This window comes from Streptomyces sp. NPDC018964 (assembly GCF_044390325.1).
GTDB lineage: Bacteria > Actinomycetota > Actinomycetes > Streptomycetales > Streptomycetaceae > Streptomyces.
This window is the reverse complement of the sequence record NZ_JBIRYZ010000007.1, coordinates 101,395-215,014: the sequence shown is the minus strand read 5'-3', so window position 1 is coordinate 215,014 and position 113,620 is coordinate 101,395. Positions and strand designations below refer to the sequence as shown.

The 113,620-nt window shown below is 73.7% G+C and carries 96 protein-coding genes and 5 pseudogenes (1 of these 101 cut by a window edge); 44 read left to right on the top strand and 57 right to left on the bottom strand.

The window, feature by feature from the left end:
- On the bottom strand, nt 1-794 hold the 5' portion of the coding sequence (locus ACH5AO_RS14485) for a helix-turn-helix transcriptional regulator (protein ID WP_398924577.1). It extends 196 nt beyond the left edge of the window; 794 of the gene's 990 nt are visible here — the first part of the coding sequence; its start codon is at nt 792-794; the stop codon falls past the left edge of the window.
- 95 nt (nt 795-889) lie between these two features.
- Between ACH5AO_RS14485 and ACH5AO_RS14480 the strand changes: the two are divergent.
- Nucleotides 890-1,207, top strand: a pseudogene (locus ACH5AO_RS14480) (DUF664 domain-containing protein); the annotation flags it as partial.
- Nucleotides 1,208-1,273: 66 nt separating this feature from the next.
- On the opposite strand, the gene ACH5AO_RS14475 reads toward ACH5AO_RS14480, so the two are convergent.
- From ACH5AO_RS14475 to ACH5AO_RS14420, 12 genes are all read right to left on the bottom strand, one after another.
- On the bottom strand, nt 1,274-2,056 hold the full coding sequence (locus ACH5AO_RS14475; protein WP_398924576.1) for an enoyl-CoA hydratase/isomerase family protein: 783 nt from the start codon (nt 2,054-2,056) through the stop codon (nt 1,274-1,276).
- Nucleotides 2,053-3,318, bottom strand: coding sequence for a cytochrome P450 (locus ACH5AO_RS14470; protein WP_398924575.1), 1,266 nt, complete (start codon nt 3,316-3,318; stop codon nt 2,053-2,055). The genes ACH5AO_RS14475 and ACH5AO_RS14470 overlap by 4 nt, the downstream gene beginning before the upstream one ends.
- 106 nt (nt 3,319-3,424) lie before the next feature.
- On the bottom strand, nt 3,425-4,726 hold the full coding sequence (locus tag ACH5AO_RS14465) for a cytochrome P450 (RefSeq protein WP_398924574.1): 1,302 nt from the start codon (nt 4,724-4,726) through the stop codon (nt 3,425-3,427).
- Between the two features lie 101 nt (nt 4,727-4,827).
- Nucleotides 4,828-5,430 (bottom strand): GTP-binding protein, encoded by a 603-nt coding sequence (locus ACH5AO_RS14460; protein WP_398924573.1) that lies wholly within the window; start codon nt 5,428-5,430, stop codon nt 4,828-4,830.
- Entirely contained in the window at nt 5,405-5,779 is a 375-nt protein-coding gene (locus ACH5AO_RS14455; RefSeq protein ID WP_030827099.1) for a DUF742 domain-containing protein, read from the bottom strand. Before ACH5AO_RS14455 ends, ACH5AO_RS14460 begins: the two co-directional genes overlap by 26 nt.
- On the bottom strand, nt 5,776-6,177 hold the full coding sequence (locus ACH5AO_RS14450; RefSeq protein ID WP_030861626.1) for a roadblock/LC7 domain-containing protein: 402 nt from the start codon (nt 6,175-6,177) through the stop codon (nt 5,776-5,778). Before ACH5AO_RS14450 ends, ACH5AO_RS14455 begins: the two co-directional genes overlap by 4 nt.
- A complete protein-coding gene (locus ACH5AO_RS14445; protein ID WP_398924572.1) occupies nt 6,174-7,382 on the bottom strand; it encodes an ATP-binding protein in 1,209 nt (402 codons plus the stop codon). The genes ACH5AO_RS14450 and ACH5AO_RS14445 overlap by 4 nt, the downstream gene beginning before the upstream one ends.
- Nucleotides 7,383-7,924: 542 nt before the next feature.
- Nucleotides 7,925-8,482, bottom strand: coding sequence for a vitamin K epoxide reductase family protein (locus ACH5AO_RS14440; protein ID WP_398924571.1), 558 nt, complete (start codon nt 8,480-8,482; stop codon nt 7,925-7,927).
- A gap of 50 nt (nt 8,483-8,532) precedes the next feature.
- Nucleotides 8,533-9,279 carry a respiratory nitrate reductase subunit gamma gene (narI, locus tag ACH5AO_RS14435; RefSeq protein WP_398924570.1) on the bottom strand — a complete coding sequence of 249 codons (747 nt, stop codon included), beginning with the start codon at nt 9,277-9,279 and terminating at the stop codon, nt 8,533-8,535.
- The gene (gene narJ / locus ACH5AO_RS14430) at nt 9,276-10,085 is read right to left on the bottom strand and encodes a nitrate reductase molybdenum cofactor assembly chaperone (protein ID WP_398924569.1); all 810 of its coding nucleotides are present in this window, start codon (nt 10,083-10,085) and stop codon (nt 9,276-9,278) included. The genes narI and narJ overlap by 4 nt, the downstream gene beginning before the upstream one ends.
- Entirely contained in the window at nt 10,082-11,626 is a 1,545-nt protein-coding gene (narH, locus tag ACH5AO_RS14425; protein ID WP_398924568.1) for a nitrate reductase subunit beta, read from the bottom strand. The genes narJ and narH overlap by 4 nt, the downstream gene beginning before the upstream one ends.
- Before the next feature lie 2 nt (nt 11,627-11,628).
- Nucleotides 11,629-15,330, bottom strand: a complete 3,702-nt coding sequence (locus ACH5AO_RS14420; protein ID WP_398924567.1) for a nitrate reductase subunit alpha — start codon at nt 15,328-15,330, stop codon at nt 11,629-11,631.
- 512 nt (nt 15,331-15,842) lie between these two features.
- Between ACH5AO_RS14420 and ACH5AO_RS14415 the strand changes: the two genes are divergently transcribed.
- The 5 genes from ACH5AO_RS14415 to ACH5AO_RS14395 all read left to right on the top strand — a co-directional run bounded on the left by ACH5AO_RS14415 (nt 15,843) and on the right by ACH5AO_RS14395 (nt 20,622).
- Nucleotides 15,843-17,072: a TIGR04053 family radical SAM/SPASM domain-containing protein gene (locus ACH5AO_RS14415; protein ID WP_398924566.1), complete on the top strand. Its 1,230-nt coding sequence runs from the start codon at nt 15,843-15,845 to the stop codon at nt 17,070-17,072.
- A gap of 72 nt (nt 17,073-17,144) precedes the next feature.
- Complete coding sequence (locus ACH5AO_RS14410; protein WP_398924565.1) at nt 17,145-17,591, top strand: hypothetical protein; 447 nt, start codon at nt 17,145-17,147, stop codon at nt 17,589-17,591.
- Nucleotides 17,592-17,733: 142 nt separating this feature from the next.
- On the top strand, nt 17,734-18,765 hold the full coding sequence (locus ACH5AO_RS14405; RefSeq protein ID WP_398924564.1) for an Acg family FMN-binding oxidoreductase: 1,032 nt from the start codon (nt 17,734-17,736) through the stop codon (nt 18,763-18,765).
- A 118-nt stretch (nt 18,766-18,883) separates the two neighbouring features.
- Nucleotides 18,884-20,131, top strand: a complete 1,248-nt coding sequence (locus tag ACH5AO_RS14400; RefSeq protein ID WP_398924563.1) for an MFS transporter — start codon at nt 18,884-18,886, stop codon at nt 20,129-20,131.
- 26 nt (nt 20,132-20,157) lie between these two features.
- Nucleotides 20,158-20,622, top strand: coding sequence for a hemerythrin domain-containing protein (locus tag ACH5AO_RS14395; RefSeq protein WP_398924562.1), 465 nt, complete (start codon nt 20,158-20,160; stop codon nt 20,620-20,622).
- 60 nt (nt 20,623-20,682) lie between these two features.
- Here ACH5AO_RS14395 and ACH5AO_RS14390 read toward each other — a convergent pair whose 3' ends face one another.
- The 3 genes from ACH5AO_RS14390 to ACH5AO_RS14380 form a co-directional block, all read right to left on the bottom strand.
- The gene (locus tag ACH5AO_RS14390; protein WP_398924561.1) at nt 20,683-21,894 is read right to left on the bottom strand and encodes a serine hydrolase domain-containing protein; all 1,212 of its coding nucleotides are present in this window, start codon (nt 21,892-21,894) and stop codon (nt 20,683-20,685) included.
- Between the two features lie 427 nt (nt 21,895-22,321).
- Nucleotides 22,322-23,524 carry a globin domain-containing protein gene (locus ACH5AO_RS14385; RefSeq protein WP_398924559.1) on the bottom strand — a complete coding sequence of 401 codons (1,203 nt, stop codon included), beginning with the start codon at nt 23,522-23,524 and terminating at the stop codon, nt 22,322-22,324.
- A gap of 502 nt (nt 23,525-24,026) precedes the next feature.
- On the bottom strand, nt 24,027-24,500 hold the full coding sequence (locus tag ACH5AO_RS14380; RefSeq protein WP_398924724.1) for a carboxymuconolactone decarboxylase family protein: 474 nt from the start codon (nt 24,498-24,500) through the stop codon (nt 24,027-24,029).
- A gap of 276 nt (nt 24,501-24,776) precedes the next feature.
- Between ACH5AO_RS14380 and ACH5AO_RS14375 the strand changes: the two genes are divergently transcribed.
- Together ACH5AO_RS14375 and ACH5AO_RS14370 are read left to right on the top strand one after the other, a co-directional pair.
- The gene (locus tag ACH5AO_RS14375; protein WP_398924558.1) at nt 24,777-26,288 is read left to right on the top strand and encodes a PTS transporter subunit EIIC; all 1,512 of its coding nucleotides are present in this window, start codon (nt 24,777-24,779) and stop codon (nt 26,286-26,288) included.
- Nucleotides 26,289-26,756: 468 nt separating this feature from the next.
- Nucleotides 26,757-27,620: an endonuclease/exonuclease/phosphatase family protein gene (locus ACH5AO_RS14370; RefSeq protein ID WP_398924557.1), complete on the top strand. Its 864-nt coding sequence runs from the start codon at nt 26,757-26,759 to the stop codon at nt 27,618-27,620.
- A 21-nt stretch (nt 27,621-27,641) separates the two neighbouring features.
- Here ACH5AO_RS14370 and ACH5AO_RS14365 read toward each other — a convergent pair whose 3' ends face one another.
- The gene (locus ACH5AO_RS14365; protein WP_398924556.1) at nt 27,642-29,180 is read right to left on the bottom strand and encodes an MFS transporter; all 1,539 of its coding nucleotides are present in this window, start codon (nt 29,178-29,180) and stop codon (nt 27,642-27,644) included.
- Nucleotides 29,181-29,303: 123 nt separating this feature from the next.
- Here ACH5AO_RS14365 and ACH5AO_RS14360 point away from each other — a divergent pair.
- The 3 genes and pseudogenes from ACH5AO_RS14360 to ACH5AO_RS14350 form a co-directional block, all read left to right on the top strand.
- Nucleotides 29,304-29,495, top strand: a pseudogene (locus ACH5AO_RS14360) (formylglycine-generating enzyme family protein); the annotation flags it as partial.
- A 114-nt stretch (nt 29,496-29,609) separates the two neighbouring features.
- Nucleotides 29,610-30,470, top strand: a complete 861-nt coding sequence (locus tag ACH5AO_RS14355) for a family 16 glycosylhydrolase (protein ID WP_398924555.1) — start codon at nt 29,610-29,612, stop codon at nt 30,468-30,470.
- 447 nt (nt 30,471-30,917) lie between these two features.
- Nucleotides 30,918-31,451 carry a GNAT family N-acetyltransferase gene (locus tag ACH5AO_RS14350; RefSeq protein WP_398924554.1) on the top strand — a complete coding sequence of 178 codons (534 nt, stop codon included), beginning with the start codon at nt 30,918-30,920 and terminating at the stop codon, nt 31,449-31,451.
- Between the two features lie 341 nt (nt 31,452-31,792).
- Here the strand turns inward: ACH5AO_RS14350 and ACH5AO_RS14345 are convergent, their stop codons facing one another.
- The 7 genes and pseudogenes from ACH5AO_RS14345 to ACH5AO_RS14315 form a co-directional block, all read right to left on the bottom strand.
- A complete protein-coding gene (locus tag ACH5AO_RS14345) occupies nt 31,793-32,842 on the bottom strand; it encodes an LLM class flavin-dependent oxidoreductase (protein WP_398924553.1) in 1,050 nt (349 codons plus the stop codon).
- Nucleotides 32,843-32,990: 148 nt separating this feature from the next.
- A pseudogene (locus tag ACH5AO_RS14340) lies at nt 32,991-33,077 on the bottom strand (ATP-dependent endonuclease); the annotation flags it as partial.
- A gap of 70 nt (nt 33,078-33,147) precedes the next feature.
- Complete coding sequence (locus ACH5AO_RS14335; RefSeq protein ID WP_398924552.1) at nt 33,148-34,230, bottom strand: lytic polysaccharide monooxygenase; 1,083 nt, start codon at nt 34,228-34,230, stop codon at nt 33,148-33,150.
- 185 nt (nt 34,231-34,415) lie between these two features.
- Complete coding sequence (locus tag ACH5AO_RS14330) at nt 34,416-35,546, bottom strand: cellulose binding domain-containing protein (RefSeq protein ID WP_398924551.1); 1,131 nt, start codon at nt 35,544-35,546, stop codon at nt 34,416-34,418.
- A gap of 274 nt (nt 35,547-35,820) precedes the next feature.
- Nucleotides 35,821-36,843, bottom strand: coding sequence for a LacI family DNA-binding transcriptional regulator (locus tag ACH5AO_RS14325; protein WP_398924550.1), 1,023 nt, complete (start codon nt 36,841-36,843; stop codon nt 35,821-35,823).
- A 171-nt stretch (nt 36,844-37,014) separates the two neighbouring features.
- Nucleotides 37,015-37,458 (bottom strand): glutaredoxin domain-containing protein, encoded by a 444-nt coding sequence (locus tag ACH5AO_RS14320; RefSeq protein WP_398924549.1) that lies wholly within the window; start codon nt 37,456-37,458, stop codon nt 37,015-37,017.
- Nucleotides 37,459-37,646: 188 nt separating this feature from the next.
- Complete coding sequence (locus ACH5AO_RS14315) at nt 37,647-39,383, bottom strand: ABC-F family ATP-binding cassette domain-containing protein (RefSeq protein WP_398924548.1); 1,737 nt, start codon at nt 39,381-39,383, stop codon at nt 37,647-37,649.
- A 241-nt stretch (nt 39,384-39,624) separates the two neighbouring features.
- Here ACH5AO_RS14315 and ACH5AO_RS14310 point away from each other — a divergent pair, with 241 nt between their 5' ends.
- Both ACH5AO_RS14310 and ACH5AO_RS14305 read left to right on the top strand, forming a co-directional pair.
- Nucleotides 39,625-40,041, top strand: coding sequence for a DUF2809 domain-containing protein (locus ACH5AO_RS14310; RefSeq protein ID WP_398924547.1), 417 nt, complete (start codon nt 39,625-39,627; stop codon nt 40,039-40,041).
- 76 nt (nt 40,042-40,117) lie between these two features.
- Entirely contained in the window at nt 40,118-40,360 is a 243-nt protein-coding gene (locus tag ACH5AO_RS14305) for an acyl carrier protein (protein ID WP_398924546.1), read from the top strand.
- Nucleotides 40,361-40,614: 254 nt separating this feature from the next.
- On the opposite strand, the gene ACH5AO_RS14300 is transcribed toward ACH5AO_RS14305, so the two are convergent.
- From ACH5AO_RS14300 to ACH5AO_RS14290, 3 genes and pseudogenes are all read right to left on the bottom strand, one after another.
- Nucleotides 40,615-41,064, bottom strand: a complete 450-nt coding sequence (locus tag ACH5AO_RS14300) for a spore-associated protein (RefSeq protein WP_398924545.1) — start codon at nt 41,062-41,064, stop codon at nt 40,615-40,617.
- A gap of 134 nt (nt 41,065-41,198) precedes the next feature.
- Nucleotides 41,199-41,309: pseudogene (locus ACH5AO_RS14295) on the bottom strand (aldo/keto reductase); the annotation flags it as partial.
- 264 nt (nt 41,310-41,573) lie between these two features.
- Entirely contained in the window at nt 41,574-41,816 is a 243-nt protein-coding gene (locus ACH5AO_RS14290; protein WP_398924544.1) for a DUF6411 family protein, read from the bottom strand.
- A gap of 420 nt (nt 41,817-42,236) precedes the next feature.
- Here ACH5AO_RS14290 and ACH5AO_RS14285 point away from each other — a divergent pair, with 420 nt between their 5' ends.
- The 7 genes from ACH5AO_RS14285 to ACH5AO_RS14255 all read left to right on the top strand — a co-directional run bounded on the left by ACH5AO_RS14285 (nt 42,237) and on the right by ACH5AO_RS14255 (nt 50,597).
- Nucleotides 42,237-42,602: a sortase-dependent protein gene (locus ACH5AO_RS14285; protein WP_398924543.1), complete on the top strand. Its 366-nt coding sequence runs from the start codon at nt 42,237-42,239 to the stop codon at nt 42,600-42,602.
- Entirely contained in the window at nt 42,599-43,216 is a 618-nt protein-coding gene (locus ACH5AO_RS14280) for a class F sortase (RefSeq protein ID WP_398924542.1), read from the top strand. The genes ACH5AO_RS14285 and ACH5AO_RS14280 overlap by 4 nt, the downstream gene beginning before the upstream one ends.
- Before the next feature lie 89 nt (nt 43,217-43,305).
- On the top strand, nt 43,306-43,797 hold the full coding sequence (locus ACH5AO_RS14275; RefSeq protein WP_398924541.1) for an RNA polymerase sigma factor: 492 nt from the start codon (nt 43,306-43,308) through the stop codon (nt 43,795-43,797).
- Nucleotides 43,781-44,254 (top strand): hypothetical protein, encoded by a 474-nt coding sequence (locus ACH5AO_RS14270; RefSeq protein ID WP_398924540.1) that lies wholly within the window; start codon nt 43,781-43,783, stop codon nt 44,252-44,254. The genes ACH5AO_RS14275 and ACH5AO_RS14270 overlap by 17 nt, the downstream gene beginning before the upstream one ends.
- 535 nt (nt 44,255-44,789) lie before the next feature.
- Complete coding sequence (locus ACH5AO_RS14265; RefSeq protein WP_398924539.1) at nt 44,790-45,773, top strand: hypothetical protein; 984 nt, start codon at nt 44,790-44,792, stop codon at nt 45,771-45,773.
- Nucleotides 45,774-45,813: 40 nt separating this feature from the next.
- The gene (locus tag ACH5AO_RS14260; RefSeq protein WP_398924538.1) at nt 45,814-47,655 is read left to right on the top strand and encodes an HSP90 family protein; all 1,842 of its coding nucleotides are present in this window, start codon (nt 45,814-45,816) and stop codon (nt 47,653-47,655) included.
- 2 nt (nt 47,656-47,657) lie between these two features.
- Nucleotides 47,658-50,597 (top strand): hypothetical protein, encoded by a 2,940-nt coding sequence (locus ACH5AO_RS14255; protein WP_398924537.1) that lies wholly within the window; start codon nt 47,658-47,660, stop codon nt 50,595-50,597.
- 30 nt (nt 50,598-50,627) lie between these two features.
- Here the strand turns inward: ACH5AO_RS14255 and ACH5AO_RS14250 are convergent, their stop codons facing one another.
- The 4 genes from ACH5AO_RS14250 to ACH5AO_RS14235 form a co-directional block, all read right to left on the bottom strand.
- On the bottom strand, nt 50,628-51,527 hold the full coding sequence (locus ACH5AO_RS14250) for an NAD-dependent protein deacetylase (protein WP_398924536.1): 900 nt from the start codon (nt 51,525-51,527) through the stop codon (nt 50,628-50,630).
- Between the two features lie 88 nt (nt 51,528-51,615).
- Nucleotides 51,616-52,104, bottom strand: coding sequence for a DinB family protein (locus tag ACH5AO_RS14245; RefSeq protein WP_398924535.1), 489 nt, complete (start codon nt 52,102-52,104; stop codon nt 51,616-51,618).
- 29 nt (nt 52,105-52,133) lie between these two features.
- Entirely contained in the window at nt 52,134-52,760 is a 627-nt protein-coding gene (locus tag ACH5AO_RS14240; protein ID WP_398924534.1) for a class I SAM-dependent methyltransferase, read from the bottom strand.
- 100 nt (nt 52,761-52,860) lie between these two features.
- Nucleotides 52,861-53,118 carry a hypothetical protein gene (locus tag ACH5AO_RS14235; RefSeq protein WP_398924533.1) on the bottom strand — a complete coding sequence of 86 codons (258 nt, stop codon included), beginning with the start codon at nt 53,116-53,118 and terminating at the stop codon, nt 52,861-52,863.
- 516 nt (nt 53,119-53,634) lie between these two features.
- Between ACH5AO_RS14235 and ACH5AO_RS14230 the strand changes: the two genes are divergently transcribed.
- The 6 genes from ACH5AO_RS14230 to ACH5AO_RS14205 all read left to right on the top strand — a co-directional run bounded on the left by ACH5AO_RS14230 (nt 53,635) and on the right by ACH5AO_RS14205 (nt 67,404).
- A complete protein-coding gene (locus tag ACH5AO_RS14230) occupies nt 53,635-56,634 on the top strand; it encodes a glycosyl hydrolase (protein WP_398924532.1) in 3,000 nt (999 codons plus the stop codon).
- A gap of 286 nt (nt 56,635-56,920) precedes the next feature.
- Nucleotides 56,921-59,530, top strand: coding sequence for a beta-L-arabinofuranosidase domain-containing protein (locus ACH5AO_RS14225; protein WP_398924531.1), 2,610 nt, complete (start codon nt 56,921-56,923; stop codon nt 59,528-59,530).
- 58 nt (nt 59,531-59,588) lie between these two features.
- A complete protein-coding gene (locus tag ACH5AO_RS14220; protein ID WP_398924530.1) occupies nt 59,589-63,026 on the top strand; it encodes a glycosylhydrolase-like jelly roll fold domain-containing protein in 3,438 nt (1,145 codons plus the stop codon).
- Between the two features lie 268 nt (nt 63,027-63,294).
- Entirely contained in the window at nt 63,295-66,543 is a 3,249-nt protein-coding gene (locus ACH5AO_RS14215) for a family 78 glycoside hydrolase catalytic domain (protein WP_398924529.1), read from the top strand.
- 165 nt (nt 66,544-66,708) lie between these two features.
- Nucleotides 66,709-66,951, top strand: coding sequence for a hypothetical protein (locus tag ACH5AO_RS14210; RefSeq protein ID WP_398924528.1), 243 nt, complete (start codon nt 66,709-66,711; stop codon nt 66,949-66,951).
- Between the two features lie 87 nt (nt 66,952-67,038).
- Complete coding sequence (locus ACH5AO_RS14205; protein WP_398924527.1) at nt 67,039-67,404, top strand: transglycosylase family protein; 366 nt, start codon at nt 67,039-67,041, stop codon at nt 67,402-67,404.
- A gap of 281 nt (nt 67,405-67,685) precedes the next feature.
- Here ACH5AO_RS14205 and ACH5AO_RS14200 read toward each other — a convergent pair whose 3' ends face one another.
- The 3 genes from ACH5AO_RS14200 to ACH5AO_RS14190 form a co-directional block, all read right to left on the bottom strand.
- A complete protein-coding gene (locus ACH5AO_RS14200) occupies nt 67,686-69,749 on the bottom strand; it encodes a SpoIIE family protein phosphatase (RefSeq protein ID WP_398924525.1) in 2,064 nt (687 codons plus the stop codon).
- Between the two features lie 317 nt (nt 69,750-70,066).
- Nucleotides 70,067-70,813, bottom strand: coding sequence for a polysaccharide deacetylase family protein (locus ACH5AO_RS14195; protein WP_398924524.1), 747 nt, complete (start codon nt 70,811-70,813; stop codon nt 70,067-70,069).
- A 39-nt stretch (nt 70,814-70,852) separates the two neighbouring features.
- Nucleotides 70,853-71,755: a DMT family transporter gene (locus ACH5AO_RS14190; RefSeq protein ID WP_398924523.1), complete on the bottom strand. Its 903-nt coding sequence runs from the start codon at nt 71,753-71,755 to the stop codon at nt 70,853-70,855.
- Nucleotides 71,756-72,085: 330 nt separating this feature from the next.
- On the opposite strand from ACH5AO_RS14190, the gene ACH5AO_RS14185 reads away from it, so the two are divergent.
- Nucleotides 72,086-73,150 (top strand): galactosyldiacylglycerol synthase, encoded by a 1,065-nt coding sequence (locus ACH5AO_RS14185; RefSeq protein ID WP_398924723.1) that lies wholly within the window; start codon nt 72,086-72,088, stop codon nt 73,148-73,150.
- A gap of 248 nt (nt 73,151-73,398) precedes the next feature.
- Here the strand turns inward: ACH5AO_RS14185 and ACH5AO_RS14180 are convergent, their stop codons facing one another.
- Nucleotides 73,399-74,229: a ribonuclease BN gene (locus tag ACH5AO_RS14180; RefSeq protein ID WP_398924522.1), complete on the bottom strand. Its 831-nt coding sequence runs from the start codon at nt 74,227-74,229 to the stop codon at nt 73,399-73,401.
- A complete protein-coding gene (locus ACH5AO_RS14175) occupies nt 74,226-75,518 on the bottom strand; it encodes a sigma-70 family RNA polymerase sigma factor (RefSeq protein ID WP_398924521.1) in 1,293 nt (430 codons plus the stop codon). The genes ACH5AO_RS14180 and ACH5AO_RS14175 overlap by 4 nt, the downstream gene beginning before the upstream one ends.
- A gap of 633 nt (nt 75,519-76,151) precedes the next feature.
- On the opposite strand from ACH5AO_RS14175, the gene ACH5AO_RS14170 reads away from it, so the two are divergent.
- Entirely contained in the window at nt 76,152-76,814 is a 663-nt protein-coding gene (locus ACH5AO_RS14170; RefSeq protein ID WP_398924731.1) for a hypothetical protein, read from the top strand.
- 99 nt (nt 76,815-76,913) lie between these two features.
- On the opposite strand, the pseudogene ACH5AO_RS14165 reads toward ACH5AO_RS14170, so the two are convergent.
- Nucleotides 76,914-77,072 (bottom strand): annotated as a pseudogene (locus tag ACH5AO_RS14165) (transcriptional regulator); the annotation flags it as partial.
- A gap of 167 nt (nt 77,073-77,239) precedes the next feature.
- On the opposite strand from ACH5AO_RS14165, the gene ACH5AO_RS14160 reads away from it, so the two are divergent.
- Nucleotides 77,240-78,118 carry a GNAT family N-acetyltransferase gene (locus tag ACH5AO_RS14160; protein ID WP_398924520.1) on the top strand — a complete coding sequence of 293 codons (879 nt, stop codon included), beginning with the start codon at nt 77,240-77,242 and terminating at the stop codon, nt 78,116-78,118.
- 89 nt (nt 78,119-78,207) lie between these two features.
- Here the strand turns inward: ACH5AO_RS14160 and ACH5AO_RS14155 are convergent, their stop codons facing one another.
- Genes ACH5AO_RS14155 through ACH5AO_RS14145 form a run of 3 tightly spaced genes read right to left on the bottom strand, consistent with a single transcriptional unit; the run spans nt 78,208 to nt 81,576 of the window.
- Nucleotides 78,208-78,519 carry an SCO4225 family membrane protein gene (locus ACH5AO_RS14155; protein ID WP_398924519.1) on the bottom strand — a complete coding sequence of 104 codons (312 nt, stop codon included), beginning with the start codon at nt 78,517-78,519 and terminating at the stop codon, nt 78,208-78,210.
- A gap of 37 nt (nt 78,520-78,556) precedes the next feature.
- Nucleotides 78,557-79,240 carry a response regulator transcription factor gene (locus ACH5AO_RS14150; protein WP_361748471.1) on the bottom strand — a complete coding sequence of 228 codons (684 nt, stop codon included), beginning with the start codon at nt 79,238-79,240 and terminating at the stop codon, nt 78,557-78,559.
- Entirely contained in the window at nt 79,237-81,576 is a 2,340-nt protein-coding gene (locus ACH5AO_RS14145) for a sensor histidine kinase (RefSeq protein ID WP_398924518.1), read from the bottom strand. Before ACH5AO_RS14145 ends, ACH5AO_RS14150 begins: the two co-directional genes overlap by 4 nt.
- Before the next feature lie 240 nt (nt 81,577-81,816).
- Here ACH5AO_RS14145 and ACH5AO_RS14140 point away from each other — a divergent pair, with 240 nt between their 5' ends.
- The 3 genes from ACH5AO_RS14140 to ACH5AO_RS14130 all read left to right on the top strand — a co-directional run bounded on the left by ACH5AO_RS14140 (nt 81,817) and on the right by ACH5AO_RS14130 (nt 84,094).
- Complete coding sequence (locus tag ACH5AO_RS14140) at nt 81,817-82,257, top strand: DUF5707 domain-containing protein (RefSeq protein WP_398924517.1); 441 nt, start codon at nt 81,817-81,819, stop codon at nt 82,255-82,257.
- Between the two features lie 108 nt (nt 82,258-82,365).
- Nucleotides 82,366-83,205, top strand: coding sequence for an alpha/beta fold hydrolase (locus tag ACH5AO_RS14135; RefSeq protein ID WP_398924516.1), 840 nt, complete (start codon nt 82,366-82,368; stop codon nt 83,203-83,205).
- Between the two features lie 55 nt (nt 83,206-83,260).
- Nucleotides 83,261-84,094, top strand: a complete 834-nt coding sequence (locus ACH5AO_RS14130) for an alpha/beta fold hydrolase (RefSeq protein WP_398924515.1) — start codon at nt 83,261-83,263, stop codon at nt 84,092-84,094.
- Nucleotides 84,095-84,289: 195 nt separating this feature from the next.
- On the opposite strand, the gene ACH5AO_RS14125 is transcribed toward ACH5AO_RS14130, so the two are convergent.
- On the bottom strand, nt 84,290-84,877 hold the full coding sequence (locus ACH5AO_RS14125; protein WP_398924514.1) for a TetR/AcrR family transcriptional regulator: 588 nt from the start codon (nt 84,875-84,877) through the stop codon (nt 84,290-84,292).
- 229 nt (nt 84,878-85,106) lie between these two features.
- Between ACH5AO_RS14125 and ACH5AO_RS14120 the strand changes: the two genes are divergently transcribed.
- Nucleotides 85,107-85,667, top strand: coding sequence for a hypothetical protein (locus ACH5AO_RS14120; RefSeq protein ID WP_398924722.1), 561 nt, complete (start codon nt 85,107-85,109; stop codon nt 85,665-85,667).
- A gap of 205 nt (nt 85,668-85,872) precedes the next feature.
- Here the strand turns inward: ACH5AO_RS14120 and ACH5AO_RS14115 are convergent, their stop codons facing one another.
- On the bottom strand, nt 85,873-88,698 hold the full coding sequence (locus ACH5AO_RS14115; RefSeq protein ID WP_398924513.1) for a SpoIIE family protein phosphatase: 2,826 nt from the start codon (nt 88,696-88,698) through the stop codon (nt 85,873-85,875).
- Between the two features lie 390 nt (nt 88,699-89,088).
- Between ACH5AO_RS14115 and ACH5AO_RS14110 the strand changes: the two genes are divergently transcribed.
- Entirely contained in the window at nt 89,089-89,346 is a 258-nt protein-coding gene (locus tag ACH5AO_RS14110) for a hypothetical protein (RefSeq protein WP_398924512.1), read from the top strand.
- 140 nt (nt 89,347-89,486) lie between these two features.
- Nucleotides 89,487-90,227 (top strand): Type 1 glutamine amidotransferase-like domain-containing protein, encoded by a 741-nt coding sequence (locus ACH5AO_RS14105; RefSeq protein ID WP_398924511.1) that lies wholly within the window; start codon nt 89,487-89,489, stop codon nt 90,225-90,227.
- 230 nt (nt 90,228-90,457) lie between these two features.
- On the opposite strand, the gene ACH5AO_RS14100 is transcribed toward ACH5AO_RS14105, so the two are convergent.
- Complete coding sequence (locus ACH5AO_RS14100) at nt 90,458-90,682, bottom strand: helix-turn-helix domain-containing protein (RefSeq protein ID WP_398924510.1); 225 nt, start codon at nt 90,680-90,682, stop codon at nt 90,458-90,460.
- Nucleotides 90,683-91,023: 341 nt separating this feature from the next.
- Between ACH5AO_RS14100 and rpmG the strand changes: the two genes are divergently transcribed.
- From rpmG to ACH5AO_RS14085, 3 genes are read left to right on the top strand one after another with little or no spacing between them, the layout of a single operon-like run.
- Nucleotides 91,024-91,188 (top strand): 50S ribosomal protein L33, encoded by a 165-nt coding sequence (gene rpmG, locus ACH5AO_RS14095; RefSeq protein ID WP_398924509.1) that lies wholly within the window; start codon nt 91,024-91,026, stop codon nt 91,186-91,188.
- A gap of 49 nt (nt 91,189-91,237) precedes the next feature.
- The gene (locus ACH5AO_RS14090) at nt 91,238-91,495 is read left to right on the top strand and encodes a type B 50S ribosomal protein L31 (protein ID WP_398924508.1); all 258 of its coding nucleotides are present in this window, start codon (nt 91,238-91,240) and stop codon (nt 91,493-91,495) included.
- A 32-nt stretch (nt 91,496-91,527) separates the two neighbouring features.
- The gene (locus ACH5AO_RS14085) at nt 91,528-91,656 is read left to right on the top strand and encodes a ribosomal protein bL36 (protein WP_398924721.1); all 129 of its coding nucleotides are present in this window, start codon (nt 91,528-91,530) and stop codon (nt 91,654-91,656) included.
- Nucleotides 91,657-91,737: 81 nt separating this feature from the next.
- On the opposite strand, the gene ACH5AO_RS14080 is transcribed toward ACH5AO_RS14085, so the two are convergent.
- The 3 genes from ACH5AO_RS14080 to ACH5AO_RS14070 form a co-directional block, all read right to left on the bottom strand.
- Nucleotides 91,738-92,364, bottom strand: coding sequence for a hypothetical protein (locus ACH5AO_RS14080; protein ID WP_398924507.1), 627 nt, complete (start codon nt 92,362-92,364; stop codon nt 91,738-91,740).
- A gap of 268 nt (nt 92,365-92,632) precedes the next feature.
- Nucleotides 92,633-93,403, bottom strand: coding sequence for a hypothetical protein (locus tag ACH5AO_RS14075; RefSeq protein WP_398924506.1), 771 nt, complete (start codon nt 93,401-93,403; stop codon nt 92,633-92,635).
- Nucleotides 93,400-94,014 carry an ABC transporter ATP-binding protein gene (locus ACH5AO_RS14070; protein ID WP_398924720.1) on the bottom strand — a complete coding sequence of 205 codons (615 nt, stop codon included), beginning with the start codon at nt 94,012-94,014 and terminating at the stop codon, nt 93,400-93,402. Before ACH5AO_RS14070 ends, ACH5AO_RS14075 begins: the two co-directional genes overlap by 4 nt.
- A gap of 489 nt (nt 94,015-94,503) precedes the next feature.
- Between ACH5AO_RS14070 and ACH5AO_RS14065 the strand changes: the two genes are divergently transcribed.
- Nucleotides 94,504-95,697 carry a PP2C family protein-serine/threonine phosphatase gene (locus ACH5AO_RS14065; protein ID WP_398924505.1) on the top strand — a complete coding sequence of 398 codons (1,194 nt, stop codon included), beginning with the start codon at nt 94,504-94,506 and terminating at the stop codon, nt 95,695-95,697.
- A gap of 568 nt (nt 95,698-96,265) precedes the next feature.
- On the opposite strand, the gene ACH5AO_RS14060 is transcribed toward ACH5AO_RS14065, so the two are convergent.
- Together ACH5AO_RS14060 and ACH5AO_RS14055 are read right to left on the bottom strand one after the other, a co-directional pair.
- Complete coding sequence (locus ACH5AO_RS14060; RefSeq protein WP_398924504.1) at nt 96,266-98,158, bottom strand: LamG-like jellyroll fold domain-containing protein; 1,893 nt, start codon at nt 98,156-98,158, stop codon at nt 96,266-96,268.
- Nucleotides 98,159-98,627: 469 nt separating this feature from the next.
- Entirely contained in the window at nt 98,628-99,197 is a 570-nt protein-coding gene (locus tag ACH5AO_RS14055) for a MerR family transcriptional regulator (protein WP_398924503.1), read from the bottom strand.
- Nucleotides 99,198-99,219: 22 nt separating this feature from the next.
- Here ACH5AO_RS14055 and ACH5AO_RS14050 point away from each other — a divergent pair, with 22 nt between their 5' ends.
- Entirely contained in the window at nt 99,220-100,020 is an 801-nt protein-coding gene (locus tag ACH5AO_RS14050) for a methyltransferase domain-containing protein (protein ID WP_398924719.1), read from the top strand.
- A gap of 252 nt (nt 100,021-100,272) precedes the next feature.
- On the opposite strand, the gene ACH5AO_RS14045 is transcribed toward ACH5AO_RS14050, so the two are convergent.
- Entirely contained in the window at nt 100,273-101,097 is an 825-nt protein-coding gene (locus ACH5AO_RS14045; RefSeq protein ID WP_398924501.1) for a hypothetical protein, read from the bottom strand.
- 98 nt (nt 101,098-101,195) lie between these two features.
- Complete coding sequence (locus tag ACH5AO_RS14040) at nt 101,196-102,716, bottom strand: alpha/beta fold hydrolase (RefSeq protein WP_398924499.1); 1,521 nt, start codon at nt 102,714-102,716, stop codon at nt 101,196-101,198.
- 123 nt (nt 102,717-102,839) lie between these two features.
- Between ACH5AO_RS14040 and ACH5AO_RS14035 the strand changes: the two genes are divergently transcribed.
- Together ACH5AO_RS14035 and nadE are read left to right on the top strand one after the other, a co-directional pair.
- Nucleotides 102,840-103,784 (top strand): MerR family transcriptional regulator, encoded by a 945-nt coding sequence (locus tag ACH5AO_RS14035; protein WP_398924718.1) that lies wholly within the window; start codon nt 102,840-102,842, stop codon nt 103,782-103,784.
- Between the two features lie 371 nt (nt 103,785-104,155).
- Nucleotides 104,156-104,974: an ammonia-dependent NAD(+) synthetase gene (gene nadE, locus ACH5AO_RS14030; protein WP_398924498.1), complete on the top strand. Its 819-nt coding sequence runs from the start codon at nt 104,156-104,158 to the stop codon at nt 104,972-104,974.
- 78 nt (nt 104,975-105,052) lie between these two features.
- Here nadE and ACH5AO_RS14025 read toward each other — a convergent pair whose 3' ends face one another.
- Nucleotides 105,053-105,925 carry an SGNH/GDSL hydrolase family protein gene (locus ACH5AO_RS14025; protein WP_398924497.1) on the bottom strand — a complete coding sequence of 291 codons (873 nt, stop codon included), beginning with the start codon at nt 105,923-105,925 and terminating at the stop codon, nt 105,053-105,055.
- A 251-nt stretch (nt 105,926-106,176) separates the two neighbouring features.
- On the opposite strand from ACH5AO_RS14025, the gene ACH5AO_RS14020 reads away from it, so the two are divergent.
- The gene (locus ACH5AO_RS14020) at nt 106,177-106,734 is read left to right on the top strand and encodes a TetR family transcriptional regulator (RefSeq protein WP_398924496.1); all 558 of its coding nucleotides are present in this window, start codon (nt 106,177-106,179) and stop codon (nt 106,732-106,734) included.
- A 259-nt stretch (nt 106,735-106,993) separates the two neighbouring features.
- Here ACH5AO_RS14020 and ACH5AO_RS14015 read toward each other — a convergent pair whose 3' ends face one another.
- From ACH5AO_RS14015 to ACH5AO_RS14000, 4 genes are all read right to left on the bottom strand, one after another.
- A complete protein-coding gene (locus ACH5AO_RS14015) occupies nt 106,994-107,701 on the bottom strand; it encodes a hypothetical protein (protein ID WP_398924495.1) in 708 nt (235 codons plus the stop codon).
- Nucleotides 107,701-108,225: a SigE family RNA polymerase sigma factor gene (locus tag ACH5AO_RS14010; protein WP_398924494.1), complete on the bottom strand. Its 525-nt coding sequence runs from the start codon at nt 108,223-108,225 to the stop codon at nt 107,701-107,703. Before ACH5AO_RS14010 ends, ACH5AO_RS14015 begins: the two co-directional genes overlap by 1 nt.
- 223 nt (nt 108,226-108,448) lie before the next feature.
- Entirely contained in the window at nt 108,449-109,021 is a 573-nt protein-coding gene (locus ACH5AO_RS14005; RefSeq protein WP_398924493.1) for a hypothetical protein, read from the bottom strand.
- Nucleotides 109,022-109,141: 120 nt separating this feature from the next.
- Nucleotides 109,142-109,651: an NUDIX domain-containing protein gene (locus ACH5AO_RS14000; protein WP_398924492.1), complete on the bottom strand. Its 510-nt coding sequence runs from the start codon at nt 109,649-109,651 to the stop codon at nt 109,142-109,144.
- A 258-nt stretch (nt 109,652-109,909) separates the two neighbouring features.
- Here ACH5AO_RS14000 and ACH5AO_RS13995 point away from each other — a divergent pair, with 258 nt between their 5' ends.
- Nucleotides 109,910-110,983: an amidohydrolase family protein gene (locus ACH5AO_RS13995; RefSeq protein ID WP_398924491.1), complete on the top strand. Its 1,074-nt coding sequence runs from the start codon at nt 109,910-109,912 to the stop codon at nt 110,981-110,983.
- Between the two features lie 192 nt (nt 110,984-111,175).
- On the opposite strand, the gene ACH5AO_RS13990 is transcribed toward ACH5AO_RS13995, so the two are convergent.
- Together ACH5AO_RS13990 and ACH5AO_RS13985 are read right to left on the bottom strand one after the other, a co-directional pair.
- Entirely contained in the window at nt 111,176-111,688 is a 513-nt protein-coding gene (locus tag ACH5AO_RS13990; protein WP_398924490.1) for a hypothetical protein, read from the bottom strand.
- Between the two features lie 188 nt (nt 111,689-111,876).
- The gene (locus ACH5AO_RS13985; RefSeq protein WP_398924489.1) at nt 111,877-113,373 is read right to left on the bottom strand and encodes a HEAT repeat domain-containing protein; all 1,497 of its coding nucleotides are present in this window, start codon (nt 113,371-113,373) and stop codon (nt 111,877-111,879) included.
- Nucleotides 113,374-113,620: the final 247 nt, after the last annotated feature.

Genomic DNA, 113,620 nt, shown 5'->3' with positions numbered 1-113,620 from the left:
TGGGCGTGGCGGGACACGGTGGCGGCGGGCAGGTCCAGGATCACCTCGCCGCGGCAGGGCCACTCGCCGGAGCCGTCCGACCCCCGGAACCTGCCGGTGACGAACGCGGCCACGTCGCCCCCGGGTACCTCACGCGGTGTGAAGCGGGGCCCCGCGGGGCTGCGCGGGGTGATCCGGTCGGCGCGGAAGACGCGCCAGTCGGCGCGGTCGAGGTCGAAGGCGACGAGGTACCAGCGCCCGCCCCGGCTGACGAGATGGTGCGGCTCCACCCGACGCGGCGGACGGACGGCGCCCTCCGGCGGGGAGGCGCCGGCGTAGTCGAAGCGCAGCACTTCGCCGGCGTGGACGGCGGCGCCCAGCGTCATGAGCAGCGCGCCGTCGACGGACGGGCGCGGCCGGGCCGCGGACGGCTCCACGGTGGTCACCCGGAGGGTGTCGACGCGGTGGCGCAGCCGCGCGGGCATGACCTGCCGGACGGTGGCCAGGGCGCGAACCGCGTCCTCCCGGATCGCGGCACCCGTGGCGGTGGCGGCCCGCAGCGCGACGGCGAGGGCGACGGCCTGCCCGTCGTCGAACAGCAGCGGCGGCAGCCGGGTGCCGGAGTCCAGCCGGTATCCCCCGTCGGGCCCCTTGAAGGCCGCGACGGGATAACCGAGTTCGCGCAGCCGGTCCACGTCACGGCGTACGGTCCGCGCGCTCACCCCCAGCCGTTCGGCCAGCAGCGCCCCCGGCCAGTCACGGCGGGCCTGGAGCAGGGAGAGCAGGGACAGCAGTCGGGCTGAGGTCTTCGGCATGCCGTCGATCCTGCCCCGGGAAGAGGACACGACCTGACCGCTTCCCCGCGACGGTTCTTCCGCGTCCGGCCACGACGACCGGAAGGGCGGTCACCGTGACGACCACCGTCGTGCCCCGGCCGCCCGCCCCCGACGCCGGACGGGCCGGCCCCGCCCGCGGGGTCCCGCGGCGGGCGATCGGCCACCGGAACGACTCCCGGCTGCCGCCCGGCGACACCCTGGACGGCGTCCTCGCGAGCCGCGAACGGGTCGCCGCCCGCGGCGAGGGGATCGTCGCCCCCGTGCCCGGCCGTGCCGGCGGCCCGCCCGCTGCCCGAGGCCCCCGGCACGCGCCGGGAGCCGTGCGCAGCGTGCCGACGCGCCTCATCGCCGGGGCCGCGCGGCACGCCGGACACGCCGGCATCCCGCGCGGGACGCCCGACGGACGTCCACCTGGGCGGCACGGATCACCGCGTCCGCCCGCCGAGCGGCACCCCCGGTCAGCCGGGCCGGTGCTGCTGGGTGAGGACCGCCGCCATCAGTTCGGGGTCGAGGACCGAGACGTCGGCGAGGCGGGTGGACGCGGTGAGGGAGTTCAGCAGGGCCTTGGTGACCCGCAGGGCGGGGGCCGGACGCCGCAGGACGGGCCGGGCCCAGGCCGTGACGGCCGCGTCGAGGGCGTCCTCGGGCACGACCTTCTGCAGGATCGACAGGGTGTGGGCCTCGTGGGCGTCGAAGACGCGCCCGGTGAGGACGATGTCGCGGACGCGGGCGGCCCCCGCCTCGCTGATGAGGCGGGGGAGCAGCCCGCCCCAGGCGGTGGGCAGGCCGAGGGCGAGTTCGGGCAGGCGGAAGGCCGCCGTGTCGGCGCCGACGCGCAGGTCGCAGGCGAGGGCGAGGGCGAGGCCCGCGCCGACGGCCCGGCCCTGGACACGGGCGATGGTGACGGCGGGATTGGCGGTGAGTGCCTCGCACACGCGCCGGGCCCGGGTCCCGGAGGCGCGGATGCCGCCGCCGGTGGGGTCGAGGGCGAGGTGCTCGGCGAACTCGCCGCGGTCGCCGCCGAGGCAGAAGTCGTCGCCGGCGGCGGCCAGCACCAGGACCCGTACCGCCGGGTCCTGGTCGTCGAGGACGGCGAGGAGGTCGTCCAGCATGGCGTCGGTGACGGCGTTGCCCTGTTCGGGGACGTTCAGTTCGACGGTGAGGAGGGGACCCTGCCGGCGGGTGCGCAGGGTCTTGAGCATCCGGTCGGCGGGGAGTTCGGCGAGGGGCAGGGCGTTCATGCGGTGACTTTCAGGGAGGTGATGCGGCGGAAGACGACCCGGGAGGTGTCGTAGGAGGGGGGTGCGAGGGGCCGCAGCGTGGGGAAGCGCTCCAGCACCTGGGTGAGCAGTTCGCGGGCCTCCAGCCGGGCGAGCGCCGCGCCGAGGCAGTAGTGGGCGCCGCCGCCGAAGGTGAGGTGGCCGCCGCCGCGCCGGATGTCGAACCGGTGGGGGTCCGGGTTGCGGCGGGGGTCGTGGGCGGCCGCCCCGTAGAGCACGTGGACGGTGGTGTCCTTGGCGATCGGTGTGCCGGCGAGGACGGTGTCGTCGGCGGCGACACGGGAGTTGACGAACACGGGCGGGTCGTAGCGCAGCGTCTCCTCGACCGCGTCGTCGATGTGCTGAGGGTGCCGGCGCAGCCAGGCGGCGCGCGAGGGGTCCCGGGTGAGGAACCACACGGTGTTGGCCATCAGCACCGCGCTGGTCTCCAGCGAGGCGATGGTGATGAACATCGTCAGGTCGTAGATCACCTGGTCCGCGGCGGCCCGGTCGTCGGGGTACTGGGCGTCCCAGTGGTGGATCCAGCCGGTGAGGACATCGTTGCCGGGGCGGGCCCGCCGCTGCCGGATCAGCTCGGTGAAGTAGGCCCGCATCTCCAGCGTGGCCTGCGCCGACACGGCGAGTTCGCTCCTGGTGGGCAGCAGTTCCTGGGCGTAGACCTGCCGGTGGGTGAAGTCCAGGATGCGCGCGTGGTGCTCCGGGGGGATGCCGAGCCAGGCGCTGACGGTCAGCAGGGGGAGCCGCTCGGCGACGGTGGTGACGAAGTCGGCCTCCCCGTCGGCGCGCAGCCGGTCCTCGAGGTCGTCCAGGAGGCCGGCGGCGAGGGCGGCGACCCGGGGGCGCAGGTTCTCCAGGGTGCTGCGGTCGAACGGGTTGCCCAGGGCGCGCCGTTGACAGGTGTGGGTCGGGGCGTTGAGGCGGGGCAGGGTGCGGGTCATCTCGCGGGTGGCGGGAGCCTGCCAGCGTCCCGGGTCGGGCTGCCGCTCCTGCCAGGCGAAGTCCGGCACGAGCCAGTTCCTGCCGCGCAGGACCTGGCTGCATGCCTCGAACCCGGTGACGAAGTAGCCGCCCCAGGGGGCGCGTACGACGTCCCCCAGGGCGCGCATCTCCTCCCATATGGGAAGGGGGTCGGCCTGCCCTTCTCCGGAACGCAGGCGGCGGAGAAGGGAGATGACGGCTCGGCGGTCGTGGGTGGTGCCGCGTATGTCGCCAACGGCGGTCACGCAGAGCTCCTTCGGCTGGGCGCTACCGATCAGTACCGCCGGAACCTACCCTTCCGTACTCCTGTGTCATGCGCCCCTGCGTGTTGCCCCTGTCACATGCCGTGCATCAGACGCGGAAAATGTCCAGGAAACTGCTCCAGAATCCCTTCTTCCGTCCCGGTTCCTGCCGGGCCGGCGCGGACGAGGCCGCCGGGAGGGGCGCCTGCGCACCCGGTGCCGAGGGCCGGCCCTGGAGCGCGGACGCCATCCGGGTGGCGGGCGTGGGACTGAAGGTCACGGGCAGCGCGACCAGGGCCCGGTGGAACGGCCCCGGACGCCACTGCAGGTCCTTCTCCGGCACGGCCAGGGCGAGGTCGGGCAGGGCGTTGAGGAGCCGTTCGATCGCGGTGACCGCGATGACCTGCGCCGGGTCCTTGGCGGGGCAGGCGTGCGGGCCGGCCCCCCAGGCCAGATGGGCGCCCTTGCTGTGTGCCCGGCGGGCCTCGGCGAGCGCGGGGTCGGCGTTGGCGCCCGCGAAGGAGATGACGACCGGGGTGTTCGCCTCCACCACGTGGCCGCCGAGGTCCACGTCCTGCACCGGGTAGTGGGTGGCGTAGTTGGCGATGGGCGTCTGGTTCCACAGCACGTGGTCGAGGGCCTCCTCGATCAGCATGCCGCTGTCCCGGCCGCCCGTCCCGGACAGCAGCAGCACCAGGGCGTTGCCGATGAGGTTGCGCTCGGGTTCGACGCCGGCGCCCATCAGCATCACCAGCTGGTCCTTGAGCTCCTCGTCGGTCAGCCCGGCCGGGTGCTGGATCAGCCAGGAGGTGACGTCGTCACCCGGCTGGCGCCGCTTGAGCGCGATCAGCTCCATCAGGCAGGCGGTGAGGTCCTCGTTGGCGCGCAGCGCGTCCTTGCCGTCGAAGATCGCCGACATGGAGGTGGTGAGGGTGTCACCGATGCCCGCGGGGCAGCCGAACAGCTTGTTGAACAGCAGCAGCGGCAGCAGCTTGGCGTAGTCGTTGAGCAGGTCGGCCCGGCCCCGCTCGCTGAACCGGTCGAGCAGGTAGTCGGCGATCGGCTCGACGTCGCGCCGGATCCGGGTGATGTTGAGCCGGGCCAGGCTGTCCACCACGGCCTTGCGCAGCCGCAGGTGCACCGCCCCGTCGGTGAACAGGCAGTTGGGCCGGTACGCCATCATCGGCAGCACCGGGTTGTCCATGCCGATGCGGCCCTCGTTCAGCGCCTTCCAGCGGCGGGCGTCGCGGGCGAACAGCTCCGTGTTCTGCAGCACGCGCAGCGCCGTCTCGTGGCCGACGACCAGCGTGGCGTCCGCGCCGGGGGCGAGCTCGACGGGGCCGGCCGGGGCGTGGGCGCGCAGCCGGTCGTAGACCTGGTGGGGGTCGGCGGCGAACGCGGCGTCGTGCATGGGGCATCTGCTGACGGTGGCGGCAGACGGTGCTTGGGGGTCCATGAAGTTCCTTAGGGGTCGAAGAACCGCTGTTCCCGGTCCGGGCGGGCGCGGGGCGGTCAGGCCGCGCGGTCGAGCAGGTGCCTCACCAGGGCGATCAGCGCCCTGGCGGAGGACTGCTGGTCGCGGGCGTCGCAGTAGACGACGGGGGTGTCCGGGAGCAGGTCGAGCGCCTCGCGCACCTCGGCCTCGCCGTAGGTGACGGCGGGATCGAAGCAGTTGACGGCGATGGCGTACTCCAGGCCGTACCGCTCGATGAGGTCGATGACCGGGAAGGTCTCCTCCAGGCGTCCCGGGTCGACCAGGAGCAGCGCCCCGAGCGCGCCGCGGGCCATGTCCTCCCACAGCTGCATGAAGCGCTGCTGGCCCGGGGTGCCGAACAGGTAGAGCACCAGGTCGTCGCTCAGGGTGAGGCGGCCGAAGTCCAGGGCGACCGTGGTGGTGGTCTTGTCCGCCACCCCCCGCAGGTCGTCGACGTGGACGGACGCCTGGGTCATCTTCTCCTCGGTGCGCAGCGGAGTGATCTCCGACAGCGAGCCGATGAAGGTCGTCTTGCCCACGGCGAAGTGCCCGACGACGAGGATCTTGGCGGCGTTGGTCACCGCGCTGGAGACGTAGATGGACCTCTGCGCCGTCTCAGCCGATGAGGGATTGGAGTCCATTCAGAACCTTCTCGAGGGTCGCTCTGTCAACGTTCTGGGCCCGGGGAGGCTCGGCCCGTCGGAGCAGGTGCCCCTGCTCCGCTAAATCGGTGAGCAGCAGCCGGGCCACTCCGACGGGCAGGCCGAGGTGGCCCGCCACCTCGGCGACCGACAGGTAGCCACCCGCGCACAGTTCCCAGATCGCCCTGACCTCGGGGCCGGCCCCCAGCGGAAGCGTCCGCTCGGGAGCCAGGGTGACCAAGGTGTGCAGCGCCAGTTCGTCCGAGGACGGCAGGCTCCGTCCGCCCGTGATCACGTACGAGCGGACGAAGTCACTGGTGACGGGTGCTTCCTCGCCGGGCGTCGTCATACGCCGACACCGTTGTCCGAGCGCGGGGCCACGCTCATCGCCTTGCTCAGCGCCGCCACCGTCTTCTGCATGCGGAACGACATGGCCTCCATGTCGACGTCCAGTGCCGCCGAGACGGCCAGGTAGGCGCCCTGCCCGGCCGCGATGAGGAAGATCCAGCCGCCGTCGTACTCCAGCAGCGTCTGCTTCCAGATGCCGTGCCCCGCCCCGACGAAACCGGCGACCGCCCGGCTCAGGGACTGCATGGAGCTCATCGCGGCGGCGTTCGTCTCGGCGTCGTCGCGTGAGATCTCGTCCGAACGCTGCAGCAGCAGGCCGTCACCCGAGACGAGGACCGCGTGGCGGGCTCCACGCACCTCGAGCACGTCGTTCAGCACCCACGACAGGTCGGTGTTCACTGGTGGTCAGGTCCTTCCGTGGTGTTGGTCCGCCCGAGCTGGGTACCGCGCGCGAACGCCCCCAGGCGTGACGCGGTCACCTCGCCGTCCGACTCGGACGTCTGCTGGTCGGCGGCTGCCGTGTCCTGCGGCGCCGGCACCACCGAGATGGGCCCCTGGCGCCGGCGGCGCTTGGGCAGTCCGCCGGTCGTCGTGCCCACCACGTGGGAGGGGCCGACCGGGACGGGCGCCAGCCGCTGCGGGGCGCCCTCCCTGCCCTGGTCCGCGGGCTCCCGGACGGGTTCGGCGGGGATGACGGCCTCGGCCGCCAGAAGGCTTTCCGGTACTCGGATCACTGCGCGCACTCCGCCGTAGGGGGACACCGAACCGACGGAGACGGCGAAGCCGTACCGCGCGGCGAGCATGCCGCACACCGCGAACCCGAACCGGGGCGGGTCGCCGAGACCGGTGATGTCGACGGGGCCGTCGGCGGACAGCAGCGCCGCCGCCCGGTCCTTGGTCTCCTGGTCCATGCCCAGACCGGCGTCGTCGACGATGAAGCACACACCCGTCGGCACGGCCTGGATGTTGACCTCGACCGGCGTGCCCGGGGCGCTGTACGTGGTCGCGTTGTCCAGCAGCTCGGCGAGCACCACCGCCACCGGCTCGACGGCCTTGCTGGTGACGGCGACGCTGGCCTGGGCGTGGATGCTCACCCGGTTGAAGTCCTTGATGCGTCCCTGCGCGCTGCGGGCCACGTCGTAGACGGTCGCCACACCCTCGCGCCGGCCCAGCCAGCCGCCGCACAGCACCGAGATGCCCTTGGCCCGGCGGCTGAACTGGCTGCCGGTGTGGTCCACCGACATCAGGTCCGCCAGCACCTCGGTGTCGTTGCCGTACTTCTGCAGCAGTCCGTCCAGCAGCAGTTGCTGCTCCTCGGCGAGCGACTGGAGCGTGCCCATCGCCGACTTCAGCACGGCCTTGGTCGACGACTCCGCGTCCGCCCGGACGTCCGCGAGGTCACTTCGGTGTTGGGTGTCCAGGGCGGCGATGTGCCCCTGGAGCTGGTCGATCCGGCCCCGGGCCTGGCCCAGTCCGTCCTCCAGTTCCTTCTTCGTTCTTCGGAGCGCCAGATTGGTTCTCCGGGCCCGCTGCACGGCGAACACCGCGGCGACGAGCACCACAAGCAGGATCCATAGCAGCGGATCCCCGGTCAATGACGTCATGAGACTCTCTTCAAGTCGCATCGCGCCAGGAGCTCGGCGGATCCGCGCACGCATGTGACGGGTCCGAGCCGTCGAACGGCGCGGGCCCGCGGCGGACCAAGCCTCAACTCCTCAGCGATGGGGCCTTAGAGACTGTCCCCCGTACGCGTTCACGACGCGCCGCCAGCCTGCTGAAAGTTCGATGATCGTATCAGGCGGACGGCGGCAACCCATCTGACCGGAGGGCCGCTTGGCGACCCTCACGAGACCCACACACCCCACCGCCGTACGCCCACGGGAGACCGGTGCCGCCGTCGCGACGCGTCCCGTACGTGCCCCGGTGAACCGGTGGAACGGGATTCCGGCGGCGGTGGAATCCGCGCGGTGCCAACGGCATCTGACGGCCGTGTGGACACCACGGAAACGGGGGCGTCGCGCGGGCCTCACCCCGTACCCGGGCCGCGCGGCGCCCGCCGCCGGTGACGGTGGCGGTGACCGATCGTCTCGTGACCGACCAGGTGACGAACGGGGGCGGACACCGCCGCCGGCACCGGCGGACCCGGCTACGGCAGGCCGATCCAGTGCGTCCCGAAACGGGTCAGGACCAGCAGCACGACCACGCCGTACCAGCCGGCCAGCAGCAGCCAGTGGCTCTCCAGGACCAGGTCCAGGGCGGCGCGTCCGCGCCGGGGCACGGGAAGGACGCCGTGCGCGCAGTTGCGCAGGGTCACGTACCAGAACAGGGCGATGGTCACGATCCAGACGACGGCGCAGTACGGGCAGAGCCGGCCGAGTTCGTACAGCGACTGCCAGATCAGCCAGTGGACGAAGCCCACCGCCGCCAGCGCCCCGCCGTTCAGGGCCAGCCACAGTGCCCGGTGGAGCCGCGTCCCCGTCAGCACGGCCACGCCGAGGGCGGTCACCGCGGCGAAGGCGCCCAGGCCGATCAGCATGTTGGGAAAGCCCAGCAGATTCCCCTGCGGGCTCGCCATGGCGCTGCCGCAGCCCACCACCGGGCTGATGTCGCACGACGGGACGTGGTCGGGGTCCTTGAGCAGCCGCCAGTCGTCGACCGCGAGGCGCAGGGAGGCGAGCCAGCCGACGGCCCCGGTCAGCGTCATGAGCCAGCCGATGCGCCTCCCGGGGGCCGTCCTCGTGCCGGCCGCCCCCCTCATGCGGCCCGCCGCCCGCCCGGCGCGGTGCCGGCGGCGCCCCGCCGGGGCGCCCCGGCCGCCGTGCGCCGCCGGTAGACCACGTAGGGACGTACGAGGTAGCCGACCGGCGCGCTCCACACGTGGACGAGCCGGGTGAACGGCCAGGCGGCGAAGAGCAGACAGGCGGTGAGCGCGTGGAGCCGGAACAGCAGCGGGGCCCCGGCGATCGCCCCCGGCTCGGGGGAGAGGGCGAACAGCCCGCGGAACCACACCGACACGGTGGAGCGGTAGTCGTAACCGGCGCCGAAGACGTTGTGGGCGGCGGTGGCGGTGATGCCGAGCAGCACGGTCGCGGACAGCAGCGGGAAGAGGACCTTGTCGCTGCTGTCGGTGCGGAGCCGGATCCGGCGGCTCAGCAGCCGGCGGGCACACAGCATGCCGAGCCCGGTGACCATGGCGATCCCGGCGACCGAACCCGCCCACACGGCGACGGTGTGGTACGTGTGCTCGTCGATGCCGGCGGCCTCGGTCCAGGAGGCCGGCACCGCGAGACCGGCGACGTGCCCGCCGATCACCATGAACGCGCCGAGGTGGAACAGCGGGCTGCCCCGGCGCAGCCACCGGTGCTCCAGGAGCTGGCTGGTGCGCGAGGTCCAGCCGAACTGGTCCTGGCGGTAGCGCCAGACGTGCCCGACGGCGAACACCGCGAGACAGACGTAGGGGACGGCGACCCAGAGGAGCAGGTCGGCTGCGGAGGTGTTCATCGGTGGTCTTCCTGACGGTGCGCGGTGGACGGCGGCGCGAGGGTGGGCGGGGCCTGCTCGGGCGGGACGAACGAGCCCGGCGGCGCGAACTCACCGGCCCCGTAGGCCCCGTACGGGCCGAGCCCGACGTCCTCGTTCGGCGGGCCCTGGGCGGCCAGCTCGGCCACCGCCCGCAGATCGGCCTCGGTGGGCGGCGGCAGCAGCGCGGTCAGCGCCGCCAGGACGTGCCGGTAGGGGGAGTCCGCGTCGGTCAGGGCGCGGTGGATCAGTTCGATGCCGCGCCGGTGCTGGCGCAGCGGGGCCTCGCCCCGGCCGGGGCCGGTCAGGGCGGCGAACTCGAGGACGACCGGGAGGTGGTCGGGGAGTTCGCCGGCGTCGGTCTCCCAGCCGGCCGCGCGGTAGCGCTGGGCGAGGGTGAGCAGGGCCATGCCGCGGCGGCGGGTGTCGCCGTGCAGGTAGTAGGTGAGGTACAGGCTGCTCCTGCGGCGCAGGTCGAACATCTCGACGTAGTGCCGCTCCAGGGCGTCCGTCTCCTGTCCGGTGAACCAGGCGGTGAACTCGGCCAGGTGCCCGGCCGCCGGTGAGGGCGGCAGCGCCCCGACGGTCGCGGTGAGCACCGGCCGGGCGGCGGCGAGACCGGCGTCGGGGTACTGCAGCAGCAGCGACATCAGCCGCAGCAGCAGCGCCCGTCGCTCCGTCTCCTCGGGGGTGGGCGGCGCGGTGCGGGAGGTCCGGTCCGGGCGGCGCAGGGCGGCCCGGACCCGGGTGCGGACGATCCCGGGCACAGTGGCGGGCAGAGGGGTCACGGGTGGCCTCCGGCGGGGGTTTCGGTGGTGCGGCGGCGCAGGGTGGGGATGCCGAGCATCACGCGGCGGCCGTCGCCGGCCCCCGGCTCGCCGGCGGTCTCGACGGGGCAGCGGCTCTCCATCGCGGACAGCGCCGCCGCGTCCTCCTTGTGCGCGGCGGGGACGACGTACCGGTCGGCGTACTTGGCGACGGCGAGCAGCCGGTGCAGGTCCTCGGCCTCCCGCGCGGTCAGCCCGACGGCCTTGAGCACGGTCTCGTCGCCCTCCCCGCGGAGGCCGTACTCACGCATGTACGAGCGGAGCGCGGTGAGCTTCATCAGGACACCGCCGACCACATCGGTGTCCCCGGCGGTGAACAGCTCCGCCAGGTACTCCAGCGGGATGCGCAGCCGGGTGACGGCGGCGAACACGTGGTCCGGGTCGTCCTGGTCGCCGCCGGCCGCGTCGACGGCGTCGAGGACGGGGGAGAGCGGCGGCACGTACCAGACCATCGGCAGCGTGCGGTACTCCGGGTGCAGCGGCAGCGCCACCTTGTACTTCGACACCAGGGCGTACACCGGGGAGCGGCGGGCGGCGTCCAGCCAGTCCTCGGGAATGCCCGACTCCCGTGCGGCGGCGGCGACTTCGGGGTCGAAGGGGTCGAGGAAGACGTTCCGCTGCGCGTCCAGCAGGTCCTTCTCGTCGGGCGTGGCCGCCGCCTCGCCGACCCGGTCGGCGTCGTACAGCAGCAGACCGAGGTAGCGCAGCCGGCCGACACAGGTCTCGGAGCAGACGGTGGGCTGCCCGGCCTCGATGCGCGGGAAGCAGAACGTGCACTTCTCCGCCTTGCCGGTGGCGTGGTTGACGTACACCTTCTTGTACGGGCACGCCGTCACGCACATCCGCCAGCCGCGGCACTTGTCCTGGTCGACCAGGACGATGCCGTCCTCCGCCCGCTTGTACATCGCGCCGGACGGGCAGGCCGACACGCAGGCCGGGTTGAGGCAGTGCTCGCACAGCCGCGGCAGGTGGAAGAGGAAGGTCTGCTCGAACTCGAGCCTGACCTTCTCGGCCCACTCGCCCGACAGGTTGGGGTCGGCGCCGGCGTTCTCCGGGGCACCGCCGAGGCCGTCCTCCCAGTTGGCGCCCCAGGTGATGGCGGTGGGCTTTCCGGTGAGGACGGAGCGGGGCCGGGCGACGGGCATGTCGGGCCCGGCGGGGGCGCTGATGAGGTTGTCGTAGTCGTAGGTGACCGGCTCGTAGTAGTCCTCCAGGGACGGCAGGTCGGGGTTGGAGAACAGCGACAGCAGCAGCTTGACCCGGCCCCCGGAACGCAGGACCAGGCGCCCGCGCCGGTCGAGCATCCAGCCGCCCTTCCACTGCTCCTGGTCCTCGTAGCGGCGGGGGTAGCCGACACCGGGCTTGGTCTCGACGTTGTTGAACCAGGCGTACTCGACACCGGTGCGGTTGGTCCACGTCTGCTTGCAGGTGACCGAGCAGGTGTGGCACCCGATGCACTTGTCGAGGTTCATCACCATCGCGATCTGGGCCATGACGCGCATTGTCAGTACTCCACTTGCTGGCTGCGGCGACGGATGACGGTGACCTCGTCACGCTGGTTGCCGGTCGGGCCGTAGTAGTTGAAGGCGTAGGTGAACTGCGCGTAGCCGCCGGCGAGATGGGTCGGCTTGAGCAGCAGGCGGGTCAGCGAGTTGTGCATGCCGCCGCGCCTGCCGCTGATCTCCGTCTTCGGCACGTTGATGGTGCGGTCCTGGGCGTGGTACATGTACACGGTTCCCTGGGGCATCCGGTGGGTGACCACGGCCCGGCAGGCGACGACACCGTTGCGGTTGTACGCCTCGATCCACTCGTTGTCCTTGACGCCGATCTTCTCGGCGTCCTGAAGCGACATCCAGATGACCGGGCCGCCGCGGGACAGGTCGAGCATGTACTTGTTGTCCTGGTAGTTGGAGTGGATGGACCACTTCGAGTGCGGGGTCAGGTAGCGGACCGTGACCTCGGCCCGCCCGTCCTCGTGCAGCCGCTCGTCGCCGTACGCCCGCAGGGCGTTCAACGGCGGCCGGAACACGGGAAGTTGCTCACCGAGCTCGGTCATCCAGTCGTGCTGGACGAAGAAGTGCTGGCGGCCGGTGAGGGTGTGCCAGGGCTTTTTGTGCTCGGTGTTGATGACGAACGGGGAGTAGCGGCGCCCGCCGGTCTCCGAGCCCGACCACTCGTAGGAGGTCATCACCGAGCGCGGCTGGGTGCGGGTGTCGGCGAAGGTGATCCGCTCCGCCTCGCGTTCGGCGGCGAGTTCCACCAGGCCCTCGCTGCCGGTCTGCCGCTCCAGCTCGCGGAAGCCCTCGGTGGCCAGCCGGCCGTTGGTGGTGCCGGACAGGGCCAGGATCGCCTCGCACATGTCGGAGGCGCCGGCCAGCGACGGCCGGCCGGCGGCCACCCCGTCGCGGACGGTCCCGCAACGCCTGCGCAGGTCCTCGATCTCCCGGTCGGGGTGGACGGTGACGCCCTTGGTGGTGGTGCCCAGGGTGTCGAGGAGCGGACCGACGGCGCGCATCTTCTGCGCGACGGCCGCGTAGTCCCGCTCGACGACCACCAGCCTGGGCATGGTGCGCCCGGGCACCGGCTCGCACTCGCCGGTCCTCCAGTCCCGCACCACCCCGCCGGGCTGGGCGAGTTCGTCGGGGGTGTCGTGCGTCAGCGGCACCGCCAGGACGTCGGTGCGCGTCCCCAGATGCTCGGCGGCCAGCTCGCTGAACCGGTCGGCCAGGGTGAGGAAGGTGTCGTAGTCGGTACGGGCCTGCCAGGGTGGGGCGATGGCCGGGGTGAAGGCGTGCACGAAGGGGTGCATGTCCGTGCTGGACAGGTCGTCCTTCTCGTACCAGGTCGCGGCCGGCAGGACGACGTCGGAGAGCAGGCCGGTGGAGGTCATCCGGAAGTCCATGGTGACCAGCAGGTCGAGCTTGCCCTCGGGCGCCTCGTCCCGCCAGACCACCTCCCGCGGGCGCCCTTCCGGCGGGGTCAGTTCGGAGCGGACGTCCGCGTCCGTGCCCAGCAGATGGCGCAGGAAGTACTCGTTGCCCTTGCCGGAGGAACCCAGCAGGTTCGCCCGCCACACGGTCAGCACACGCGGGAAGTTGGCCGGGTCGTCGGGATCCTCGACGGCGAACCGCAGCCGCCCCGACTTCAGTTCGTCCACGATGTGCTCGGCGACCGGACGCCCCCGCGCCGCCGCCTCGTCCGCCAGGTCGAGGGGGTTGCGGTCGAAGCCGGGGTGACCGGGCGTCCAGCCCAGCCGCACGGCCTGCGCCAGGCAGTCGGCGAACGTCTTGCCGGCGAGCTTGCCCTCTCCCACCGGGGAGGCCAGCTCGTCCGCCCCGAACGCCTCGTACCGCCACTGGTCGGAGTTCATGTACCAGTAGGAGGTACCGGTCATGTGCCGGGTCGGCCGCTGCCAGTCGAAGGCGAACGCCAGGTGCTGGAAACCGGTGAGCGGACGCACCTTCTCCTGGCCGACGTAGTGCGCCCAGCCGCCGCCGTTGACACCCTGGCAGCCGGTCATCGTGGTCAGCGCCAGGAACGCCCGGTAGATGGTGTCGGAGTGGAACCAGTGGTTGGTGCCGGCCCCCAGCGCGATCATGGAACGGCCGTTGGTGAGCTCGGCGTTGCGGGCGAACTCCCGTGCGATCCGGGCCGCCTGCCGGGCCGGCACGGACGTGATCGTCTCCTGCCAGGCCGGGGTGTACGGCTCGCCGGCGTCGTCGTACGAGGACGGCCAGCGGCCCGGCAGACCCGGCCGCTCCACCCCGTACTGGGCCAGCATCAGGTCGAAGACGGTGGTCACCCGGCGCCCGCCGACGGTGCGCACCGGCACCCCGCGGACCATGGTCGTACCGCCCTCGGTGGCGCCCTCGTCGAAGCGGGGCAGCGTGACCTCGGCCGTCTCCACGGTCCGCTCCAGCAGGGTCAGTTCGGGCGTCACCTCGCCGAGGTCGAGGTTCCAGCGGCCCTGCTCGCCCTTGGCCCAGCGGAAGCCGAGCGAGCCGTTCGGCACGACCGGCTCGCCCGTGGCCGCGTCGATCAGGACGGTCTTGGCGCCGGCGTTCTCCTCCTCGTGGCCGAGGTCGGCCGCGGTCAGGAACCCCTCCGGGACGAGACCGCCGTCCGCGTGCTCGCGCAGGGTGATCAGGAACGGGGCGTCGGTGAACCTGCGCAGGTAGTCCTGGAAGTAGGGCACCTCGCGGTCGACGAGGAACTCCTTCAGGACGACGTGGCCCATGGCCATCGCCAGCGCGCCGTCGGTGCCCGGGTGCGGGGACATCCACTCGTCGGCGTGCTTGACGTTGTCGGCGTAGTCGGGGCTGACCGCGACGACCTTGGTGCCGTTGTAGCGGGACTCGGTGAGGAAGTGCGCGTCGGGCGTGCGGGTGACCGGGATGTTGGAACCCCACATGATCAGATAGCCGGCGTTCCACCAGTCCGCCGCCTCCGGCACGTCCGTCTGGTCGCCGAAGACCTGCGGGGAGGCGACCGGCAGATCGGCGTACCAGTCGTAGAACGACAGCAGAGTGCCGCCGATCAGCGACAGGAACCGGGAGCCGGCTGCGAAGGACGCCATCGACATCGCCGGGATCGGGGAGAAACCGGTGACGCGGTCCGGACCGTACTCCTTGACGGTGTGCACATGGGCGGCGGCGACCAGCTCGGCCACCTCGTCCCAGTCGGCCCGCACCAGCCCGCCCTTGCCGCGCGCCCGCTTGTAGGCGCGGGCCTTCGCCGGGTCGCCGGTGATCTCCGCCCATGCCGCCACCGGGTCGCCGAGCCGCTTGCGGGCCTCGCGCCACAGCTTCAGCAGCGCACCGCGTACATACGGGTAACGGACCCGGCTGGGCGAGTAGGTGTACCAGGAGAACGACGCCCCGCGCGGGCAGCCGCGCGGCTCGTACTCGGGGCAGTCGGTGCCGATCGACGGGTAGTCGGTGGCCTGGTGCTCCCAGGTGATGATGCCGTCCTTGACGTACACCATCCAGGAGCAGGAACCGGTGCAGTTGACGCCGTGGGTGGAGCGCACCACCTTGTCGTGGGACCAGCGGTCCCGGTAGAACCCCTCCCACTTCGGGTCGCCCGCACCGAACACCGCGCGCCCGTCGGACGAGACCTCACGGCGGTTCAGCAGCCTGCGCGCGGCCAGCGGCCAGGTCCCCGGTACGGGCTTCTGGCCCCGGCGTGCGCTCTGATCGTTCTCCATGGCCGACAACGCTAGGTTCCGGCCGCACGGGCGGCCTTGGGCCGAACGGCCCCGCCCGCTCCTCCTTCCGGCCCGTTCCCCGCCCACCGGCCAGGGCCCCTCGGTGCGCCCCTGCCTCCTCGTGGACATGGACGCGGCCGTGGTCACGGCTCCGCCTCCTCGTTCCCGTCGACGCGGAGCCTCGTCCTCGCCCGCGCGCCGGTCCGGCGACCGCCTCCCGGGTGAGGGCGGACGGCCCGCCCGCCGCGGGAAGGGACCATCGGCCCACCCGATCGGGACCGATCGGCCAGGGCGCCGGCCCGTCCCGGTGCACGAGGCTGGTGCCGACCGATCCGGAGGTATCCCGTGCACCACCGCAACCAGCATCCGTGCGGATGTGTCCCCCGCGATCTCCCGCCACGGGTGCTGCGCGCGGCACGGACCGGTCACAGTCCGGCCGCCCGGCCCACCGTCTGCCACGACTCCCGGGCGGCCGGACGAACACTCACCACGACACGGGACCGGAGGCGCCGGTGACCGGCGCACGCGCGATCCGCCGGCAGCACCAGGACGTCACCGACCGGCCGTTCATCGGCATCTGGGAATCCACCCGCGCCTGCCCGCTGGCCTGTCTGCACTGCCGCGCCGAGGCCGTCCCCGACCGCGATCCGCGCGAACTGGACACGGCCGCGGCCAAGGACCTCCTGGCCCAGGTCGCCGCGTTCGGGCAGCCCGCCCCGCTGTTCGTGATCACCGGCGGCGACCCGTTCCGGCGCCCCGACCTCAACGAGCTGATCGCCCACGGCAAGGAGGCCGGCGTCCGCGTCGCCGTGTCGCCGTCCGGCACCCCGACGCTCACCCCCGCGCGGCTGCGGGAGGCGCACGAGGCCGGCTCCGTCGGACTCTCCCTCAGCCTGGACGGCTCCACCGCGGAACTGCACGACGGCTTCCGCGGGGTGCCCGGCGTGTACGGCTGGACGCTCGACGCGTGGGACGCCGCCCGCGCCCTGGGCATGAAGGTGCAGATCAACACCACCGTCGCCCGGCACAACCTGCACGACCTGCCGGACATCGTCCGGCTCGTCCGCGACCACGGGGCGATGCTGTGGAGCGCCTTCTTCCTGGTGCCCACCGGACGCGGCCGACGGCTCGGCGAACTCACCCCCGCCGAGACCGAGGACGTACTCAACTTCGTGTACGACGTCGGCCTCACCGTGCCCGCCAAGACCACCGAGGCCCACCACTTCCGCCGGGTGGCGATCCAGCGCGAGATCCTCGCCCGGGCCGGCGACGATCATGTGGAGGTGCTGCGACTCGGCCCGCTCTACCGGGAGTTACGGGAGCGCTCCGCCCGGCTCGGCCTGGACGCCGGAGGACGGCGGGCCCGGCGCCCCCCGCTGGACGTCAACGCCGCCCGCGGCTTCGTCTTCGTGTCGCACACCGGCACCGTGCACCCCAGCGGGTTCCTCCCGCTGGGCGCCGGCAGCATGCGCACCCGCCCCCTGACCGAGATCTACCGCACCTCGGAGCTGTTCACCGGCCTGCGGGACCCCGCCCGGCTGGGCGGACGGTGCGGGAGGTGCGAGTTCCGCCGGGTCTGCGGCGGCTCGCGGTCCCGCGCGTACGGCGTCACCGGCGACCCGTACGCCGAGGAGCCCTGGTGCGGCTACCGGCCGGGGTCCTTCCCCCGTCGGCCCGAGCTGGTGGCGGCCCTGCTCGACACGCTTCCGGTCACCAGGGAGCGACGTGAACGACAGCCATGACGACAGCCATGACGACCCCTCCCGGCGGCCCGCCGCGGCCGGGGCGCACGGCACCGTGGAGATGAGGCGGCAGTGGACACCGTAGGACCGTGGGCCCTGGTGCGCTTCGCGCACGTGGCGGGCGCCGCGCTGTGGGTCGGCGGACAGCTCGCCCTGTCCCTGGTCGTCCTGCCGCTCGCCAGGCGCCTGCTCGCCCCCGACGCCAAGGACCGCTTCACCGCCGAGGCGGGACGCCGGTTCGGGATGCTCACCGCCGCCCTGTTCCTGCCGGTGCAGCTCGGCACGGGCATCGCCATGGCCTGGCACAAGGGCGTCACCTGGGCCTCTCTCGCCGAACCCGGCTACGGCGGCACCCTGGCCGCCAAACTCGCCCTGTTCGCCCTGGTGATGGCCGCCGCGGCCGGGCACGGCATCGCGCACGCGCGCCACCGGCCGGGCCCGGCCCGCGCCCTCGCCGTCGTCTCCCTCGTCGGCTCCCTGGGCGTCGTCCTCCTCGCCACCGCCCTGCCGGTCACCTAGCGCCCCGCGGACGGAGCCCCAGGGCCGCTCGGCGCGCGGCGAGGGACCGCCCGGCCCCTCGCCCCGCCCCCTGCGGTGACGGAGGGTGGAGGCCACGGGCCGGCCTCCGCACCGGAGGTTCCCCGGACAGCGAGGAGTCACTGTGCAGACCGAGGAGATGAACGCCACCGCACTGGAGACGCTGCTGGCCGCGGCGGTGGCGGCGCCGTCGATCCACAACACCCAGCCCTGGCGCTTCGGCTTCGACCCGGGCACCCGGACGGTCACGGTCCACGCCGACCGCAGCCGCGCCCTGGCACTGGCCGACCCGGACGGACGCGCCCTGCACCTGTCCGCCGGCTCGGCCGTCCTCAACCTGCGGGTCGCGGCGGCCCACCTGGGCTGGAAACCCGTCCCCCGCCTGCTGCCGGATCCCCGCGATCCGGAACTGCTGGCCACCGTGCGGCTGGCCGCCGCCACGGACCCTCCGCCGGCCTACCGCGCCCTGTACCCGGCCGTGGCGCGGCGCCACTCCAGCCGGATGCCGTTCACCGGCCGCCCGGTGCCCGAACCGGTCGTCACCGGCATGGCCGCCGCCGCGCGGGCCGAGGGCGCCCACCTGTACGTCCCGGACATCCTCCGCACCCGCCACCTGCTGCGGGTGACGGCGGCGGCCGAGCTGCGCAACGCCACGGACGAGGCCCGTACCGCCGAAAGCCGTTCCTGGGTCGCCCCGCCCGGGGCGGGCCCGTACGGCATACCGCTCACCGTCGCCCGCCCGCTGGACACCGCGGGACGCATGCCGATGCGCGACTTCACCGGCCGGGTCCCCGTGCCGGGGCGGCCGCGGATGCGGTTCGAACGGCACGTCCAGGTCGCCCTGGTGTGGACCGTCGGCGACCGGCCGCGGGACTGGCTCGCGGCCGGCCAGGCACTGGAGCGCGCGCTGCTGGTGGCCACCGCCCACGGGGTGCGGACCTCGCTGCTCCACCAGGCCATGGAGTGGCCGGACCTGCGGGAGGAGATGCGGGTCCCCGGCACCCGGTGGTGCCGCCCGCAGGTACTGATCCGCTTCGGCTACGGCCCCGGGGCGAAGGGCACCCCACGCGCCACGGCACGCCCGTCCGTCCCTCCGGTGCCGCCCGCCGTCCGGACCTCGGTTCCGGGACCGCCGGACCCCGACGGTGAGGACTGACGGCCCACTCGCCCACCGCCTCCCGCTGCGGATAGTGACTGCGGGACGCCGGGACACAGCCCGGTACCCGCGGCGCCGACTGATCCGGGCCGCACCGCGAACAGGGAGGACGGACGGCATGCTCCAGCCGTCGGACAAGTCGAATCGAGCACCGGAACCCGGTGCGGCCGTCACCGGCCGGGCCTGGCTGATGCTGGCCCTGGCCACGGCCGGTTTCGCCCTCAACTTCTGGGCCTGGGCGCTGCTCAGCCCCCTCGCCCCCCGGCTGAAGGACTCCTTGGACCTGTCGTCGTTCGAGCAGTCGCTGCTGGTGGCGGTCCCCGTCGTGGTGGGCTCCCTGGGCCGCATCCCGGTCGGCGCGCTCACCGACCGGTTCGGCGGGCGGGTGATGTTCCCGCTGGTCTCGGTGGCCACCATCGTGCCCGTGCTCTACCTCGGCCTGGCCGGGCACTCCTCGCTCGCCGGGCTGCTGGCCGGCGGCCTCTTCCTCGGCATCGGCGGCACCTCCTTCGCCGTCGGCGTGCCGTTCGTCAGCGCGTGGTTCCCGCCCGAGCGCCGGGGCCTGGCCATCGGCGTCTTCGGCGCCGGCATGGGCGGCACCGCGATCAGCGCCCTCACCACGGTCCCGCTGGTCGACGCCCACGGGATGGCCAACCCGTTCCTGATCACCTCCGCGGCGCTCGCCGTGTACGCGGTGGCCGCCGCCCTGCTGCTGCGCGACGCCCCCGGACGCACCGTGCCGGCCGAGCCGCTGGCGCGCCGGCTGGCCGCGACCCTCAGGCTGGGCATCACCTGGCAGGCGTCCGCCCTGTACGCGGTGGCCTTCGGCGGTTACGTCGCCTTCTCCGTCTACCTGCCCACCTACCTGAAGACCGGTTACGGCCTCGCCCAGGCGGACGCGGCCAACCGGATGGCGGGATTCGTGCTGCTGGCCGTGGCCATGCGGCCGGTCGGCGGCTGGCTGTCGGACCGCATCGGCCCGGTGCGGGTGCTCGCCGGCACCCTGGCCCTCGTGGTCGCCGGCGCGTTCGCCCAGTCGTTCACCCCCGGTCTGGTGCCCGCCGGCACCGTCGCGTTCCTCGCCATGGCCGCGGCGCTCGGCGCCGGAAGCGGCGCGGTCTTCGCCCTCGTGGCACTGCTGACCCCGGCGAACAAGGTCGGCTCGGTCACCGGCTTCGTCGGCGCGGCCGGCGGCCTCGGCGGCTTCCTGCCACCGCTGGTCATGGGCGCCCTGTACGGCGCGTACGGCTCCTACGCCGTGGGCCTGGTGCTGCTGGCCCTGGTGGCCGCCGCGGCCCTGGCCTACACCGCGACCGGCATACGCGGCGGGGTCACCGCCCGCGTCCCCGCCGGCCGGCCCAACTGACCGTCACCTCCCCGAGGAGCCACACCATGTGCGAGTACTGCGGCTGCCAGTCCCTGACGGCGATCGACGACCTCACCCGCGAGCACGACGCGGTGGTGGAGCTGATCAGCCGGGTCCGGGACGCCCACCGCGCCGGTGACACCGACCGGCTGGCCCGGCGGATCGGCTCCGTGCTGGAGCCCCACACCCAGGTCGAGGAGCACGGGCCGTTCCCCGCCCTCGCCGACGAGTTCCCCGAGCAGATGGCCGCGCTCGAGGCGGAGCACCGCCGCATCGAGGCCGTGCTGGAGGAGGCCGCGGCCGGCACGCCGCGGGACGTCACCTGGCCGGACCGGCTGCTGGAGGCGCTCGGCCTGCTGCGCGAGCACATCCTCAAGGAGCAGGACGGTGTCTTCCCGGCCGCGCTGGCGGTGCTGTCCACCGAGCAGTGGGAGGCGGTCGAGGCGGTGCGCGCCCGCGTCGGTTCGCGCATGGAACAGCCGGCGGGCTGAGACGCGCCCGTACCCCGGCCGGACAGCCGTCCGGCCGGGGTACGGGCGCGGGCGGCCGGGTCAGTCGCGGGTGACCTGGGGAGCGATGTCCTCGGTGTAACCGCGGGCCGGGGCGGCGGACTTGGACGCGGCGGCGGCCTTACCGGAGCCACAGAAGGAGGCGTCCAGCGTGGCGCCGAGGGTGGCGTTCACGGTTCCGTTGTTGGAGGTGTTCGCCAGGGAGGTCATGCTGCGGGCACCGTCACTGGTGGTGAAGGCGTAGGTGTAGTAGCCCTGGACGGTTCCGGTGTGGCCGTAGACGGTGGTGCCGCAGGAGAGCTTCCGTGCCCTGAGGCCCAGTCCGTAGGACTGCTTTCCGTCCGCGGTGACCGGGACCACGGCGGTCATCTCCTCCAACTGCTCGGCGGGCAGGAGCCTGCCGGACAGCAGCGCGGAGAAGAAGCGGTTGAGGTCCTTCGCGTCGGAGATGACCGCGCCCGCGGACTGGGCCCAGGAGACGGTCTGTTCGGTGGAGTCGACCAGCGGCAGCGTGGTGTCGTCCGGGCGGAGGTAACCGCGGGCGTAGGAGCCGGAGAGGGTCGTCCGCGGATGGACGTACGAGGTGTTCCGCAGCCGCAGGGGAGCGAAGATGCGCCGCTGGTACTGGGTGGCGACCGGGGTGCCGGTGAGGTGCTCGATCATCTGCCCCAGCACGACGAAGTTGGTGTTGGAGTAACTGTAGGCGGCGCCCGGCGTGTTGTTCAGGGGGCGCGCGGTGGACAGGCTGATGAGCTCCTGGTAGCTGAAGACCTTGTTCCGGACCGCCTCGAAACCCGGGACGGTGTTGTAGAACATGTCGTTGGTGTAGTCGTACAGACCGCTGCGGTGGCTGAGCAGGTGCCGCACGGTGATGCGGTCGTCGAGCAGCGGTTCTGGCAGGTAGTGGTTGGCCGGGGTGTCGAGGTCGACGCGTCCCTCGGCGGCGAGTTGCAGCAGCACCACCGAGGTGAAGGTCTTGCTGACGCTGCCCACGCGGAACCGGCGGCCGGTGTCCATCGCCGTGTGGGCGCCGGTGTCGGCCTCCCCGGTGGCGACGCGGTAGGTGGTGAAGCCCTCGTCGATCCGGGTGAGCGCTCCCGGGGCGCCCTGCGAGAGGGCCGTGTCGTGCACGGTGCGCACGGCGGTGAGGTCGGGGGCGGGCAGGGAGGAACTGTCCGCGAGGGCCGGAGAGGCCCCCAGGGTGACGATCAGGGTGGAGCCGGCGAGCAGCAGACTCACGTCTTTGATCCGCATCCGCATCTTTCTTGATGGTGGGGGAATCGGAGGACGCCCGCGGCTCCGGATCGACTCAACTCGCCTTTGTGATACGGAAGTCGGAGAAGTCACCGGCGGCCGGGGCGGTACCGGGGGCATCGTAGTGCACCTCCGGTCGCCCGCCGGGAACCCCGGTCACCGCGGCGTGGAGTTCCTCCGGACGCCCCGGACGGACGCCCCGGACGCGCCGGGTGGCCCGCCCCGTCGAGGAGCGACGGCGGCTCCGCTGCCGGTGTCCCGGCCGGGGGCCGCCGCCACGTCGCGGACCCGCACGTCGACGCCCCCACCGTGGCGAAGCGGTCGAGGGTCCGCTCGGTGAACCGGCCGTACTCCTTCGCCCGTCCGCGTCGGCGAAGATGACGACGGGGGCTGACCGTCCGAGTGACGGTCAGCCCCCTGTCCGGTGCTACTTGCTGAGCCAGAGGTCGGGACCGAACACCTCGTAGTGGATGTCCTTCGGGCCGATCCCCCGGGTGAGCAGGTCACCGCGGACGGCCTGCATGAAGGGCAGCGGGCCGCACAGGAACGCGCTGACGCCCTCCCGCAGCGACAGCCGGGTCACGTCGGCCCGGCCCTCGTGGACGTGGGGCGCCACCGGCTCCTCGGGCGTCTCGTACCACACGTGCAGCTCGGCGTTCGGAAGCCGGCCGACGAGTTCCTCCATCTCCAGGCGGTGCGCGTGGTGGGCGGGGGAGCGGTCGGCGTGCAGGACGGTGACGTGGCGCTCGGCCGAGGTGTCGGCCAGGTGGTCGAGCATCGACAGCATGGGCGTGACGCCGATGCCGGCGGAGGCGAGCAGCAGCGGGCTGTCGCCCTCGGGGAGCACGAGGTCGCCGAAGGGCAGGGAGACCCGCACGATGTCACCGGGGCGGGCGTGGGCGTGGAGCCAGGAGGACACCTCTCCCTCGGGCGCCCGGCCGTCGGCGGAGCGCTCCCGCTTCACGGTGATCCGCCAGGTCTTGCGGCCGGGGGCGGTGGAGAGGCTGTACTGGCGTATCTGCTTCGCCTCGTCGGGGAGTTCGACCTGGACGCTGACGTACTGGCCGGGGGAGAACGGCCCGGTGGGGTCGCCGTCGGGGCGGCGCAGCTCGAAGGAGGCGGCGTCGACGGACTCCTCGGTGCGCTCGGCGATCTCCATGTCCTGCCAGACGGCGCCGTCCTCGACCCCCGCGCCGGCGTACAGCCGTGCCTCCAGGGCGATCAGCGCGTTGGCCATGAGCCAGTACACCTCGTCCCAGGCGGCCGCGACCTCGGGGGTCACGGCGTCCCCGAGGACCTCGCCGACGGCCCCCATCAGATGCCGTCCCACGAGCGTGTACTGGTCGGACGTGATGCCGAGCGAGGCGTGCTTGTGGGCGATGCGCCCGAGGACGGCGTCGGGACGCTCACCGGGCCGCTCCACCAGCGTGGTGGCGAAGGCCGCGACGGCGCCGGCGAGGGCCTCGCGCTGGGCGCCGTTGGCCTGGTTCGCGCGGTTGAACAGGCTGCGCAGCAGATCCGGACGCTCCTCGAACATCCGGCGGTAGAACAGCTCGGTGATGCTGCCGAGGGAGGCCCCGACGGCGGGCAGCGTGGCCCGGACGACCGGGATCGACTGGGTGGAGAGCATCTTCTGGCTCCTTGATCGGCACTGATGTGCTGCGTGGATCGCGCGCAATCGCATGCTAGTTAATTGGTATCTCAGATACCTATTTAAGGGCGTGTGATCTGCGCGACTCTCCCCGCGCGCACCGCTCCGGCCCCGTCCGTGACGCGGACGGGGCCGGAGCGGTCGGTGCCGAGGAACGGTCATGGGCGCCTGCGGAAGGTGCGGCACGGCGTCGGACGATCACGCAGGACATGCGCGCGGGGCCGACGGGCGCGGTGAGCGGGCGAGCCCGTGCTCGAACCGGCCGACGAGGAGGAACCGGCGCGGCGGCCCCCTGTGCGCCCTGTGGCCCACCCGGCGCCCTCCGGTGGGTGGGCGGCCGCGGCTGTCCCGACTCGGTGGGGCAGCCGCGGCACTGCTCGACGAGGCGGTCGGTGCGGGCCTTGGCGACCGGCTTCCGCACCCGGCGGCTCGCACCGTTCTCCTGCCGCGGGGGAGGGCGCCGGCGGGCGAGGCGGGTGCCTCAGCCGAACTGGCCGGGCTGGTAGTCGCCGGCGGGCTGCTGGATGATGACGTTGATGCGGTTGTAGGCGTTGATGATCGCGATCAGGGAGACCAGCGCGGCGAGCTCGTCCTCGTCGAAGTGCTTCGCGGCGTTCGCCCAGGCCTCGTCCGTGACGCCACCGGCGGCGTCCGCGATGCGGGTGCCCTGCTCGGCCAGCTCCAGGGCGGCGCGCTCGGCCTCGGTGAAGACCTTGGCCTCACGCCACGCGGCGACCAGGTTGAGGCGCTGCTGGGTCTCGCCCGCGGCGGTGGCGTCCTTGGTGTGCATGTCGGTGCAGAAGCCGCAGCCGTTGATCTGGCTGGCGCGGATCTTCACCAGTTCCTGGGTCGTGACCGGCAGGACCGAGTCGTGCACCACCTTGTTCGCCGAGTTGATGTGCTTGAGAACCTTGCCGGCGAGCGCGTTGCCGAAGAGGTTGATGCGAGCGTCCATGGTGGGGATCCGTTCTTCGTAGTGCGGTTGCACCTTCATGACTGGACGGTGCGGCTTCTTGTGACAGCAATTCGACATGACGTGCGTCACATGGTCGGTGTTCGTGTGGTCCGGTCGGCTCGGCTGCGGGTGGTGCGCGGACGGTCCCTGTGCGGCCCGCCGCTCCCGGACGCTTGACGGCCCATGGTGCTGAAAATATCTTTCAGCTTCGAACGAGAAGCGGGAAGGAAATTTCGAAGACGCGCAGGCCCCCTCACAGCAAGGCATGACCGCACCATGAGCGAAGAGAACAAGCACCACGCCACCGCTGCCGCCCTCCTCCCCCTGGTCGGAGGCGCGCGGAACGTGACGTCGGTGGCCCACTGCATGACCCGTCTCAGGCTGGGGCTGCGCGACCGGTCCCTCGTACAGGACGAGCGGCTCAAGGCACTTCCCGCGGTCATGGGTGTCGTCGAGGACGACACCTACCAGATCGTGCTGGGGCCGGGAGCGGTGGCGCGCGTCACCCCGGAGTTCGAGGCCCTGGTCGAGGCGGAGCGGGCCGGGGCCGCGACGGCGTCCCCCGCCCCGGACCGCGGGGACGCCCCCGCGACGGCCGAGGCGCTCGCCGCACAGGGAGCGGCGCTCAGGGCGGAACGGAAGGCGAGGAACGCGACACCGTTCAAGCTGTTCCTGCGCCGGATCGCGAACATCTTCGTGCCGCTGATCCCCGCGCTCATCGGCTGCGGCATCATCGCCGGCCTGAACGGCCTGCTGGTCAACCTGCGCTGGCTGCCGGGAGTCACCCCGGCCCTGGCCGCCGTGGCGTCCGGGTTCATGGCGCTGATCGCCGTCTTCGTCGGCCACAACACGGCCAAGGAGTTCGGCGGCACGCCGATCCTCGGTGGTGCCGTCGCGTCGGTCATCGTCTACGCGGGAGTGGCGGACGTCGAGGCGTTCGGCCGGCACCTCGCACCGGGGCAGGGCGGCGTGCTCGGTGCTCTGGGCGCCGCGTGGCTCGGCGCGTACGTGGAGAAGTGGTGCCGGCGCCGGGTCCCCGAGGCGGTCGACGTCCTGGTGACGCCGACCGTCACCGTACTCGTGGCCGGACTGACGACCCTGTTCGGACTGATGTTCCTCGCCGGTGCGGTGTCCACCTGGATCGGTGACGCCGCCGACTGGCTGCTGTCCCACGGTGGCGCGGGCGCCGGGTTCCTCCTCGGGGGCCTCTTCCTGCCGCTGGTCATGCTGGGCCTGCACCAGGCCCTGATCCCCATCCACACGACCCTCATCGAGGGCGCGGGCTTCACCGTCCTGCTGCCGATCCTCGCGATGGCGGGCGCGGGACAGGTCGGTGCGGCGATCGCGGTCTACTGCCGGCTGCCGCACAACACCTCGATCCGGTCGACCGTCAAGTCCGCGCTCTGGCCCGGGTTCCTCGGCGTCGGCGAGCCCCTCATCTACGGCGTGTCCCTCCCTCTGGGACGTCCGTTCGTCACCGCCTGCGCGGGCGGGGCCTTCGGCGGCGCGTTCGTCGGTCTCTTCAACCAGCTGGGCACGGACGTTGGTTCGACCGCGATCGGCCCCTCGGGGTGGGCGCTGTTCCCCCTCCTCGACGGCGGCCACGGTCCGGCGCGGACGGTCGCCGTCTACGCCGCGGGTCTGATCGTCGGTTACGTGACGGGCTTCATCGCCACCTACTGCTTCGGCTTCACGAGGGCCATGCTCACGGAACTCGACGTGGCGCCCGCCGCTCCGCCGGAGGGCCGGGCCGCTCCCGCGGAGCGCGGGGCCCGGACGGCCGGATGACCGGCCGGGTCCCACGTGTGCGACACCGGGCGGCCGTTGCCCGGAGCCCGTTCAGGGGAGTGGTTCTGCCGCTCGGGGATGCCACGTAGGGGGACGACTCGGCCGGGTTCATCACCCATGTGATCCGGTCGATCCCGTCCGCCGACACCTCGACGGACAGCAGGGCCACGGCGTTCTCGCCGACGGAGACGAGCACGGCCGTCCACCCGGTGCCTTCCCCCGGCGGCCGGGCGGCGACCGCGGGGGAAACCGGTTCGGGGCGGGCGACGGGCGGGCGTCCACGGCGGCGCACGGAGGGATCCTGACGGGCCGTCGGCCCGGCGGTCCCGGCGGGCGCCCGGTCCCCGACGAGTCCGTCGGTTCCGTCCCCCCCGTCACCGACGGCGGCGGTACGGTGCTGCGGCGACCGGCGGGAGCCCCGGCGGAACGCACCGTGCCGGTCCTCCCCCCACCCGACCTGGAGAAGGCGTGAAGCCCAGATCCCGACGCGCCGGCCGTGCCGCCACCGCGCTCGCCGCCGCCCTGCTGGCCACGGCCGCGCCGGCCACGGCCGTCGGCGCCCCCGGACCGCACGCCCCCGTGGTGCCGCTGCGGGTGGCGACGTACAACATCCACGCCGGGGCCGGCCAGGACCAGGTCTTTGACCTGGACCGCACCGCGGCGGCCCTGCGCGACCTGCGCGCCGACGTGATCGGCCTCCAGGAGGTCGACGTCCACTGGGGCGCCCGCAGCGACTTCACCGACGAGGCACGCGCACTGGCCGAGAAGCTGGACATGCGGGTGTTCTTCGCACCGATCTACGACCTGGACCCGGCCGGCGAGGGCGGTGAGCGCCGGCAGTACGGCGTCGCCGTGCTCAGCCGCCACCCGGTGCTCGAAGCCGAGAACCACGAGATCACCCGGCTCTCCACGCAGACCCCCGATCCGGTGCCGGCCCCGGCGCCCGGCTTCGCCGAAGTCGTGGTCGGTGTGCGGGGCGCGCGCGTGCACGTCTACACCACGCACCTGGACTACCGGGCCGACCCATCGGTCCGCGAGGCCCAGGTGGCGGACATGCTCGGCGTCCTGGCCGCCGACCGCGGACCGAAGGTCCTGGTCGGCGACTTCAACGCCGAGGCGAGCGCCCCCGAGTTGGCGCCGCTGTGGGAACGGCTGCGGGACACCGCCCCCGACGCCGGCGGGACGTATCCGGCGACCGACCCGGTCAAGCGCATCGACCTCATCACCGTCTCGCCCGGCATCCGCGTGACCGGTGCCCGTACGGTGGCGACGGAGGCGTCGGACCACCGGCCCGTGGTCACGGACCTGGAGGTCCGCGGGCGCGGCCGCTGAACCGGCCACCGGCGGGCCCGCTCACCCGCCCTGGAGGCGTCGCAGGTCGGAGGGGCGGACCTGAATGGCCGCCATGGCGATCAGCGCGGCGAGCACGGCGAAGATCGCCGCCATGACGAAGGCTGCCGAGACACCGGAGGTGAGGACCTCGTCGGCCCAGGGCGGTGGCAGCTCCCCGGTGCTCCGGAAGCGCAGGCGCTCGGCGGGGGTCGCCTGCCGCAGGAAGAGCTGAACCTGTTTCTCCGCCTCGTTGCCGCTCGCCGTACCGAACACCGTGACCAGGATGGACAGACCGAGCGAACCGCCGACCTGCTGGGTGGCGTTGAGAAGGCCGGAGGCCGCGCCGCTCTCCCGCACGGGCACGTCCGACAGTGCCATCAGCGTCAGCGATACGAACTCCATGCCCATGCCGAGGCTGAAGACCAGCATCGGCCCGAGGACGCTGCCCGCGTAGGTGGAGTGGACATCGGTCAGCGTCAGCCAGCCCAGGCCCGCCGCCGCGAGCACACCACCCCCGACCATGAAGGGTTTGGGCCCGTACACGGGCAGGAACCGTGAGGCCAGTCCGGCGCCGACCGCGATGACCGCGCTGACCGGCAGGAAGGCGAGTCCGGCCCGCAGGGGACTGAAGTCCAGCACGTCCTGCACGAAGAGCGTCAGGAAGAAGAACATGCCGAACATCGCCGCGGCCAGGCACAGCATGATGCCGTACGTGCCCGCACGGTTGCGGTCGGCGAACATGTGCAGCGGGGTGATCGGCTGCCGGGACCTCCGCTCGACCAGGACGAAGCCCGCGAGGACGACGACCGCCGCGGCGAACGACGCCAGCGTGAGCGCGTCCCGCCAGCCGTTCTGCGCGGCTCTGATGAACCCGTAGACCAGCAGCACCATGCCCGCCGTGGAGGTCAGCGCGCCGGTGAGGTCGAAGCGGCCCGGGTGGCGCTCGGACTCCCTGATCCAGCGCGGTGCGGCGAGGGCGATGAGCAGGCCGATCGGGACGTTGACGAAGAGCACCCACCGCCAGTTCAGCCACTCGACGAGCACCCCGCCGGCGAGCAGCCCGATGGCACCGCCGCCCGCCGACACCGCGGCGAAGACCCCGAACGCCCGGTTGCGTTCCGGCCCTTCGCGGAAGGTCGTGCTGATCAGGGCGAGGGACGTCGGTGACGCGATGGCCCCTCCGATGCCCTGGAGGGCGCGGGCGCAGAGGAGTTGACCGGAGTTCTGTGCCAGTCCGCCGAGCAGCGAGGCCAGGACGAAGAGCAGCACGCCGGCGATGAAGACGCGCCGTCTGCCGAGGATGTCGCCGGTCCGGCCACCGAGCAGCAGCAGACCGCCGAAGGTGAGGGTGTAGGCGTTGACCACCCACGACAGGCTGGTGGTGGAGAAGTCCAGGGAGCGCTGGATCTGCGGCAGCGCGATGTTCACGATGGTGATGTCCAGCACCACCATCAGCTGACACGACGCGATGACCAGCAGCGCCATCGTGTTTCCCCCGCCGCCGGTGTCCCGGGCGGCGTGCTGCGCTGCGGAGGCCGATCGCGGACTGCTTCTGGTCATGCCGGGTCGCCCTTTCGGGAGTCCACCGTTCGACCGTACGCGTGCGTCCGGGCGTCCACCACTCGATCACACCAAGGGTCCGGACCCGGCCCGGGTGCTGGGAGCCAAGGACGCGGTCATCTTCCCACCTACTACGCCCACTCCGCCCCACAGGACCCGCGCGGCCCGGACACCGGAACCGCACGGGTCCTGCGCGGCGGCTCGTACCTCTGCCACGACTCCTACTGCAACCGCTACCGGGTCGCGGCCCGCTCCTCCAACACCCCGGAGTCGTCCTCGGCCAACCTGGGCTTCCGCTGTGCCAACGACCACTGAGTTCGGGTCTGTCACAGCTGCGTCATCGCCCCGCCCGGCCGGGCGGGGCGGGGTCCTTTGTAAGGTTCGTGCGATGTGCACTTTTCCGGTGAGGGCTCGTTCAGGAGCAGCGTGGTGAACCGACGGACCAACCTGGCACTCGTACTGGCCCTGGGAGGGTTGCTGGGCGCCTGCGGAACGGCTCCGACGGAGACGCACCGCCCGGTGCCGGTCGGGGGGAAGCCCTTCTGGCAGGCCGAATTCGACGGAGCGGCGGGAACCCGCCCCTCGGAGAGGTCCTGGAACACCGAGACGGGGAACCGGGAGGCCGAGGGGTGGGGCAACAACGAGTTGCAGTACTACACGGACGACGCGGCCAACTCCGCCCTCGACGGCGAGGGGCACCTCGAGGTCTCGGCGCGTCAGGCTCCACCGGGGGTGGAACTCCCGTGCTTCACCGAGGAGTCCTGTCCCTGGACGTCGGCCCGCCTGACCACGGAGGGAAAGGTCGCACTGACCCGTGGACGGGCGGAGATCCGCGCGAAGCTGCCCACGGGCACGGGACTGCTGCCCGCGATCTGGATGCTGGGCGACAACGGAGTCGAATGGCCCGGGCAGGGTGAGATCGACATCTGCGAGGTGGTCGGAGGAGAACCGCGGACGGTGTACGGCACCGCCCATGGACCGACCTACTACAACGAGGACGGGATCGGCGAAGCCGCCACCCTGGCCGCCGACGCCTCGGCGGCCTTCCACACCTACGCAGTCGACAAGCAGCCGCACCGCATCACCTGGTCCGTCGACGGAAAGCCGTACTTCACCCTGACCCCGTCGAAGCTCCCCTCACCGCGCGACTGGGTCTTCGAACAGGAGATGCACCTGCTGCTCAACGTCGCCGTCGGAGGCGACTGGCCGGGCCCGCCCGACACCTCGACGCCGTCCCCCGCGACGATGACCGTCGACTACGTCCGCTTCTACGGCGAGGGCCATGCCTGAAAGGGTCTGTACGGTGAGCGGCTCTGTCCCACATTCGGTGGTGACGGTAAGGCGCGACGGTGACGGACAGGGCATCGGCCACGAACCCGCAGGTCGGTGCCGCGCAGCTGACCTTCCCCGGAATCCGGCCGGTCGCTCGACGTCTGGTCGTGGGAGTTCGACGCGACAGGGCCGGTGCCCCGGCGTCATGCCGTTCGCCCTGGAACATCGAGGTCAAAGCGCCATCTTTACTCTCTGCAAGGCAGAGGTGCTCGGCCTTGCACGATGCGTTACCACCGAATGTGACAGAGCCGTTGATCGGACACCCCCTGTGGTCAGGGGTGGCGGGCGTGCATCCAGTCGACCCGCTGGTCGGGGTGAAGGGCTTGACACGTTGGGGTTCCGGAGCGGCAGGGCGGGCGGGTGCCGGATTACCGATGCGGTGCTTGTCTTCGGCAGGATGGGTACATGACCGAGATCCGCACACCCCGTCTCCTCCTCCGTGGCTGGTACGACGACGACCTCGCGCCGATGGCGGACATCAACGCGGACCCGCGGGTCATGCGCTGGATCGACGACGGATCGGTGCGCGACCTGGACCGTACGGCCGAGGACATCGAACGGTGGGAGGAGGAGTGGGACGAGGAGGGCTTCGGACTCTTCGCCGTCGAGCTGCTGGCCTCGGGCGAACTGATCGGCTTCACGGGACTGTCCGTGCCCGAGTTCCTGCCGGAGGTGATGCCCGCCGTGGCGATCAGCTGGCGGCTCGGCTCACCGTTCTGGGGCCAGGGATACGCGTCCGAAGCCGCGCACGCCACACTGGAGTTCGCACTCCAGGACCGCGGCCTGGACCGTGTCATCAGCATCAGCCGGGTGGGGGACAACGCCTCCGAGAACGTCATTCGTAAGCTCGGCATGGCGCCCGAGCGGGAGACGACCCACCCGGTGTACGGCTACCCACTGCGCGTTCACGCCATCGACCTCACCGAGTTCCAGGCATGAACCGGCCCGACCGTCGATCATCACAAGACAGCCGACTGCTGTCCCCGCGCCCCTGAACGCATTGACCGCGGCGGCACGGACACCCAGGAAGGGAACGGTCCCTCCCTGTCACTGACCTGCGCCTTCACGGAACCGGGGACAGAGCCGTTTTCAAAGAACGCCAACAGTGTCTGCGCACGGTGGTGGCCTGCTGTGGTGGGGGGCGTGGTCGGAGTCCTGAGAGGCTCACGCCGGGCCCACTGGCCGTTCGTCGGATCCCCACGTCCCACAACACGTGATCATCACCGAACAAGATCCACTTTCGCGACAGATCCTGGTCCGGGAGCCCGTGCCGCCCCGCCTCATGCCAGCACCGGCATGATCTCCTCGTGTATCAGGCGCAGTTGGTCGTCGGCGTCCGCCACATCGTTTATGTCCCGGCCGGTGAAGGCCCGCACCAGCCGCCGGTCGGTGAGGGCGCAGATGACGTGGTTCACGCCGCTGGGTGCGATCTGGGTGCGGATCTTCTCCGCGCACTCGGCCGGCGTGCCCGCGACGGACAGCCGCTCGGCGACCTCCGGTGTGGTGAGTTCGATGCCTCGTGCCAGATCACCGGCGCCGATCGCCTCGATCACCGGTTTCAGCTCGGCGGGTTCCACACCGTTGCGGCGCAGTTGCTCCTCGGGCATGGAGGAGGCGTAGATGCCCACCATGCTGCGGGCCGCTTCCTTCGCCGCCCGGGAGTCGGGCCCGGTGGCGAACACCACCCAGGCACCGATGTCGAGGGAGCGCCAGTCCTTGCCCGCCCGTTCCGCACCGGCCCTGATGTGGCGGACCGCGTACTCGTAGGCCTCCGCGGTGTAACTCAGCGCGTGGTGGCATCCGTCGGACAGTTCACCGGCCGCCTCGAAGGACCTGGGCCCCCGCATCGCCCCGAGCTTCAGGGGGACGTGCCGCTGGACCGGGCGGGCGAAGGTGAACAGCCCGTCGTAGGAGTAGAACTCGCCGCGGTGGGTGATGGTGCCCTCGTCCAGCAGCGTCCGCACCACGTGCAGCGCCTCCTTGACGCGGGACAGGGGCCGGGTACGGGTCCAGTCGATGCCGTACTGCGCCAGGAGGCCGAAGTTGCCGCTGGACAGCACGGCCTCGGCGCGCCCGCCGGAGAGTTCGTCGAGCGTGGCCAGGGCCTGTGCGATCAGCGTCGGCTCGCGCAGGGTGACGGGGGAGACGCTGGGCCCCAGGCGGATGGTGCGGGTCTGGCCGGCGGCCGCGGCGAACAACAGCCACAGGTCCTTGTGCCAGGTCTCGTCCGCGGCGTAACAGGCGTGGAAGCCCAACTCGTCGGCGAGTCTGATGGACGCCGGCGAGTCCTGCAGCGGGTAGTCGGGTAACAGGGCGTAGCCGAACCTCATGGGCGCGTCCTCCCCGGCCTCGGCCGATCGGTCACCGACCCGCCCAGTGTCCAGGCCGGTCCGGTACCTGGCCAGGGTGTGCGCGCGCCATCGCGCTCTTCCGGCGAACGAGGTTCACATCCGCTTCACATCCGGCGCCGGTGAGGTGCCGCGCGGCCGACTCGCGCGCGGGATCGCCGGGACCACCGGCCGCCCACGCGGTGACCGCGTCGCGGAACGACTCCCTGTCGGTCATGGGAGGAGTCCCGGCCCTTTCCGGGCGGCACCGGCAGGAATTTTCCGCCGGTGCCGCCCGTCGAGGCCGGCTACGGCGTCACGCAGCCGATCGTTCCCGCCGGGAAGTCGTTGCCCGACGACGTGGCCGTGAAGCCGAACGTCACACTTCCGTCAGGGTTGATCACACGGTTGTGATCGACGTTCCGTACCGTCACCGTGCCGTCGGACCCCTTGCTCAGGGAGCCGTTCCACGCACTGCCGATCGTGGTCCCGGAACCGGGCTTCCACTGCACGGCCCAGCCGTCGAGCGGTGACGTCCCGTGGTTCATCACCTCGACCGAGCCCTGGAAACCGCCGTCCCAGGAGTTCACCACGTTGTAGACGGCCATGCAGGAGCCGGTGTGCGGGGGATCCGTCGGGTCCGGCTCCGTCGGGTCCGGGTCCGGCGTGCCGCCGGAGTCGCCGATGCCGGTCACCTCGCCGTTGCCGCCGTCGAAGACGACGTCGGAGCAGGAGAAGAAGTTCTCCTGGCTGTCCGAACGCACCCACTGCATGAAGATCAGCGCGTCGCCGGAGCGCCCGGAGGGAAGCTTCAGGTCCCAGTGGTAGTGGCCGCCGTTGGTGCCCGGTGAGCCCTGCTGGGGCGGGTTGGTGACGGTCTGGATGAGCTCCAGGTCGTCCCAGCCCAGCTGAGAGGTGGGAGACCAGCCGGGCTTGGTGAGGTAGACCCGGAAGTCACCGGGGTGCGCGGCCCAGTTGCTGTACTTCACCTTGATCGTCGCTCCGGACGTCAGATGCGTCCGGGGCCAGTCCGCGCGGGCCGCGTTGTAGGCGGAGAAGTCGTACGGGGAGCGGTCGCCCGCGCTGCAGAGCGTGCCGTCCGGGACGTAGCCGGCGCCCCGTCCCCCCGCCTTGGAGTCGAGGACGGCGAACCAGTTGTACAGCGCCGACGCGCCGCTCTGGTTCAGCGCGTTCCGGCACGCCGGGTTGGTCGGGTCCAGCCCGCCGGTGCCGGTGACGGCGTCCAGCTGACAGAGGTAGGTGCGTGATCCGGGCATCATCGCCACGCCGTGCGCCTCTGCGTCGTCCTGCCAGAGGAAGCTCAGGCCGAGCCCTCCGAGGAGGGTGGCCAGTACTGCTGCCAAGGAGACGAATCTCCGTCTTGGGGCCATGTGATCTCCTGTGCCGGTGGTGGATGGGGCGGACAGGTGCGGGAGATGGAGGCCCCGCCCGTCCCGGGAGGGGCGTCGACCGGGCGGGCGGGGGTTCGGGGGGATCCGGGGCCCCCTGTCGGCGCAGGGAGGAAGAACGGGCCCCGGATCGGGGGACGCGGCGGGCGCGCGGTCCGCCGGTCGCGTCAGGAGACCGTGCAGGCGGTGCCGTTCAGGCTGAAGCCGTTCGGCTGGGTGAAGGTGCCGCTGTAGCTTCCCTGGAAGCCGAAGCTCTGGCTGCCGCCGGACGCGATCCGCGTGTTGCCGTCGAGCCCGCTCGCCGTGACCGAGCCCGAGGAGGGGCTGACGGACGCGTTCCAGGCGTGGGTGACGCGCTGCCCGGAGGGCAGGGTGAAGGCGAGCTTCCAGCCGTCGACGGCGGACGGACCGGTGTTCCTCACGGTGACGTTCGCGGTGAAGCCGCCCTGCCAGACGTTCGTGGCGTACGACACCGCGCACGCCGCCGGGCCGCCGGGCTCCTCACCGGGGCCTTCCGAGCCGGTGTGGACCGTGGAGGAGAAGGAGTTCACCGCGAGTCCCGCCCCGTTCCGCCAGGGCTCGAAACCCGCCTGGACGCTCGTCAGGTACCAGTCGTTGCGCGCCATTCCGCGCGCGACGGTCTCCCGGACGAAGTCCATGACGTCGAAGCTGAAGCTGCTGACCGCCGACGGCGCGACGAACGAGATCACGTCGTTGGAGCCGTTGCCGCCCGACCACACCTGCCAGGTGCGCCCGGCCACGCCGGCCGTGCCGACCTGGGAGCCGATCGGCTGGATCGGGCCCACCTTGTTCAGCCAGATCATGATCTCGGTCCGGTTCACGCCGTCGGTCCGGGGCGTAGGGTCCAGCCAGATGTCGTACGAGGCGTTGTACACGGCGTCGCCGACGTAGCCGTACGAGATGCTGCTGGGTGCGCTGGAGATCGTGCTGATCCGCGCGGGGAGGGCGGTTCCCGGCGAACAGTTGGTGTAGTGACAGCCGTTGAAGATCGACGGGTACGACTTCGGGGCCCCGTCGGTCGGCACCGAGCCGTCGGCCTGGGCAACGCGGAAACCGGTGTCCGTGGCGGTGACGCACTGGGTGGCGCTGGTGCCCCAGCGGTTGTTCTGGACGACGTAGCGCCCCTGGACGGTGGTCGATCCGTACTGTTCGCAGATCGTGGTGTCGGCCTGGGCCGGCGCCGCCCCGGTCACCAGCGCGGCGACCACGGCGAGAGCGGTGAGGAGCGTCGCGAACAGGCCGCGCGGGGCCCGGGTGTGGTGCGGTAACCGTCGCATGTGGGGGGCCTCTCCAAGAGGGTGCGGGGGGACGACCGGGGCGGGAGCGCTCCCGCCTCCCCATTGATGGGAGCGCTCCCATTGGTGTTTCGGAAAGGGACTGTAGGAGCTACACATGTCCCTGACAAGGCTGTGCGCGGGAAACTGTCGAATTCATTTCGAAGCCGCAGGTCAGCGAGGTGATCCATAAAGGGTGTCCGTCTCGGGAGCGCTCCCGAAACATTCGATGACGCCGTGTCCCGTGAGGCGGCCGAGGGGGAAGGGGAAGGGCGGTTCAGGCGGAGTCGCGCAGCACCAGTTCCGTACGGAGGATGACGTGCCGCCAGGCCACCTCCGGCTCCTCCATCTCCTCCAGGAGCAGCCGCACCATCGTCCGGCCGATCTCCTCCAGCGGCTGGCGCACCGTCGTCAGCTTCGGATCGGTGTGCTGGGCGAGCGGGAAGTCGTCGAACCCGATCACCGCGACGTCCTCCGGCACCCGGCGTCCCGCCGCGTGCAGGGCGTCCAGCGCGCCCGCGGCCATGGTGTCCGACGCGGCGAACACACCGTCGATCTCCGGGGTCCGCTCGATGAGTTCGGCCATCGCCCGGCGCCCGCTGTCCGCCGAGAAGTCCCCCTCGACGGTCCAGGCCGTTCTGCTCTCGACGCCCGCCCGTTCCAGCGCCTCGTGGTAACCGCGCAGCCGGCACTGGGCCACGTACATGTCGAGCGGCCCGGTGATGGTCGCGATCGAGCGGCGTCCGAGGCCCAGCAGGTGCGCCACCGCGCCGCGGGCGCCCCCGGTGTTGTCCGCGTCGACGTAGGTCACGCTCTCCTCGCCCGAGCGCCGCCCCAGCAGGACGGTGGGCAGCCCCACGTCGGCCAGCATGTCGGGCAACGCGTCCTCGGCGTGCACGGACATCAGCATCACGCCGTCGACCCGGCCGCCGCGCGCGTACTCCACGAGGCGCTGCCGTTCGGCGTCCGTGCGGACCAGGGTGAGCAGCAACTGCACCTTGGTGTCGGTCAGCGCGTCGCCGACGGAGCGGACGATCTCAGAGAAGAACGGCTCACCGAACTGCCGCCAGTCCGGCTCCGTCATGACCAGCGCGACGGCGTCGGCACGCCGGCCCGCCAGCGAACGGGCCGCCAGATTGGGGACGTACCCCAGCTCGGCGATGGCGCGCTGCACGGCACGGCGCGTCGACTCCTTCACGCCCGCCGCGTCGTTGATGACGCGGGAGACGGTGCCCCGCCCCACACCGGCGAGCGCGGCCACTTCCTCCAGTGTTGGTGTACCGGGACGCTGCCTGCGCATGACCACCCCCCACGAGACGACTAGATCTTACGGCCACCGGGTGCCGGGAGCGGCCGTTCCCGGCACACGCTTCGCACCCGGACGGCGACCGGTCCCGGACAGCGGCACCCGCCTCCCGGCCGGCCTGGGGAGAGGAGCGGGCACCACCGGATCCGGTGCCGCTCCGGCTTCCTACGGCGCGGACGGAGGGGAGAGCCGCCCGCGGACCCACGCGGGATCCGGGTTGACGTGCGGCCGCCCCTCGACGACGACCGTCGGCACGGTCTCGTCGCCGTCGCTGGCCGCCCTCACCGCCGCCGCCCCGTCCGGGTCACGCCAGATGTTCACCCAGTGCAACTGCCCGGCGGCGCGGCCCAGTCGGATGCGCAGCCGCAGGCAGTACGTGCAGCCGGGCCGCCAGAAGACGACCGGCCGGCCGTCGGCCGCGCTGCGGCGTCGTGCCTCCACAGCGCCGATCGACCTCGGGAAGACGAGGGGCGAGTTCATGGCCGCGAACGCCGGCAGCACCAGCAGAAGCGCCGCGGCCGCACCGGGACGGCCGGCGAGGACCAGCCCGGTCGCGACGACCGAGCCGCAGAGCACCAAGAACATCGGGAGGACCCAGACACGCATCATGGGGACGCAGGCTATCGAGGCATCCGCGGATACCGCGGCCGCGCCCCGGCCCGCCCGCCCGCCGGGTACGGGACCACCGGCCGCCCGCCGCGACGTCGGCACGGGGTCCGGCGGAAGCGCCGTCCGCCGGACCAGGAGGGCGGCCCCGGACCCGGCCCGGAGCCGCCCTCGCCGGCGGAGGCGGTACGTCAGGACGGCGTACGGCCCGCCCCCGGCGCCGGTTCCTTTGGTGCGGCCGGACGCGGCACGCCGGGGCGGGCGTCCGGCGCCGGTGCCCCGCCCACCGGCAGGAGCGGCCAGTCCGCGAGGTCCCGCAGGAGTTGACGGTCGTGGGTCGCGACGACGACGCCGGCGCCGGTGCCGCGGAGCGCCCCGGTCAGCTCGTCGACCAGCGGCGCCGACAGGTGGTTGGTCGGCTCGTCGAGCAGGATCAGCGTGGGCCGCCCGGACAGCGCCAGCGCCAGGTCGAGACGCCGCCGCTGCCCCTGGGACATCCGCCCGACCGGCGTGCCCGTCGCGTCGGGGTCCAGCAGCCCGAGGGACCCCAGCGGGACCGTGTCGCCGTCCCGGAGCACCCCGTCGGCCACCAGCCGTCCGACGTGCCGGTCGTACACCTCGCGGGCGGTGAGCCGGGGGTCCTGTCCGGCGGTCTCCTGGGTGACCCGGACCACCCGCGCCCCGCTCGCCGTCCACACGTGCCCCTCGGTGGGCCGGAGGGCGCCGGCCAGCACCGCGAGCAGCGTGGACTTCCCGGCGCCGTTGGGCCCGGTGACGAGCAGCCGTTCGCCGCCGTCGAGGGCGAGGTCGACCGGAGGGGCCAGCCGTCCTTCCACGGCGACGCCGTACGCACGCAACTGCGGGGCGCCTGGCCGGACGTCCAGCCGGGGCCACCGCGGGGCGGGCGGCGGCTCCGGCACGTCGATCCGGTGCGCGTCCAGTGCCTCCTGCTGCCGGTTCAGGGCCTGTACGACGCCCGGCGCGCGGGACTGGCGCCGGTGCTTGCCGGTGCCCTTCTCCGGCCGCCAGCCGGTGGAGAGCCGGTCGCGGGCCCGCGACACCGCGTCCTGCAGCCGCCGGTGCTCGCTCCGCTGCCGCTCGTGGTCCTGCTCCCAGCGTTCCCGCTCACGGCGCCGGGCCTCCTCCCACGCGTCGTAGCCGCCGGCGTACAGGCGCGGCCTTCCGTCGCGGGTGGGGTCGAGGTCGAGGAACCGGTCCGCGACGTCGCGCAGCAGCGCCCGGTCGTGGCTGACGACGGCGAGACCGCCCTCGTGCTCGCGGAGCCTGCGGGTCAGGAAGTCCAGGCCGTCGGCGTCGAGGTGGTTGGTCGGCTCGTCGAGCAGCAGGACGTCGTGCCGCGCGCCGAGCAGGCACGCCAGCCGGACGCGGTGGCGCTGCCCGGCCGACAGGGCCGACAGCGGCCGCTCCCGGTCGGCGCAGGCGCCGAGGGCCTCCAGGGCGACGTCGACGCGGCGCTCGGCGTCCCAGGCGTCGAGACGGGTGGCGGCGTCGAGCGCGGCGGCGTAGCGGTCGTCGGCGGCGGGCTCGCCCGCGGCCATGGCGAGGGCCGCCTCGTCCAGCGTGGCGAGGGCCGCCCGGGACGGGGCCAGCGCCGCCGACGTGAGGGTGCCGACGGTCTCACCGTCACGCACGGACAGTTCCTGACGGGCCAGACCGAGCGTGCCCGCCCGGTGCACGGTGCCCTCGTCGGGGGCGACCAGTCCGGCGAGGACGTGCAGCAGGGTCGTCTTGCCGCGGCCGTTCTCGCCGACGACGGCGATCCGCGACCGGGCGGAGACGGTGACCGAGACGTCGTACAGGACGCGCCGGGATCCACGGGTGACGGTGATGCCGTCGGCGCGGACGTGGGCACTGCCGCCCGCCTCGACGGGCAGGGACATGGCTTCGGGGGTCGGGGTGGGGTTCAACGGGACGCTCCGCGGCTCGCAGTGGAGCCGGGCAGCACGGAAGAGCCGCCCGGCGGGACCGGAACGGCGTGCGCTGATTCAGGGAGAAGGCGCCGCCGTCAGCGGGCGGATCGGACCTTCTGCGACCAGATGCCTCGTGCCATGCCCGGCAGCCTAACAAGGGCGGTGCCCCGGGTTCCCCCGGTTTTCGGCGGGCGGGGCCGGGCCGTGCCCGGACCGCGGCTGCGGGATCATGACGGCCATGGCACTCTTCCTCAGGACCCGCCCCGTCGGTGACACGGCGCGGACGCGTGTCGCGGCAGCCGTGGCCGCGCTGGTGACCGTCGGCGCCGGACTGGGCCTCAGGGCCGTGGCGACGGGGGACGTGGCCAAGTACGGCGGGGACGCCCTCTACACCCTCCTGGTCTTCGCCCTGGTGGTCCTGGCGGCACCGCGGGTGACACCGCCGAGGGCCGCCACGGTCGCGCTCGCCGTCAGCTGGGGGGTCGAGTTCCTGCAGCTCACCGGCGTACCGGCGGAACTCTCCCGGCACAGCACCGTGGCCCGTCTGGTCCTCGGGTCCACCTTCAACGCGCCGGACCTGTTCTGGTACGCGGTCGGCGCGGGCGCGGGCCTGCTCGTCGCACGGGGGCGCGCGGTGCCGGCCGGGGAGCCGTAGCACGCGGTACCGGTTTCGCCGGGCGGCACGGTGATACCCGGCTCTGCGACCTGTTCCCACACGCGCGGGAGGACCCATGGCGACCGGCGAGACGGGCTTCAGCGATGTCGTGTACGACCTGATCTCCGTGCAGTACCACTCGCTGAAGGCGGGTCACGACTACGGCCGGTACGTCCGCGACGCGGAGAACGCGGGCCAGGAGGAGATCGCCGACTTCTTCAGGGAGGTCATGGCTCAGGACGCGGAGCGCGCGGCCCGCTGTCACCGGTACCTCGTCCGGCTGTCCGGCACCGAACAGGCCGGCCCCGCCGTCGACTGACCGCACGGGCACGTCCACGTCGCGGCACCGCCCGGCCTACGCGCGGGCGCCGCGCACCACACGCCGGTGCGATGACGAGCGACCGGCCCCTGGTGATCCACCCGCCCGGCGAGGACGACGGGTGTCGCCTCCGTCGGCGCGGTCCTCGCACCTGTCCCCGGAACCGCGCCGCTGAAGACGCCGGGTGACGTGCCGGAGCCCCGCCGGGGCCTTGCGGCCCCGACAGGGCGAAGCGGTCCGTCGGGAGACACGGGTCAGCGGGTGAAGGTGACCCGGTGCTCCTTCAGGGCGCCGCAGTTGGAGCCGTACACCTGTACGTACACGTTGTTGATGCCGCCGCCCCAGTCCACACAGTGGCCCTTGCCGTGGACGTAGGTCGGCCCCGCGTACGACGTGAACCGCCCGTCGTCCTGGTCACCTTCCTCGGTGTCGGGGACGTAGATCCACGCGGACATGTCCAGGGCGGTGCCGGGGTTGCTGCGGATGGTCGCGACGCAGTTCCGGCCGTTGGCCGAGTTGTACGTCAGGTAGACGGTGCCCAGTGAGCCGACGGATGCCGAGTTCACTGTCTTGTAGGCGCTTCCGCAGACCTTCTGCGGCGTGGTGTTGGGCGCGGCCGAGGCCGGTGACGCCAGGGCGGTCGTGGCTCCCACCGACAGGGCCGCCACCGCGGAGGCGGCCAGGACGGAACGGGTGAATCTCATATTTCCCCCTTGCGGCTCTTGGAGCGGTTGCTCCTGTCTGGTGTGACCCGCGGGCCGGGCGAAGGGTTGTGCCGTGTTCGACGGCGGATTCCGCGCCCGGACCCCGGGGCCGCGGCGGAGAATCCGTCAGCGAGCCGCAGTGACGCGTCGAATGGCGCGGGCGGGGTGTCGTGCTTCTCGTGTGCGGCCGGGCCGGTGCCCGGGGCGACGGCGGAGTCGATCGCGTCGAGTACGTCGGCGGGGACGTGGTGTCGACGGCGTCGAGCCGGGCCCGGCCGGTGGGGAGGGCTGTGTCGAGTGTTCCGGCGTGAACGCCGAGCGGTGGGTGGTGTGACGTCCCGGCCCCGCGGACGGCGCCGGACAGCCGGATCACGGGACCGCGCCCGCCCCGGCCCCGCCTTCCCGGACGGCGAGTGGCACAGGGCGCACCGTGTCACACCTTCGACCGGTCTCCTGTCCCACGGGCGGGAAGGCGGCACGCGGTGGCCGCCGAAGTCGACTCGCCCCCGTCAGAACGGCAGCCGCCCGCGGGCGCGCCGCCCCGCGGACCCGCTGCGGCCGACCGCGCGGGAGCTCGAGCGGAAGGGCTTGCCGAGGAGCCGTCCGAGCCGGCCCGGAGCCTTGGACCCGGCCCGGGAGCCGACGCCCAGGACGCGTTGTGCCCCGTTCTGCGGGTGCCGGGAGAGACGGGGGACGAGGAAGGCGAGGACAGCGATCACCACGCAGACGGCGACGATGCCGACGACCATCATGGAAGCCTCCGGAGTCGGGAACGCGGACGCGGGACCGGTTGGTCCGCGAGGACCACGTGCCCCGTCCTCGCGTGAACACGCCCCGGAACCGGTACGGTCCGCTTCGTGGCCACCCTCACCCGTGGCGGCACGATCCGGTTCGGCACCGCCCCCGACGACGGCCGGGACACCGAACTCACCCCCGTCGAGCCGCTGCTCGCCATGTTCCCTCCCCACGCGGTCAGGGCGTCGCACGACCGTCTCCGCACGGTCGGCCGCACCGTCGGAACCGGCACGCCCGTCAGCACCACCGCCGGGCACGCCCGACGAGTCTTTGCCTTCTCTTTACAACCCGTGTCGCCGCTGTCCCGTCTCTCCGCACGATCCATGACCCAGCCCGCCGGACCATCGTGCGGGCGGAGCGACGAAAGAGAGCGATCCATGCGCCGAACTGTCCTCAGTGCCACGGCACTCGCCTGCACCGCCGTGCTGGCGAGCCCGGTGTCCGCGTTCGCCGACGGGCCGTCCCCGGTCACCGAGGCCACCGTGACCCCCGGCGGGTCCCCGGCCCCGGCCGACGCCACGGAACCGAGCCCCGTACCGGCCGAGAGCGACGCACCGGACCGGTCGGCGGCCCCCGGCGGGGTCACCGTCGTACCGAGCGGCGCGCCCGACACCGGCGTCGGGTCCGCGTCCGCGGAGTCCGGGGCCGACGGCGTGCTGATCGGCGGGAGCGCCACCGCGGTGCTCGCCGTCGGCGGCGCGGCGGTCCTCCTGGTGCGTCGCCGGCGGGCGACCACGGCATGACACCGCTCTCCAGGCGTGCCTTCGCCACCGCGGCGACGGTCGCCCTCCTCGGCGGCTGCGGCGGCGGCGGTCACCGGACCGACCGGTCCACGGCCGGACACCCCGCGCGGACGACACCGTCCGCGCGGCCCTCCGCGGAACCGGCGCGCCCCCTCGGGCGTTCGGTCCCGGTCGGACTGGAGATACCGGCCATCGGGGTCGACACCCCGGTCATCCGGCTGGGGCTGGCCCCGGACCACACCGTCCAGGTGCCCCCGGTCACCGCCCATGACCGCGCGGGCTGGTACCGGTACTCGCCGACGCCCGGCCAGACCGGCCCGTCGGTGATCCTCGGCCACGTCACGGTCGGCGTCCACGGGGACGGCGTCTTCCGCCACCTCGCGCGCCTGCGCCGGGGGGACAGGATCGTGGCACGCCTGGAGAACGGCACGGCGGCGGTGTTCGCCGTCGGCTCGGTCCGGACGGTCGCCAAGGCGGACTTCCCGACGGACGCGGTCTACGGCGACGTCCGCCGGCCGGAGCTGCGGCTCATCACCTGCGGCGGCCCGCGCACCGGCGACGAGTACCGCGACAACGTGATCGTGTTCGCCGCCCTGACCTCCGCCGTCACCTGATCCGCCGCCGCGTTCCCGGGCCGTGCGCCCGCAGGCCCGGGAGCGCGGCGGGTCCCATCACACCAGTACCGCCACGACCATGGAGAGCGTTGAAACGGTCCCGAGAGCAGGCAGCGTCCGAGCTCTTCGCCGCCCTCTACCCACGCCTCGCCGGCTGGTGCCGCCGACTGGTCGACGACGACGGGACGGCCCACGAGATCGCCTCGGAGGCGTTCACCCGGCTGTGGGCCCGCTGGACGTCGGTGGCGGAGCCCCGGGGCTTCCTCTACGTCACCGCGGCCAACCTCGTCCGGGACCACTGGCGCACGCTCGAACGCGAGCGCAAGGCCGTGCACCGCGTCACCACCGAAACCGCCGTGCGCCCGCACACCGAACAGTCCGACCCGTCCGTACGCCTGCTCGTGCAGTCGCTGCCGGAACGGCTGCGCGTCCCGATCCTGCTGCACTACTACGCTGACATGCCGATCCGGGAGGTGTCCGCGGTGACCGGACGCAAGGAGGGAACCGTCAAGGCCGACCTCCACGCGGCCCGCGAACTGCTCCGCGCCCATCTGAGGAGAAGCCTTGATCACACACTCTGACGACGGTCCGGAGTTCGAACCCGACGACCCCCTCGCCGTCATCCTGCGGCCCACCCCCGATCACCTCGGCCCGCCCCCCGGCCGGTTCGAGGAGATCCGCCGCGGCGCGGCGCGGCGCCGGCTGGTCCGCACCGCCGTCGGGGCCGGACTGACGTGTGCCGTCGCCGCCCTCGTCGTACTGCCGCTGCGGTCGTCGGACCCCGGCCGTCCGGTGTCCCCGACGGTCCCCCTCGCCCCGCCTCCCGTGAGCAGCCCCTCCGTCACGCCCGCTCCGTCGGCGTCACCGGAACCCGCCGAGACCCGCCCCACCCCGTCGGCCCCGGCCGACGGCACCCAGGCCCGTCCCACCCCGTCGGCCCCGACCGACGGGCCCCGCACCCGCCCCACCCCACTGGCCCCGACCGACGGCCCCGAAACCCCGGTGAGCGAGGTCGCCCCCGACCCCGGCCCGCGGTGAGCCCGCGCGACCCGCCCGGATTCCGTCGTCGCCACGCCCGACTGCCGGTGTGCCCGCCGGGGCCCGGTCCTCCTGGCACCGGCGCTCCCCGGAGGACCGGACGTCCGGCCGGCCGCGCCGCACCGGAACCAGGGACCCCGGGACGGCCGGCAACGGGGTCGTACGAGGCCCCGGCGGGCCCTCCGCCGCACTCGGAACACGGCTCTCTCCCCGAGGCCGGTCACCTCCCGGCCGCCGGCCCCGGTCCCGGCCCCGGCCGGACCGGCCGGGGCCTGACGGCGGTCGCGTCCCTCGAGCCGGACCGCCCGAACACCCCCGGCTCCCCACCCGATTCGTTGGTCGGCGCCGACGTACGCGCCCGCGTCGGCCGGGCCGCCCGGGAACACCTCGGCACACGGCCGGAGGAACATTCGGAGCGGGCCGCGGACACCGTCGGCCGGATCGTGAAGCGCCGGTGAAAACCCTGTGGAAGCGGTGTCGGTGGGGTCGCTTATGCTGCACCGGATGATCATGCGGGACCAGGGGAGGGCGCGGGATGTTCGGCAAGTTGTTCGGCAGGGAAGCGGAGAGACCGGCGGCGGATCCGTACGCGCTTCCCGCCCCGCGCAGGAAGAACGGGACGTACCCGCTGCGCGCGCTCGGGGACACGCGGGTGCTCGCGCTGGTGGAGGCGGCCGACGCGGGTGACTGGGCGGCGGTCAAGGAGGCGCTGGCCCCCTTCGACCTCGGCCGCGACCACCAGGTCCTCGGCGAACTGGCCGTCCTGGACGGCGTACAGGACTGGATCGGGCGGGCCGTCGAGGAGGACAAGGAGCACCGGGCGACGGCCCTGCTGATATCCGGGGCGCGCCACATCAGCTGGGGCTGGGAGGCGCGTACCGCCGCCCGCGCCGTGCACGTCACGCAGGAACAGTGGCGGGTCTTCCACGAACGGCTCCACATCGCCGAGGAGCAACTGTTCGAGGCCGCCGAACTGCGGCCGGAATGGGTCACGCCGTGGCGGCAGCTCCTCACCTCCGGCCGCGGCATGTCGCTGGGCACCACCGTCAACGAGACCCGGTTCGACGCCGGCCTGCGCCGCGACCCGCTGGACCTGGAGATCCACACCGAGTGGCTGGCACAGCTCCAGCCCCGCTGGGGCGGCGAGCCCGGCCAGGCCCTGGCGTTCGCCCGTGAGGCGTTCGCCCGAGCCCCGCAGGGGCACAACCTGGGCTGCGTGATCGCCATGGCGCACATCGAGGAATGGGTCGAGTCGGACCGCGGGGACTGCCTCGAAACCCCCGAGATCCAGGCGGAGTTGCGGGAAGCGGCCGACCACAGCATCCTCCACCCCGCCTACGTGTGGCGCCCGGGCTGGCAGCGTGACTTCAACATGTTCGCCATGGCCCTGTCGCTGGCCGACGAGCGCCACACCGTCCGGCGCGTCTTCCGGACGCTCGACGGCGCCTTCACCAAGTGGCCCTGGACCTTCTTCGCGGACCCCGAGAAGGAGTTCACCCGCCGCCACCGTCGCGCCTGAGCCCCCGCCCTCCGTCGTCCCTCCCACCCCGGACTGCCCGATGACTCTGCCCGACACCCCCGCGAACCCGGCCGGCGCCGACCGCACCTTCCAGGTGGACCTGCGCGGCCTCGTCGACCTCCTCTCCCACCACCTCTACTCCAGCCCCCGCGTCTACCTGCGCGAACTCCTGCAGAACGCGGTGGACGCGCTGACCGCCCGGCACGCCCTCGAACCGGCCGCCCCCGCCGACGCCTTCGGCGTCCGCCTGTACGCCGACGGCACGGTGGTGTGTGTCGAGGACGACGGCGTCGGCCTCACCGAGGCCGATGTGCACACCTTCCTCGCCACCATCGGCCGCAGCAGCAAGCGCGCCGAGAGGATCGCCGAGCAACGCGGCGACTTCATCGGCCAGTTCGGCATCGGACTGCTCTCCTGCTTCCTGGTCGCGGACGAGATCCACGTCCTGAGCCGCTCCGCCCGCACCCCCGACGCGCCCGCCGTGGAGTGGCGGGGACGCGGCGACGGCAGCTACACCGTCCGCGTCCTGCCCGCCACCGCCCGCCCCCGGCCCGGCACCACCGTCACCCTGACGCCCCGCACCGACGCGGGCGAGTGGACCCGCCCGGCCCAGGTCCACGCGCTGGCCCGGCACTTCGGCTCCCTGCTGCGCCACCCGGTGACCTTCGACGACGGCACGGGCGCCACGTCCGTCAATCCCGAGTCCGCACCCTGGGCCCGTACGTACCCCACACCGGGAGCCCGCTCCCGCGCCCTGGCCGCGTACGGCGAGGAGGTCTTCGGCTTCAAGCCGCTGGACACCATCGAGCTGGACCTGCCCGCCGTGGGCCTCAAGGGCATCGCGTGCGTGCTGCCCGAGACGGTGCCGGCCGGCCGCAGCCACGGCCACCGCGTGCACGTCAGGGGCATGCTCCTGTCCGAGCAGGCCGAGGAGATCCTGCCCGAGTGGGCGTTCTTCGTCCGCTGCGTCGTCGACGCCGAGAGCCTGCGCCCGACCGCCTCCCGCGAGTCCCTGTACGAGGACGACACCCTCGCCGCCGTCCGCGACGCCCTCGCCGAACGGCTGCGCGCCTGGATCGCCCGGGCCGCCGCCAGCGACCCGGACCTGCTCCACCGCTTCCTCCAGGCCCACCACCTGGCCGTGAAGTCGCTCGCCGTGCACGACGACGAGATCCTGCGGATGCTGCTGCCCTGGCTGCCGTTCGAGACCACCGACGGGCACACCACCCTCGACGAGTTCGCGCGCACCCACCGCACCGTGCTCGTGACCTCGAGCGTGGAGGAGTTCCGGCAGGTCGCGGCGATCGCCTCGGCCGCCGGGCTCGGCGTCGTCAACGGCGGCTACACCTACGACCGCGAACTGGTCCACCGGCTGCCCGAGATCAGGTCCGAGGTCACCGTCGCCGACCTCGACCCGGCGACCCTCACCGCCCACCTCGACCCCGTCGACCGGGAGACGGAACTCGCCGCCGCGGCCTACCTCGCCCGGGCCCGCGACGCCCTCGCCGTCTTCGACTGCGACGTCGCGCTGCGCGCCTTCCAGCCCGCCTCCGCCCCCGCCCTCCTCGTCGACAGCCGCGAGGCCCGGCACGAACGCACCCGCTCCCAGCTCGCCCGCGAACAGGAGGGCGGCCTGTGGGGCGACATCCTCGGAGCCCTGCGCCAGGAGGCACCGCGGGCCCAGCTCATCCTCAACCAGCTCAACCCGCTGGTCCGCACCGCCGTCACCATCGACGAGCCCGAGCTGGCCCGCACCAGCGCCGAAGCCCTCTACGGGCAGGCCGCGCTGCTGTCCCGGCGGCCGCTCAGACCCGCCGAGTCGAGCCTCATCAACCGCTCCTTCCTCGACCTCCTCGCCCACGCCCTCCGCAAGGACAGCTGACGATGCCCACCGCACCCCACCCCCAGAGCACCGACGAGCTGTACCAGGCGCTCCAGGAGAACCGCCGACGCCCCTACGGCCGCCCCCGCACCGTCACCGCCGAGGAACTCGTCGACGCCGCCGAGCGGTTCGAGGAGCCCGTCCCGCTCGTCCGCGCACTCCTCGAACTGCAGGAGGCCTACACCTACGGCTCCGAACCCCGGAAGTCGCCCGTCGTCTTCGCCCGCCTGCTCACCCTCTTCGACGAGCAGCCCGACGTCTTCGACGAGCGCCTGCGCCACACGCTGTTCTGGCGGTTCAAGTGGGTGGCGAACGCCCTGCGCGCACTGCCCGAGATCCCGCTGGCCAGCCTGCGCCAGTGGCTGACGGAGATGCGCGACCGCTACGAGAAGGCCGGCCTCGACCTCCAGCCCTACTACGGACAGGCCTACCAGCTCGCCGCCCACGTGGGCGAGGACACCGCCCTCGCCTACGAGCTGTGGGCCGGCCGCGCCCGCACCCGGCTCAGCGACTGCGAGGCCTGCGAGATCTGCGAGCGCGCCCTGTACCACCTGGCGGCGGGCGACGACGAGCGGGCGCTGCGCGTCTGGGAATCCGTCCTGGCCGGGAAGGAGTCCTGCCAGGAGGAGCCGGCCCGCTCCTTCTCGTACGCGCTGCTGCCCCTGCTGCGGGCCGGCCACGCCGAACGGGCCCGCGAACTGCACCTCGCCGGCTACCGCGGCTGCCGCCGCAATCCCTCGATGTCCGGGGAGGTCGGGCGGCACCTGGAGTTCTGCGCGCTGACCGGCAACGAGGCACGCGGCCTGGAACTCCTCGCCGAGAACCGGAACCTGTTCGACGAGGTGGACTCGCCGCGGGAGCTGTTCGACTTCCTCACCGGCGTGGAGGTCCTCCTCCGGCGCGTCGAGCACCTCGGCCACGGCGAACTGCCCGCCGCCGGATTCGCGGGCCGCACCTGGACGGTGACCGGCCTGCGCGCCGAGGTCCGCGAGCGTGCCGACGACCTCGCCGCCCGCTTCGACGCCCGCAACGGCACCACCGCCCACACCGACCGCCGTGGAGCCCGCCTCGACCGCGCACCCCTCCTGGACGCGCTGGAACTGACCCTGCGCACCCGCACCCTCGACGACGTGGCCCCGGCGGTCCCGGCCGCCGCACCTGCCGCCCGGACGGCCCCCGCCGTCCCCGAATCGCTGCCCGAACTCATCGCCCGCGCGCGGGAACTGGACGAACAGGGGCACCCGGACGCGCGGGCCTGCTGGGCACGGCTGCGCACGCTCGTCGCCGCCCGCGACTACACCCACCCCGACGACCCGGCCGTGGGCCCACTCGTCCGGCTGCGCGCGGACCTGCTGGACGACGAGGCGGGACGGGCCCGCGAGAAGGACGAGTTCGCCGACGCCGCCGCCCTCCACGAGGAGGCCGCCGGCCTGTACGAGGACGCCGGACAGCCGGGCCACGCGGCCCTCGCCCGCGCCTGCGCCCTGCTCGCCGCCGCGGAGCTCCCGGCGCAGGGCGCCGGTGACGCCGAGGCGAAGGCCGCCGCGCTGACCGCCGCCCACGCCTCCATGGTCCGCCTGCACGAGGAGACGCCCGGTCTCACTCCGTACCAGGAGGCCCGCCTGCTGCGGCTGCGGGCCACCGTGCTCGGCATGCGCCTGCAGACGTCGGGAAACGAGGAGCACGTCGCACCGCTCCTCGCCGAGGTGGACCTGCTGCACACCTTCGCCACCCGGCACGGCATCGACGCGCAGATCGCCGGAGCCCTGCTGCTGCGGGCCACCACGCACGCCATGACCGGCGACCTGCCCGCCGCGCTCACCGAGACCGACGGCGCCCTCGACAGACTCAAGACGCACGGCCCGGCCTGGCACCTGCCCCGCACCCTCGCCCTGCGCGGACGGCTCCAGCTCGGCCTGCGGAACGCGCAGGCCGCGTACACGGACCTGACCGAGGGCCTGCGGCTGGCCGCCGACTGGCCGGCCGGCACGGTCGACACCTCCCGCCTCCACAGCGACCTGGCCGGGGTCTGCCTGCACCTGGGCCGCCCCGACGAGGCGCTGCGGCACCTGACCCGCTCCGCGGAGCTGGACCTCCGCCACGGCAGCCGGTTCGACGCGTACTGCACCTACAGCAACGCCGCCCAGCTCAGCCTCGACCTCGGCCGCGTCGAGGACTGCATCGCGCTGCTCGACTCCGTGCTCGCCGAACCGGACGTCACCGCCGGGGAAGTGGACGACCGGCTCGTCGCCCAACTGCGGCTGACCCGCGCCCGCGCGCTGCACGCGGGGGACGACCTCAAGGCCGCCACGGCGGAGTTCGTCGCCCTCGCGGCCGAGTCGGCCGGCTGGGACGACGACCCGGGCAGCCACGCCATGATCGCCGCCGAGACCGCCGTACTCCTCGGCGAATCCGGCGAGTTCGGCCGCGCCCGCGAGGCCGCGGACCAGGCACTCGCCGCCCACGCCGAGGAGGCGCGCCCCGAGCAGCTCAGCAACTGCCTGCGCGAACTCGCCCGGCTCCAGGCGGAGCGGCAGGGCCCCGACGGCCTGGCCGGCGCCCGCGCCTTCCTCGCCGACGCCGGACGGATCGCCGACGAGGCCCGCGCCGCCGGGTACGAGGCCCAGGGCCGCCCCCTGGACGCCGCCCTGGCCTACGAACACGGCCGCGTCAACGCGTACGCCGGTGAGTACGAGGACGCCCTGACCGCTCTGGAGAAGGCCCTCGCCCTGCTCGGCGAGCCGGGGCAGGACCAGGGGCACGCCGGCGAGTGGGCCGAGTGCGTCCGCCTCGCGGGTGCCGTGGAGGGCATCTACCTGGAACGCACCGACCCGGCCCTCACCCGCCTCGACGCGGCGGTCTCCCGCCTCACCGCGCTGGGCCACACCGAGGTGGCCGAGCCGCTGACCTCACTGGCGGCCCGGCTGCGCGACGAGGACTGACACGGCGGACACGCGGCGGACGGCAGCCGCTCAGGCCGCCGTCCGCCCGTCCACCGGGACGCCCAGCCGGTCGGCCACGGTGGTGAGGGCCGTTCCCAGGGGGAGCGCGACCCGGGTGACGGCGTGCCGGTCGCCCCGGGTCGGGTCCCGGTTGACGATCAGTACCGGCGTGCCGGCCCGGGCGGCCTGACGGACGAACCGCAGCCCGGACATCACCGTCAGCGACGACCCGAGGACGAGCAACGACGTCGCCTCGCGGACCAGCGCGCGGCAGTGCTCGACCCGCCGCGGCGGCACGTTCTCACCGAAGAACACCACGTCCGGCTTGAGGACACCGCCGCAGACCGCGCAGGGCACCACGCGGAAGTCCCCGACCTGTTCGTCGGTGAGGTCGGCGTCACCGTCAGGGTTGATCCCCGCGGCCACCGGAGCGAAGCCCGCGTTGGCCTCCTCCAGCCGCCGGGCGAGTTCACGGCGCCGGCTGACGTCACCGCAGGAGAGGCAGACGATCCGGTCCAGGCCGCCGTGGAGTTCCACGACGCCCTCGCTGCCGGCGGCCTGGTGCAGACCGTCGACGTTCTGCGTGATCACACCCGAGAGCAGGCCGTGCCGCCCGAACGCGGCCACGGCCCGGTGCCCGGCGTTGGGCAGGGCCCGGCGGAAGGTGCGCCAGCCGAGGTGGCTGCGCGCCCAGTACCGGCGCCGTGCCTGCTCGCTGCCGGTGAAGTCCTGGTAGGTCATCGGTGTGTGGCGGCTCAGGCTCCCGCCCTCGCCCCGGTAGTCGGGGATGCCCGACTCGGTGGAGAGGCCCGCCCCGCTGAGCACCACCACACCGCCGGCGCCCAGCGCGTCGGCGACCGGTTCCAGGTCCGTGGAGCCCGGCGGCAGGTCTTCTTCGGGGGTCCAGCTCAGAGTGGGGCGCATGCGCATGCCGCCAGGGTACGGAACGCGGCCCGCGCCGTGCCGGTGCGCCGGCCCGCCGAGGGGCGCCCCGCGGCGGCACGGCACCCGGGGCGGGTCAGCGTCCGGTCGTCCCGTCGATCAGCTCACGGAGGATGTCCGCGTGACCGGCGTGGCGGCCGGTCTCCTCGATCATGTGGGTGAGCGCCCAGCGGACGCTCGGAGCGGGGCCGCCCGGCCGGGGGCGGGGGACCGGCGCGCCGAGGTCGGCGCACGTGTCGAGCACGTCGTTCGCCCGGGCCACCGCCTCCCGGTAGCGGGTGACGACATCGGCCACGCTGTCCGTGGGCGCGGCGTGGAAGGTGGCCTGCCAGTCGCCGACCCGCTCCCCGAGGAACGTGGCCCGTTCGACGGAGGTGAGGTGGCCGAGCAGCCCGAGCAGGTTCGTGCCCGAGGGGACGGAGGCGGTCCGGACCTGTGGTTCGGGGGCGTCCTCGACCTTCGCGGCGACGGAGTTCCGCAGGTAGTCGAGGAAGCCGCGCAGTACCTCGGTCTCGCTGCTTCCGGTGCGGGGCGGCGGGGTGTCGCCCCGGTGTCCGCGGCGCATGGTTCCTCCTCGTGTGGGGCGGGGCCGGGTCAGGCCGTGCGGCGGACGATCAGGACGTGGTCGGTGACCTCGGCGGTCCGTCCGTCCGGTCCGGTCGCGATCCGGCGGGGCGAGTCGGCCCGTTCGACCGTCCAGGCCGCCGGGTCCAGGCCGATGTCCGCGGCGACCTCCCGCGGGGCCGGGTACCGGACGTCGGGGTCCTGGTTCCACGACCACGGAGCGGTCGATCCGTGGTCGACGACCAGCAGCCGCCCGCCCGGCCGCAGGGCGTGCGCGGCCTTCCGCAGCACGGCCGCCCGGTCCAGGTCGAGGGGGGTGTGCAGGTAGTGGGCGCAGACGACGTCGAACGCGCCGTCGGGGAACGACTCCCGCAGGTCGTGCCGCCGGGCGGTGATCCGGTCGGCCAGGCCGTGCGAGACGGCGAGTGAGGCGAGGCGCTCGACCGCCACGGACGAGACGTCGACGGCGGTGACGCGCCATCCCTGGCGGGCCAGCCACAGCGCGTCGCCACCGGCACCGCATCCGAGGTCCAGCGCGTCGCCGGGCGGCAGATCCGCGAGGGTCTCGGTGAGGCGTGCGTTCGGCCGTGGATCGGTGGCCGCCGGTCGGGCCGCGTAGACGTCGTCCCAGAACCTGACCGCGTCGTCGGTGGTCATGCATGACTCCTTCTGCCGGGGAAACGCGTACGAGCCTCGCCCGGCCCACGGCGGACCGCCAAGAGATGTTGCCGTTCCGGCAAGACGCCCGCGGAGCCCGTCAGCCGAGGGCCTGGCGGGCTTCGGGGTGCTCCACCGGGTACCGGCCACCGTGGACCGCCGGCATCGCCCGGTGCCGGGCCTCGTGGTGGAGGACCGGGCCGCGGTGGGCACGGTCCTCCGGCTCGTACGGGCGGCGTTCCCGGGCCGTTTCCGCGGCGTGTGCCGGCGCCGGACCGCCGTGATGCCGCATCACCCGCGCGGAGGCACACCGTTCGGCGTGCACGTGGTCCAGGTGCTCCGTCTCGCTCCACGTCATGGCCGAAACCTTGCGGTGTGCGCTCACCCGGCGGTGGCCCGACGCCGGGCCGCCGTCCCCTCGAGGACGTGAACACGCCCTTCTCTTACGCGGGGTTGATGGCGGAAGCAAAGGGAGCGTCCCCGCCCGGGACGATCGCCGCGTGGGGCCCGCCGGTAAGGCCGAATCGCTTCTGACCACAGAAATCGCAGTGGAGACAGCCACAGACCGGGCCGATGCCGTCCACCCTCCGACGCGGACGCACCGGAATCGCCCTCGTTGCTGTGCGTCCGCGAACGGGATGTGCGAAGTCCGGTCGAGGGGGGCGCCGGTGGTCGCGCTCCTGGGCCGCGGACCCCGTCGATCTCGTCCGCGCGCGTCACCGGTTCCGGAAAACACCTGGCGTCCCACATCTTGACCCCTTCGAACCGCGCGGTTTAGCGTTCCCGCGTTCGGTAGCGATTGAAACGATTCAATCCATGTGAACTTCTCTGGGGTGCACTCATGTACGACGAATCCGTCCCGCAACGTGGCGGGATGTCCCGGCGCACGGTCCTGGCCGCGGCGGTGACCGCGGGAACCGCGGCCGCCCTCGGCGCCGCCTCACCCGGTGCCGCCGCGAGCCCCGCAGCCGGCGCCGCCGCGACCTCCGCGGCCAAAGGCGCCGCACCGGCCGCCGACTGGTTCGCCGCCCCCGCCCGGTCGGTGCGCCCGAAGTTCCGGTGGTGGTGGCCGGACGGTCTCGTGGACCCGGACGAGATAGCCCGCGAGATCGACCAGATCGCGGACGCGGGCTTCGGCGGAGCCGAGATCGCCGCCGTGCACCACAGCATCAAGGGCAAGTCGCTGCTCGACACCGCCCGGCACGGCTGGGGCGGCGGACCCTGGCGCGACGGCGTCGAGGCGGCCCTGCGCCGGGCGGCCAGACGCGGCCTCACCGTGGACATCACCCTCGGCCCGAGCTGGCCCGCGGCCGTCCCCGGCGTCACCCCCGACGACGAGGCGGCGGCCCAGGAACTCGTCCACGGCCGGGTCCCGCTGGCCGGCGGCGCCACCTACCGCGGACCGGTCCCCCCGCCCGCGCACGAAGCGGCCCCCGGCGTCACCCGTGAGCACCTCGTCGCCGTCCAGGCGGCCCGGGTGGACACCGCCAACTCCACCCGCAAGGAGACCGGGCTCGACCCCGACAGCGTCCGCGACCTGACCGGCACCGTCACCGACGGCACCCTGGAGTGGACCGCGCCCGACGAGGGCGACTGGGTGCTGATCTCGTACTGGCGGCGCGGCTCGGGACAGCAGCCCGAATCCGGCCCCCACACCGCCCCCGCCGCCTACGTGGTCGACCACCTCGGTAAGGCCGGCACCGACGCCGTCACCGGTTTCTGGGACCGCCACATCCTCACCGGCTCCCTGCGGAGCCTGCTCCGGGCCGCGGGCGGTGCCTTCTTCGAGGACTCCGTGGAACTGGAGACCGACGGACTGGTCTGGACGCGGCGGCTGCCGGAGGAGTTCGAGAAGCGCACGGGTCGCCCCCTGCTGCCCCACCTGCCCGCCGTCGTCCTCGACGACAGCAACCAGGTGTTCGCCTTCGACGCCCAGCTGACCCGGCAGATCCGGCACGACTTCTGGGCCACCGTGTCCGACCTGTTCAACCGCCACCACGTGCGCGCCCTCAGGGACTGGGCGCACGGCCTCGGCATGACCCTGCGCGCCCAGCCCTACGGCCTGCAGACCGACTCCATCGCCTCCGCCGCGATCCTCGACATCGCCGAGGGCGAGTCCCTCGGCTTCAAGAACCTCGACGACTACCGCTGCCTGGCCGGCGGCCGGGACATGGCGGGGCACACCGTGCTCTCCTGCGAGTCGGGCGCCTACAACGGCTCCGCCTACAGCACCACCTGGGACCGCGTGCTGCGCACCATGGGCGGCGCGTACGCGGCCGGCGTCAACCAGACCGTCCTGCACGGCTTCTCCTACGCGAAGGCCCCGGAGTCGCAGTGGCCGGGCTTCGCCGCCTTCAGCCCCTACAACGGCACCGCCGGCTACAGCGAGTCCTGGGGTCCCCGGCAGCCCACCTGGCGGCATGCCGAGGACGTCTCCGGCTACCTCGGCCGCGTCCACCAGGTCCTCCAGGCCGGTACGGTCCGCGCGGACGTCGCCGTCTTCCGGCAGACCGGCTACTCCGCCACCGGCATCGGCGCCTCCTGGTTCACCTCGACCGGTGTCCCGCTCGGATGGACCCACCAGTTCCTCAGCGGCCCGTTGCTCGACCTGCCGAACGCCAAGGTGTCCGGCGGCCGGCTCGCCCCGGACGGCCCGGCCTACAAGGCCCTGTTCGTCGAGGGCGACTTCTTCTACGGCTCCACCCCCACCCTCGCCCTGGCCGACGCCCGCAAGCTGCTCCGCTTCGCCGAGGCCGGGCTGCCCACGGTGTTCCTCGGCGCCTTCGACCAGGCGCTCACGCCGGGCGTCCCTGAGTCCGGGGAGACGGAGCGGCTGCGGGACGTCCTGGCCCGCCTGCTCGCCCTGCCCAACGTGGTCCGGGTCACCGACAAGACGGCGGTCGGCGACGCGCTCGCGTCCCTCGGCGTCACCCCCGACGTCCGTTACTCCACCGCCTCCACGCTCCTCAACGCCCACCGGGTGACGGACCAGGCGGACTTCTACTACCTGTGCAACGGCAAGCACGCCGAGACCGTCAAGCCGCCCGTCGCCGCGATCGACCACGAGGTCACCCTGCGCCGCACCCGCGGCGGCGCGTTCGTGCCCTACCTCCTCGACCCCTGGACGGGCAGGGTCGAACGCGCCGCGCGGTACACGGCGCAGGGCGACGAGGTCACCCTGCGCGTCGCGCTGCGGCCCGGCCAGACCACGATCGTGGCGCTGGGACGGCCGGGGCTCTTCGGGGACCGCAACGGCAACCGTCCGCACGCCGTCTCCTCGGACGCCGACGAGGTGCTGTTCACCCGTGGCGGGCTCACCGTGCGGGCCGGCGCCGGGGGCACGTACAGGACCCGGCTGTCGCAGGGCCGCACGGTCACCACCACCCTCCCGGACGTGCCCGCCGCGATCGAGCCGGAGCGCTGGCACCTCGACGTGGAGGACTGGTTCCCCGGCGCCGACGCGACCCGGACCGAGACCGTGCGCCGCGGCGTCGACCTCGACACCCTGCTGCCCTGGTCGCGCATCCCCGAACTGGCGGACTCGGCAGGCGTCGGCACGTACCGCACCACCGTCGTGCTCCCGGACGACTGGACCTCCTCCCACGGCGCCGTGCTGGACCTGGGGCAGGTCAGCGACACCTTCCGGGTGACGGTCAACGGGCGGGCCGCGGGCCCCGCCGACCGCCTGTGCCCCGTCATCGACGTCGGTCCGCTGCTGCGGCGGGGCGAGAACACCCTCGAGATCGAGGTGGCGACACCGCTCGTCAACCGCCTGCGGACGACCCGCCCGGAGGTCTTCGGCGGGGTCGCCCGCCAGGACCACGGACTCGTGGGCCCGGTCCGCCTGGTGCCGTACGCCCAGACCACCCTCTGATTGAACGTTTCAACCCTACTGATTCCGGCCGGGGCCGCCCGGTCGTGAGACAGCCGCCGCGCGGACGGTGCCCACGCCCGTCCGCGCGGCGGCATGCCCGCGTGCACCCGAATCGTGCACGTCATAGGGGCACTTGTAGCCTCCTTGCGCATCCTGTGAGAACCCTTGACGCTCGCTGCGGCGGCGCTTAGCGTCTGCGCCGAGTCGAGTAAAACGATTCAACTCCCTTTGGTCTCCCCGTTCCTGACCCACCCGCCGCCGTTGCCAGTGAAGGGAGCCCCGTGCCATGCCCGCGTCCTCCGGCAGGCCCGCCCCGTCCAGACGTCAGATCCTGTTCACCGCGTCCGCCGCGACCGCCGCGGCGGTGACGGCCCCCTCGTCCCCGGCCGCCGCGGCACCCGCCTCCGCACCGGCGTCCGTACCCGCACCGGCGTCCATGCCCGCCGGGCGGGCCGGCGCGACCGGCCCGGAGCCGGCGCTGGACGAGTTCGCACTCTCCGAGGTCCGGCTGCTCGAGAGCCCGTTCCTCGCCAACATGCGCCGCACCTGCGCCTATCTGCTCTTCGTCGACACCGACCGGCTGCTGCACACCTTCCGCCTGAACGTCGGCCTGCCGTCGTCGGCGGAGCCCTGCGGCGGCTGGGAGGCCCCCACCGTCCAGCTGCGCGGCCACACCACCGGGCACCTGCTCAGCGCCCTGGCCCAGGCCCACGCGGCCACCGGTGACCGCGCCTACGCGGACAAGGCCCGCGCGCTCGTCTCGGCGCTCGCCGAGTGCCAGCGGGCGGCACCGTCGGCCGGCTTCCACCGGGGCTACCTCTCCGCGTTCCCGGAGACGGTCTTCGACCAGCTGGAAGCCGGCGGGAAGCCGTGGGCGCCCTACTACACGCTGCACAAGATCATGGCCGGCCTGCTGGACCAGTACCGGCTGGCCGGTGACGCGCAGGCCCTGGACGTCCTGCTGGAGATGGCCGCCTGGGCCGAGGCCCGCACCGCGCCGCTGTCCCACGAGCGGATGCAGAGCGTGCTGAAGGTCGAGTTCGGCGGCATGAACGACGTCCTCACCCGGCTGTACCTGGTGACCGGCGACCCGGCGCACCTGCGCACCGCCCGGCGCTTCGACCACGACGAGCTGTACGCGCCGCTGGCCGCCGGCCGCGACGAACTCGCCGGCCGCCACGCCAACACGGAGATCGCCAAGGTGGTCGGCGCCGTGCCGGGCTACGAGGCCACCGGCGAACGACGCTACCTGGACATCGCCGACACCTTCTGGACCACCGTCGTACGCGACCACTCGTACGCCATCGGAGGCAACTCCGACAAGGAACTCTTCGGCCCTCCCGGCGAGATCGTCAGCCGGCTCTCGACGGTCACCTGCGAGAACTGCAACAGCTACAACATGCTCAAGCTCGGCCGCCACCTCTTCCGCCACCGCCCCGAGCGCGCCGACTACCTGGACCACTACGAGTGGACCCTCTACAACCAGATGCTCGCCGAGCAGGACCCCGACTCCGAGCACGGCTTCGTCACCTACTACACGGGGCTGTGGGCGGGCTCGCGGCGGGAGCCCAAGGGCGGGCTGGGCGCCGCCCCCGGCAGCTACAGCGGGGACTACGACAACTTCTCCTGTGACCACGGCACCGGCCTGGAGACGCACACCAAGTTCGCCGACACCATCTACTTCCGCTCCCGCGGCACCCGCCGGCCCGAGCTGTACGTCAACCTGTTCATCCCCTCCGAAGTGCGCTGGGAGCAGACGGGTGTGACGCTTCGTCAGGAGACGGAGTACCCCGCGGGCGACCGCACCCGCCTCACCGTCACCGCCGGACAGGCGCGCTTCACCCTGCGGATCCGCGTCCCCGCCTGGGTCGCCGACGCCGACGGGCGGCGGGCCGTGCTGAAGGTCAACGGCCGGACCGCCGGGACGCGGCCCGCGGCGGGCGGCTACGCCGCCGTCACCCGCCACTGGCGCACCGGGGACACCGTGGAACTCGTCCTGCCGCGCGTCCCCGTCTGGCGCCCGGCGCCCGACAACCCGCAGGTGGCATCGTTGTCCTACGGTCCGCTGGTGCTGGCCGGCGCATACGGCGACACCGGCCTCGCGACCCTCCCCGTCATCCGCCCCGACACCCTGCGCCGCACCCCCGGCGAGAAGACCGCGTTCACTGCGGTCGCGGACGGCGGCCGCGTCGCCCTGCGCCCCTTCCACGAGGTCCACCACCAGAACTACAACGTGTACTGGGCGGTCACACCGCGCCGCACACCCTCGCGGGACGTCGCCCACTACCCCCTCGACGAGGGCGGCGGCACCTCGGCCGCGGACCGCACCGGGACCTTCGCCGACGCCGCCCTCGCCGGCGGCGCCGCCTGGAGCTACGAAGACGGCGTGCCCGCGGTGACCCTCGACGGGCGCGACGGCCACGTCGCGCTGCCCGCCGGACTGCCCGGCGGCCTCGACGAGCTGACCGTGGCGGTACGCGTCCGGGTGGACGCCCTCGCGCCCTCCGCGCGCGTCTTCGACCTCGGCTACCACAAGGACACCTACCTCTTCCTCGCCGCGACCACGGGCGCAGGCCGCGCCCGCGCGGCCCTGAAGATCTCCGGCATGGAGCGGGAGGACGTCGTCGACGCCACCGGCCCGCTGCCGACCGGCCGGTGGGTCCACGTGGCACTCACCCTCGGCGGCGGCACCGGAGTGCTCTACGTCGACGGAGCCGAAGCGGGCCGCAACCCGGCCATGGTGGCCAGCCCCCTCCTCCTCGGCCGCACCAGCCGCAACTTCCTCGGCCGCTCGCAGAACAGCACCCACCCCTGCCTGCGCGGGGCCGTCCGCGACTTCCGGCTGCGCAACCGGGCCCTGACCGCCGACGAGGTGCGCCGCCTCGCCCAGGGCTGAGCGGCACCCCGCGCCCACGGTCCCGCCCGCCCCCATCACCCACTCCAGGAGCTCCGCCATGTCCGAAGACGTGCCCCCCGAACGCCCCGACGGCCCCGACGGCGCCCTCTCCAGACGCCGGTTCGTGACCGCCGCGGGCGCCACCGGCGCCCTGGTCGCCGTCGGCCTCCCCGAGGCCGCCTCCGCCGCGTCCGCCGCCTCCGCCGACGGAGCGGCGAAGACCGCCGCGGGACCCGGCCGGGACGCCTTCTCGCCCCGGCGCTTCGCCGACCCGCGCCGCGACAGCCGCCCCACCGTCTACTGGTACTGGAACGGCCCCGTCACCCCCGACCTCGTGGACCGCCAGATGGCGGACCTCCGGGACAAGGGCATGTACGAGGTCGTCCTCTTCTCCTTCGACAACGCCGAGATGAGCCCGGTGTTCTTCACCGAGGAGTGGTTCGACATCGTGGGCCACGTCCTGCGCACCGCCGAACGCACCGGCATGCGCGTGTGGCTGTTCAACGACGACCACTTCCCCAGCGGACGTGCGGGGGAGTTCATCGTCAAGGGCGGACAGGTCGGCGACCGCACCTACGCCCCCCGGCCCGACCTGCGCCTGAAGGCACTGGCCCGCTCCACCACCGTGGTGCGCGGCCCGGCCGCCGTCGACCTGCGCCGCAGCACCGGAGTCGGGGTCGAGGCGGGGCGCCTGGTGGCCGACGCCGCCGTGCTCCACGGCGCCACCGTCCTGCGCGACAGCGCCGGCTGGACCGACTACACCGTCACCGGCAGCGCCAAGGCCGAGCACGGCGCGGCCGGTCTCGTCGTCCGCGGCTCGGCCGACGGACGCTCCGGGTACGCCGTCACCTTCGACCAGACCGGCGTGACCACCGTCCACCGGCTGGCCCCCGGCACGGAACCCGCCGAGCTGCTGCGCAGCACCCGCACCGACGGCTTCAACAAGACCAAGTTCCACACCCTGCGGGTCACCGTCCGCGCCGACACGGTGTCCGTCACCCTCGACGGCCGGGACAAGGGCACAGTCCGGGACTCCGCCCACGCCACGGGCGGCGCCGGCGTGCGTGCCGTCGACGACCAGCGCGCCCTCTGGGAGAACCTCACCGTCGAGGGCGCCGACGGCACCGTCCTGTACGACGCGGCCTTCGACGACCCCGCCGCCGCCCGGGACTTCCCCGAGAAGGAGCTGCCGGCCGGGGAGTTCACGGTCGCCGCCGCGGCCGCACGCCCCGTGGGCGCGGCCGACGTCACCGACCTCACCGGCCGGCTGACCGGCGACCACACCTGGCAGGTGCCGGCGGGGGAGTGGCAGGTGGACCTCTTCGGCGGGGTCCTCCTCGTCGACGACTCCCAGGGATACAGCCGCAGTTACGTCGACCTGCTCGACGACGAACCGGTCGAGCTGTTCCTCGACATCGTCCCCGCCGAGTACCACCGCCGCTTCGGACGGTACTTCGGCACCGTCGTCCCCGGCTTCTGGGACGACGAGCCCTTCTTCGCCTCCGCCGAGGCCCACTTCAAGCGCCTGCCGTGGTCGCCCTCCCTCGAAGGGGCCCTGCGCGCCGTCGGCGTCACCCCCGGCGCCGCCTACGCCGCCGCCTTCGACGACCTCGGCCGCACGGGCCGCACCGTCCGCGGCCGTTACTGGCAGGCCGTCTCCGACCGCTTCGCCAAGGCCTTCGAGAAGCAGGCCCGGCTGTACGACGAGTGGGGCGTCGCCCTCATCACCAATCCGCTCTACGACGAGACCGCCCCCGCCAAGCGCATCGTCACCACCGGCGACCTGCACAAGGTCCACCAGTGGGCGCAGGTGCCCGGCGGCGACATCATCACCGCCGAGTACCAGCCAGGCGAGCCCACCATGATCCCCCGCAACCCGGTCTCCGTCGCCCACCAGATGGGCCGCGAACGGGCCCTGCTGGAGATGTTCGGCAACATGGGCTGGCAGGTCACCCCCGCCTTCGTGCGCGCGACCGTGGGCGCGCAGGCGGCCCGCGGCGTCAACCTGACGGTGCTGCACGCGCTGTGGACCGACGAGACCCGCGTGTACTTCCCGCCGCCGTTCGGCCCGCGCGCACCCTGGTGGTGGGCGATGCGCCCGCTCGCCGAGTGGATCGGACGGCTCATGGAGGCCGGCCGCGGCACCTCCGCCGCCCGCACCGCGCTGCTGCAACCGCAGCGCGCCGCCGAGCAGGTGACCGGCACCGACCGGCAGGGCGAGGTCGACGGCCCGCTCGCCGACGCCGCCTACGCCCTGGAACGCTCCCAGGTCGACTTCGACCTGCTGCACGAGGGCGCCCTCACCGGCGACCCGGCCCTGCGGGCCCACGCCGACGTCCGGGGAGGCCGGCTCGTGGTCGGCCACGCCGCCTACGACCTGGTGGTCGTCCCCGGGACGCCGACCCTGGCCGCGGACGGACTGCGGGTGCTGCGCGCGTTCGTCCGCGCGGGCGGCACCGTGATCGCGGTGGGCGCCCTGGACACCGACGAGGCCGACGGCAGCGACCGCACCCTCGCCCACGGCCTGCGCGACCTCTTCGGCGACCGCGTTCCCGGCAGCCGGACCCTCGGGCGCGGCCGCGCCGTACGCGTCGCGGACACCGGCGCGCTGGGCGCCGCCGTGACCGGCGCCGGGGCGGCCGCCGCCGTCCTCGACCCGCCCCGGGACGCCGTCCGGGTGCTGCGGGTACGGCAGGGCGCGGATACCGTCTTCCTGATCAACAACGAGAGCGGCGAACGGGTCCGGACCGTCGCCGCCCTGCCCGCCGCCGGCGTGCCCCGGATCTGGGACCCGGAGACCGGCACCGGCGGCCCGGCACCGCTGTACCGGAGCACCAAGGACGGCGTACGGCTCCCACTGGACCTGGAGCCGTACCGGAGCCTGGTCGTCGTGGTGAGCCCCGGCGTCCGGCACGAGCCCCACCTCACGGACTCGCCCCTGCCGGTCCTGGCCGTGGAACGCCGTGGAACGGTGCTCAGGGCCACCGTGGAGGCCGCCGAGCCCGGCACCCACACCCTCACCGGCACCGACGGCGGCCACCCGTACCGGGGCACCGTACACGTCGACGACCCGCTCGAACCGGTCCCGGTGACCGGCGACTGGACGTTCGCCTTCGCCCGCGACGGCGCCACCCCCGTCACCGCGCCGCTGGGCAGCTGGACCGCGCACGACCCGCTGTTCTCCGGCAGCGGCACCTACACCACCACCGTCGACGTCGACGCCGGCCGGCTGCGCGGACGCCGCGTCCTGCTGGACCTCGGGGACGTGCGCGACGTCGCGGAGGTCACCGTCAACGGCACCGCGCTGCCGCCGCTGCTGTGGGCGCCGTTCGTCGCCGATGTCACCGGGCGGCTGCGCCCCGGCCGCAACACCCTGAGCGTGCGCGTCTCCAACACGCTGTCCAACGAGCGCAAGAAGCCGCTGCCGTCCGGCCTGCTCGGCCCCGTGACCCTGCGGTTCCGGCACCGCGTCACGGCCGAACTGCGCCGCGTCTGAATCCCGTTCCGGCACCTCGACGGTCCCGCGCGCCGACACCGCACGGTCCCCGGTCCGCGCGGCCGGGCAGGCCCTCCGGCCGCGGGACCGTAAGGAACCCCGCTCCCGGGGCCGCGAAGACATCCGGTTCCGGGGCCGTGAAGACGTCTGGTTCCGAGGCCGCGAGAACACCTGGTCCCGGGACCGCGAAAAACCGCGGTCCCGGAACCGGGCGGTGATCCCCGTCCCCGTCCCCGATCCGTCCCACCCACACCCGGCAGGAAGCCACATGCCCACATCGCACCCGCACCGCAGACCCGGGTGGTCCGCCGCCTTGGCCGCGGCCACCGCCTTCGCGACCGTGCTGGCCGGCGCGGTCACCGCCGACGCCGCCACCGGCGACGTCTCCCCGGCCCGGCTGCGCACCCAGCACCTCACCCAGGCCCTCGGCATCGACGACACCACCCCCGAACTCAGCTGGGAGATCGACGCCGGACACCCCGGCGCCCGGCAGTCCGCCTACCGGGTGCAGGCCGCCACCTCACCCCGGCTGCTCGACTCCTCCCGCCCCGACCTGTGGGATTCCGGCCGCGTCGACTCGGCCGTGCCCACCACCACGTACGACGGGAAGGAACTGGGGTCCCGCACCCGCGTCTACTGGCGCGTCATGCTCTGGTCCGGGCCCGGACACAGGCACGGCGGCTGGAGCCGCACCGCCGTCTTCGAGACCGGCCTGACGAAGCGCTCGGACTGGGGAGCCGACTGGATCACCCACCCCGACTGGCGGCTGAGCGGGCGCACGGCCGAACCCGTCGTCGTGAAGCTCCCCAGGACCACCGCCCGCTACGTCCGCCTGGACGTCACCCGGCTCGGCCTGCCGCTCGCCGAGTCCTTCCCCGACCGCACCTGGCGGCTCCAGCTCGGCGAGATCGACCTCCGCGACTCCACCACCTCCGCCACCGGCCTCGCCCGCGGCGCCGCGGTCACCGCGTCCGAGAGCGACACGCTGCGCAAGACCTGGGAACCCGCGCTGGCGGTGGACGGCCTGCCCAACAGCGCCCTGCAGACCGCGGCCGGCTACGCGAGCGCCCCGCACACCGGCCCGGACGTCTCCGCCGCCCCGGTCACCCTCACGCTCGACCTGAAGTCGGTGAAGACCTTCGACGAACTGGCGCTGTACCCGCGCGCCGACGTCCTCACCGACGACGGACGCGTCCCCAACTTCCCAGTCGACTACGCCGTCTCCTCCGCCGACGGCGCGTCCGGCCCGTTCACCGAGCTCACCCGGGTCACCGGCCAGCGGCCGCCCGCCCCGTACCTGCCGGCCGGACTGCCGCTGCTCGCCGACGACTTCACCCTCCCCAAGGCGGTGCGCAGCGCCCGCCTCTACATCGCCGGCCTCGGCGTCTACGACGCCACCATCAACGGCGAACCGGTGGGCGACGCGGTCCTCGAACCGGCCAACACCGACTACGCCGAGCGCGTCCAGTACGCCACCTACGACGTCACCGAGCGCCTGCGGACCGGCGCCAACACCATCGGCGTGGCCCTGGGCAACGGCATGTCCAACGTGGTCAGCACCGCCGACCGCTACCGCAAGCTCTACGGCAACCTGTCCGACCCCAAGCTGATCGCCCGGCTGGAGGTCACCCTGGCCGACGGCCGGGTCCGCACCCTCACCAGCGGGGACGACTGGCGCACCACCCTCGGGCCCACCACCTCCTCGAACTGGTACGGCGGCGAGGACTACGACGCCCGCCGGGAGATCCCCCGCTGGGACGAGCCCGCCGGCGACCACTCCGACTGGCGGCGGGCGGCCGTGGTGGCGGGCCCCGGCACCGCCGAACGGCCCGCCGCGCTCAGCGCCCGCGAGACGGAGCCCATCCGGATCGTCGAGACCCTCGAGGGCCGCGAGGTGGACGGCGCCGAGGGCAGCCGCGTCTTCGACCTCGGCCGCAACATCGCCGGCTGGCCGGAGATCACCGTGAACGCCCCCGAGGGCACCGAGATCCGGGTCCACCCGGCGGAGAGCCTGAAGGACGGCCGCGCCTTCCAGTCCCTCAGCAACGTCGGCGCCCCCCTGTGGGACTCCTACACCGCCCGGGGCCGCGGCGACGAGACCTGGCACCCGCGCTTCAGCTACCACGGCTTCCGCTACCTCGACCTGAGGGGCGTGCCCGAGGGCGCGACGGTGAGCGTGCGCGGGCACGTCCTGCGCACCGACAACACCTCCGCCGGTGACTTCACCAGCTCCGACCCGCTGATCAACGACATCCACGCGCTGATCCGCCGCTCCATCGAGGGCAACATGATGAGCGTCCTCACCGACTGCCCGAGCCGCGAGAAGCTGGGCTGGCTGGAACAGAACCAGCTGGTCTTCCCGGCGCTCGCCGGCAACTACGACATGCGGGCGTATCTGCGCAAGATCGTCCGGGACATGGCGGACGCGCAGACCACCGAGGGGCTGATCCCGAGCACGGTCCCGGAGTACACCAGCCTGCCCGGCGGCTACCGCAACGACTCCAACTGGGGCGGCGCCTTCGTCCTCGTCCCCTGGCAGCTCTACACCACCTACGGCGACGAGGAGACCCTGCGGACGTACTACCCGCGCATGCGGCAGTACGCGGCCTTCCTGGAGACCCAGGTCAAGGACGGCATCCTCGACTACGGCCTCGGCGACTGGTTCACGCCCGACCGGACCTTCCCGCGCGCCGTGGCCGGCACCTACGGCTACTGGCGGGTCGCCGACGCCCTCGGCCGCATCGCCGGCGTCCTCGGCGACGAGGCGGCCGCGGACGAGTACCGCGCCAAGGCCGACGCGAGCGCGAAGGCCCTGTCCGCGAAGTACTACGACGCCACCACCGGCACCTTCGGCGGCGGCGGTCACGGCGCCGAGGCGCTCGCCCTGGACATGGGCGCCCACCCGGCGGGGGAGCGGGACCGCCTGCTCACCCACTTCACCACCGCGGTCGAGGAGGCGGGCCACCACCTGATCCTGGGCGAGATCTCCCTGCCCGCCGCCTTCCGGGTCCTCAGCGGGGCGGGGCGCGACGACATCGTGCACGCCATCGCCACGCAGACCACCAGCCCCAGCTACGGCTACCAGGTACGCGCCGGCAACACCACCCTCGGCGAGTCCTGGGACGGCGGCCCCGGCCAGTCGCAGAACCACTTCATGCTCGGCGCCATCGACTCCTGGTTCACCACCCGGGTCGCCGGCATCTCCCAGACCGCCGACTCGGTCGGTTACGTCGAACTGCTGATCGACCCGGCCGTCGAGGGCGACATGACCTCGGCGTCGGGCTCCTACCGGACGCCGTACGGCATCGCCCGCAGCGACTGGGAGCGGACGGACGGCCGCTTCCGGCTGACCGTGGACGTCCCCGCCGGCAGCACCGCCGAGGTGCACGTCCCCGCGGCCGGCGGACGGGCCGGGGCACCGAAGGGAGCGCGCCTGCTGCGCACGTCCGGGGAGGAGGCCGTGTACCAGGTGGGTTCGGGGCACTGGACCTTCCGCTCGGCCCCGCCGCGGTCCTGAGCGACGGCTCCTCCCGCCGGGCGGCGACGACAGCGCGTCGCAGCCGCCCGGCGGTTCGGCTGAACGGGCGGACCGCCGCGCACGTTGAAGAAGGGCGGACGGCCTCACGCGCGTGACCCCGGCGCCGGCCCTCCACGTTCCGCCGGCCGACGCGAGGAGTGCACGATGACGAGCACCGCCCGCCTGAGCGGCCGGCCGGCCGGTCACCAACCGCTCGTGCTGGGCCTGTTCCGCATCGTCCTCGGCCTGCTGTTCACCGGCGAGGGCGTCGCCGCGGTCTTCTCCGGGCCGGGCGCCCTGTCCCTGACGGGCCTGCTCCGCCCCGGCGGCACCACCCCCGACCCGCCCGGGGACACGGCGCCGGAACCCGCGTCGAGGCAGTCGCGTGACCCGGCCGGACCGGCGTGACCGAGGCGGACGACCACGTACCCCGTCCGGGGCAAGGAGAGGACCGCCGGCGTGCCACCGCGCGGTGGCACGGTGTAACAGTTCTTTATGATCTGCAGACGAAACACCCCAAAGGGTTCGGTACGCAGCGCGCACACGAGTCGGATCGGGACCGCCGTGGTCGTCATGACCGCCGCGATCGCCCTCGGTACGACCGCCGAGGCGACGGCGTCCCCGTCGGCTCGCCGGGCGACCGACTGGGACGCCATCGCCGCGTGCGAGTCCAGTGGTGACTGGCAGGCGAACACCGGCAACGGCCACTACGGCGGCCTGCAGTTCGCGCAGTCGAGCTGGGTCGCGGCCGGCGGACTCCAGTACGCCCCGCGTGCGGACCTGGCGACCCGTGAGGAACAGATCGCCGTGGCCAGACGCCTGGCCCGGCTCCAGGGAATGTCGGCCTGGTCCTGCGCCTGACCCCCCGCCCCGCGGCGGGGGCGACGGCCGGGCCGGGGACGTCCCCCGCCGCGTGACGTCTCCCGCATGGAACACCCGGCTCATCTACAGTCCGCGCCGGGCACCCGCCGCCGGGCCCGTGACCCCGGCATCGTCATCGGACGCGCCGCCCCCGGGCCCTTGAACGCGATCACCGACGTGCCGGGCGTCCGCGTCGGCCGCACCACCGTCCGTCGACTCCCCGGCGTGCACAGCGGGGGCACCCCGCCACCCGCGTGGGCCCGGCCGCCTCACCGGTCCCGTCAGTCACGGGGACTGATGAGGAGCAGCGCGATGTCGTCGCCCGGAGTGGGGGCGTGGCGGATGAGGGTGTCGGCCATGGCGTCGAGGTCGGTCGGGTCCGCGCGTTCGAGGAGCCCGGCGAGGGCCGCGGTGGCGTCGTCGAGGTCCACTCCGGGAGCCTCGACGAGCCCGTCGGTGTAGAGGGCGAGCACACAGCCGGGCGGCAGGGGGATCTCCAGGGCCGGGTAGCGGGAGTCCGGCTCGATGCCGAGGAGGAGACCGGGCGGGACCGGGACGAGTTCGGTGTGTCCGTCGGCGTGACGGAGCAGGGGCGGTGGGTGGCCGGCGGTGGCCACGCACGCGCGGTGGGTGGACAGGCCGAGGTGGACGTAGAGGCAGCTGGTGAACAGGCCCGGCTCGAGGTCGGTGAGCAGGCGGTTGGTGCGGGCCAGGACCTGATCGGGGGCCGAGCCCACGGTGGCGTGGGAGTGGACGGCGGTGCGGACCTGCCCCATGAGCGCCGCGGCGTCCACGTTGTGGCCCTGCACGTCACCGATGGCGGCGCCGACGGTGTGTTCGTCGAGGCGGATGAGGTCGTAGAAGTCACCGCCGATCCCCAGGCCCCGGGCTGCCGGGAGGTAGCGTGCGGCGACCTTCAGGCCGGGGACGTGGGGCAGGGTGTGCGGCAGCAGGGCGGACTGCAGGCGGTGGGCGAGGTCGTGTTTGGTGTCGTAGAGGCGGGCGCGGTCCAGGGCCTGGCCGACCAGGCCGGCCAGGGAGGTGAGCACGGCGCGTTCGCCGGGCGGGAAGACGCGGGGCCTCCGGTAGGCGAGGAGGATGGAGCCGATGGGGCGGCCGGAGGCGATCATCGGCAGGAAGGCCCATGCCCCCATCCCGTCCTCGTGCACGGTCGCCGGGTAGGCGCGGTGGAGTTCGGTGAACGTCGTGAAGAAGCTCGGGACGCCGGAGGCCAGGACCTTGGTGGCGGGAATGTCCAGGCTCAGGGGGACGGCGTCGAAGCGGTCTATGACCTCGGCGCGGTAGCCGCGGTAACCGAGGATCTTCAGACGGCCGTCCTCGGAGGTCATCAGCACCATGCCCTGTGCGCCGAGGGCGGGCATGAACTGGTCGGCGGTCTGGTCGACCACGTCCCGCACGCCGACGGCCTCGGTCAGGGTGGCGGCCAGGTGCATCAGGTGGTACAGCAGGGTGGCGCGGCTGGGACCCGCGGTCGGCACGGGGGGCGACGCGGGAGCCCCCTCGGACGGGTCGGTGCCGGTGATGCGGACGCTGATGCCGGAGGGGTCCGGATACAGCTCGAAGGACAACCCCACGTCCGGGGGGCGCAGGACGGTGAACGCCTGCGGCTGACGGCTGACCAGCGCGGCCCGGTAGCGGTCCTCGACCTGGGGGACGTCCATCCACGGCAGCGCCTCCCACGGCAGGGCGCCCACCAGCTCGTCCGGATCGCGGCCGAGCAGGTCGGCGGCGGCGGGTGTGACGAAGGTGAAGCGGCCGTTCATGTCCAGCGCGCAGGACCCGCCGGGCAGACGGTCGATGAACGCCGTGTGCGCGACCGCCTCGTCGGGCGGGACGGTGCGCCCGGCCGGCTGCGGCACGGTCCGCGGCCGGCCGGCGGGCAGCAGCGGGTCGCCGCGGTCCACGGCCTGCTGGAGGAGACCGCCCAGGTGGTGGCAGCCCGACTCGATGGCATCGCGCTCGGCGCGGCTCAGCCGCGGCGGACGGTTCCCGGGCCACAGCAGCACCAGCCCGCCCCGGACCCCGTCGCCCGAAGTGACGGGGGCGGCCGACAGCGCGAAGTCGTACGGCAGCACGAGGGCCGGCCGCGGGTACCGGCGCGCCATCTCCTCCTGCCCGCAGATCCACACCAGGCGCCGCTCACGCACGGCGTCCGCCACCGGCATCGGGTCGGTCAGCGAGACCCGCCGCCACGGAGTCGTGAACTCGTGCGGGGCCCCCGCCACCATCACCAGCCACAGGGCGTCCTCGCCCGGCGACAGCACGTACAGCAGTCCGCCGTACGCGCCGCTCTCACGCACCACGGCAGCCATCGCGATTTCCATCAGCCGCCCACCCGGACCCCGCCGGCCTCCCCGTCGGCTGCCGGTGCGCCGCATGCGCGGTACCGGCTGCCGCGCACCACCGGCCCCGGCAAGGGTGCGTCACACCGGCCGCACCGAACATCGCCCATATACGGACAGTACGCCCAATGTGTCGCAAGGGCATCCAGATGCGGGAGCGGCGCGCGACGTGACCACCGGGACAGGAGCCCGTCGACGACGCGGCGAGTGCGTTCCGGAGGGGCCGGCGCCCCGCCTCACCCACGCGGTCGGGCCCACCGCGACCCGTCCGTACGGCGGACCCGCGGCCGCCGGGCGGCTCAGCGCGGGGGCACCCCGTGCCCGGAGAGCGTACCGACCGACAGGCCCGCCTCCCGGCAGCCGTTCACGATGCCGGGCAGGGCACCCAGCGCGGCCCGCCAGCAGTCCGGGGCCGACATCCGGTCCGAGTCGTGCAGGAGGACGGTGCCGCCCCCGCGCAGCCCGGCCGCGACGGCCGAACGCACCGACGCCGAGGTGGCCCCGGCCGTCCAGTCCCTGCCCCAGGCGGTCCACAGCACCGGCCGCAGGCCCGCCGTACGGGCGGCCGCCCAGCGCCCGGAGGTGAGGATGCCGTAGGGCGGGCGGTACCAGAGGGGGCGCCGGCCCGTCAGTTCCCGCACCGCGCCGGCCGCCCGCAGCAGGGCACGCGCCTCGTCCGCCGGGGCCGGCAGCCAGGGACGGTCGTGGCTCCAGCCGTGCACGGCCAGTTCGTGCCCGCGGCGGACGGTCTCGCGCACCACGGAGGGATGCCGTACGGCGGAGTCGCCCAGCACGAAGAAGGTCGCCCGGACCCCGAGTTCCTCCAGCGCGTCGAGGAAGCGCGGGGTGGACCCGGGGTCGGGCCCGTCGTCGAAGGTCAGGGCGACATGGGCGGGGTGCCCGGCCCCGGCGAGGCGCGGGAGACGACGGCGCACCACGGGCAGCCAGGTCGCGGCCGGGGCGATGTGCGCCGCGGCGACGGCGGCGACGGGAGCCAGCGCCACGGCCGCGCGCCGGGCGGGGGAGTGGGCGGGAGACGTGGACATCGGCTTCCGGCTCCTTTCCGTACGAGGCGGCCGCGGCGGCTACGACACCGGCCGGGGCACGTCGTCGCCCGGGTTCCGCGACGCCGCGTCCCAGTGCCCGGAGACCGACGGGGCGCGGGCCAGCCCCGCCGTCCCCGCCCCCATGAGCGCCACGCCGATCGCCGCGGGCACCACCCGCACACCGAGCGTGATCTGCTCCGCGAACAGCGCCCACCCCAGCGCCACGCTCGTCAGCGCGTCACCGAGGGTCAGGGCGGGCTGGGACGCCGCCAGCGTCCCGGCCCGGAACGCGCTCTGGAGCAACAGGAAGGCGACGGCTCCGGCGGCGGCGGTGGCGTACACGGGCCACGTCCCCAGCACGGCGCCCACCCCGTCCGGGATCCTGCCGGTCACCTCCTTGAGCAGCGCCGCCGTCAGGGAGAACGACACGGCGGACGCCAGCCCCAGCAGCCCCGCGCGCGGTGCGCCCCGCACCGCGCGGGCCGTCACCACCAGCGTCACCACGGCACCCAGTACCGCCCCCGCGGCCACGGTCCACCGCTCCGCGGAGGCCGTGGACCGGCCGGCGGCCGGAGCGACCGAGGTCAGGAACGCCGCCAGCCCGGCGGCCAGGGCGACGAACGCCAGCCAGGTCCTGCGGTCCGGACGACGGTGGAAGACCACGCTGCCGACGACGAGGGTGAACAACAGCTCGGCGGCCATCAGCGGCTGGACCAGCGCGAGACTGCCCACGCCCAGGGCCGCCGCCTGCAGGACGGTCGACAGCGCCAGCATCCCGGCCCCCGCGACCCAGTAGCGCCGCCGCAGCACCCGCCCGAGCCAGCGGACGGCCTGGCGCACGCCCGCGCCGCCCTCCGGCTCGTCCGCCGCGGCCCGCCGCTGCAGTACCGAGGCCGCGGCATTGGACAGTGCCGCCAGCAGGGCCAGGACGACGACCAGCACGACGCGACGCCGTTCAGCCGGACACGGCGGCGAGCCGCCGGTACGGGCCCGGCGCCGCGTCGGCCGGACCGGTGGGGGAAACGTGGGACATGGGCCTGCACCTCGGCTGCGGGGGCGAACGCCCGGGAGACCGCCGTCCGCGGCCGCCCCCGGCGTCCGGCGGGGAGGGAGACCCCGGAGTATCCCCGGTCCGGCCGCCGAAACGCGGGAAAGCGTGTTTCACCGGCGCGGTGGAAGGAGACACACCACCCCGTGCACTCACCGTCTCCGCGGCCCCGCCGGAACGCGCCGGCGGACGGCGGGCCGCGACTGCTGATCGTCAGCGCGAGCATGGGGGCCGGCCACGACACGGTGGCCCGCGAACTCGCTCGCCGCGCCCGGGAACAGGGCCACGACGCGCAGGTCGTGGACCTCCTGCGGCTGCTCCCGTACGGTCTCGGGGCCGGGCTGCGCCTCTTCTACCAGGCGTCGGTGCGGCACTTCCCCTGGGTGTACGCGGGCCTCTACCGCGCGCTGCTGCGCCCCGGCCCGCGGCACCGCCCCAGCGGCATCCCCCTCGCCCGGCTGGCGGGCCGCCGCCTGACGGAACTCGCGGAGCGCACGGGCGCCGGCGTGGTGGTCCCCGTCTTCCACCTGGCCGCCCAGCTGACCGGTCATCTGAGGGCCCGCGGGCGGCTGCGGTCCCCGAGCGCCGTCTTCATGACCGACTTCGCCGTCCACCGGCAGTGGCTCCATCCCGGCAACGACCTGTACCTCTGCCTCACCGACGACGCCGCGCGGGACGTGGGCCGGCGCGTCGCGGTGCCCGTCGAGGCGACCGGACCGGTCGTGGCACCGGGCTTCTTCGCGCCGGCCGCCGGAGCGGCGGAATGGCGGCGGCGCTTCGAGCGGTGCGCCCCCGGACGCCCGCCCGTCGTACTGTCCGCCGGCGCCTGGGGCGCGGCCTCGGAACTGGACCGGACCGCCCGGCTGCTCGCCGCCGAGGGTTTCCTCCCGATCGTGCTGTGCGGCCGCAACGAACGCCTGCGGGCCCGCCTGGCGGGGTTGCCGGGCACGCTCGTACCGGACTGGGTCACCGACATGCCCGGCCTGCTGCGCGCTGCCCGTGTCCTGGTCGACAACGCCGCCGGCCAGACCGCCGTACAGGCCCTGGCCGCCGGGCTGCCCGTGGTGGGCTACCGTCCGCTGCCCGGCCACGGCGCGGAGGGCGTGCGCCGGATGGCGGCGCTCGGCGTCTCGGAGATCGCCGTGGACGCCGCCGCGCTGCTGTGCGCGCTGCGGCGGCTGTCGGCGGACGGCGCCCACCGGGACCGCCGGATCGCCCGCGGGCGGGAGCTGTTCCGGGAGGACGTACTGGCCCGGGTGGCCGTACTCGCCCGCATGCCGCCCGTGTGATCCGGCGGATCCAATCGGAAGGCACCTTCGCGGCCGCCGCGGGAGCGGCTGCCCGTCGGGGCGTCCGCGGGGACGGTGCCGTCCCCGGCGACGCCCCGGGTCCGCCGCACGGGCGCCGGGCCGGAGGGCCGTCGTGCCGTCCCCGGCGACGGCTCTCGCCGGGGGCGTCGCCGAGTACGGTCCGTACGGCCGCGGCGACCGGCCCCGCCCCCGCGCGGGGAGGACGATCCGCCCGCGCGTCGCCTCCGTCAGCCGTCGCCGGCCGGTTCCGTCCCGGGCGGCGGGGGCAGGCCCGCGGTGAACCGGTGCCCGTGGTGGTGGAGGAGCCAGCGGCCGAACAGGGCGCCGCCGAAGATGACGAACCCCACGCCGATGAGCCAGGACTCGACGATGAGGACGACACCGACGGTGCCGTAGCTGATCGCGTTGTCGATGATCAGCGGGGTGAAGACGAAGTAGGAGAAGCCCCGCAGGCCGATCAGGCCCGCCATGGTGGCGATCGCGCCCGGCAGCAGGTGCCACCAGCCGATCTGGCCGCCCAGCAGGAAGCGCTGCCCCCACCAGAAGAACAGCACGCCGGTCGCCAGCGAGAGGGTGATCCGTTCCGGCCCGTGCAGGGCGTCGCGGGTCAGCACCTCCTGGTAGAGGTACGCGGTCAGGACGCACAGCCAGGTCGCCTGGCGCCAGATGCGGTGCCACGGCCCCGGCCGCAGGTTCCACATCCGCTCGTAGCCGTTCTGGACGCTCCCGCCGAACGGGATGCCGAACGCGGCGAGCGCCAGCACACCCCACAGGCTGGTGGTGCCGATCACCTCGCGCGGCGGGCTGATGATCTCCGTGAGGACGCGCGCGGACCGGCCGGACAGCCCCATGCCGTCCGCCAGCCAGGCCGCGAAGCCGCCCCGCCCGAGCGGGTCGGCGGCGGCGATCACGATGAGCAGGGGCGCCAGCGTGACCAGCGCCAGCGTGGCGAAACCCATGGCCCTGTGCATCAGCTCGATGTCACGGCCGCGCCGCATCAGGGTGTGGGCGCCCAGCCACTCCCACCCGTGCCGGAGCGTGCGCAGGCCACGCCTCACGGTGCGCTCCTTCGCCGGCTCGTGTCCACGCACCTGTGCCGCCCGTCGGCAGGCGGGACACACCTGGGCGGGAAAGGTGCCCTCTCCTCGTGCGCGCGGCGGACGGGAGGGGGCCGCGCGGCCCGGCGGGGGAGCCCGGCGGCCGGCCGCGCCCCCGCGGGCCGCGGCACGGCCCCGGCACACGTCCGGCAGCGGGCGCCGAACGGGACGGGCCACCGCGCGTCTGCGGATCGCCCCCGGGCCGGGTGCCCACGACCGAGCCGGTGCCGGCTCACCGCACCGGCCGCGGCGCGCGGAGCCGGACCGGCCGGGCGCGGGCGATCCGCGGGGCCGGGCGCGCGGCAGGGCGCGGGGCATGCCGGGCCGGTGGACCGCACGGGACGTACCGGCCTCCCCGTGTCACGGCGGCCGCACGGGGCGTGCGCCGGCCGGGCCGCCCGGCCCGCGACCGGGGCCCGCGTTCCCCCGGCGGCCCCCGCGCACGGCTCGTCCGCCAGGAGCGCCTCCCGGAGCCGGTCGAAGCACCGCCGCAGGATGCGCGACACCTGCATCTGGGAGACGCCGACCGCGTCCGCGATCTGCTGCTGGGTGCGCTCCTGGTAGAAGCGCAGGTAGAGCACTCGGCGGTCGCGCTCCGGCAGCCGTTTCACCAGGGCGTCCAGGGACACGGTGTCGACCACCCGGCCGAGCGCCGGGTCCTCGGCGCCGACCGGACGGGCGAGCGGTCCCTCCCGGCCGTGCCCGGCGGGCTCGTCGAGGGAACGCGGACGGCATGCGCGCACCGCCCGCAGCGTGGACAGCACGCGGTCCTGTCCGAGCCCGGTGTGCTCGGCGATCTGCTCGGAGGTGGGCGAGTGGCCGCCGGGCCGCTGCTCGAGCTCCTCGACGGCCTGGAGGATCCGGCCGCTCGCCTCCTGCAGGGGCCGGGGCAGCCGTACGGTGGTCGTGCGGTCCCGCAGATGCCGCCGGAGCTCGCCGGTGACCTTGGGAAGCGCGTACGCCAGGAAGGCGTGGCCCCGGGCGGGGTCGTAGCCGTCGACGGCCTTGATCAGCCCCAGGGACGCGACCTGCACGAGATCGTCGGATTCCTCTCCCCGGTACCGGAAGCGGCGCGTGACCCGCCGGGCCATCGGCAGCAGCAGGCGGATCACGCGGTCCCGGAGGGCTGCCCGCCGCGGTCCCGGAGGGTGTTCCGAGAGCTCGCGCAGCAGCGCGTCGAGTTGCTCCGAGGAGGGTTCCGGTACGGCTGCGTCGCAGGTCCGGATCGCGTCGGCGGCTGAGGTGGACATGGGCTTCCGAGGGTGTCGGCCTGGTGGGACACGTACGGCGTGACGTCGCCGCGGCCGGCTTGTGCGGGGAGCGGTGGTCACGCCATTCTCGGAGTCACCCCGCGGCCGGGCCCCGAAACCCGGTCTGGGCCGCGCGCGGGAACCCCGTCCGTCCCACGGGTGAGGTCGGGCGCCGGCCGGTTGCGCACCGGACCGCTCCCGGTTCCGGCCGGTCTCCGGACCGCCGCGACGCGGCCCGTTCCGCGGGCGGGACCGCCGGCCCCGGACCTGCGGTCCCCGGACGCCTCCCGACCCCCGGCCCCTACCGCCTCGCCCCCGCTCCCAGGACCCTGCCCACCCTGTTCGGCGCGGAGCACCTGCGCGGCGGGATCTCCGGGTACGACGCCGCGGAGACCCTCGACGAGGACCCCGGACGCGTCACCGCGCTCGCACGCCTCACCGCGGCCTGCCTGTGCGCCCGGTCGGGGTGCGGCGCCCATGACCGGAGGGAGGTGTGCGAGGCGCTGACGGCCGGGCCCGCCCCGGTCGGCCGGGTCGGGTCCAGGCGGGGCCGGCCCCCGACGGGCGTGGGGAGCCCACTCTGGACAACCCCCGGGCGACCGGTCCTCAATGAGGGAGGCGGGGGGTGAGGCGGTGCGCGGTGGGAGAGGCCGGGGGAAGGCGACGCCCGCGACCGCTGAGGTCTGGACGAGCCCCGGGGCGCTCGCCGCCAACGCCGTCGGTGAGGTGACCGACGGGCAGCGGAGGTCGGTCGCCGGGCGCAGGGTACGGCCGCCGCTGCTGGCCTGGGCCGCCCTGCTGGGCACGGGAGCCGTGGTCGTCGGCTCCGGAGTGCTGGTGGCGGTCTCCCCGGACCCGAACTCCGGCCTGCCGGAAGGGCGGGTGGCCGGGCCGTTGGCGGTGATGGGGCTGATCGCCCTGCTCTTCGGCGTGCACACCGTGCCGTTCGCGCTGTTCGCCGGGCTGCCCCGGTGGAGGGCCCGGCGCCGCCACCGTCGTCGCGTCGAGGCCCTGAGGGAGTGCCGGGTCGTGGGCGCGCCGGGCGTGATCGGGACCGCCGGCGTGTCGGCGGACGGACGCGCCATCGTCGTACCGGACGGCGCCCCGCCGCTGCCGGCACCGGGAACCTACTGGCTGTACTGGCTCGAACCGGCCCACGACGACGGCGAGGCGCTGCTGTTGTCGGCCGAACCGGTCGACGCCCGGGAGGCCGCGGGCCGCCGTGCGCACGCCGCTTCCGCGCACGTCCTCCCCGCGCCGGACGCACCACCCGATCCGCCGCGTCGTGCGGGCTGATGCGCGCTCCCGCGCCGATGGCGGCTTCCCGCGGTCCGTCCGCTCGCACCCCGTCCCCGACGGGGTCGGACCCGGCACTTCCGTACGGGCCGCCGCCGCGGGTCGGTCCGAGGAACCGCCGGCGCCGGTGGCCTCGCCGCCGTCGCGCTGGTGGCCGCGGCGGGCGTCGCGGTCGAAGATCCCCGGGATCTCGCAGGGACCGCCCTCGACGCCGAGGGCGTGCGGAAGCATGGTGGGGAACTCGGCGGCCTGGTCGGTTCGGGGCGGACGGCTTCCGGACCGTCCCCCACGACCCGCCGGGACACGGCCGTCCCGAGCGGCCGGTGGGCCGTGGCGCATCGGTCGCCGCCCGGACCTACCCCCTGGGACACCTTGCGGCCCAGGGAAGTGCTTCCCCGGGCCGGGCGGATCCGAGATCATGGAGCATGCTTCCGGACGACTGGCGACTCACCGAAGACGTGGACGACTTCCTCGCTCGTGCCGGAGACTTCCTGCGCTCGCGGCCCGCCCTGCACAACACGCCGTTGACGGACATCGAGAAACTGCGGACACGCGGGGCGGACGCACGCGGTGCCGGAACCACCGTCTTCGGCCGACTGGAGTCGGGAGGCGAGGTCCGCGCGGTCTTCTATCGCACTCCGCGCGGCCGCCTGGGCCTCACGCCCCTGTCCGCCGAGCGGACCGACGCCCTCGCCGCCCACCTGGCCGGCCTCGGCCACTCGCCCTCCGACGTCATCGCGGACCGCGCCACCGCCGGCGCCTTCGCCGAGTCATGGCAGCGGCACACGGGTGCGGTACCGGTCCCCTTCTGGCGCACTCACCTCTACCGTCTCGGCACGCTCACCCCACCGCAGCCGTGCCCGGAGGGCCGGGGGCGCCTCGTGGGCGGAAAGGACCGTGAGCAAGTCGTGCGGTGGTGCCGCGAGTTCTGCGTCGATGTCGGGGAGCAGTCCTCCATCGACCTGATCGACGCCGGCTCCTGGGACGACTCGCGCTTCGGCGACAGGCACTTCACGTTCTGGGAGACCCCGGACGGCACCTCCGTCTCCATGGCGGCCGCCACCTCGATCGTCGGCGGCATGGTCCGGGTGGACCCCGTCTACACCCCGGCCCGTCTCCGGGGCCGCGGCTACGCGGGCGCCGTGACGGCCGAGGTGAGCCGTGCCGCGCTGGCCGCGGGCGCGACGGACGTCGTCCTCTTCACGGACCCGGCCGACCCCACCAGCAACGCCCTCTACCAGCGCATCGGATACGTCCACGTCGCCGACTTCGCCGGGTACAGGTTTTCCTACGGCGCACCGTAAGGCGGTGAGGGGACCTTGGTCCTCTCCCACGCTCCGGTCCGGGCCCGGGGCGGGTGGACCGATCCGGCCGCCCCGAGCGGGTTCCGCCGTCAGGATGCCGTGTCCGGGTTGCTCCCGCGGCGCAGCGCACGGGCGCACCAGCCGATGATCACGGCGTTGATCAGTGTTCCGAGGACGATGGAGATCAGGAACGTCGTGTCGCCTTCGGGCAGGACGAGCAGCAGCACGAGGCCGGCCGGGAGGCTGGCGAAGATCGGGACGACCATGGCCATGGATCCCTCGGAAGCGGCGACGAGCGCCCATCCGAGCAGCAGTGCGCAGCCCGTCAGGTAGACACGGGCGGCGACGGTGCCGAGGGCGCGGCGCACACCGCGCAGGACGAAGAGACCTGGACCGGTCATGGGGACGGACTCCTGGATCGTGGTGGCCGACGGGCCGTCAGGCGGGGGAGTGGGGCGGGTTCGGGTGGGCGAGACCGAGGTCGTAGGCGAGGATCGTCGCCTGGACGCGGTCGCGCAGTTCGAGCTTGCGGAGCAGTGCGTTGACGTGGGACTTGACCGTGCCGACGGTGATGCCGAGGTGTTCGGCGATCTCGGTGTTGGTGAGTCCCGCGGCGATCAGGCCGAGGACGTCGCGCTCGCGGCCGGTCAGGTGGTTCAGCTCGCGGGGGGTGGTGCCGCCCGGGAGCGCGGTGCTCGGCCTGGAGGCGTAGTGGCCGATGAGCCGGCGGGTGGCGGACGGGGCGAGGACGCTCTCGCCCGCGGCCACCACCCGGATGCCGTTCAGCAGTTCGCCGGGGTGCACGTCCTTGAGGAGGAAGCCGGAGGCGCCGGCGCGCAGTGCGTCGAAGACGTACGCGTCGAGGTCGAAGGTGGTCAGCACCAGGACGCGGGGGGCGTCAGGGTGTCCGGTGATGATCCGGGTGGCGGCGATGCCGTCGAGTTCGGGCATGCGGACGTCCATGAGGACCACGTCGGGTGCCAGTTCCCCGGCGAGGCGTACGGCCTCGGCGCCGTCGGCGGCTTCACCGACGACTGTCATGTCCTCCTCGGCGTCGATCACGGCGGCGAACCCCGCCCGTACGATGCCCTGGTCGTCGACGACCAGCACCCTGAGGCTCATCGTTGTCTCTCCTCGTCGTCCTGCGGGGCGGCCGGTGCGGCGGTCAGCGGCAGCAGGACGCGGATCGGACCGGACGGGCCGGCGGTGACCGTCCCGCCGGCCGTGGCGGCCTGCGCCGACAGCCGTCGGCGCAGGGCGGAACGCGCGGTGTCCGGAACGCCGGTCGCCGTGAGCGTCAACGCGGTGTCGTCCGCGTCGATCTCCACTGTCATCGACTCCTCGCCGCCGGCCGCGAGTACCGTTTCGCAGGCATGGTAGGCGGCCAGGTCCACGGTGGTGGGCAGCCGTCTTGGTATGCGGTCGGTCAGGTGTATCCCGACGTCGCGGCCGGTGGCCCGGACCTGATGGGCGAGGAGGTCGAGCGCCTGCAGGGTGGGCTGTGGACGCAGTGCGGGCACGGCCTCGCCGTCCCGGACCGCGTCGAGCAGGGCGCGCATCGCGGCGAGGGCCTCGCGGGCGCGTTCGGCGGCCTCGTCGAGCCGGCCCGCCTCGGCCTGCGCGACCATGTCGGCGGTCCGCGCCAGCACGGTGGTCTCCAGACCGGTGGCGATCCGGCGGCGCTCGGCCCAGGCGTCCCGTACCGCCTCCTCGGTCCAGGCCGCGAGATGTTCCGCCTGCGCGCTGCGGGCGGCCCGGCGGTGACGCCCGCGCAGGGTCCCGCCCCACCAGGCCGCGCCGACCACCAGCGCCGCCAGGGCCGTTGACCCCGGGGCGAGCACCCAGCCGGGGAAGGACGCGCCCCGGTGCACCAGGGCGGTGGTCGTGGCCGCCGCGTGCACCGCCGTGGCCACGACCGGTCCGGCCCACACGGACACGTCCGGGCGGTCTTCGGCGACGGACGGACCGGTGGCGGCGGCGCGGGCCGCGGCGGAGGCGATCACCGCGCAGGTGGCGGCCATGCTCAGCAGGGGAGGCAGGAGCACCCAGCCGGTGTACTCGCCCACGGCCGTCGCCACCGGCCAGAGCAGGGCCAGACCACACACGACACCCTGGGCGGTGCGGGGCGCCCGGTGCCGCCACAGCAGTGCGAGCGCCTGCCCCGCGGCCAGCAGTGCGAAGAGCGCGCCTGCCGACGCCCCCGGTCCGTTCGACGCGGATTCCGTCCGGACGACCAGCAGGGGCAGCAGCGGTTGTACGAGGAGACCGACGGCGGCCGTCACCTGCGCCAGGCGGTACCGCCACGGGACCGGAGGTCTCACCGAGGCGGCGACGAGCCGGCCGGGCAGGACCGCGCTCACCTCCCAGCCGCCCTCCGCCGTCGGGCCGCTGGTCAGGGTGCCGCCCGCCTCCCGGGCCCGCGACCGCAGAAAGCCCTGGCCGCGCCCCGAGCCGAGACCGGCGCCGTGCGCCGGCGAACCGGCCGGAGGTGCGGCGCTGGTGACGACGACCTCCGTGCGGGTGTCGCCGTACCGGCACCTCACGGTGGTGTGCGCACCGGACGCGTGCCGCGCCACGTTGGTCAGTGCCTCGCGCACGATGCCGTACGCCGCGTCCCCGACGGCACCGTCCGGCAGCGCGTCGATCTCGCACTCCACGTGCTGGCCGAGCCGGGAGAACCCGGCGACCAGAGCCAGCATCCGGTCCCTCGGCGACGGCTGCTGGTCCCGTGCGGGCGCCGGCGCCCGCACCGCGCCGAGCGCCCGGGTGACCTCACGGCCCGTCTCGGCGGCGAACCGGAGGGCCTCCTCGGCCAGTTCGGGACGACGGTCGCGCAGCCCGAGCGCCGCACCGGCGGTGACGACCACGGCCGTCAGATGGTGGGCGCTGACGTCGTGCAACTCCCGTTCCATCCGCTGCCGTTCGACCGCCGGGAGCCGGTGACGCTCGATCTCGGCCCGCTTCAGCCGCTGTTCGGCGGCCAGCTGGGTGCGCCGGCTGCGCCGTACCAGTGTTCCGGCGGCGGACGCGGCGGCGTACAGCACGGCCGTCAAGGCGAGGTCGAGTCCGTCGCGGTCACCGATCCCGTGCAGAGTGATGCCGTACAGGGACTGCCAGAGGGCGAGCGTCACCACGCACAACAGGGCGGTGAAGGCGTCGCGTTCACCAGCCACAGTGAACAGGGCCAGGGCCGCACCCGCCGTCCCCAGCACCGCCGTGGCCCCGGCGGGCAGGGGACCGGCCCCCAGCGCACACGCGGCGGCGACCACGACGAGGGCGAGCACCGGCCTCGAACGGCGCAGTGAGAGCGCGGCCGTCACCAGCCCGGCGACGAGGGCCGCCACGAAAAGGTCGGCCCCCGCCGGAACACTCCCGCGGATCGCCTCCGCTCCCGGCCACACGAGGGCCTGGGCGCCGAGCAGCACGAGGGGCAGGAGCCGGTCGTCGGTTCTCTTCATAAGAGATCAAGGTTAAGACCGCAGGTGAGCGGCTGTCCTCAGGCCTGAGGCGGACCCCCTTCCCTTACCTGGGGTGCAGAGGCTCCACCCGCGGTTCGACGCGGCAATCGTCCCGCGGCGGGAGGATCGGGCGGGCATCCCGGCCCTAGTCTCGATCACATCGGGAAAGCGGCCGACCGACCAGCGGTTCCTGGGCTTTCCCGTCCGTCGAAACTCCACTCGCACACAGGGGGATCCCTCATGTCCAAGCGCGTTCTCGTCCCGTCCGTCATCGGCCTCGTCACCCTCACCGCCGGCGGCTACGCCATGGCCTCCACCGCCACGCAGCCGACCGTGGAGAACGGCACCGCCGGTTACACCGCTCCGTCCCAGCGGGGCGAGGGGAAGCTCTCGTTCACCGCGGACGTCAGCGACGACTCCGGTGTCCGCGAGGTCAGGGTCGTCGCGTGGCCGGCCGGCTCCGAGCTCGACCCGACCGAGTCGGAGCTGCGGTACGTCGACGAGGCCGAGTGCCGCAGCACCTCGGACGAGACGTCCCACTGCGCCTACACGCTGAAGGTGACGCGGCAGGACGCGGCCGACCTGGCGGAAGGCACCTGGCACGTGTCGGTGCTGGCGACGGCGAAGGACGGCGGCACGACGTTCGTGCCCCGCGCGGCCACGTTCGACGTCACCCGCTGACCCGTCACCAGGACCGGGTGCCCGGGGCGGCCGGCCGTGGTGACGCCGGCCGGCCGCCCCGCCCGTCCCGATCAGGGCACCAGCCCCACACACAGAAGGACATGGAAGATGCGCATCACCCGACCGACCCCCTCCGTCCGGCTGCTCACCCTGCTCGGTGCCGCGGCCGTCGGCCTGTCCGTCACGGCGGTGACGCTGCCCGGCGAGGCCGGTGCGGCGTCCCGCCACCAGCAGACGCGGCCGACGATCGTGCTGGAACACGGCGCGTTCGCCGACGCCTCCAGCTGGGACGGCGTCGTCGAGCGCCTGGAGCGGGCGGGCTACCCGGTCGTGGCCGCCGCCAACCCGCTGCGCGGTCCGGCGAGCGACGCCGCCCACCTGCGCGGCGTCGTCCAGCACATCGACGGGCCAGTGGTCCTGGTCGGCCACTCCTACGGCGGCACCGTCATCAGCCAGGCCGCCGCCGGCCTGGAGGACAAGGTCAAGGCCCTCGTCTACATCGCCGCGTTCCTGCCCGACGCCGGTGAGAGCTCGCTCGGGCTGACGGACAAGTTCCCCGGCAGCACCCTCGGCGACGTGATCGACCCAGTGAACCACACGCTGCCGGACGGCAGTCGGGGCGCCGACGTCTACATCGCGCAGGACAAGTTCCGCAAGCAGTTCGCCGCGGACGTACCGGCCGGCAAGGCCCGGCTGATGGCCGCGGGCCAGCGCCCGATCGCCGCCGCCGCGCTCGAGGAGAAGTCCACCCGGGCCGCCTGGAGGACCATCCCCTCCTGGTCCCTGGTCACCACCGAGGACCTCAACATCCCCGTGGCCGCCCAGCGTTTCATGTCGGACCGCGCCCACGCCCGCACCACCGAGATCGACGCCTCGCACGCGGTGTCCGTCTCCCGTCCCGGCGCCGTGACCCGCATCGTCGAGCAGGCCGCCCGCACGGTCCGCTGACACCACCCGACCCCACCCCCTCGTCACATCTCGCACCAGGAAGGCAGCGACCACCATGCCGTTCATCACCGTCGGCCGGGAGAACACCACCGACATCGAGCTCTACTACGAGGACCACGGCACCGGGCAGCCGGTCGTGCTGATCCACGGCTACCCGCTCGACGGCCACTCCTGGGAGAAGCAGGCCGCGGCCCTGCTGGAGGCCGGCTACCGGGCCATCACCTACGACCGGCGCGGCTTCGGCCGCTCCGGCCGGCCCACCACCGGCTACGACTACGACACCTTCGCCGCCGACCTGCACACCGTCCTGGAAACCCTCGACCTCCACGACGCCGTCCTGGTCGGATTCTCCATGGGCACCGGCGAGGTCGGCCGCTACCTGGGCACCCACGGCTCCGCACGCATCGCCAAGGCCGCCTTCCTCGCCTCCCTGGAACCCTTCCTGCTCAAGACCGACGACAACCCCACGGGCGTCGACGGCAGCGTCTTCGAGGGCATCAAGCAGGCCGTCACCGCCGACCGCTACGCCTACTTCACCGCCTTCTACCAGGACTTCTACAACCTCGACGAGAACCTCGGCACCCGGATCGGCGAGGAGGCCCTGCGCCACAGCTGGAACACCGCCGCCGGCGCCTCCTGGTACGCCTCCCTGGCCTGCGTGGACACCTGGACCACCGACTTCCGCGCCGACATCGGCAAGATCGACGTGCCGGCGCTGATCCTGCACGGCACCGCCGACCGCATCCTGCCGATCGAGTCCACCGGCGAGCCCTTCCACCGGGCGCTGCCGCAGGCCGAGTACGTCGTCATCGAGGGCGCCCCGCACGGCCTGCTGTGGACCCACGCCCAGGAGGTCACCGACGCCCTCCTCGCCTTCCTGGCCAAGTGAGCAGCGACGCCCGGCCCCCGGCGGTCGCACCGCTGTCCGGTCACGAAGAGGGACAACCGTGACGCATCCGGCGCCGGCGGTCACATGAACGACCGCGTGACCTCGTTCCGGAACCGGAGTGACCGCGTAGGCGCGACCGCCGATGAGTGAATGGCGTTGCGTGCGGCCGTCGGCTCCGCGCCGGCCGCACGGCCGTCACGAGTCGGTGCGGGCCCGCAGGATTCCCTCGACGCCGTGCAGGAAGGTCTCGGAGACCAGTTCGGGGTCGAAGAGGCAGCCGGCTGCCATGGCGCCGTCCCGGAGCATGACGAGGTGCCGGCCGGCTGCCTCGGCGGGCGCGTCGCCGGTCTGTGCCAGCAGGTCCGTGACGGTGTCCAGGAACCACTGCCGGTGGGTCAGGACGGCTCGGTGGACCGGGTGGGCGGGGTCGGGATACTCGGCCACCGCGTTGAGGAAGGCACAGCCGCGGAACCCGGGGGAGCGGATGCCTTCGGTGATGGACCTGGCGACGGCCCGGACCCCGTCGGCCGCCGACCCGCCGCTCGCCCGGGCGGTGGCGACCTGCTCCCGGATCCCCCGGTCGGCCTGGTCGAGGTACGCGAGGACGAGTTCCTCCTTGCCCGAGAAGTGCCGGTACAGCGTGGCCCGGGTGACCTGCGCCTCCGCGATGACCCGGTCGATGCCGACGGAGTGGATCCCCTCGGCGTAGAAGATCCGGGTCGCTGTGCTGAGCAGCCGCGCTCGCGCTTCGGACGTGCTGCCGCCTTTCGGGCTCCGACTCATGCCGCCAGGCTACCAAAAGGGAGAACGTTCGGTCTTGACAGTGGCCCCGTCCACCCTCTTTGATCTGTTGGCAAGACAGAACGTTCTCCCTCATGATGGGCGGCGCCTTCGGGGCCCTCCGTCGCGCGCTCTCCTTCACGGACGCGAGACCGACGGCAACGGTGAGCCGGCCACAGCACGCATGACCGAGCCGTTCCGCACCGATTCGCTGCCGCAGAAAGGCACTTCCGTGGACACCCTCGTCGGCACGACCTCCGCCAGCGTTCCTTCCGCCTTGCGCAAGCTGTACTTCCTGCGGTTCACTTTCGCCGCCGTGTGGGCCGCCCTGCTGTTCACGACCGCCGGGACACTGGGAGCGCTCAGCACGACGTTGCTGCTGGTCTACCCCCTGTTCGACGTGGCGGCCGCGGTCGTCGACGTCCGGTCCGCGAAGGCGGACGGCGGTACGGCCCGATTCCTGTACGTCAACATCGCGATCAGCTCGCTGGCGGTCGTCGGCCTGGCCGCCGCCGCCACGTCGGGCATCCCGGCCGTCCTGCGGGTCTGGGGAGCCTGGGCCATCACCTCGGGACTCGTCCAACTCGTCGTGGGCGCGGGCCGCAGGGAACTGGGCGGCCAGTGGCCGATGATCATCAGCGGTGCCATCTCCACGGCCGCCGGCACCTCGTTCCTCGCGCAGGCGGGCGGCGGCGACCCCGAGCTGGGAAGCCTCGCCGGTTACGCCTTTCTCGGAGGTGTCTTCTTCCTCGTCTCGGCGCTCCGGCTGAACCGGGCCCGCAACGGGGCGTGACCCTTCCGGACGTCGAACCCGTCCGTCGGACAGGCCGGCGGCGACCGGGGCGCGCGCCCGCACGCACACCGGCGACTTCGCCGGCGGGCGGGCCCGGTCCGCCGGAGGGCCTCCTGCGCGAGGCGGGCGGGGAACGGTCCGTGCCTCCCGGTGGAAGACGTTGACGAACGGCCCCGGGACCGCCGCCACCGCTGGGCCCGGGCGGTCAGCCGGAGTCGTCGAACATGGCCAGCAGCGCCTGCTCGTCCGTCTCCGGCACGGACCGCCCGGGCTGCGGCAACTGCTCGGCCCATACCGTTTTGCCCTGCGGCATGTAGCGGGCGCCCCAACTGCTGGTGAACTGTGCCACCAGGAACAGACCGCGCCCGCCCTCCTCGGTCATGGCCGCCCGCCGGATGCGCGGAGAGGTGTTGCTGCGGTCGGAGACCTCGCAGATCAGTGAGTCGTCGCGCAGCAGTCGCAGGCCCACGGGCCCCCGGCCGCCGTACCGCACAGCGTTGGTGATCAACTCGCTGACCACCAGCCCGGTATTGAAGTCCAGCTCCGACATGCCCCAGGCGGCGAGCTGGGCGCGGGTCAACGCCCTGGCCCGCGCCACGACCGAGGGGTCGGACGGGAACTCCCAGGTGGCCACCCGGTCCTCGGACAGCGCGTGCACACGGGCCAGCAGGAGGGCCACGTCGTCGTACGGGCCGCCGGGCGGGAGGGTGGCCGTGATCCGGTCGCAGACGTCCTCCAGCGCCGGACCGCCGCGACTGAGCGAGGCCAGCAGCCGCCCGGTGCGCACGTCGGTGTCCCCGTAGCCGCGGTCCTCCTTGAGCAGGCCGTCGGTGTACATCGCCAGCAGGCTGCCCGCGGGCAGGTCGACGCCGGCGGACTCGTACGGCTGGATCCCGCCGAGCCCGAGCGGCGGACCGCTCGGCAGCTCGACCAGCCGCGCCCGCCCGCCCGGTGTCAGCACGGCGGGCGGCGGATGACCGGCCCGCGCGGCCGTGCAGCGGCACGTCACCGGGTCGTACACCGCGTACAGGCAGGTCGCCCCCGTCGCGGGGTCCTGTTCGTCGGCCGATTCGTCGGGAGCGCGGCTGACCAGGTCGTCCAGGTGGGCCAGCACCTCCTCGGGCAGCAGGTCGAGACCGGCCAGCGTCCGCACCGCCGTACGCAGCCGGCCCATGGTCGCCGCCGCCTGCAGACCGCTTCCGGGCACGTCACCGACGACCAGCGCCACGCGCATCCCGGACAGCGGGATCGCGTCGAACCAGTCCCCGCCCACACCGGCCCTGGCGTCCGCGGGCAGATAACGGGAGGTGAGTTCGGCGGCGCTCACCCGGGGCAGGGCGTGCGGAAGCAGACTGCGCTGCAGGGTCAGGGAGGCGTGGTGCTCCCGGCGGTAACGGCGGGCGTTGTCCACGCTGATCGCGGCACGGGCCGCCAGTTCGCCCGCCAGCGCCAGGTCGTCCTGCTCGTACGGGTTCGACCTGCCGCGGCGGTAGAAGCCCGCCAGGCCCAGGACGGAGCCCCGCGCGGACAGCGGCGCGCACAGGTAGGAGTGCACGCCCTCGCCGAGCAGGCCGACGGGGTGCGCCCGGCCGGCCGGCGACCCGGACAGGGCGGCGGTCGGTACCGAGTCCGTCACCGGCCGCCCGGTCTCCAGACACCGGGCCTGGGGTGTGCCGGCGGGGTAGCGGGCCGGCTCGTCCACGCCGTCGGCCGGGGTGTCACGGGAGTCCTCGCCCGACCAGGCGGCCACCCGGCGCAGTGCCACGTCGGGGCGCGGCCGCCCGGGCGGTGGCTCCTCGCCCGCCAGGACGCACTCCGCCAGGTCGACGACGACCAGGTCGGCGAAGCGCGGCACGGCGATCTCCGCCAGTTCCTCGGCGGTGCGCCGCATGTCCAGGGTGGTGCCGAGCCGTGCACCCGCCTCGTTCAGCAGGGACAGCCGTCCGCGCGCCTCGGCGGCGAGCCGGCCGACGCCCGGCTCGCCGACCAGCAGCAGCGACGCGTCGGCCGGTCCGACGGTGTGCGGTTTCGCCGGCGCGCCGGACGCACCCGCCTCCGCCGCCGCGGCGGGACGGCCCAGGAGCGGCACATGACGACCGTCGGGGGCGGCCACGGTGGCCGGGCCCGGCGTCCCCGTGCCACGGGAGTCCTCGAAGCTGACCTCGACCGCCGCGCCCTCCACATCGCCGTGGCGCAGCTCCCGGCGGCGCAGCACGGCCACGCGGCTGCCCCCGAACGGCACCTCGGCGAACGTCCGGTCCACCGAGGAGATCAACTCCACCGCACGCTCCAGCAGCATCAGCCGCTCCTGCGGGGTCAGGCGGGGCGCCGGTCCGTCCGGCCGGTGCAGCTCACCCGAGCCGAGGTGCAGCTCGGCGTGCCCGCCGCGTTCCCTGGCCTGGTGGAAGGAGCGCATCAGCTCGAGCTCGCGGGCCGTGCTCAGCTCCAGCAGGCGTTCCCCGATGAGTTCGGTGGCGTTCTGCAGCACCAGCGCCATGCCGGGGCTGGCCAGCACCTGGGGCACGGAGAGGTTGACCGCGCCCCGCACGGTGCCGCCCACCGGGTCGCGCACCGGCGCGGCCATGCAGGTCAGCTCCTTGAGGTCGTGCAGGAAGTGCTCGTGGCCGACGACCATGAACGGTGCCCGGGTGCTCAGCACCATGCTGACGCTGCTGGTCCCCATGAACCGCTCGTCGACGTTGGCGCCCGGCACCAGGGAGGCGGCGTCCATCAGTTCCAGCCCCGCCGGGTCGCCCCGCCGGTCCACGATGTTCGCCCGTGAGTCGGTCAGCACCACGGTCACCGGCACGCCCGAGAACCGTTCGTGCAGGCGGTCCAGCACCGGTGTGGCGGCTCTGATCAGCAGGGAGTCGGGATCCAGGTCGCTCTCGACCGGCAGGACCGCCCTCTCGCGGTCGATGCCGAGCGACTGCGAACGCTCCCAGGAGGCGAGGATCTCCGGACGTACTCCGGCGACCGGCTGCGTCCGGTCGCCGGGACCACTGCCCGGAGGAGTCGGATACGGGTCCACAGAATCAGGGTAATCGGGCAAATGGGACATGCGCCTGGTTGTGGGCGCCTCGGAGGCGGAGGCCCCGGGCCTGCCGGGGTGCGGGCTGTCGGCCGTGTCACGGAGGGGCCGGTCCCAAGTCCCCGCGGTACCGGACTCGTCCCGCCAGCCGAGGAGGGGCAAGTGGTGCAGACTGACCGAAGCGGAAGTTTTCGCCCCGTTTCTGTCGTCAGGAGACGGCGAACCCTCTGAGGAGGGTGAGTCCGTTCCGCGGATGAGGGCCGGCCGCCCCGTCGTGGCGGGCGGCCCGTCCGTACCCGGCCACGGAGACCCTTCCGGCCCAGAGGTCCGGGCCCCCTGTCCCGGCGCGGCCGGACAGGGGAAACCGGACAGCGAGAGCAGAGGAGTGACATGGACAAGTCCCAACTGGCCCGGGCCAGCGTGCGCAAGGCCGCTCAGGGAGGCCACGACATCCGCGAGGAAGACGCGGAGCAGGTGATCGACGCCCTGTTCGGCACGGTCGACATGGCGGGCGTGATCGCCGAGGCGCTCAAGCACGACGAAGCGGTGGTGGCCGGCAGTTTCGGGCGCTTCCACGCCGACGGAGGCTCCGCCGCCTTCCAGCCGGGCAAGGCCCTGACCGAGTACCTCCACGGCACCGCCTCATGAGGGGAACCGGCCGCGGGCGGCGGTGGCCCGGTCCGTGAGCCGGCGGCCGGCCACCTCGTCGAGGGCGGGGCTCCTCCCGTAGGGGTTTTCGGCCCGAGGCGGTCCGGGCGGGTCGGTGCGCCGGCGATACGATCATGGCCATGGCGACGTCAGAACCGACCATCCTCGCGACATCCGGCGGGCATCGACTCGGAGGACGGACCAGGGTGGTGTTCGACGCCCTGGTGCATCATGCGGTCGACCTCTCCGGGGTGCACGGCCGACGCCCGCGGATCATGTACGTCGGGACCGCCATCGGGGACGCCGAGCACTTCACGACCCGCATGACCGAGGCCGCGCGGGTGGCGGGATTCGACCTGACGCCTCTGCACCTGTTCCCCATGCCCAATGTCGAGGACGTGGAGGGCTCCGTCCTCGACCACGACGTGGTCTGGGTCATGGGGGGCTCGGTGGTCAATCTGCTGGCGGTGTGGAGGGCGCACGGCCTGGACCGCGTCATGCGCCGCGCCTGGCAGGCCGGTGTCGTCCTCAGCGGGGTCAGCGCGGGCTCCCTCTGCTGGTTCCGGGGAGGCGCGACCGACTCGTTCGGGCCGGAACTGCGCCCGGTCACGAACGGGCTCGGCTTCCTGCCCTACGGCAACGGTGTGCACTACGACTCGGACGAGGGCCGGCGTCCGCTGACGCACCGGCTCGTGGCGGACGGCACCGTGCCCACGGCGCACTGCACGGACGACGGCGTCGGCCTGGTCTACCGCGGGACGGAACTGGTGGAGGCGGTGACGGAGATCCCTGGTAAGGGCGCCTACATCGTCAGAGGCGACGGCGCCGGGGTGGTGGAAGAACGCATCGAACCCCGCAGGCTGACCCCTCCCGGGGCGTGACGGCACCGCTCGACCACCCGCGGACGGGCACGGGAGCGAGAAGAGGGCCCGGTGCCGCATCGGCCCGCGCAGGGGTGGGCCGGCGGGGCGGGACAAGCCCCTGGTGACCGTCCCGCCCCGCTCACCGGGCTTCCGGCCGGTCGCACCGTCCGGGGAACCGGACCGGCCGGCCTCGCCGTTGCGGTCCGCGGGTTCCCGACCCGTGGTGAGCCCTCGCCGGAGGCCCGTGGTCACCCCTGCGGACGCCCGGTCTCCGCGAGCCGCCGGTGCGCACGGTTCCCGCCCCGGCTGCGCAGCGGGGCGTCGGCCTCGGTGAGGACACGGTGGACGAACCCGTACGACCGCCCGTGCGCTTCGGCGATGGCCCGTATGGACAGGCCGTTCTCGTACTGCTCCTTCATCTCCCGCGCGAGTTCCGCACGGGCCCTGCCCGTGATCTGTTTGCCCTTCTCCACGGCTCGTCTCCTTCGGTGATCGACGTCCGGCCGTGATCGTCGTCTACCCCCGACACGGGGCGAGTCACAGGACGGGGACGCCTTGTCCCCTCCCGGCTCCGTGGAGGGGGAACAAACCGCGGGCGGGTGCGGTTGGGGAGGGCGTGGCCGGGGAGGGGACGGTGTCCCCGGGCCTCACCCCTTGCCCGCAGGGACGATCGTTCGGCTGAAGCCCGCGCCGGACGGCGGTCCCGTCCCGCCGGAAGCGGAGCCGCCGGAATACGGCGGCCACCGAAGCCGTTGCACACCATGTATGACATGTCCGAGTCAATGAGCTCGGGTGGTGGCGGAAGGAGCACCTCATGGCACGCAGCACCGCGCGGCCGGTCGTCAGGCTGAAGTCGACGGCGGGCACGGGAGTCACCTACGTGACCCGCAAGAACCGTCTGAACGACCCCGACCGGCTGGTCCTGCGGAAGTACGACGCGGTCGCCGGCGCACACGTCGTCTTCCGCGAGGAACGATGAGCCCCGCCTCCGCCGTCCGGCGGCGGAGGCACCCCAGGAAGGACATCGCATGAGGCACGGCATCCACCCCGTCTCCCGCCCGGTCGTCTTCCGCGACCGCGCGTCCGGCTTCCGGCTGCTGACCCGCTCCACCATCGGCTCACCGCACACGGTCGAATGGGAGGACGGCGCCACCTACCCGGTCGTCGACGTCGAGATCTCCTCGGCCAGTCACCCGTTCTGGACCGGCGCCGCGCGCGTCGTGGACACCGCGGGGCGCGTGGAGCGCTTCGAGCGGCGCTACGGCCCCGCCCGCACCCGCCGCTGACCGCGGCACCCCGTCCGGTCCCGCGGAAGGGGATCGGGACGAAGGTACGCACGTCCCCGCGCTCGTCGAAGGCCAGGCCCGGCGCCCAGGTGGTGCGCCGGCGGGGCGTGACCTTCGTGATCGACAAGAAGGATCCGCGTTCCAAGGCCCGCCAGGGCTGACGAGCCGCTTCACCGACCGGACGGCCCGGCACCGCACGCGCGGCGCCGGGCCGTCCGTCGTACCGGCGGGGGACCGGCCGGTCAGCGCTCCAGGTCCCCGCGCATCTCGACGAAGAGCTCTCCCGCAGCGGCGGGCGTGCTGTCCTCGAAGAGCGCGACGGCCGCCGTGCCCTCGTCGGCCCAGCCGCAGATGACGTTGCCGTCCTCGCTCAGCGAGGCGAGCAGGCACTCCACCGAGCCGCCGAGCGGTCCCGGCTCCACCGGCCGGGCTTCGGGGGTGCCCAGCTCCGGGTCCCACCGGATGTGCTCGAGCATGCCGCGGAACAAGTGCTCACGACGCTCATGGGTGTCCTCGGGCACGTGGTCGACGCCTTCGAACAGCACCGGTGCGCCGCCCCGTCCGTCCGGGTCCCCGTAGTTGCCGGTGACCAGCGTCATGCCGTCCCGCATCTCGCCCGGGTCGACGGGGACGTCCGTCAGGGCTCCTTCCCCCGTCAGCTTGTCCAGGCCCCCCGCCGCGGGAGCGTCCACCAGGGTGCGCGGACCGCTCCGCTCCGCCGGAGGCGTCGACGACGCGGACCCGGAGACCCGCCCGCTCGGGGAGACGGCGGGAAGTCCCGCGTCCTCCGCCCGGCAGCCGCCGACCGTCAGCACCGTCAGCACCGCCACGGCCGTCAGGCCCGCTCTCGCCGCGTACGCACACTTCATGGAATCCCCCCGTTGTCGTTCCGCTCGTGGTGTGTCCCGCCGTTCAGGGCGGCGACAGTGATCAGTGACGAGTCATTGCGGCCGGATGGTTCCCGCCCCGGGGCACAAGGAGCCGCCGCACGGTGTGACGCCCGGCGGCCCAGCCCGGGGCCGGCCGGCTCCGAGGGCGGCCGGAACCGGCTCGGTGCCAGGTCCTCGATCGCCGGGGCGCCGGGCGCGCCCTCTCCCGGCTCCGTGACTTCCGCCGCCCACGCCTCCGCGGCAGTCCTCACCCGTCGCGGTGGGGCGCGGACGGCTGGTGGGTGCGGGTGCGGAGGGCGAAGGCGGCGATCACGGTGGTGGTCATGACGGCCAGCCAGACCGTGCTGTGGAGCAGAGGGCTCAAGGTGGCGCTCCGGGTGAACCCCGCGGCGAGGCCGGTCTGGAGGGAGCCGTAGCCGGGAAGCAGCTCGACCAGGGCTTTGTCGGCGGTGGTGCTGGCGACGGGGTTCTGCGGCGCGAGGTCGATGATGCTGGTCATGATGATCGTGACCAGTCCCTCGACCTCACCGTGCAGGAAGAGCGCCAGGCACATGCCCATGGCCCCGTAGACCAGGCAGATCGCCAGGACCGCGATGCCGAGGAGGAAGGGCTGCAGGGGAGACCAGAACAACAGCATCCAGGCGGTGGCGTAGGAGCTGACCAGCACCGATGCGACCAGGAGCGTGGTGAGCTTGGCGCCGATGAGGGCGGCCCTGGGATAGCCGGCCGAGGTGAGGCGACGGTCGAAGGCCCTGGTGCGGCGGGCGGCGCTGAACATCAGGAACCCCACGAGGAGGGACACGGCGTTCAGTGAGCCGCTGATCATCGTGATCTCGTCCCCGCCGGCGCGCAGCCAGGTTCCGGTGGCGCGCAGCCGGAAGGGAAACGCCTTCGGCGTGGTGAGGGTCTTCGCCACGGTGATCCACATCGGGATGAAGGCGATCAGGAGCACGGCGGCCAGCCGGTTCTTCGCCATGGCCAGCAGGGCGTAACGGCAGGCGACCAGGTAGGCGCTCACGCGGTGTCCGCCGTGGGTGAGGGCCCGAGGAGGCCGTCGCGCAGATGGTGCAGGACGTCCAGGCGTCCGGTGTCGTGGGCGAGGTGGGAGACGACGACCACGGTGCGTCCGCGGTCCTTCAGCTCTTGGGCGAGGTCCCAGAACCGCAGGTAGGTCTCCCAGTCGAAGCCCTGGTACGGCTCGTCGAGCAGCAGGACGTCAGGGTCGTGCATCAGGGCCAGGACCAGGTTCAGCTTCTGCAGGGTGCCACCGCTGAGGACTTTCACCGGCGCGTCCAGGTAGCCGGCCGCCGAGAGGACGTCGATCAGCCGGAGCGCGCGGCCGGGACTCGGAAGGCGGTAGGCGACCTGGAAGAGACGCAGGTGCTGGCGCACGGTCAGTTCCTCGTCCAGGACCGGGTGCTGCGGGCAGTAGCCCCGTGTGCCCACCAGGTCCACGCGGCCCTCGTCGGGGCGCAGGTCGCCGCTGAGGACGCGCAACAGGGTGGTCTTCCCGGCGCCGTTCTCCCCGACGATGCCCACCAGCTGCCCCGCCCGCGCCTCGAAGCTGACCCCGCGCAGGACCTGCCGGGACCCGAAGCCCTTGCGGACCCCCGTGACGCGCAGCACCACCGCCGCCCGCCGCCTCACGTCCGGCCCCGGAGGGCCGCTCCCGCGCACCGCCGGTCCCGTGGCTCCCGGCGGCAGCCGGGTCTGCGGCGCGGGGACGGGGAGCCGGCGGGGAGACCGGGCCCGCCGGTCCGCCGCGGCGCGGACTCGCCGGGGCCGGCGCCTCGGGCGTGCGCGCGTTCGGCGAACGGCCACCGGAGGGGCGGCGCGCCCTCGTCCCGGTCGACGGACAGCGGGCTCGAACTGGCCACGGACGGCTCCTCGGGAGCGGTGGAGTGCACGGGTTCCGACCAGCCAACGACGTACGGGCCGCCGGGACACGTCACGCACCCTTCCGGAGCCGGCCCGCCCGGTCGCCGACGGACGCCGCCCGACGGCACGGGGTTCTGCTCGCGGCGACCCGGCGCACCGACCTGAACAGGCAGAACGAGCGATTTGGGTGAGGCCGCGGAAACCCGGGGAAAAAGATGCGGCAGCCGATGGGAGGTCGCCGTGAGGGGTGGAGATGTGGAACTGGGCGAGTTGCTGGCCGCCGCGGAGGCGGCGCCGCCCGGCGAGTCCGTCGACGTGGTGGCGCACGACCTGCAGAAGCGGTTCGGCGCGGAGCGCGTGTCCTTCCTGTTCGTCGACCTCGTCGGCCGGCGGCTGGTACGGCTCACCGCGGCCGACGGACAGGTCGCGGACTCCGACCAGCCGATCGACCTGCAGGGCAGCGTCTACGACCGCGTACTGCGGAGCCAGCGCCAGCACGTGGAACCGGACGGCCAGGGCGGACGGCGCGTCATCACGCCGGTCACCAACCGCGGCGACTGCATCGGCGTGCTGGAGGTGACCCTGCAGTCCGCCGACGACACCGTGCTCCGGCAGGTCCGCGACGCGGCCCACGCGCTGGCCTACATCGTCGTCACGGACCGCCGCTTCACCGACCTCTACCACCTGGGCCGGCGCACCACCGAGACCAGCCTGGCCGCGGAGATCCAGCACCAGCTGCTTCCCTCGGCCTCCTGCTGCGAGGCGACCCAGTTCACCCTCGCCGCCGGGCTGATCCCGGCCGACGACATCGGCGGCGACACCTACGACTACACCCTCGACCGCGACACCCTGCACCTGTCCGTCACCGACGCCATGGGCCACGACACGAACTCGGCCCTGCTGGCCACCCTGCTGGTCGGCGCGCTGCGCCGGGCACGCCGCAGCGGCTGTGACGCCCTCATGCAGGCCGACCACGCCCACCAGGCCCTGCTGAGCCACAGCCGGGGCCTGGCCACCGGACAGCTGCTGTGCGTCGACCTCGGGACAGGCCTGTGCGAACTGGTCAACGCCGGCCATCCCCGGCCGCTGATGGTGCGCGACGGCACCGTCGAGGAGGTCGAACTCGCCGTCAACCTGCCGTTCGGTGTGGTGGCGCCGACCCCCTACCGTCTGCAGGAACTGCGACTGCGGCCCGGTGACCGCCTGATCCTGCTCACCGACGGAATGCAGGAGCGCGGTGCCGCGGCCGTCGACCTGGCCGCGCTCGCCCACGACACCCGCCCGCTGCACCCGAGGGAGGCCGTCCGAAGCCTGACCACCGCAGTGCTCGAGGCCTGCCACGGCAACCTCAGGGACGACGCCACGGTCCTGATACTGGACTGGCACGGCACACGCCGCAGACCCTCCGGAACCGGGCCGGGCCCACAGCGGTGAGCCGCAGCGGCCGCCGACCGGAGCCCGCCCCGGCGCGGACGGCGGGCTCCGGTCGACGGCGGACAACCGCCGAAGTCCGTCCGGGCCGGCCGCGGCCGGACGCCGGACCCGTCGGAGGCGGCGGCACGGACCGTCCAGCCACGCCTGGCGGCCGTCGAACTCCGGGGCCGCGGCCGGCCGTCCGGTCCGTGACTCCCGGTGAGGAAGTGCACCCGGCCGCCCGGCAGGTCCTCGGCCGGCCAGGCGCGCGGTACGTCGAGTTGTCCTTCGGGCGCGCCGTCCCGCACGACGGTCCCGGACGGACGGTCCGGGACGTTTCCGGCGGGGGCCTGGAACTCGACGTCGTACGCGTCCGGGGGCGGGAAGCCGAAGGGGCCGAGGAGGGGCCCGCCCGTGCGGGACGGAGCCGTCCGGGGCCTCACGCCGCCCGCCGGCCCCGGCCCACGGGCAGGCCCACGGGGCGTACGGTCGGTGTCCGCCCGGTACGAGGCCGCGGCGACACGGGAACGTCCCGTCGGCTCAGGACGTCTCCGGCAGGCACCCGCGGTCCTTCCGCACCGCCGCGCTCTCAGCCGAAGGGGACGAGGAATTCCTCCACCGGCAGCGGCCGTCCCACGATCCGGGTGTCACCCATCCAGCCGTAGAAGCCCTGCCCGAAGGCCCCGTCGAACTGGGTGGCGCCCAGCACGAACGGCTTGCCGAGGGTGGCGATGCCGGTCGACGCCTGCGACGGGTTGCGGGCGATCTTCGAACCGTCGACGTACATCACCGTGCGGCGACCGTCGTTGACGACGGCGATGTGCATCCAGCGCCCGGTCGGCACGGCGTGGCTCCACGACGTGGGGTCGGCGTCCTGCTTGTGCGGGTAGACGACGAACTGCAGGAACCGCTCGGGCGACAGGTTGAGGCTGCAGGTCGGTTCCAGCGGTGACCAGCCCGTCGTCTTGCCCGCTTCCGAGTTGCGTCCCTCCCAGCTGAGAAGGCCCATCCAGCTGTGGTCGCCCCGGAACGGCTCGGGCAGCCGGACGAAGGTCTCGATGGTGTAGCCACGGAGGAACTTCTCGCTGTTCAGGGCCGCGCGGGCCGCGGTGGTGAGGACGGCGCCGCGGTCGGGGTTCTTCCCGCCGTCGAAACGGAGGCTGGCGTGCGCGGGCTGTCCCTCGTGGTGGTCCGCCGACCAGGTGAGCGCGTCCGCGCCGCTGGAGTGCAGCCGTCGCACCGTCAGGTCGTTGCCGTTGCCGGTCAGGTCCTTGACGACGACGCCGTCGGCGACGGTGGCGCCGGGTGTTCCGGCCGCGTCGGTCCCGAAGGAGTCGAAGCGCCAGTAGGCGAGGGTGCCGCGGGGCATCACGGCGCGGGCGGGGCGGGGTTCGGCGGGTGCGACGGGGGCGAAGCCGGCGAACCGTCTCCCGAAGTCGACGGTGAGACTGAACCGGTCGGCGGGACCGGTCAGTTCGATCGTCTCGGCGGCCAGGGGGGAACGTTTCGCGGGGTCCCGGTCCAGGAACCAGGGCGAGAACGTCTCGACGTCGATGACTCCGCGCACCAGGTCGAAGCCGTAGGTGCGGATCATTCCCGCACCGCCGTAGTACCGGTCCTGGTAGTTGGTGATGTGGACGTGGACGTCGTTGCCGGCGTCGTTGACCAGGACCGTGCGGCCGGGCGGCCAGTAGTGCCCGCCCAGCGCCAGGAAGATCTGGTCGTTGCCCTTGACCAGGCGTTCCCAGAGGCGCTGTCCGTTGCCGGACAGCTGGGCCCCGCCGTCGTCGTCGGACCAGGCGATGTCGTGCGTGGTGAGCACGGCGGGCAGGGTGGGGTGGGCGTCGAGCACCCCCTGCGCCCAGGCCAGCCCCTTGTCGGAGACTCGCCAGTCCAGGGCGAGGACGAGCCACCGCCGCCCGCCCGCCCGCAGGACGTGGTAGCTGTTGTAGCCGTCGGGCGAGGCACCGCCGAACGTCGGCATGGACCGGTAGCGGTCGGGCCCGAACGCGGCGAGGTACGCGGAGTCACCGCGCTGGTCGTCGGTGGACGACGCGATGTCGTGATTGCCCGCCAGGACGCTGTAGGGGACCCTGCCGTGCAGGACGCGGAAGGTGTCGGCGGCGAGGCCGATCTCGTCCTCGGTACCGTGCTCGGTGACGTCGCCGAGGTGCGTCATGAACGCGATGTTGGCCGCCGACCGCTCGGCGGCGAGGTACCGGAACGTCGCCCGCAGCGGGGCGGGGTCGGCGCTGTCGGCGTCGAAGAGGTACTGGGTGTCGGGCAGCACCGCCAGCGCGAAACGCGGACTCTCCGCGTCGAACCGGCCACCGGCCGCCCCGGCGTCCTTCTCGGATGCCTCGGCCCGGGCGGCGTCCGGAGCGGCGGCCACGGCACCGGCGGCCGGTACGACCACCGCGGCGCGCAGCAACGCGCGTCTGTGCAGGGACCGGTGGTGACTCGTCTGTTCCTCGGTGCTCATCGGGACTCCCCGGGCCGGTGGCGTGTGATCAGCCCGAATGCTGCTCACCCGCGCTGACCGCCCGATGGCGCGGAGCTGAACACCTGCTGCATGGACACCTGCTGCACGAACACCACGACGACAGCACCCTCGACGGGTCACCGACGACGGCGGCGCGGAGCGGGGCGGCCAGGGGCCGCGCCGCGCGAGGTCGTGCCGCCCCGCCTTCCCGAGCGCGTCCCGTGAGTTCCCGACTCCGGGACCGCGCGGGTGGGGCGGGGACGGGTTTCACGCCGGCTGCCCGGCCTCGCCGCCGGACACCTCACCGGTGCCGCCGTCGGCCACCCCCTGCCGGCTCTGACGAGCGGCATCCTCTCCCCGGCCGTCCCCCACCGCCATCGCCGCCACCGCGAGCAAGCGGTGAACCGCGGTGGCCGCGGGCGACAGCGGCGGCGACACCTTCTCGTCCCCGCCCGGGTCGCCGAGGCCGTCACCCCTCCCCGCCGGTCTCGAGCGCCGGGCCGACCGGCTGACGGGGCGGGAGGCGTTCCTCGTCCCGACGCCGCGGGCGCCCACCGTGCCCGGGCCACGCGGTCGAGCGCACGGGCCGGACGGGGAGGCGGACCGTGGTGTCCGTGCCGACGCGATCTGCCACCACCCGCTGGAAACGGGGGCACCGGGACAAGTCTTGGTGATCGCAGCCGAGGGCGCATTCGATCATTTCGAGGGACGCCTGCGCGGCCGCGATACGGGAGCGAAGCGCCTCGGCCTCTTCGCGCAGCACGTCCCTGCGTCCGGCCCGGTCCGCGGTGGCGACCAGGGAGCGGATGGCATCGAGGGACAGTCCCGCCTCCTTGGCGCGCAGGATCACGGCGACACGCGTGAGGTCGGCGGTCCCGTAGCGGCGCCGGCCGGCGGTGTCGCGTGCGGGGGCGAGCAGTCCCACTGCCTCCCAGTGGCGCAGGACGTGCGCAGCCACACCGAAGCGTTCGGCGAGGGCGCCGATGCCCATCGACTCGCGCTCGTCGCCGACAGACGTTTCGTGCTTGCTTGACCTCATGCCGACATTAAGTCGCACCCTGATGCCCATGACCAACCAAGCCCGGCGAACACGCCGGTTGACGGACGACCTCATCACCAGGCTCGACTTCGCCGACGGACTGCCGGGCGCCCACGAACTACGGGCCCGGTCCTACGCTCTGCTCGGGGCCGGACCCGGAGTGTCCGTCGTGGACGTGGGCTGCGGCGCCGGACGGGCCGTGGCGGAACTGGCCGAACGCGGCGCACGGGCCGTCGGCGTGGACCCGAGCGAGCAGATGATCGCCGTCGCCCGCGGCCGGTGGCCCGAGGCGGACCTCCGGATCGCGGGGGCGTACGAACTGCCGCTGGCGGACTCCTCGATGGACGGCTACCGCGCCGACAAGGTCTTCCACGAACTGGCGGAACCGGAGCGGGCGTTGGCCGAGGCCCGCAGGGTTCTCGTGCCGGGTGGGCGGATCGTGCTGCTCGGACAGGACTGGGACACCGTCGTCATCGACTCCGACGAACCGGCCCTCACCCGCACCCTCGTGCACGCCCGCGCGGACCTGACCACCCGCCCTCGCGCCGCCCGCCGGTACCGCAACCTCCTCCTGGACGCCCGCTTCGACGACGTGACGGTCGAGGTGCGCACCGGCCTGTTCACCGGACCGGCGGTATTGCCCCTGCTCATCGGAGTGGCCGAGAGAGCCCACTCCACGGGCGCCGTCACACGCGCGCAGACCGACACCTGGATCGCCGAGCAGCGGACGCGGGCCGAGGCCGACCGGCTCTTCCTGGCGCTGCCGGTCTTCATGGCCGCGGGGACCGCACCACGGCAGGACGGCGACCGTCCGACCGGGTGAGCGGCGCGAGCATCCGGCCGGCGAGGACCCATCCCCGGCGAGACCCAACACGAGCGGGAAGACCATCGTCACGGCTGCGGCGGGGCGATGCCGACGGGGATGCCTTGTGGTTCATGCCTGCATGGGAGGCGGAGGGCCGTTGCGACGGCGTGTGCGGTTTCCGGTACGCCCGCGGTGCATGAGGTCCCCGGCACCGAGGAGCCGGCGCGAGCCGGCGGCCCGCACCGTACTCGCCCGTCGGTGCCCCGTCCTTCAGCTGCGGACCGGCCGGAGGCGATCGACGCGGTCGAGGTCGCCGGCGAGCAGGTCGCGGTGGCTGATGGTGAAGTCCCCGTTGGGCAGGGCCCGCCCGTCGCCGTAGTGCCGGCCCATGACGGCGTGGGGGAGGAAGGCGCGCAGGCGATGACGCATGTCCCCGGGGTAGTGGACGGGAGCGCCCCAGCCGGCGGGGGCCTGATCGGTCGAGAACAGGACCCAGTGGTCCACGGGCACGGCGGCGTCCAGGTCCGGCGCCTTGCCGGTGTGGCCGTCCAGGGACGGCAGCGCCAGCCGGTCGGGGTCGAGGGGCGAGTACCACAACAGCAGGGGCTTGGCGCGTTGCGCGTCGGCGTTGTCGAAGCAGCACACGGCGATGGTGTGGCCGGGGAAGTGACCGGCGTAGAAGCGGAGGAGGTCCGCGTCCAGGACGGGACGCCGGTGCGGCGGTACCTGCCGCAGCGCGGCGGGCACCGCGGTGGGGTCGGAGGCCAGGAGCACGGTGTAGACGTCGTGGTCGAAGACCTGGACGGGCTGCGGTGCCGCGCTCATCCACGCGATGCCGTCGGCCGCGACGGTGACGGGTTCGACGGCGGCGACCATGCGGTGCAGGACGTCACCGGTGCGGCCGGCGGAGAGGAAGTGCCGGGGAGTGAGCCGCCTGGTGGGCAGGTGCAGCAGCATGGCGTTCGGGCCGTCCGCCAGATTGACGGCGGTGTTCTGGTAGCCCAGGACGTGGATGAGGCCGTGTACGGGGTGGTGCTGCCGCCCGCAGTACACGATCGTGCCGGAGAACGCGGCCCGGCCGGTCGAGATGCACATGGCGGCACCGTACCGCCCGGCCGGGGGGAAACGGCCGGGGCGGTACGGCCGGGGATCACCACGGCCGGCGGGGCGGTGCACGGTGCGCGGCCCGGGTGTCAGCCGGTCAGGTGGGTCGTCACCGAGCGCATCGCGTGGAGCAGGGCCGGACGGGTCTCCTCGGGCGCGTCGAGGGTCTCGAAGCCGTGGTGGCCGTTCGGGACGTCGACCAGTTCCAGGTGCGCCGCACTGTCCTCGGCCGCGTTCACGAACGCCTCCACGGTGGCGGCGATCCCGGGTGCCTCCCGTCCCGCACGGAGGAGGACGAGGGGCAGGGCACCCGCGTGCGCGACCGCCCGGACCGGGTGGAACCGGCTGCCGGTCAGCCCCCAGCCGGGCAGCGGCGCCAGGATCGGATAGGAGGCGGCCAGGCAGCGCAGCCAGACCGGGGGCCCGGTCAGCCAGTCCGCGGCGAGCAGCCCGCCACCGGAGAAGAACCACAGGGCGATCCGGTCGGCGTCCACCCGGGGATCGGCCCGCACCAGTTCCACCGCGGCGGTGACGTCGCCGGCGGCGCGCTCGTAGTCGGCGACGTCGTGCAGCCGGTGGTCGAGGGTCACGCCGACCACGCCCTCGGCGGCCGCCAGGCGGGCGTGTCCCACCAGGGTCGGCCAGTCGCGCGGGGTCGGCCGGGCTCCGGCGGGCACCGGGCCGCCGTGCACGAAGACCACGGCCGGCAGCGGGCCCTCGGCATCGGGAACGTACAGGTCGACCTGCCCTCTGCGGTCCCGGGGCAGCTCGGGCACGTCCAGCGGGAACGGGCGCAGATGGGCGGGTGGCGCGCCGGCGTCGACCGGTCGCAGGTGGTGCCCTCCGCCGGCCGCGGCCCGCTGCAGGACGTCCGCCAGTTCGGCGGGGCGGGACAGCATCGGCCAGTGTCCGGTGGGCAGTTCGAAGAAGGTGACCCGAGGGTCGGTCAGGGCGGCCAGCGCGGGGTCGCCGAAGTCGACGAGCCGTTGTACCAGGTCGATGCTGACGCCGTTACGGGTGCACAGCACCCCGGTGGTGGGCACCGCGGCCACCGCTCCGGTCAGCCGCAGCGGCTGGAGCAGGGTGCCGAGCGGCTGCGGCGCGGCGAGAGCGGTGAGCCGGTCCAGCGCCGCGGCGGAGAGGCCGTCGACGCTGCCCCAGCGCTGCCACTCGTCCCGGGACGGTGGCGTCAACCCGCCCGCACGTCCACCGCGCTGGGCCCGCTCGGCCAGCCGCGCGCGCAGGGCCCGGTCCGGTACGGCGGCCAGGGCCGGGACGCCGTTCTGCGGCATTCCGCAGTCCAGGAACACGACCCGGGCGACGCGTGACGGCCGCCGGTCGGCCGCGCCGAGCACCGGGTGGATGCCGTAGTCGTGACCGACGAGCACGATCTCCTGGCCGGACGCCGCGTCCACCGCGTCGATCGCCGCGATCACGTCCGCGATGTGTGTCTCCAGATCGACGGAGTCCGGTCCGGCGGGGCGGCCCGCGTCGAGGCCGGTGAGGGGGACCGCGTGCACCGCGCTGCCCGCCGCGGCCAGCCGCTCGGCCGTCTCCCGCCACACATGGGCACCGGTGAACACGCCCGCCACCATGATGAATACGGTCACGATCCCTCCTCGGGTCCGTCACATGACGTCGCGCCGGTCGCGTACGCCGTGGTCCGCGGACCGGGGCGTACACCCGGTCCGCGTGCGCCGGTACCGTAGGAACTCCCCCGGAGGGAGGTTCAACTGTCCACGTCCCACGAGGTCTTCTGGAGCATCGGCGAGCTCGCCGAGCGCGCGGGCGCCACCGTGAAGACCGTCCGTTTCTACTCCGACCTGGGCCTGCTGCCCGAGGCCTCCCGCAGCGGCGGCGGGCACCGCCGGTACGGTCCCGGCGCGCTGGAGCGGCTGCGTCTGATCCGCTCCCTGCGCACCCTCGACCTTCCGCTGCCCGAGGTGCGCCGGGTCATCGAGGACGAGGACCCGGCGGGCCGTGTACTGGAGGACGCCGTCGCGGGGCGCCTGCGCGCGCTGGGTGATGAGCTGAGGACGTTGCGCTGGCGGGAGGCCGCGCTGCGGCTCGTGCGGGAGTGCCCGCCCGCGGAGCGGGCCGACCTGCTGAGGCTGATCGGCGTGATGGGCACCCCGCCGAGCGCGGCACCGCTGGTCCGGTTCTGGCGTGCCTGGCTGCCGCCGCGCATGCCGGCCCGGGCGACGGCGGCGTTTTTGGAAGTGGCCGTTCCACAGCCGCCCGACGAGCCGGCCCCGGCGCAGGTGCTCGCCTTCGCCCGGCTGCACGCGATGACGACGGCTCCCTGCCCGGGCGGCAGGCAGCCCCAGCCGGAGGTGCACCGGGTGGCCGGGGCCCGCGGGGCGGCCGTGCTGTACGAGGGCCTTGCCGAGGCGTACGAGCTCGCGGGCCCGCAGCTGCGCCGGGTACGGGATCCGTATCCGGGTGAGGCGCTGGACGCCTACGTGGCGGCGTACGCGAGCGCGTACGGCAGCCGGGACACCCGGGAGTTCCGCCGCCTGCTGGCCGCGCGACTGGCGGCCGGGCCGCGTCTGGACCGGTACTGGGAGCTGACGGCCGTGGTGCTCACGCCGCCGGGCAGCCGGCCGGAGCCGACGCCGGGCTCCGCGGACGACTGGCTGCGCGCGGCGCTGGAGCGGGACAACGCCGCAGCGGCGTAGACCGCGGGGAAGAGGCCGAAGGCCGCGACCGTCGTCCACCCCGGCGGGGGTGAGGACCGATGTCACCCCCGTCGCGCGCGACCAGGGCATCGGGCCGGCCTCCGGGGGACCGGCCCGCGTCCGCTCCCACGACGGGGGACCGGTGCGGGTGCCCGCCGGACGAGCCGCCCGCATCGTCGTCGACGGGCCGGAGCCGGCAGGCCGTACGTTCCGGTGGGCGACGACGTCAGGGGTGTGGACCTGCCCGTCCGGCCGTCTCCCCGGCCTCCGCCCCGAGTGTGAAGCACGTTCCCTCCCGTCCGGATTCCCCGGAGAGGTCCCGGGTAGCAGGGGAGGCGACAGCACATCGTGAGCCGGAACGAGGAGCAGACGTGAGCGAGTCGGCGTCCGTCGCCCTGCAACAGGAGATCGCCCGGGAGCTGGGCGTCGCCGGGGCCTTCGAAGTCGAGCGGGAGATCGAGCGCCGGGTGGCCTTTCTCGCCGAGCGGCTGATGTCCACCGGCCGGCGTTCCCTCGTGCTCGGCATCAGCGGTGGCGTCGACTCCACCGCCGCGGGTCGGCTGTGCCAGCTCGCCGTCGAACGGGCGCGGGCCGGCGGACACGACGCGCGGTTCCACGCGATGCGCCTGCCCTACGGGGTCCAGGCCGACGAGCACGACGCCCGGCTCGCGCTCTCCTTCGTCCGGGCCGACCATGTGCTGACCGTGGACATCAAGCCCGCCGCCGATGCCGCGCTGGCCGCCGGGGTGGTTTTCCGCGACGCCCACCACCAGGACTTCGTGCACGGCAACATCAAGGCGCGCCAGCGCATGATCGCCCAGTACGCGGTGGCCGGCGCCTGCGACGGCCTGGTCGTCGGCACGGACCACGCCGCCGAGGCGGTCTCCGGGTTCTTCACCAAGTTCGGCGACGGCGCCGCCGACCTGGTCCCGCTGGCCGGCCTGACCAAGCGCCGGGTGCGCGCCGTCGCGGAGGCCCTGGGCGCGCCGGCCGAGCTGGTGCGGAAGACTCCCACGGCCGATCTGGAGAGCCTCGACGCGGGCAGGGCCGACGAGGACGTGCTCGGGGTGACCTACGACGTCATCGACGACTTCCTGGAGGGCAAACCGGTGGACGGGCCGGCCTTCGAAACGATCGTCCGCCGCTACCGCCTCACCGACCACAAGCGCCGGCCGCCCGCCGCCCCCTGACGGGTGGTCGCAGCGGAGGACGGCGCTCCCGGACGGAGGCGTCGCGTCCGACCGCGTCGAGGGTGGAGCGCGTCGCCGTCAGTCCAGGCCGAGGACGCTCATGGTGTGCTCGGCCATGCGCCGCTCCCCGAGGGCGTTGGGGTGGACGGGCACGAGGCTGCCGCCGAAGAGGAGGGGCTCGATCCAGCGGGTGCCGCCGGGCTCGCACGCGTCGTGGCCCTCGGAGACGCGGGAGAAGTCCACATAGGTGGCGCCGCTCTCTTCGCTGGCGCGTTCGACGACCGCGTTGAGGCGTGTCTGTATGCCCCGTACGTAGGGCACGTCACCGGCGGCGATCGGCAGCTTCACGAAGCAGGACGGGTCGGCCTCGGCCGGAGTGATCCACGGGTAACCCAGGACGGCCACGCGGGCGTTGGGGGCCTTGGCGCGTACGGCCCGCAGGGCGGTCTTCAGCGCGGGGTAGGTGTTCGCGTCGATCTGGTCGGTGAAGGAGGTGCCGTATGTGTCCTTGCAGGGGCTGCCCTTGCCGCCGCTGAGGACACCCGCGGTGCCGCAGGCCGTCATGGCGTTGATGAAGGTGCCGTTGTCGTTGCCGCCGATCGTCAGCGTCACCAGGTCGGTGTCCGCGCCGAGTGCGTTCACCTGGGGTGCGACCCCGGGGTACTGCGCTGTGGTGAAGTCCTTCGTCTGGGCGGCGCCGCAGGTCACGTCCTTCAGGCGGGCGCCCGTCCGGGCGGCGATCACGTGGGGGTAGTTCGCGGTGGAGCGCAGGCACAGCAGGTTGGTGAGGTCCACGGGCAGCACGCCGGAGCCGGCGCTGTAGCTGTCGCCGAGGGCGACGTAGTCCAGCGGGGCGGAGGCGTGCGCGGTGCCACCCGTGAGGCCGAGGGCGAGCGCGCTGACGAGCGCAACTGATGTGGCCATGACATTCCGCAGGGCGTGTTTCGGCATGCGATCCCTCTTCTCGGGAGCGGGGTGGTCGGTGGGGCGTGCCGTTGGCGGGGTGGAGCGGTTCGAGCGTGGGGAGTGTCGGGTCGCGCGATTACCGAACGGTTCTACCGACAAGTAATGTGCAGGCCCCCCGAGGGGGAGTCAACATTGTTGACCGGACTTCTCGGAACGCTCACGAAAGGCCCCGGCCCGCCCTCCCCGCACGCGCGAACCCGCAGTTGCGAAGCGTCGGGCCCCCTATCCTGTCCCGCATGCTGCAGACCGGCTCCAGCGCCACGACCCGCGAGGCCATCCACTCGGCCGCTGCCCGGCTCTTCCGGGACCAGGGCTTCTCCAGGACCACCGTCCGCCAGATCGCGGCGGCGGCCGACACGGACCCCGCACTGGTGATCCGTCATTTCAAGAGCAAAGAACACCTGTTCCTGGAGACGATGCACCTGACGATCGACGACGAGCCGCTGCTCGACGCGCCACTGGAGCGGCTGGGGGAGCGGCTCGCCGAACTCCTCGTCGAACTCGACGGTTCCGCGCGGGGCGTCTTCCTGGCCCTGGTGCACGGCAGCAACGGACCGCAGATCCGCGAACGTCTGCGCGACACGCACGAGTACCTCTTCGTCGCGCCACTGCGCCATCACCTGTCCGGCCCCGACGCGGACGTCCGCGCGCGCACGGCGGCCGCCTTGGCGGGGGGACTGCTGTACGCGCTGTGGGTGGTCGGGGACGAGGGGCTGCTCCGGATGGACCGCACGGAACTGGTGTCACGGTACGGCGCACTGCTCCAAGGGGTGCTGACCCCCCGGAACCGCTGACGCCGACGCGGTACCGGATCCCGCGGAGGCCGGGCCGGCCAGGCTGCCGCGCCACAGCGGTGACCGGACGCTCCCGATGGGGCCGGGCCGGCCCCGGTGCTCCTCCCCCGCGCCTGCCGCCCACCGGGTCCGAGTCCGCTCCGTGCCTCGGCCGTGCGGCCCGGGACCGCCGGGCGGTGACCTCGCGGCACCTCGACCTCGCCACCACCTCCGCGGCCCGTCAGACGGAGTCGACCGCGCACACCGCGGGGACACCGGGTCAGGGCCGGGCGGGCGTCAGGGAGGCGATCTCCTTCCCGCGCGTGCTGTAGAGGGCGACACCGTCGACGGTGAGGTCCTCGTGGAGGGGGACGTCGGCGTACCAGACGCCCCAGCCGGGCGTACCGGGCAGTCGTACCACCGAGGCGGTGACCTTGCCGTCGCCGGTGTCGACGACGACGCGGCCGACGTCGACGGTGCCCGTGTACAACCCGGACAGGAAACAGCGGTTGCCCACGGTGTCCGTCATCAGGCCCACGGTGGGGCGGCGGTGGCCGACGTCGCGGTCGGCCACGCTCCGGAACTGGTGGTCCATCTCTGGTGTCGACCAGTGCTTGCCCTCCTCCGTCAGCCACAGTTCGACGCCCGCACCGGCCTGGACGCGCTCACCCGGTGCCACCACCCGCACCGACCCGGCCACGTCCGGCGTGTCCGGCGGCGTCGGATGCGCCGCGACCTCGTTCCGCTGCGGAGGGCTGTGTTCCTGGAGGACGGCGCGGACCGTGACGGCGGTCAGCGGAGCCAGCAGCAGGCCGCAGCCGATCACCATCCCGGCGGTGCGGCGGCGCCATCGGGCACGGCCCGCCCGTTCGATGGCGGCCAGCGGAACGGGAGAGGGCATGAGGCCGTCGGCCACCTCACCGAAGGCGTCACGCAGTCGTTCGATTTCATGCTGAGTCTGCGGGGAGGGCCGGGAAGTCGGGGACATCAGCGCTTCGCTTCCTGGTCGACAAGGCGGAAGGTGAGGAGGGGATGGGCGCGCAGCGCCTCCAGGCCGCGCCGGGCATGCGTCTTGACCGTGCCGACGGAGCAGTTCAGCGCCGCGGCGATCTCCTGCTCGCTCATGTCCTCCCAGTAGCGCAGCACCATGACGGCACGCTGGCGGGCGGACAGGACCGAAAGGGCCTCGACGAGGACGGCGCTCTGCTCGACGGCCTCGGCGTGCCCGCCGTGCGTCCGGTGCACCGACTCGGGCAGAAACGGCATGAGCAAGTGGGCTATGCGTTTCTTGCGCACCCGGCTGATGTTGTTGTTGACCAGAGCCCGGCGTATGTAGACGTCGACCTCGTGGCGCGGGATCTTCCGCCATCGCGCGTACGTTTTGGCCAGCGTGGTCTGAACGAGGTCCTCGGCCTCGTGGAAGTCGCCGGTGAGCATGTGAGCCGTACGCACCAAGCGGGGCCAGGCCACGGTGGCGAACTCGGCGAAGTCGGCGTGGCTCTCGTGCGTCACGACAACGGATTCCTTGGGGTCGGAGGCGGGGGGAGACGACAAGTACGGGGCCGGCGGGCGGACATGGGCGTGGGGGGGGGGCGGCCCCCCCCCCCCCCCCCGCGCCCCCCCCCGGGCCCCCCCCGGGGGGCGGGGGGGGGGGGGCGGGGGGGGGGGGCGGGGGGCCCCCCCCCCCCCACGCCCATGGGTCACCTCCTGGGAGCCGCCAGGGCTGTCAGGGCGGCTACGGGCGGGCGGGGGTCAGGGAGGCGATTTCCTTCCCGTGCCTGTTGTAGAGGGTGACGCTGTTGACGGTGAGGTCCTCGTGGAGGGGGACGTCGGCGTACCAGACGCCCCAGCCGGGCTTACCGGCGAGCCGCACCACGGAAGCGGTGACCTCGCCGTCGCTCGTGTCGACGACGACCCGGACCGAGCGGTGCTCGGCCACGTAGACGCCGGAGAGGAAGTAGCGGTCTCCCACGGGTTCCGCCGTCAGGCCGATGCTGCGGCCGCTCAGGTCGATGTTGCCGTCGGCCACGCTCCGGAACTGGTGGTCCATCTCCGGTGTCGACCAGTGCTTGCCCTCCTCCGTCAGCCACAGCTCGACGCCCGCACCGGCCTGGACGCGCTCACCCGGTGCCACCACCCGCACCGACCCGGCCGCGTCCGGAGCCGGCTCGCCGCTCTGGCGGTGGGCCTGCGCGGCGGCCGGCACCTGCGCCGGCGTGACGGCCTGCGCCACGCCCTGCACTCCTGCCAGCGCGACCGCGACCGCAACGGCGGCCACATACTTGTTCGTTACCGTCATCCGTGTCATGGATGCAGGACTCCTTGATCGTTCCGATCGGACAGGGTGGAGGGCGCCTCTCCACCCCTTGTAACGCCGTCCGCTCCGCATTCCGATGACACGGTCCGCCGCCCGATCCAGGACGGCGTCTCAGCCCGTACCGGAATCTTCGGCCGTGCCGTCGCGGGCGAGCTCCGCGAGGTGGGCGTCCAGCGGCTGAAGTCGCCCCGGCAGGGACTGGCGAAGGTCCCACCACCGGATGGCCGCGATCTCGTCGTCGGGCTGGAAGAGCCGTGCGGCGCCGGAGGACCGGCCGGTGAACAGGGCGCCGTATTCGGCACGCCGGTCGGGCGCCAGGGTGAAGCCCGCGAAGCCGACGAAACGAAGCCGTCCCTCGGGGACGTGGCCGGTCTCCTCCAGCAACTCGCGCGCGGCCGCGCGGCGAGGGGTCTCACCGGGGTCGATCCGTCCGCCCGGCAGTTCCCAGGTCCGCCGGGACCGGTCGAAGACCATCAGGACGCGGTCGCCGTGCCACAGGGCCACCAGTGCCAGGGGCAAGGGCGCGTCACCGGGCGGCTTGTCCTCCGCCGCCCGGACGAAGGAGACCAAGGCGTTGCCGCGGTCGTCGACGGCAAGCGGCAGGGAGCGAGGGTCGGCCATTCCGACATGGTGCCCGCGCTGCTCCGGCGGCAGCACGACGCGTGCCTTCCCGTCCTCGGACGGAATCGTGCCGCTCGGGCGGCAGCCGACTGCTCCATACGGCGGAATTCGTCCCTCCGGTGGCGCCGTCCGGCGAGGCCGCGCTGCCGCGGCCGGGTCACCGTGGTGCGGCAGAGGACGGCGCTAAGAATGGAAGTGCGGATGTCGAACTCGGGTCGAACCTTGAGCCGGCGCGGTCTGCTCATAGCCGGTGGGGTCATGGCGTCCACAGCCGGTACCACTCAGAAGTCCCGCGCTCTCACCGGGGGAGGGGGCAGTGCGAGCGGCACCGAGGGAGGCGACGACGCCTGGCGGGAGAAGATCGATGTGCACCACCACTTCACCGCGCCGGAATGGGTGGAGTGGGCGGAGCGCGAAGGGGTGGTGCGACAGGAGGAGCTGCTGTGGTGGTCGCGCTGGGACGCGGACTCCACGCTCGCCCTCATGGACCAGGCGGGGATCGCGACCGCCGTTCTCAATCCCACCATGCAGGACCGGTACCGCTCCGCGGCGCAGGCCAGGGAGGGGCTGTCCGTCGTCTTCGAGGCGCTGAGCGACCTGACGCACGAACACCCGGGCCGTTTCGCCTTCCTCTGCCCCGCCCTCCTGGACCACCCGGAAGTCACCACGTGGGCGTTCCGACGCGCCTTCGACGAACTCGGTGCCGTCGGAGTGAGCGTGAAGGCGAGCTACGACGGTGTGTACCTGGGTGATCCCTCGTACGACCGCTTCCTCGCCGAAGTCGACGAACGTTCCGGTGTCCTCTTCACCCACCCACTCGATCTTCCGGGGAAACCACCGGGGGCGCCCACCGTTCCCGGGATCCCGAACTTCATGTGCGACTTCCTGCTGGACACCACGCGTGCCGCGGTGAACCTGATCCGCGCGGGAACACTCGACCGGTACCCCCGCCTGTCCGTCGTCCTGCCGCACGCCGGCGGATTCCTGCCCCAGATCGCCACCCGTCTCGAGGCCTTCGGGGGCTTCTGTGCCCCGCCCCTCGACGCGGCCCGTGTGCGCGACGGTCTCCGCCGTTTTCACTACGACACGGCGGGCCCGCTCGCTCCGGCGTGCACCCTGGTGGAGACGGCCGGTGCCGACCGGATCCTCTTCGGTACGGACTGGCCGGCTGCCTCCGCCGAGATCGTCACCGGCTTCACGGTGCCGGCCGTCGAGGCCGACCACGCGTTCACCGAGCACCAGCGTCGCGGCATCTACCGCGACAACGCACGGCGGCTCATGCCCGCGCTGAAGCGCGCCGACCACACCGGCCGCCGGGGCGGGAACGGGTGAAGTGCGTGGGGCGAACGGGGGATGGAGCCGGTTCACTCCAGACGCCGGGACCGCCCGGCGCCTCCGCGGCGGTTCCCGCAGTGCATCGGGCCCCTCTTGACACCTGAGAGCCGTTCCGGGCCGGTTCAGCCGGTGTCCGGCTGCTGCTCCGCGGCGGCGTCCCACCCCGTGGAAGAAGTGGTGTGCTCCGGGTCACGTGCTCCCGGCGCGTCGCAGGATCGCGCGTACGTCCTCCTCGAACCGTAGGCGTCGGACGGGCGAGCGCCGGTACCCGACCGGGAACGAGAACGTGGATCGGGCCCCGGTGCGGTGACCGACGTCGACCATCACCGCCGTGTCCGGTCCGGGCAGCCGTCCGGCCAGGAGCGGGAGAACCCAGCCCCACGTGCGCGAGTCGATCGCGTCCCCGTAGACCACGGCGGCGCACCGGTTCGTTGCCAACTCTTCCCGCAGGGCGCCGGCGAAGGAGCGGGCGGACCGCGGACCGTCCCAGTCGATGTGCTTGCTCAGTTCGCCGGAGTCCATCCGCACCACGACGTCGTCGCCGTCACGGAGTGTGATCCACTGCGGCCGGACGCCCCTGCGGCGGGTCCATGCCCCGGGGGCGACCCGCACGACGGTCTCGAGGACGCGGATGTAGTCCGCGCGCACGTGAGCCGGAAGGGAACCGAGTTCGGCCAGGATCGCCTCGCCCCGCACTGTCATGAACGCCCCGGACATGGTGTGGTCCCGACCGGCCGTAGGCCGATGCGGCCCGGCTCCGGCAGCGCACCGTGAGGAAAGCGTCGGGCGTTCCACGCGCGGCCGCGCGAAGCCGGGGAGCCATAGGCCCGGTGGGCATCATTCCACGCCGCTGCCGGGCGCCGGTCCCGCGGACAGTTCGGCCGGGACGGTCAGGGACGCGGGCGGCGACCGGACGCGGCGCCCGCGGCGGGCCCGAGGGCGTCCAGCGCGTCGGCCGCGGCCCGCCGCAGCCGGGGTGACGCGTCCGAGGTCAGGACGGTCAGCCGGGCCCTCACCCGTGCGGTGTCGGGCAGGGGTTCGGGACTGGTCTCCGCCCACCGGATGAGGCCGAGGGCGGCGTGGTAGCGGACGGCTTCGTACGGGTCGTCCAGGCCTCGCACGAAGCGTCGCAGGTCTCCGGCCGTCCCGTCGGGGTCCAGCAGGGACAGTGCGGCGGCCCGGACTTCCCCGTGGGACGCCCGGTCGGCAAGGCGGCGCACGGCGGGCAGGGCCTGTGCGAGCCCGGCGAGCGCATCGCGCGTGCGCCACACGTCGTGTCCGTCCGCCAGGTGCGCGGCCAGGGCCCAGGCCACCGCATGCCGCTCCCACGGTCGCAGCCCGTCGTCGACGAGCGTGCCCAGGCCGTCGAGCACACCGCCGCGCAGGTCGGCGTCCGCGTCGTCGAGGAGCGGAAGCAGCCGCCACACGGCGTCCCAGGCTCCCGACTCACCGATGGCCACGGCGGCGGCCGCCCGGGTGAGGCCGGGCAGCGCCCGGTCGTCCAGTGCCGTCCGCAGGTGCTCGGCGGCGGCCTCGGTGCGGATGCCGCCGAGGACGCGCGCGGCGCGCGGCCCGGCCACGGGATCGCCCAGCCACCGCACCGCGGGACCGAGTGCCCGGGGGTCGCTCCACCTGCCGAGTGCGACGATCAGCCACGCCGCCGTCTCCGGGTCGCGCTCGCCGTCGAGGGCCACGGCCAGCGCGTCGTCCACGGGGCCGGGGCCAGGGCCGGTGGCGAGCAGCCGTCTCACCACCGCGGTCCGCACCTGCGCGGAGGGATCGCGCAGTCCTGCGAGCAGCGAGTCGAGCAGCCGCTCGGTGCAGCGGGCCGGCAGCATCTCCAGGGCCCGGGCCCGGGCGGCTCCCGTTCCCTCACGGGCGGTGCGCACCACCTCCGCCCGGACGGCGGGGACGTCCCGCAACCGGTACACCAGGCTGTGGGCACGCCCCCACACGGCGGGGTCCGCGTCACCGAGCGACTCCACCAGCGCCACGGGGTCGCCGGGTGCGCCCAGGGCGGTCAGGGCATTGATCCGCAGGTGCCGGTCCGGGTCGCGCAGCAGCCGCACGTACGCCTCCGTCGCCGACCGGTCGTCCAGCCCGAGCCGCAGCGCGGCGAGCGAGGCCCCGCGCCGTACCTCCGGCTGCGGATCGCCCATCAGCCGCACCAGCATCCCGGGGCCGGCCTGCCGCTCTCCGAGCCGGCCCAGGCCGTGCGCGGCGGCCGCCCGCACCCGGGGGTCCGGGTCGTCGGAGGCCCCGACGAGGGCGGCGGCGTGCTCGGGGCCACCGGTTCTTCCCAGTCCTTTGGCCGCGGCGGCGCGGAGGTCCGGGTCCGGACTCCCCAACTCCCGCAGGAAATGGGCGATCTGATGTTCGGCAGACATGACACCCCCGGTAAGTCGGACTCCCGAGCCGTCCGGAGGTTGTACGGAGGAACTCCCTCCCCGGCCCGCACGCCCTGCCGGCCGGGCCCGCCCGGGCGCCCGTCGGCCGAACCCGTGGAACGAGGGAGCGCCCCGTGGCGGCGCCGGTGCGTGGCGGCCCGTACGCGGGTGGCGGGGGGGGCCGGCCCGGGCCCCCCCCCCCCCCCGGCCCGCCCCCCCGGCGGGGGGGGGCCGCCGACCGCCCGGG

Bases quoted from the DNA above. Each gene is read 5' to 3' on its own strand.
- ACH5AO_RS14460 (WP_398924573.1), bottom strand. From the start codon at position 5,430: ATGGACTCCAATCCCTCATCGGCTGAGACGGCGCAGAGGTCCATCTAC.
- ACH5AO_RS14465 (WP_398924574.1), bottom strand. From the start codon at position 4,726: ATGCACGACGCCGCGTTCGCCGCCGACCCCCACCAGGTCTACGACCGG.
- ACH5AO_RS14280 (WP_398924542.1), top strand. From the start codon at position 42,599: ATGACACCGCTCTCCAGGCGTGCCTTCGCCACCGCGGCGACGGTCGCC.
- ACH5AO_RS14200 (WP_398924525.1), bottom strand. From the start codon at position 69,749: ATGGAAATCGCGATGGCTGCCGTGGTGCGTGAGAGCGGCGCGTACGGC.
- ACH5AO_RS14215 (WP_398924529.1), top strand. From the start codon at position 63,295: ATGCCCACATCGCACCCGCACCGCAGACCCGGGTGGTCCGCCGCCTTG.
- ACH5AO_RS14335 (WP_398924552.1), bottom strand. From the start codon at position 34,230: ATGGCCCCAAGACGGAGATTCGTCTCCTTGGCAGCAGTACTGGCCACC.
- ACH5AO_RS14300 (WP_398924545.1), bottom strand. From the start codon at position 41,064: ATGAGATTCACCCGTTCCGTCCTGGCCGCCTCCGCGGTGGCGGCCCTG.
- ACH5AO_RS14160 (WP_398924520.1), top strand. From the start codon at position 77,240: ATGCTTCCGGACGACTGGCGACTCACCGAAGACGTGGACGACTTCCTC.
- ACH5AO_RS13995 (WP_398924491.1), top strand. From the start codon at position 109,910: ATGGCGTCCACAGCCGGTACCACTCAGAAGTCCCGCGCTCTCACCGGG.
- ACH5AO_RS14110 (WP_398924512.1), top strand. From the start codon at position 89,089: ATGGACAAGTCCCAACTGGCCCGGGCCAGCGTGCGCAAGGCCGCTCAG.
- ACH5AO_RS14185 (WP_398924723.1), top strand. From the start codon at position 72,086: ATGGGGGCCGGCCACGACACGGTGGCCCGCGAACTCGCTCGCCGCGCC.
- ACH5AO_RS14375 (WP_398924558.1), top strand. From the start codon at position 24,777: ATGAGCGAAGAGAACAAGCACCACGCCACCGCTGCCGCCCTCCTCCCC.
- ACH5AO_RS14205 (WP_398924527.1), top strand. From the start codon at position 67,039: ATGATCTGCAGACGAAACACCCCAAAGGGTTCGGTACGCAGCGCGCAC.
- ACH5AO_RS14145 (WP_398924518.1), bottom strand. From the start codon at position 81,576: ATGAAGAGAACCGACGACCGGCTCCTGCCCCTCGTGCTGCTCGGCGCC.
- ACH5AO_RS14245 (WP_398924535.1), bottom strand. From the start codon at position 52,104: ATGCGCCGCGGACACCGGGGCGACACCCCGCCGCCCCGCACCGGAAGC.
- ACH5AO_RS14055 (WP_398924503.1), bottom strand. From the start codon at position 99,197: ATGAGGTCAAGCAAGCACGAAACGTCTGTCGGCGACGAGCGCGAGTCG.
- ACH5AO_RS14090 (WP_398924508.1), top strand. From the start codon at position 91,238: ATGAGGCACGGCATCCACCCCGTCTCCCGCCCGGTCGTCTTCCGCGAC.
- ACH5AO_RS14025 (WP_398924497.1), bottom strand. From the start codon at position 105,925: ATGCCGAAACACGCCCTGCGGAATGTCATGGCCACATCAGTTGCGCTC.
- ACH5AO_RS14105 (WP_398924511.1), top strand. From the start codon at position 89,487: ATGGCGACGTCAGAACCGACCATCCTCGCGACATCCGGCGGGCATCGA.
- ACH5AO_RS14130 (WP_398924515.1), top strand. From the start codon at position 83,261: ATGCCGTTCATCACCGTCGGCCGGGAGAACACCACCGACATCGAGCTC.
- ACH5AO_RS14380 (WP_398924724.1), bottom strand. From the start codon at position 24,500: ATGGACGCTCGCATCAACCTCTTCGGCAACGCGCTCGCCGGCAAGGTT.
- ACH5AO_RS14400 (WP_398924563.1), top strand. From the start codon at position 18,884: ATGCTCCAGCCGTCGGACAAGTCGAATCGAGCACCGGAACCCGGTGCG.
- ACH5AO_RS14150 (WP_361748471.1), bottom strand. From the start codon at position 79,240: ATGAGCCTCAGGGTGCTGGTCGTCGACGACCAGGGCATCGTACGGGCG.
- ACH5AO_RS14225 (WP_398924531.1), top strand. From the start codon at position 56,921: ATGCCCGCGTCCTCCGGCAGGCCCGCCCCGTCCAGACGTCAGATCCTG.
- ACH5AO_RS14195 (WP_398924524.1), bottom strand. From the start codon at position 70,813: ATGTCCACGTCTCCCGCCCACTCCCCCGCCCGGCGCGCGGCCGTGGCG.
- ACH5AO_RS14345 (WP_398924553.1), bottom strand. From the start codon at position 32,842: ATGAGGTTCGGCTACGCCCTGTTACCCGACTACCCGCTGCAGGACTCG.
- ACH5AO_RS14475 (WP_398924576.1), bottom strand. From the start codon at position 2,056: ATGAACGCCCTGCCCCTCGCCGAACTCCCCGCCGACCGGATGCTCAAG.
- ACH5AO_RS14250 (WP_398924536.1), bottom strand. From the start codon at position 51,527: ATGCGCATGCGCCCCACTCTGAGCTGGACCCCCGAAGAAGACCTGCCG.
- ACH5AO_RS14385 (WP_398924559.1), bottom strand. From the start codon at position 23,524: ATGCTCTCCACCCAGTCGATCCCGGTCGTCCGGGCCACGCTGCCCGCC.
- ACH5AO_RS14325 (WP_398924550.1), bottom strand. From the start codon at position 36,843: ATGCGCAGGCAGCGTCCCGGTACACCAACACTGGAGGAAGTGGCCGCG.
- ACH5AO_RS14395 (WP_398924562.1), top strand. From the start codon at position 20,158: ATGTGCGAGTACTGCGGCTGCCAGTCCCTGACGGCGATCGACGACCTC.
- ACH5AO_RS13985 (WP_398924489.1), bottom strand. From the start codon at position 113,373: ATGTCTGCCGAACATCAGATCGCCCATTTCCTGCGGGAGTTGGGGAGT.
- ACH5AO_RS14240 (WP_398924534.1), bottom strand. From the start codon at position 52,760: ATGACCACCGACGACGCGGTCAGGTTCTGGGACGACGTCTACGCGGCC.
- ACH5AO_RS14045 (WP_398924501.1), bottom strand. From the start codon at position 101,097: ATGTGCATCTCGACCGGCCGGGCCGCGTTCTCCGGCACGATCGTGTAC.
- ACH5AO_RS14455 (WP_030827099.1), bottom strand. From the start codon at position 5,779: ATGACGACGCCCGGCGAGGAAGCACCCGTCACCAGTGACTTCGTCCGC.
- ACH5AO_RS14260 (WP_398924538.1), top strand. From the start codon at position 45,814: ATGACTCTGCCCGACACCCCCGCGAACCCGGCCGGCGCCGACCGCACC.
- ACH5AO_RS14050 (WP_398924719.1), top strand. From the start codon at position 99,220: ATGCCCATGACCAACCAAGCCCGGCGAACACGCCGGTTGACGGACGAC.
- ACH5AO_RS14230 (WP_398924532.1), top strand. From the start codon at position 53,635: ATGTCCCGGCGCACGGTCCTGGCCGCGGCGGTGACCGCGGGAACCGCG.
- ACH5AO_RS14330 (WP_398924551.1), bottom strand. From the start codon at position 35,546: ATGCGACGGTTACCGCACCACACCCGGGCCCCGCGCGGCCTGTTCGCG.
- ACH5AO_RS14255 (WP_398924537.1), top strand. From the start codon at position 47,658: ATGCCCACCGCACCCCACCCCCAGAGCACCGACGAGCTGTACCAGGCG.
- ACH5AO_RS14020 (WP_398924496.1), top strand. From the start codon at position 106,177: ATGCTGCAGACCGGCTCCAGCGCCACGACCCGCGAGGCCATCCACTCG.
- ACH5AO_RS14285 (WP_398924543.1), top strand. From the start codon at position 42,237: ATGCGCCGAACTGTCCTCAGTGCCACGGCACTCGCCTGCACCGCCGTG.
- ACH5AO_RS14440 (WP_398924571.1), bottom strand. From the start codon at position 8,482: ATGACGCTGACCGGGGCCGTCGGCTGGCTCGCCTCCCTGCGCCTCGCG.
- ACH5AO_RS14080 (WP_398924507.1), bottom strand. From the start codon at position 92,364: ATGAAGTGTGCGTACGCGGCGAGAGCGGGCCTGACGGCCGTGGCGGTG.
- ACH5AO_RS14140 (WP_398924517.1), top strand. From the start codon at position 81,817: ATGTCCAAGCGCGTTCTCGTCCCGTCCGTCATCGGCCTCGTCACCCTC.
- ACH5AO_RS13990 (WP_398924490.1), bottom strand. From the start codon at position 111,688: ATGACAGTGCGGGGCGAGGCGATCCTGGCCGAACTCGGTTCCCTTCCG.
- rpmG (WP_398924509.1), top strand. From the start codon at position 91,024: ATGGCACGCAGCACCGCGCGGCCGGTCGTCAGGCTGAAGTCGACGGCG.
- ACH5AO_RS14290 (WP_398924544.1), bottom strand. From the start codon at position 41,816: ATGATGGTCGTCGGCATCGTCGCCGTCTGCGTGGTGATCGCTGTCCTC.
- ACH5AO_RS14310 (WP_398924547.1), top strand. From the start codon at position 39,625: ATGGCACTCTTCCTCAGGACCCGCCCCGTCGGTGACACGGCGCGGACG.
- ACH5AO_RS14265 (WP_398924539.1), top strand. From the start codon at position 44,790: ATGTTCGGCAAGTTGTTCGGCAGGGAAGCGGAGAGACCGGCGGCGGAT.
- ACH5AO_RS14005 (WP_398924493.1), bottom strand. From the start codon at position 109,021: ATGACACGGATGACGGTAACGAACAAGTATGTGGCCGCCGTTGCGGTC.
- narI (WP_398924570.1), bottom strand. From the start codon at position 9,279: ATGAACACCTCCGCAGCCGACCTGCTCCTCTGGGTCGCCGTCCCCTAC.
- ACH5AO_RS14365 (WP_398924556.1), bottom strand. From the start codon at position 29,180: ATGACCAGAAGCAGTCCGCGATCGGCCTCCGCAGCGCAGCACGCCGCC.
- ACH5AO_RS14015 (WP_398924495.1), bottom strand. From the start codon at position 107,701: ATGTCCCCGACTTCCCGGCCCTCCCCGCAGACTCAGCATGAAATCGAA.
- ACH5AO_RS14390 (WP_398924561.1), bottom strand. From the start codon at position 21,894: ATGCGGATCAAAGACGTGAGTCTGCTGCTCGCCGGCTCCACCCTGATC.
- ACH5AO_RS14125 (WP_398924514.1), bottom strand. From the start codon at position 84,877: ATGAGTCGGAGCCCGAAAGGCGGCAGCACGTCCGAAGCGCGAGCGCGG.
- ACH5AO_RS14000 (WP_398924492.1), bottom strand. From the start codon at position 109,651: ATGGCCGACCCTCGCTCCCTGCCGCTTGCCGTCGACGACCGCGGCAAC.
- ACH5AO_RS14135 (WP_398924516.1), top strand. From the start codon at position 82,366: ATGCGCATCACCCGACCGACCCCCTCCGTCCGGCTGCTCACCCTGCTC.
- ACH5AO_RS14320 (WP_398924549.1), bottom strand. From the start codon at position 37,458: ATGATGCGTGTCTGGGTCCTCCCGATGTTCTTGGTGCTCTGCGGCTCG.
- narH (WP_398924568.1), bottom strand. From the start codon at position 11,626: ATGCGCGTCATGGCCCAGATCGCGATGGTGATGAACCTCGACAAGTGC.
- ACH5AO_RS14220 (WP_398924530.1), top strand. From the start codon at position 59,589: ATGTCCGAAGACGTGCCCCCCGAACGCCCCGACGGCCCCGACGGCGCC.
- ACH5AO_RS14235 (WP_398924533.1), bottom strand. From the start codon at position 53,118: ATGACGTGGAGCGAGACGGAGCACCTGGACCACGTGCACGCCGAACGG.
- ACH5AO_RS14305 (WP_398924546.1), top strand. From the start codon at position 40,118: ATGGCGACCGGCGAGACGGGCTTCAGCGATGTCGTGTACGACCTGATC.
- ACH5AO_RS14210 (WP_398924528.1), top strand. From the start codon at position 66,709: ATGACGAGCACCGCCCGCCTGAGCGGCCGGCCGGCCGGTCACCAACCG.
- ACH5AO_RS14155 (WP_398924519.1), bottom strand. From the start codon at position 78,519: ATGACCGGTCCAGGTCTCTTCGTCCTGCGCGGTGTGCGCCGCGCCCTC.
- ACH5AO_RS14445 (WP_398924572.1), bottom strand. From the start codon at position 7,382: ATGACGTCATTGACCGGGGATCCGCTGCTATGGATCCTGCTTGTGGTG.
- ACH5AO_RS14060 (WP_398924504.1), bottom strand. From the start codon at position 98,158: ATGAGCACCGAGGAACAGACGAGTCACCACCGGTCCCTGCACAGACGC.
- ACH5AO_RS14175 (WP_398924521.1), bottom strand. From the start codon at position 75,518: ATGTCCACCTCAGCCGCCGACGCGATCCGGACCTGCGACGCAGCCGTA.
- ACH5AO_RS14420 (WP_398924567.1), bottom strand. From the start codon at position 15,330: ATGGAGAACGATCAGAGCGCACGCCGGGGCCAGAAGCCCGTACCGGGG.
- ACH5AO_RS14350 (WP_398924554.1), top strand. From the start codon at position 30,918: ATGACCGAGATCCGCACACCCCGTCTCCTCCTCCGTGGCTGGTACGAC.